Source organism: Streptomyces sp. DSM 118878, from assembly GCF_052936595.1.
Genome location: NZ_CP193622.1, coordinates 7,418,500 through 7,529,783, shown reverse-complemented (window position 1 = coordinate 7,529,783; position 111,284 = coordinate 7,418,500). Strand labels below are relative to the sequence as shown.

Here is a 111,284-nt window from a genome sequence, read left to right as displayed (position 1 = left end):
CCGCGCCTGCGCGCCCTGCGGCGCCGCCGCGACCGCATGCGCGCCTTCGCCGACGCCATGGCCACCGCGCACAGGCCGGGCTCCGGCTGGACAGGGTGGCTCACCGACGACACGGATGTCTGCCGCTGCGAGGAGGTACCGGCGGCCCGTATCCGCGAGGCGGTGGCGGACTACGGCGCCCGTGACCCCCGTACCGTCAAGCTCCTCACCCGCGCGGGCATGGGCTGGTGCCAGGGCCGCATGTGCGGCACAGCCGTGGCCTGCCTGGCCGCCGCCGCGCCCGGCGCCACCTCCGCGCCTCCCGACCGCCGCCTCCTCGCCACCCCCGTACCCCTGGGCACCCTCGCCTCACTCACCCCGCCCGTCGACCCACCACCCGCAGAATCCCCGGACCAGGACCCCCCGGAAAGGCAGCCCTCATGACCACGACCACCACCTGGACCCCGTCCCGCCCGTGGCGCGGCATCATGGTCGCCACCGCGCTCCCTCTGCGCGATGACCTCTCCGTCGACCACGACGCGTACGCCGAACATGTCAGCCACCTCCTCGCGAACGGCTGCGACGGTGTGGTGCCCAACGGTTCCCTGGGCGAGTACCAGACCCTCACCGACGACGAACGCGCCCGCGTCGTGCGGACCGCCGTCGAGGCCGCGGGCGACGGGGCCCGCGTGATGCCGGGCGTCTCCGCCTACGGCAGCGCCGAGTCCCGCCGCTGGGCCGAGCAGGCGGCCGAGGCGGGCTGCGGCTCCGTACTGCTGCTGCCGCCGAACGCCTACCGCGCCGACGAGCGGGCCGTACGCGCCCACTACGCCGAGGTGGCCGCGGCCGGCGTGCCCGTGATCGCGTACAACAACCCCCTGGACACCAGGGTCGACCTGACACCGGAGCTGCTGGCCCGGATCCACGGCGACGGCACCGTCGTGGCGGTGAAGGAGTTCAGCGGCGATGTGCGCAGGGCGTACGAGATCGCCGAACTGGCCCCGCAGCTCGACCTCCTGATAGGCGCCGACGACGTCCTGGTCGAGCTGGCCCTCGCGGGCGCGGTCGGCTGGATCGCCGGCTACCCGAACGCCTTCCCCGCCGCCTGCGCCGAGCTCTACCGCGCGGCCTGCGCACACGACCTGGAGACCGCGCTGCCTCTCTACCGGGCCCTGCATCCGTTGCTGCGCCAGGACTCCCGGACCGAGTTCGTGCAGTCGATCAAGCTCTCGATGGACCTGGCCGGCCGCCGCGGCGGACCCACCCGACCGCCGCGCGTCCCGCTCAGCGGCCCCACGGAGGCACTGGTACGGGCGGCCACCGAGAAGGCCCTGGCGGCGGGCCACCACTGAGCCCGGCCGAAGCCCCCGGGCCGGTACCGGCTCCGGACCCGGACCCCGGTACCACCATCCGGAAGGAGACACATGCGTACACGTCACGTCTTCCACGCCGTCGACTCGCACACCGAGGGCATGCCCACGCGAGTGATCACGGGCGGCGTCGGAGTGATCCCCGGCGCCACGATGGCCGAACGCAGGCTGCACTTCATCGCACACCTCGACCATCTGCGCACCCTCCTGATGCACGAGCCGCGGGGTCACTCCGCGATGAGCGGCGCCATACTCCAGCCACCGACCCGCCCGGACGCCGACTACGGAGTCCTCTACATCGAGGTGTCCGGCGTACTGCCCATGTGCGGGCACGGCACCATCGGCGTGGCGACCGTCCTGGTCGAGACCGGCATGGTCCCGGTCACCGAACCGGTCACGACGGTGCGCCTCGACACCCCCGCGGGCCTGGTCCGGGTCGACGTGAACGTCACCGACGGCGCGGCGACCTCGGCGACACTGACCAACGTCCCCGCGTTCTGCGTCGCCCTCGACCGCAAGGCCGCGGTGCCGGGCCACGGCACGGTCACCTACGACCTGGCCTTCGGCGGCAACTTCTACGCCTTCGTGCACCTCGACGCCCTGGGGCTGCCGTTCGACCGCGCCCGCAAGGACGACCTGCTGGCGGCGGGCCTCGCCACCATGGAGGCGATCAACGCCTCGCCGGACCGCCCGGCCCACCCCGAGCAGCCCGACATCGCCGGGCTCAAGCACGTCTACCTGATCGCGCCCGGCTCGGACGCCCACCGCTCCCGGCACGCGATGGCGATCCACCCCGGCTGGTTCGACCGCTCCCCCTGCGGCACGGGCACCTCGGCCCGCATGGCGCAACTGCACGCCCGCGGCGAACTCCCGCTGGAGCACGACTTCGTCAACGAGTCCTTCATCGGTACGGAGTTCACCGGCCGTCTCATCGGCCGGACCGAGGTGGCCGGGCTGCCCGCGGTCGTCCCACGGATCACCGGACGGGCCTGGATCACCGGCACGGCCCAGTACTTCCTCGCCCCCGACGACCCCTTCCCCGCGGGCTTCTCCCTCTGAACCCGGGGGATCAGCCACCCACGGGCCCCAACTGGCAACGTGACATTGTACGTTGGTGATCCGCGCGGGCGGGGCATCACCGGAGGGGACACCATGGGCCACCTGAAGCAGAAGAACCTGATCACTGCCAGGGAGCGGCTGCGCGACCAGGTCGCCCACGCCCTGCGGGCCGCTCTGATCTCCGGCGAGCTGCGTCCCGGCGAGATCTACTCCGCACCCGGCCTCGCGGAGGACTTCGGCATCTCGGCGACGCCCGTGCGTGAGGCGATGCTCGACCTGGCGCGCGAAGGCCTGGTCGAACCGGTCCGCAACAAGGGTTTCCGCGTGACCGAGGTCAATGAGCGCGACCTCGACCAGTACACGGAGATCCGCCTCCTGATCGAGGTGCCCATGATCGGCCGGATCACCCGCACCGCCGCCCGCGAGGACCTGGAGGTGCTGCGCCCGATCGCCGACGAGATCGTGCGGGCCGCCCACGACCACGACCTCATCGGATACCTGGAGGCCGACCGCCGCTTCCACCTCTCGCTCCTCGCCCTGTCGGGCAACGACCGCCTGGTCGAAACGGTCGGCGACCTCCGCAAACGCTCCCGCCTCTACGGCCTGACCACCCTCGACGAACGCGACCAGCTCACCCCGTCCGCCGAGGAGCACAGAGAGCTCCTGGACCTGATGCTGGCGGGCGACGCGAAGGCCGCGGAAAACTGCATGGCGCGACACCTGGGCCACGTTCGGTCACTGTGGGCGGAGGGCTAGGCCACGGGCCACGGGCCACGGGAGCGACAACGCGAAAGACCCCTGACGGGCAGGGGTCTTTCGCAGGTAACGCTCTGGTGTCCGAGGGGGGACTTGAACTCTCCACTCGGGCACCAGCACATTACTTAGCTGACCTGCGAAAACGTACCCGACACGCCGCAGTCTTGACCAGTGCCGTTGGTCATGCGTTCCCCCTGTTTCGGGCTGTTTCGGACCGCTGTTGGTCATGCGTTGGTCACATGACCATCCCGGGCGGAGCGGGTACCTTCACTCCTTCTCCCATGATCGTCTACCCGACAACGCGAATATCCGCGATGTGCCATAGACCAGGCAGACTCATCCGACCTACCGTCCTCCTGGCGCCAGGGACCGCCCCTGCGGCGAAGGAGGGCACGATGGCACGCGAGGAACTGACCCGTCTCACTGGCCAGGCCGGAGGACCCGAGTGCGACGACGACGATTGCCCCAACGTCTACCGGACCAAGAACGGTTCATTCGTTATCCAGGGGGATGTATCTGACGCGTTCACCGCGCCCGCAGGTGAGGCCCTGGTGGAGATCCCGGAGCACGTTCTGAGGGAGGCTGTCCGTGCTCTTGGATGGTGAGGAGTGGCGTAGGTTCTTCGACGCCTTCGAGCGCGAAGCGTGGCGTTTCGAGGCGCAGCCCACCTACACCATGCCCAAGGAGCAGGAGAACGTCGCCCGCTTCCTGCGGGATGAGAGCAAGCCCGACGACCATAATGCTCGCTGGCACGAACGGGTACGTGGATACGTCGAGTCCGGCAAGCGCATCGGTCGCGTGCGCATCGTGCGCCAGCCGCTCACCGATTACCAGCGGTACCAATTCGCGTGGGGAATCCCCGGCAACATCGCGGCCGGGGAAGACATCCGCGTCTTGGATGTGACGCAAGAGGACTACGGTTTGCCGCTCTCCGGGCGCGACTGGTGGATGTTCGACGAAATCCGCATCGCACACCTGAATTTCCGACCGGACGGTACTCAGATCAATCGCGAGGCGTACGAGGGGGACCCCGCCCCCTATCGGGAGTGGAAGCGAATCGCCCTAGAACACGCAGTGCCTTTCGAGGAGTACGTGAAGGGCCTTGACGTTTGATCCTGGGCAGCTAGGACAGTCGAAGGCTGACCTAGCGGAAACGCTCCGCACGATGCGCAGGCGAGTCAGCCGTACACAGGTTTGGCTCGCCCAGCGCTGCAACATGTCTCAAACCAAGCTCAGCAACATCGAGACCGGTCGAATTACACCGGGACTTGTCGACGTTGAGTTGATTCTTAGAGCGCTCGACGCACCTCCGGAGATGGTGGCAGAAGTGGCCACCCTTGCGCGGCTCGCCAATACGGAGTGGCAGGGTAAGCGGGCATCGTGGCGTCGGGGGCTGGAAAAGCGGCAGTCGGAATTGGCGGGCCTCGAAGCGGAAGCCGTGACGCTCCGGTACTTCTTGCCCGCGATGGCGACAGGGCTCCTGGCCACACCTGAGTACATCAGGGCGAGCCTGGGCCACTCACCAGTGGACGTCTCCAAGACAGTCGCGAAGAAGCTGGACCGGCAAGCGGTCCTCTATGACAACAGGAAGCGGTTCACGTTCCTGTTAACGGAGCAGGCCGTCAGGTGGGCAGTGGTCCCCAGCGCCGCGATGGCCGTACAGATTGACCGCCTTGTCTCGCTATCTCATCTCCCTAACGTGCGGATTGGCGTGATCCCGTTGGGATCGGCCATCGGGCGTGGCCCGATGAATACCTTCACGGTTTACGACCAACGCCTGGCGACTGTCGAGACGTTCACGGGGCGCATAGTTTTCCAGGACGCTCGGGACATCGCAGAACACCTCGAAGTGTTCGGCTTGTACGAGCGCCATGCGCTGTTCGATGAACATGCCAGAGAGCTACTCGGAAATTGGGCCACCTCCTACCGTTCATGATCGTCTACCCCGCAACACAAATATTGCTGGAGGATCGGTGCTGACGGTCCGAGGATGTACTCATGCCGACCGAACCGAAGAACCAGAGACAGAAGGCCCCGCAGGGTTGGCGGATGGACCCAATCCCAAGTCGTCCGGCATACCAGGACGATGATGGGAACATTCGCGTCCCTATGTGGTTGACGAAGAACGGTCGGCATATGGCAGACACGGAAATGATGCTGCTCCCGTCTGAGGCGGCCTTACTGGCCGACAACCTGACCAACGCGATGCGCGACAACTCCAGGTCGATACTGCACGAGATCTTTCGGGAGAGCGCAACGGCTCTTGGCCCGGGTGTCGTGTTCGTGTCGAAGTCGGATCAGTACCGGCTCTGAGTCTGCCCCCCCCCAGCACTGATCTCCCAGGAAGGCACACCCATGCCCGAAACCGGAACCGACCTGTACAGCCTGCCCATCGACGGCGCCACGTTCCTCAAGGCGTGCGGGGGCAACACACACCCCGACGGCGAGTCCTGCGCCACGCTGGCGAAGATCGGCCCCAACGCGTGGGCGTTGGGCGACAGCAAGCGGCCGGGTGCGGAGCCGTTGCGCTTCACCACCGAGGAACTGAACGCGGCCGGCATCGACCCGGCCCGCTTCGGACTGTCCGCCTGACGGCCATTCCTGGCGCCCCCGGCCCTGGCTCACCCCCGAGAGGCAGGGCCGGTCGGGCGCTCCTCCTCTTCCTGCTCTGAACGGGACGACAGTTGCACCACCACGGCTACCTGTGGACCGGCTCCAAGCAACGGTTCGATGACGAGGCACTGCGACGGCCTCCGCACCCTGATGCGCCACCGGCCGATAAACCGGAGCTGATCGCGCGGTACAGGGAAGTGAAGGCGGAGTTCCCGACCGTGGACCTGCCGCCCCTGGAAACGGCCCACTGGCTGATCAAACCCGCGAAGCTCGTGCGGGGCACCTGGGAGAAGCCGAAGGAAGCGGCGGAATGGCTCGGGCAACGACTGGCTGAGTACGCGCCCCGGTTCGCCTCCGAGTCCGACCGCGACAGTACGCGGCTGGCGCTACTGGTCTACTCCGCTGCCGAACGGCTGGGTTGGGGTGGAGACGTGTCCCACGGCTTCTACCTGGAGAGGCCCGCATTTCTGTCCGTAGCTCTGGTGACGTGCTCCCCGAACCGCGCCGCACCGGACCTTGCCTGCCCGACCGCTGTCCACACCTGATGAGGGGAGCACACTTCGATGCCCCGTTCGATCCTGCGGTATACGAAGCACCGGATCACTCAGCAGCCGGACACAGAGATGACGTTCGAGGCAAAGTGCCTGACGTGCGGTTGGGAGGCTAAGCCTGCGGCGGACGGCGCGACCGTCGATGTGGAGTGCATGAGCCATACCGGCCGAACGGGACATGCCCGGTTCCGACGCCTGTGCACATCGGTCGCCCTGGTCGAACGAGCGGAGTAGGGACGAAGCAATAAAATAGCCCCGGCCAGAAACGGGCCGGGGCTGTTGTGTTGGTTGGTTGGAGCAGTGCCAGGAAGGGGTTGGCGTCGAGCGGTTCCGGGCGCTTCGGTTCGGGCACGGGCTTCGGGGCCTGCCTGGGCGGTAGGCGTCCATCTGCACAACCGTGGCGCGGCTTCCCTCACTCTCTGGAGCGGCCGGCGTCGGCTGCGGAGTCGAAACCGGCTGCTCTGCGTGAACGGGAGTGTCATCACGGAGCGTGAAAACGGTGGCCGGTCGGCCGGTCTTTCCCGAGCGGTCCACGGTCACGACCACATCCGACAGTGCCTTGACCTCGGCGGCCGACGCACCTACGTACGGGAGTACCTGAGAGGACGTGGCCCGGCCGCCGTGGAGTTCGATGCGGGCACGGACCTTGTCCGCGAGGCTGAGCGGCTGCTGCTTCACCTTGGGGGCGTTGGACCCCTTCGTGATCCGGACCGCGTCCTGGACGGAGCGGCGAACCAGGGTGAACAGGATGCGGGCATAGCGACGCACGATCCGCCACAGAGGCCGCGCGTCCTCGGAGAGGGTGATCACGCGGGCGCGGACGGTGGCCCACCCGTAAGCGTCGGACAGCTCGGAGCCGTCCACGTTCGGCAGGCTCACGCGGTCATCGTCGAGCATGGGCAGTGCGCAGAACCAGGAAGAGCAGGAGGCGGCCCGCGCCGAACGGCTCAGAAAGGCTGCCGCTCAGGGCGTCACGGATGAGTACTTGGCGCTGCTGGCCAGCGCGTACGTGGGCTACATCAACCGGGGTGGCGCCGGACCGCTGGCGCACCTTGCCGCACAGGTCGGCAAGAGCCAGTCCACCATCAAAGGTCATCTGTGGCAGGCCCGGAAACGGGATCTGCTCACCGGATCGGCTGGCCGCGCTGGTGGTGCCCTCACAGAGAAGGCGTCCGCGCTGTTGATGGACCTCATTCCGGGCGCTCAGCAAAGCAAGTCGCTCGCCGATATGGCACGCGAGAACCAAGCCGACCAGGACAACCAGAAAGATCGTTAAGGACGCATGGCAAAGCGCGGTATTGGGCTCGGGGGGACTCCGGTGGAGATCCCCCGCAGGGGCCGACCGAACACCTGGGGCGTGCGTACGCCCCTCCACTTCTACGAACGATCTGGAGGCCGGGGAGAACCCCGTCGAGGTCTCCGCCAACGTCCGGCACCACTCGCCGGGCTACACGATGGCCCGCTACGGGCACAGCAGGAAGAACGGAGCCCGGAAGCTCGCTGCCTCCGGAGCCAACAGGCTCGGCCTGTCGTCACTGGTCTGACCAGGGGATTCACTGGGCCGTTGGTCACGTGGTTGGTCACGCCACAGCCCAGAAAAGCAAAAAACCCCTGATGAACAGGGGTTTTAGCTGGTGTCCGAGGGGGGACTTGAACCCCCACGCCCGATAAAGGGCACTAGCACCTCAAGCTAGCGCGTCTGCCATTCCGCCACCCGGACTAGGTGTCTGCCGCTGCGCGGGGCGTTCCCCGCGGCGACATGGACAACAATACCAAGGTTTCGGAGTGCCTTTCACCTGCGCGTACCTCACGCAACGTGGCCGGGCGGCTACGGACGCGGCCGAAGCCGCCGGGTCACTCCCCGCAGCGTCCGGAGCGCAGCGAGTGCAGGTGCTCGCTGGACTTCCGGGCGAAGGCGAGGGACTCGACCGGGTTGTCGTGCTCGGTCTGCCAGTGGTGGTAGCGCCGCCCCTGGTGGGTGCGTGCCGTCACCTTCGACAGGAACCTCTTGTAGTCGATGTCTCCGTCACCGACGTCGGACATGCGGTAACCGTCGCGGGTCGTCTCGTCGCGGACGCCGTCCTTGACGTGGAAGAGCGGGTAGCGGTGCGGCTGCTTGAGCACGTAGTCGAGGGGGTCGAGGCGAGCGGGCTTGCCGTCCGGGCGCTTGCTGAAGCGGAACTGGGCGCAGAAGGCCCAGTAGATGTCCATCTCCAGGAACACGAAGTCGGGGTCGGTCTCGGCGAGGAGCACGTCATAGAGGCGCACCTTCGGGTTGTCCGTGGCGAAGGAGAACTCTTCGGCGTGGTTGTGCTGGTAGAACTTCATGCCGCGCTTGCGGGCCGCCTCGCCGTACTTGTTGAAGTCCTCGGCGGCGCGCTTCCAGCCGTCCACCGTCGACCCGTAGCGGAAGGGGCCCGAGGCGGTGCCGATGTGCTTGAGGCCGAGGGCCTGGGCGTCGTCGAGGACCTTGGTGAGGTTCTGCGCGAACGTGTACGCGCCGGGGTTGTTGTCGTCGTAGTAGCCCACGTGGGACCCGATGGGGTTCAGGCCGTGGTCGCGGGCCAGCGCCTTGAGCTGGGCCAGGGTGATGGCGCCCGCGGAGCCCTGGGTGTAGCCGGCGAACTCGATCTCGTCGTAGCCGTACTTCTCCAGCTCGGCGAAGACGGGGGCGAATCCGAGGGTCGAGACCTTGTCGCGCAGGCTGTAGAGCTGGATGCCGAGCCGCCCGGGCGGGAGAACGGGACCGCCTCGGCCCTTCTGCCCCGCGACGGCCGGGGTGGCCGCACCACCGACGAGGGCGGCGGCGGTGGCGCCCGCCGCCACACCGAGCATGCCGCGTCGGCTGAGTCTGTGGGCGAGCTCGGTGTCGGCGGACGTCGTCTTGCGGTTCATACGGGTCTCCTCGGCCAAGTCAGGGTCGTGTCAGTCAGGGGCGTGTCAGTCAGGGTCGTGTCAGGGATGGGTTCGAAGAACGGATCAGGGATCACTCGGGGCCGCACCCCGATGGCAGGGCCCGGACCCTCTGGTTCAGTGGGAACCAGGCAACTTCACCGGCGCGGGCCTCTCACTGCAGGCCCGCGAGATGGAGCAGGAGTGATTTCACATCGGTGGCCGCGACGCGGCCGCTGACGGCGCGGGGGGTGGAGCACAGGATGAGCGGACTTTCGTCCTCGCTCGTGGGGAGGCGGCCGTGGCTGCCTCGAATAGGTGCCGGATCCAGGGGCACGACCGCCATGCGGTAGCGCATGCCGAGCTTCTTGCGGGCCAGCGCGCTCGCGGCCTTGACGCGGACGTAGGGGTCCTCGGGGTCCATGAAGAGCTCGACGGGGTCGTAGCCGGGTTTGCGGTGGATCTCGACGAGCTGCGCGAAGTCGGGCGCGCGGTCGTCGTCGAGCCAGTAGTAGTACGTGAACCAGGCGTCGGGCTCCGCGATGGCGACAAGTTCCCCGGCGCGGGGGTGGTCGAGATGATGCGCCTTCTTGCCCTCGTCGTCCAGAAGCTGCTCGATGCCGGGTACGTCCGCGAGCGCGGCTCGGGTGGCTTCGAGGTCTTCGGGGCGGCGGACGTAGACATGGGCGATCTGGTGGTCGGCGACGGCGAAGGCGCGGGAGGCCATCGGGTCGAGGTATTCCATGCCGTCCTGGGTGTGCACTTCGAGCAGCCCCGCACGGCGCAGCACGCGGTTGATGTCAACGGAGCGGTTCACCCGGGTGATGCCGTATTCGGAGAGGGCGACCACCGTGCGGCCCTCGGCCCTGGCGTCGTCGAGGAGCGGGGCGAGGGTCGCGTCCAGGTCGGCGGCCGCCTTGAAGGAGCGCGGGTCGTCGGGGCCGAAGCGCTGTAGGTCGTAGTCGAGATGAGGGAGGTAGCACAGGGCCAGGTCGGGGTCTCGGGTGTCGATGATGTGCCGGGTCGCGTCCACGATCCACTGGCTGGACACGAGGTCGGCGCCGGGCCCCCAGAAGTGGAAGAGCGGGAAGGTGCCGAGTTTTTCCGTCAACTCGTCGTGGAGTTCGGGGGGCCGGGTGTAGCAGTCGGGTTCCTTGCGGCCGTCGGCGTAGTAGACCGGGCGGGGGGTGACGGTGTAGTCGGTGTCCGCCCCCATGGCATACCACCAGCAGATGTTGGCGACGGTGTAGCCGGGGTGTGCCCGGCGGGCGGCGTCCCACAGCTTGTCGCCGGCGACCAGGCCGTTGTGCTGGCGCCACAGCAGTACGTCGCCGAGTTCGCGGAAGTACCAGCCGTTGCCGACGATGCCGTGTTCGGAAGGGGTGGTGCCGGTGAGGAACGTGGACTGGGCGGCGCAGGTCACGGCGGGCAGGACGGTGCCGAGCGGTGCACGGGAGCCGGATTGGCCGAGCGCCTTGAGATGCGGCATGTGGTCGAGGAGACGCGGGGTGAGGCCGACGACGTCCATGACGAGAAGGGGGGTGGGCCGATCGGTTCGGCCACTGGGGAGCTGGCTCATGGGAGTTCCTTCAGGCCGAGGTCCGTCAGGAGGTCGCGGGCGAGGGTGAGCTCGGCGGCGATGCCTTCGGCGAGCTGGGAGCGGCCGCGTGGGCGGAGTGCGGGCGGCAGGGCCTGCCAGGTGTAGGTCTCGACCTCGAGATGGCGGGTGAGGGGGACGGGCCCCCCGACGAGCCGGGCGAGGGCGTCCCGGAGTACGGGGAGTGTGGAGGTGAGCGGTGCGGCGGGAGCCGCGTGGAGCGGGACGTGGAAGTGGGCACGCCAGGGGCTCGTGTCGGGCAGCGCGTGGGAGGTGAGGGCCTCGCCGAGGTCGTCGGTGCCGCGCAGTCCGGAGTCGGTCCGGGTGCGGGTCTGGTGGAGGAAGCGGGGCTCGTCGAAGGCGGCGAGGGCCTCGCGCACATCGGGAAGGTGGGGGTGTTCGGCGTGCAGGGCGGCGGACAACTGGGATTTGACGACGGGGATGCCCGCGCCGGCGAGGGCGTCGAGGGCGGTCGCCGGATCCTCGAAGGAGGTGGCGAGATGGCAGGTGTCGACGCACACACCGATGCGGTCGTGCCCGACGTCGGTCAGCGGGGCGATGGCGTCGGCGGTCGTCTCGACGGTGCAGCCGGGCTCCGGTTCCAGTCCGACGCGGATGGAGCGGCCGGTCAGCTCGGCGAGGGCGTCAAGGCGCTGGGCGAGCGCGGTCAGGGCCGTGCGGGCGGACTCGGCGTGGCCGGCGTCGAAGGGGGTCCGCCAGGCGATCGGAAGGGTGGAGATGGTGCCTTCGGTGACGTCGTCGGGGAGCAGGGAGGCCAGCAGCCGGGCCAGGTCCGTGGTGTGGGTGAGCCGTTCGGGGTCGGTCCAGTCCGGCTTGTACACCCGGTATTTGACCTCGTCGTCACCGAAGCCCTCATAGGGGAAGCCGTTGAGGGTGACGACTTCGAGGCCGCGCCGGTCGAGTTCGGTGCGCAGGCCGCGCAGCGCCGCCGGATCGGTGACGAGGGCGCGAGCGGCGTCCTTGGCGAGCCACAGGCCGATGCCGATGCGGTCCCTGCCGAGCCTCTTGCGGACGGGTTCGCAGTGGTCACGGAGCTGGGCGAGGACTCCGTCGAGGGTCTCGGCCGGGTGGACGTTGGTGCAGTAGGCGAGGTGGACGGTGGAGCCGTCGGGGTGCCTGAAGCGCATGGCTCACGCACCGCCGCGCAGGATGGAGTTTCCCTCGTGGGTGGCGTCGGTGCCGGTGACATCCAGGGCGAGGCGGCCGCTGAGCCCGTAGAAGGCGACGGGGTTGCGCCACAGCACCAGGTCGACGTCGTCCTCGTCGTAGCCCGCCGCGAGCATGGCGTCGGCGACCTTGCGGGTCTTGAGGGGGTCGCTCTTGCCCCAGTCCGCGGCGGAGTTGACCAGGACCCGCTCGGGCCCGAAGTCCCGGAGGATGGCGACCATCCTCTCCTCGTCCATCTTGGTGTCGGGGTAGACGGAGAAGCCGAGCCAGCAGCCGCTGTCCTTGGCCTCCTTCACGGTGGTTTCGTTGAGGTGGTCGATCAGGACGCGGTCCAGCGGCAGGGCGGACTCCCGCACGACGTCGATGGTGCGGCGCAGGCCCGTGAGCTTGTCCCGGTGCGGCGTGTGCACGAGAGCGGGCAGCTCGTGGTCGGCCGCGAGCTGCAACTGGGTGGCGAGCGCGGCGTCTTCGGCCGGCGTCATGGAGTCGTAGCCGATCTCGCCCACGGCGACGACGTTGTCCTTGAGGAGGTAGCGCGGCAGTTCGTCGAGGACCGGCGTGCAGCGCGGATCGTTCGCCTCCTTGGGGTTGAGGGCGATCGTGCAGTGGTGGGCGATGCCGTACTGGGCGGCGCGGAAGGGTTCCCAGCCGAGGAGGGAGTCGAAGTAGTCGAAGAAGGAGGCGGGCGAGGTGCGGGGCTGGCCGAGCCAGAAGGCCGGTTCCACCACCGCGCGGACACCCGCCGCATACATCGCCTGGTAGTCGTCGGTGGTGCGGGACGTCATGTGGATGTGGGGGTCGAAGATGCGCATCGGGACTCCTACTCCTCGCCGGTGGAAGGGGCCACAGGGCCGGTGGGCGCGGCCGGGGTTGCGGCACTCACCGGATCGGTCAGGGACAGCACGCGGTGCAGATCGTCCGGCACGTCACGCCCGGCCGCGGTGCGTTCGCTCGCGAAGTCGGACAGCATGCGGGCGAGCTCCCTATCGCCCGCGGCCCGCCTGGCGAGATCGGCGACGGCATTCACGGGGACACCGGTGAACAGGCACTTGAGGACGGCGTGGCGCCAGTCGTGCGGGGCGAGGTGCTCCGCGGCGTACGGGCCTACGGCTGCCGCGACGAGCCGCGTGTCATTGGTGCGCAGGGCGTCCTCGACCAGCGGCAGGGCTTCGGGCCCCGGCACCAGGTGCGGCAAGGCGTGCAGAACGGCACGACGCTCGGGGGCGGTGCCCTGGCCGTAGACGCGGGCGAGGGTGGCCGGGGCGGCGGACGCCGTGTGCAGGAGCAGGACGCGGGCGGCGTCGGCGCGGTCGGCCCCGCAGCGCCGCCCGGCTTCGGCGAGCCGCAGCTCCCAGGTGGGGACCGACCTCTGCGTCGGCTGCTCCGGACGCCCGGCGTGGGCCGCGGCTTCGGCGAGGGCCTGGTCGAGCCAGGCGCGGGCGGCTCCGCCGAGGTCGGCTTCGAGACGCGTACGGAGGGCGACGATCCCGGGGGTGTCGGTCACGCTGTTCCTCCTTCGGCGGACGCGAGTGCCCCAGCTCGCCGCCCCGAGGCCACGGCCTTACGGAGGAACTCGATCGACTCCGTGGCGAGCTGTGGCCCGGCGTGGGAGTGGCGGGGCAGTTCGACGACGGTCAGGCCTTGGTAGCCGCCGGCGGCCAGGGCTTCGAGGACGGGCGGGAAGTCGATCTCCCCGTCACCGAAGGGCAGGTGCTCGTGGACGCCGCGGCGCATGTCCTCGATCTGGACGTGGTGCAGCCAGGGAGCGGCGGCGCGTACGCAGTCGGCGGGAGGGAGCGGTTCGAGGCACTGGCAGTGGCCGATGTCGAGGGTGAGGCCGAGGAGGCCGGGATCGGGAGCGCCGAGTTCGGCACGGAGGCGGTGGAAGTCGGCGAGTGAGGAGAGGAGGTGGCCGGGTTCGGGTTCGACGGCGAGCGGGATGCCGGCGGTGGCGGCGGCTTCCAGGACGGGGCCGAGGGCGTCGGCCAGCCGCTTCCAGGCGAGGTCGTCGGGGGTGTCGGCCGGGGTGATGCCGCTGAAGCAGTGCACGGCGTGGGCGTTCAGGTCGGCGGCGACCTGGACGGCACGGATCAGCAGCCGGACGCGTTCGGATCGGCGCTCCGGGTCGGGGTCGAGGAGGGAGGGGCCGTGTTTGCGGCGCGGGTCGAGTACGTAGCGGGCGCCGGTTTCGATGGTGGCGGTCAGGCCGAGGCGGTCGAGCCTGCGGGCCACGTGGCGGGTGCGTTCGGCGAGGTCGGGGGCGAGGGGGTCGAGGTGCATGTGGTCGAGGGTGAGTCCGACGCCCGCGTAGCCGAGGTCGGCGAGGAGGCCGAGGGCGTCGTCGAGGCGGAGGTCGGTGAGGCCGTTGGTGCCATAGCCGAAGCGGATACCGCCGGGAAGGGCGTCGGTGGGGCGGGAAACGGTGTCGCTCATGTGACGCTCACCTTCCGTGCGAACCTGCGGGCGGCCGGGACGAGTGCGGCGGTGAACAGAGCGGTGCCCACGGCTCCGGCCCGGGCGGCGAGCGCCGCCTGGAGCGGGATCATGGCGCGGATTCCACCGCCGACGGCCCGTTGGGTGAGCGGAGGTGAGGGATTGAGCACCGCGTGGAAGAGAGGCTTGGCGGCGGTGCCGACGTAGGCGAGAGCGAGGGCGGCGCGCAGGACCTGGCGTGGCGCGACACGGGTGTCGGCGGTGCCGAGCGAAGGAGCGTGACGCACGCGGGAGCCCGAGTCACCGCCGTGGGCGCCGGACCCGTCTTCGCGGTCGCCCGGAGCTCCGTTGACGGCGCCGGGAGCTCCGCCGCCCACGAGTCGTCCCACCACTCCCGCGACAACCAGCGCGGCCAGGGGGGCTGCTGAGGAGCCGCCCTGGGCCTCGCGGCGGGATACTACCGTCACCGCGAGGGTGTGCGTTGCGAGGGCGGTGGCCGAGGGCAGGGCAGCCCTGGTGGGGCGGCGGTCGCCCGGGCCTGCCGTGGCTGTCGCGCCGAGGAGAAGGTCGAGGCCTCGGGCGGCGGCCATGGCTGCCGGGCCGGCGGGGGTGTGCTTCAGGCCCAGGTCGTAGGCCCAGACGGTGCCTGCGAGGGCGCCCGCCACCGCAAGGGCCGGGCGGCCGGCGCGGGCGGCGGCGGTGAGGCCCGCCGCGGTGAGCGCGGTGGCCGCGGCCAGGGCCGCGGGAGGGGCGATGCGGCCGGAGGGCAGCGGGCGTTCGGGGCGTTCGACGGCGTCCTGTGCCTGGTCGGCCCAGTCGTTGAGGGCCATGCCGGCTTCGTACAGGCAGAGGGAGGAGGTGATGGCGAGGAGGGTGCGGCGGTTGGGCGTCAGGCCGGTCGTCGCCGCTCCGGCGAGGGCGTCGCCGGGGACGGTGAACAGCGCGGGCAGGCGCAGCAGTTCGGCCCAGTCGCGGGCGGCGGTCATCGGGCGTCCCGGAGGCGGTCGGCGAAGCCGAGCAGGGCCGTGTACTGCTCGCCCAGGGCCGCCGGGGCGCCGGCGTCCGGGTCCTTGAAGTAGAAGGCGAGCTCCGGCAGCGGGCCGGTGATGCCGCGTTCGTGGGCTCGGGCGATCAGGCGGGCCAGGTCGAGGATCAGGGGTGCCGCGAGGGCGGAGTCGCAGCCCTGCCAGGTGGTCTGCAACACCATGCGGGTGCCGAGGAAGCCGTCGAAGGCGATGTGGTCCCAGGCGGTCTTCCAGTCGCCGAGGGAGGGGACGTCGTCGATGTGGACCTGGCCCTCGGGGGTGGTGCCCAGGGTGTCGGCGAGTACGCGTTCCTTGCCGGCGTTCTTGGCCGCCGCGGCGGCGGGGTCGGCGAGGGCGGCGCCGTCACCGCCGCCGAGAAGGTTGGTGCCGGACCAGGCTCGTACGGCGAGCGCGCGTTGGGCGAACATCGGTCCGAGCACCGACCGCAGGAGGGTCTGGCCGGTCTTGCCGTCGCGGCCTGCGTGGGGCAGCGCGGCGGCGAGGGCCGCTTCGGACAGTCCGGGGTGGTGCAGGCCCGTGGAGGGGGTGAAGTTCACGTAGGGGCAACCGGCCCTGAGTGCGGCCGCCGCGTAGAGCGAACTGGCGGGCAGCCGCCCCTCATCGCCCCCGTCGGCGGTAAGCGGTTCCGTGGACGCCACGTTCACCACGATCGTGCGCGCCAGGCCCCGGCGCCGGGTGAAGTCGCGCAGGTCTTGCGCGAAGGCGGCCATCAGTTCCTCGTCGGTGCGGGTGTCGCCCGGCAGGGGGCCGCCGGGGCGGATCTCGTTGTCGGCAGCGGTGAGCTCGGCGCGGACGGCCGAGGGGAGGCTGTGCGGCAGGACGCCGCCTGCGGCGAGTTCCTCGGCCCGCTTGGGCAGGGGGCAGTTCGCGGTGTCATGGCCGCCGAAGACCAGTGACGACAACTCCGGCAGTCCGCAGTCGGCGAAGGGTGGCGTCTCCGTGACCATGCCGATGGGTGGTTGCAGCCCGGCGGCCACGGCCGCGCATCCCGCGACGGCGGTGGTCGCGACCGAACCACGGGCGCCGATCAGCCAGACACCGACGGGAGAGGGGGAGAGCGCGGATGTGGACATGGGAGCCTCCTGCCATGACGCGGGGAAATCGCGACGCGAGGTACAGATGACGTGGGTGACATGGAGTGGGGAGTGTGGAGTGACGCACCGGCCGTCGAGAGGCCCAAGACGGCGGGCGGAGGTCCGGCGTCCTCCGCCCGCCGTCGTCTAGCGGCCCCCTCCTGAGCCTGGCTCCGGGGAAGAGGAGGTCTCCTTCAGGCGGATGTCGCGGAAGGAGACCTCATCGGAGTCACCGTGGTTCTGGATGCCGATGTGCCCCTGGCGCAGGCTGCGTGCCGGATCGGTGTTGGTGAAATCGTTGACCTTGACACCGTTGAGGTAGACGCGAAGGCGTTCGCCCTCGACGCGGATCTCGTAGGTGTTCCACTCCCCCGGCGGGTTCAGCGCCTTGTCGCGCTTCTTCAGGTCGGCGGAGCGGAAGCCGTAGACGGAGCCCGTCGTCTTCTCGGGGACGTCCGTGGCGTCGATCTGGATCTCGTAACCGTTGTTGACGGCCGACCAGGGATCGTCGGAGGCCGGGAAGCCCACGAAGATGCCGGAGTTGTCGTCCCCGGACATCCGCCAGTCCAGCTTGAGCGAGTACGAGCCGAGCTCGCGCCGGTCGTACCAGAGCATGCCCATACCGCCGACGGTCGACAGTGTTCCGTCGTCCTCCTTCAGGGCGAAGGAGCCGGGGCCCGCCTGCTTCCAGCCTGCCAGTGAGGCCGCCGTGCCGTCGAAGATCGGCGTGTAGCCCTTCTCGGGCCGGCAGTCGGCCTGGACGGCGCCGACCGCCCAGCGGATGCCGCCGAGCAGATGCCGGCGGAAGGCCGGTTCGGCGTAGGACTCCTTGGTGTGGCCGCCGCCGGTGTAGAAGGAGCGGCCGCCCTGGTAGTCCTGACACCAGGCGATCGGGTGGTCCCCCGACATGGTGCCGCCGGAGTACGACGACTCGTCGAGGGTGGCCAGGACGCGGGCCCGGTCGCGCGGGTTGGAGCGGTAGTTGTACCACTCGTCGGTGCGCTCCCAGGCGCCGCTGCCCAGATGGGCGGTGGCCGGGTGGGCGTGGTCCTCGACGTGGACCTCGGCCCGCTGTATCGCGGGGTGCGACTGGAAGTAGGCGCCCGCGAGCCCGCCGTAGAAGGGCCAGTCGTACTCGGTGTCGGCGGCGGCGTGTACGCCGACGTAGGCGCCGCCGCCCCGGACGTAGCGCTCGAAGGCGCGCTGTTGGGTGGCGTTGAGGACGTCGCCCGTGGTGGAGAGCCAGACGACGGCGTCGTAGCGGCTGAGGTTCTTGGCGGTGAAGGCTCCGGCGTTCTCGGTGGCGTCCACGCTGTAACCGTTGGCGGCTCCGAGCTCCCTGATGGTCTGGATACCTGTGGGGATCGAGTCGTGCCGGAAGCCCGCCGTCTTGGAGAAGACGAGGACCCTTTCACCGGCCGCCTTGCCCCCGCCTCGGCCCTGCGCCTCGCCCTGCGCCTCCTCCTGCTCCTTCCCTTGGCTGGGCTTGGACGCCGCCGGGCCGGACACGCACCCGATGAGCAGAGCGGCCGCCGCCGTCGCGGTGAGAAGCCGAGCTCGTTTACGCATGGTGGTCACTCCCCTCTCAGTCGGAAGCCGTGGCCGACGTGCCGTTGGCCGACACGTCGTTGGCCGACTTCGTGGCCGCCGCCTTCGTCGTGAAGGTGAAGTCGTCGACCTCGTAGAGCGCCCCGGAGCCCTTGCCCTTGAAGACCAGGTAGAGCGTGGTGGTCTTGGCGGGCGGCCGGGTGATCTTGGTGCTGACGTCGGCGTACGTCTCCCACGAGCCGGTCGGCGTGACCTTCGCCGTGCCGAGCAGCTTGCCCTTCACGGAACCGCTGCGGACCTCCAGGGTGCCGCCGGCTCCGGCGGACGCGACCCGCGCGGTCAGCTTCGTGGCGTTGCCGAGGATGTACGGCTTGAAGGAGATCCAGTCGCCGTTGTGGATGTCACCGACCGTCTTGCCTCCGTGCGCCGGGGTGTGGTTCACCACGGAGACACCCTTGGACTCGTTGTAGTGCTCGCCCTGGCGGTGCTTGGGCTGGACGACGTTCTGGTCGTGGGTGGTCAGCGCGGGCTGGCCGTTGGCGCCCTTGTCGGTGTACTCCGCGTCGAAGACCCCGAAGATGTTGGCGTTCGGGTCGTGCTCGCCGTCCGCGGAGGTCTGGATGGTGCCGGAGCAGCCGTTGGCCGAGGTGACGGGGTGGCCGTGGCTGTCATGGCCGAGGATGTGGGTGACCTTGACCTTCGCGCAGTCGACGGGCCCGGAGGCGCCGTCTTCGGGATCGGTGACCTTCACCTTGAAGGGCACCTTGTCGCCGAAGGTGAAGAGCTGGCCGTCACCGGGGAGCTCCAGGGTGACCTTGGGCGCGGTGTTGCCGACGGTGACGTGCGCGCTGGCGGAGCCGGTGCGTCCGGTGGAGTCCTTGACGGTCACGGTGGCGGTGTAGACGCCGTTCTTCTTGTACGTGTGCGTCGGGTTCTGCTGGGTCGACTTGTCGCCGTCGCCGAAGTCCCAGGCGTAGGTCAGGGTGCCGCCGTCGGCGTCCGTGGCCTTCGCGGTGAACTTGGTGCGCAGCGGGGCCTGGCCGCTGGTCACCGACGCGCCGGCCTCGACGACCGGGGAGTGGCCGTCGGTGGCGTTCTCGATGCGGAAGAGCCCGGAGTTCTCGTCGCCGCCGAACCAGGCGGTGCCGTAGTCGAGGACGTAGAGGGCGCCGTCGGGGCCGAACTCCATGTCCATCACCTGGGTTCCCGTCCACGGGAAGGCGTTGATGGACTGCACGGTGCCGTCCGAGCCGTGCTCGATGCGCTTGATCCAGCGGCGGCCGAACTCACCGGCGAAGAAGTCACCGTCGTAGGCCTCGGGGAACTTCACGGGCGAGGTGTTGTCCGCGTCGTAGCGGTAGACCGGGCCGCCCATGGGGGACTCGGAGCCCGAGCCGAACTCGGGGACGGAGCCGCCGTCATACGGTATCCACGCTTCCTGCGCGGGCGGCAGGTCGGTGCGGCCGGTGTTGTGGCGTGACTCGTTCTTGGGTGCCGCGCAGTCGAAGGCCTCGCCGGAGGTGCCGGTGGCGAAGTCGTAGTCGACGTACGCGTCGTTCTTGCCGGTGCAGAAGGGCCAGCCGAAGTTGCCCGGCTTGGTCACGCGGGCGAACTCGACCTGGCCCGCGGGGCCGCGCTTGGGGTCGGCGGCACCCGCGTCGGGGCCGTAGTCGCCGACGTAGACCGTGCCGGTGGGCTTGTCGACGCTCATGCGGAAGGGGTTGCGGAAGCCCATCGCGTAGATCTCGGGGCGGGTCTTGTCGGTGCCCGGCGCGAAGAGGTTGCCGTCCGGGACGGTGTACGAGCCGTCGTCGGCGACCTTGATGCGCAGGATCTTGCCGCGCAGGTCGTTGGTGTTGCCGGCGCCGCGGCGGGCGTCGAAGGCGGGGTTGCGGTCCGCGCGCTCGTCGAGGGGCGTGAAGCCGTCCGAGGCGAAGGGGTTGGAGTCGTCACCCGTCGACAGGTAGAGGTTGCCGTCCTTGTCGAAGTCGATGTCGCCACCGACGTGGCAGCAGATGCCGCGGCTCGCGGGGACGTCGAGGACCTTCTTCTCACTGGTGTTGTCGAGGGTGCCGTCGGCCTTGAGGACGAAACGGGAGAGGCGGTTGACGCCGTCGAACTTCTTGAAGTCCTCGGCCGTGCCGGTCTCCGGGGCGTCGCCCGCCGGAGTGTCGAGCGGGGGCGCGTAGTAGAGGTAGATCGCGCGGTTCTCGCTGAACTTCGGGTCGAGGCCGACGCCTTGCAGGCCCTCTTCGTCGTGCGAGTAGACCGGTATCTTGCCGGCGATCTTGGTGTTGCCCGCGGCGTCGGTGAGACGCAGCGTGCCGTCGCGGGAGGTGTGCAGGACCGAGCGGTCGGGGAGCACGGAGAGCGTCATCGGCTCGCCCGTCTCCGCCGCGCCCTTGGCGAGCGTGACCTGCTGGAAGTCTTCGGCGACGGGGGCGGCCGCCGAAGGCGGGTCCGCCGGTGCGGCACCGGCTTGGGGTACGGCGAGGGCCAGGGACGCACCGGTGAGCAGTGCGCCGGTGACCAGGGCGAGGGACTTATGGAATCTCAGGCGTTTCCTGTGCACGGAAGTTCCTCCGAAAGGGGGACGGTCGTACGCGGGTGCTTGCGCCGTGCGCCGGGGTGCGCCGTCACCCCGGTCAGTGCGTGTCCTGTACACCTCAGGGACGGTAGCCACGTTCGTCCCGGGCGGAAAGCCCTTGCGCGGCATTGAAGTTGAACTTTTTCCCGTCACTGGACAAACAGCCTTCGGGTAAGTCAGTCGGAGCCGCCGAACGCGGCGTCGAACGACGCCGTCGGTGCCTCGAAGTCGTACGCCTTGAGGCGCTTGAGGGCCTCGGGGGCGCCCTGGAGGCGGTCCATGCCCGCGTCCTCCCACTCCACCGAGACCGGGCCCTCGTACGCGATGGAGCGCAGCATGCGGAAGACGTCCTCCCACGGCACGTCCCCGTGTCCGGCCGACACGAAGTCCCAGCCGCGCCGCGGGTCGCCCCACGGGAGGTGGGAGCCGAGGCGGCCGTTGCGGCCGTCCAGGCGGCGCCGGGCCTCCTTGCAGTCGACGTGGTAGATGCGGTCGCGGAAGTCGTACAGGAACCCGACCGGGTCGAGGTCCTGCCAGACGAAGTGCGAGGGATCGAAGTTGAGGCCGAAGGCGGCGCGGTGGTTGACCGCCTCCAGGGCCTTGTGGGTGGTCCAGTAGTCGTATGCGATCTCGGAGGGATGCACCTCGTGGGCGAACCGGACGCCTTGCGCGTCAAAGACGTCCAGGATCGGGTTCCAGCGCTCGGCGAAGTCCTCGTAGCCCCGTTCGATCATGGATTCGGGGGCCGGCGGGAACATCGCGACCAGATGCCAGATCGAGGATCCCGTGAAGCCGACGACGGTGTCGACGCCGAAGGCGGCAGCCGCCCGTGCCGTGTCCTCGATCTCGGCGGCGGCCCGCTGCCGCACGCCCTCCGCGTCGCCGTCGCCCCAGATGCGGGCGGGCAGGATCGCCTGGTGCCGCTCGTCGATGATCGCGTCACAGACGGCCTGACCGACGAGGTGGTTGGAGATCGCCCAGCACTTGAGCCCGTACTTGTCGAGCAGTGCGTGCCGCCCCTTCAGATAGGCGGGATCGGCGAGCGCCTTGTCAACCTCGAAGTGGTCGCCCCAGCAGGCGAGTTCGAGTCCGTCGTAACCGAAGTCGCGGGCGAGCCCGCACACCTCTTCGAGCGGCAGATCGGCCCACTGACCGGTGAAGAGCGTGAACCTACGGGGCATGACCGGGGCCTCCTCGGGCGGGAAACAGGCGGAACGCAGACGGGACGCAGACGGGATGGGGCAAAGGGACGAGCAAGGGGGGCAGGCCGGCCGTCAGACCGGCACCTTCGTGTACACGGAGTTCTTCGCCGCGCTCTCCTCGACCGCCGCGAGGACCCGCTGCACGGAGAGCCCGTCGGCGAAGGACGGTTCGGTCCGCGCCCCCGTGGCGATGGCGAGCAGCAGGTCACGGGCCTGGTGCACGAAGGTGTGCTCGTAGCCGAGGCCGTGCCCCGGCGGCCACCAGGCCTCCACGTAGGGGTGTTCCGGCTCGGTCACCAGGATGCGGCGGAAGCCGGAGGAGACGGCGGGCTCGGTGTGGTCGTGGAAGGAGAGCTCGTTCAGGCGCTCCAGGTCGAAGGCGAGCGAGCCCTCGGAGCCGTTCAGTTCGAGCCGCAGCGCGTTCTTGCGGCCCGCGGCGAAGCGCGTCGCCTCGAAACTGGCGAGCGCCCCGGAGGGGAACCGGCCGGTGAAGACCGCCGCGTCGTCGACCGTGACCGTGCCGCGCCGCGCGCCCCCGGCCGCGGTGAGACCACTGGACGCCCCGTCGAGCAGCGGCCGCTCGCGTACGAAGGTCTCGGTGAGCGCGGATACCCCCGCCACCCGCTCCCCCGCCAGGTACTGCGCCAGGTCGACGATGTGCGCGCCCAGGTCGCCGAGCGCCCCGGACCCCGCGCGGTCCTTGCGGAGCCGCCAGGTGAGCGGGAACTCCGGGTCGACCAGCCAGTCCTGGAGGTAGGTCATGCGTACGTGGCGCAGCGCGCCGAGCCGCCCCTCGGCGACCATCCGCCGGGCGAGGGCGAGGGCGGGCACCCGGCGGTAGTTGAAGCCGACCATCGCCACCTGCCCCCGCGCACGGGCCCGCTCGGCGGCTTCGACCATGGCCTCGGCCTCGTCGACGGTGTTGGCCAGGGGCTTCTCGCAGAGCACGTGTTTGCCCGCGTCGAGCGCGGCTATGGCGATCTCCGCGTGGCTGTCACCGGGGGTGCAGATGTCGACGATGTCGACGTCGTCCCTGGCTATCAGGGCCCGCCAGTCGGTCTCGGCGGCGGCCCAGCCGAGCCGGTCGGCGGCGGCGCGGACGGCGTCGGCGTCCCGGCCGCAGACCGCCGCGAGCGCCGGTTCGACCGGCAGGTCGAAGACGCGCCCCACGGTGCGCCAGCCCTGGGAGTGGGCGGCGCCCATGAAGGCGTATCCGACCATGCCCACGCCCAGTGGCCGCTTCCCCGCCCCGGGGTCGGGCTCGCCCTGCTCGGAACCACGCGAATCGCGCTCACGCATGCGGTAATCCTCCTGATCGACGCTCGGTGGGGGGTGCGGACGCGCGTATCACTTGAAGCCGGTGGACATGTACTGGCCGACGTTCTCCTTGTCCACGACGGCCGAGTAGCACGTGACGAAGGACGGGATCTCGAACTCCGCCATGCCGCTGATCCCCTTGCTCTGCCCGAGGGCGCGCGCGAGGTCGATCGCGGACGCGGCCATGGTGGGCGGGTAGAGGACGGTGGCCTTCAGGACGCTGTTGTCGGACTCGATGGCCTGGAAGGCGGAGAGCGCGCCGGCCCCGCCGACCATCAGGAAGTCGTCGCGCCCTGCCTGCTTGATGGCGCGCAGGGCGCCCACGCCCTGGTCGTCGTCGTGGTTCCACAGGGCGTCGAAGTTCTTCTGCGCCTGGAGGAGCTGGGACATCTTCGACTGGCCCGACTCGACGGTGAAGTCGGCGGCCTGCCGGGCGACCTTCTCGATGTTCGAGTAGTTCTTCAGGGCGTCGTCGAAGCCCTTGGAGCGCTGCTTGGTGAGTTCGAGGTTGTCGAGCCCGGCGAGCTCCACCACGCGCGCGTTCTTCTTGTCCTTCAGCTTCTCGCCGATGTAGTGACCGGCGCTGAGGCCCATCCCGTAGTTGTCGCCGCCGATCCAGCAGCGGTAGGCCTGCGGGGACGCGAAGACGCGGTCCAGGTTGACGACGGGGATGCCGGCCTTCATCGCCTTGAGGCCGACCTGGGTGAGCGCCTTGCCGTCGGCCGGAAGGATGACCAGGACGTCGACCTTCTTGTTGATGAGCGTCTCGACCTGGCCGATCTGGGCGGCGGTGTCGTTGGAGCCCTCGGTGGCCTCCAGGGTGACGTCGGAGTACTTCTCCGCCCGCTTCTTGGCCTGGTCGTTGATCGCGTTGAGCCAGCCGTGGTCGGCCTGCGGGCCCGCGAAGCCGACGGTGACCTTCTTGCCCGGCTTGTCGTCGGCGACCTGCTGGTCCTTGTCGTCCGAGCCCTCGTTCTCCGGCTCGTTGCTGGTGCATCCCGCGAGCAGGGCTCCGGAGGACAGTGCGGCGGCTCCGAACAGGAGACCTCTGCGGCTCGTGTTGGATGGCATGAGTGAACCCCTCAGCTCAGTGATGGTTGGCCGTACGTCGTTGGACGAGCACCGCGGCGACGATGATCGCGCCCTTGGCGATCTGCTGGGTCGCGGTCTCCAGGTTGTTGAGCGCGAAGATGTTGGTGATCGTGGTGAAGATCAGCACGCCGAGCACGGAGCCGACGATGGTGCCCCGGCCGCCGCTGAGCAGGGTCCCGCCGATGATCGCGGCGGCGATGGCGTCGAGTTCGTAGAGGTTGCCGTTGGTGTTCTGTCCCGAACCGGCGAGGATGATCAGCAGGAACGCCGCGATGCCGCAGCAGAGCCCGGAGAGCAGGTACAGGTAGAGCCGCTGCCTGCGCACGTCGATGCCGGCCAGGCGCGCCGCCTCCGCGTTGCCGCCCACCGCGACGGAACGCCGCCCGAAGGTGGTGCGGTTGAGCAGCAGCCAGCCGACGACGGTGACGGCGGCGAAGACCATGACGAGCGGCGGTATGCCGAGGATGTAGGACTCGCGCTCGCCGAGTTCGAGCACCCCGTCGACGGTGACCATCTGCGTCTTGCCGTCGGTGATCTGAAGGGCGAGACCGCGGCCCGACGCCAGCATGGCGAGGGTGGCGATGAACGGCACTATCCCGCCGTACGCGATGAGCACACCGTTGACCAGACCGCACCCCATGCCGACGACGACGGCGGTGAAGAGGATGCCGGCGAAGCCGTACTCCTGGGTGGCGACGGTGGTGGCCCACACGGAGGCGAGGGCGACGATCGCGCCGACGGACAGGTCGATGCCGCCGGAGATGATCACGAAGGTCATGCCGACGGTGACGATGCCGATGACGGACGCCTGGGTGAGGACCAGTTGGAGGTTGTCGGTGTCGAGGAACGAGTCGGGCTGGGTGACACCGCCGATCAGGATCAGTACGGCGAGCACGCCGAGCAGCGAGAGCGTGCGCACGTCGGCACGGGCCAGTGTGGCGCGCCAGGGGCTGCCGCCGTCGGCCGGGGCGGGCTTGCGGTCGGCGGCCTCGGCCGCCGGGGCGGACTGGGTCATGACGCCGGGCTCCCTTCGAGGACGAGGTCGAGTACACGGTGTTCATCGAGGTCACGGGCGGGTGCGCGGTGCACGACGCGGCCTTCGCGCAGGACGAGGACGCGGTCGGCGAGGCCGAGCACCTCGGGCACCTCGCTGGAGACGAGGAGTACGGCGAGGCCCTCGTCGGCGAGCCGGCGGATCACCGCGTACAGCTCGGCGCGGGCGCCGACGTCGACGCCGCGGGTGGGCTCGTCGAGCAGCAGGACGCGGCAGCCGCGGAGCAGCCAGCGGGCGAGTACCGCCTTCTGCTGGTTGCCGCCGGAGAGGGTGCGCACGGGGACGTGGGGCTGGTCGGGGCGGAGCGACAGCTCGCGGGTGGCGGCGCGCGCGGCGCGCAGCTCCGCGCCCCGGTCGATCCAGCCGCCGCGCGAGAAGCGGGACATGGAGGAGACCGACACGTTGCGCGTGACGGACTCCAGCATGAGCAGGGCCTGCGCCTTGCGCTCCTCGGGCGCGAGGCCGAGCCCCGCGCGGACGGCGGCGCGGACGCTGCCGGGGCGCAGCGTTTCACCGCCCACGCTCACCTGCCCGGCGCTCGCCCTGCGGGCCCCGTAGATCGTCTCCAGGATCTCGGAGCGTCCGGAGCCGACGAGTCCGGCGAGGCCGACGATCTCGCCGGGGCGCAGATCGAGGTCGAGCGGTTCGAACTCGCCGCGGCGGGTGAGTCCCCGTAGCGTCAGCACCGGTTCCGCGGTGGGTGGTTCGGTCGGGCGGTCGGGGAAGACGTATTCGAGGTTGCGGCCCGTCATCAGTGCCACGAGGTCCCTGGTGGGCGTCTCCTTCGCGGGCAGGCCGCCCGCCACGGCGCGCCCGTCCTTGAGGACGGTGACGCGGTCGCCGATGCGGCGGATCTCCTCCAGGCGGTGCGAGATGTAGACGACGGCGACGCCGTCAGCGGTGAGATCGCCGACGATGCGGAAGAGGTTGTCGACCTCGTCCGGGTCGAGGGCGGCGGACGGCTCGTCCATGACGATGAGACGCACCTCGTGGGAGAGCGCGCGGGCCATCGAGACGATCTGCTGCTGGGCGGCGGAGAGCTCGCCGACGAGCCGCCCGGGTTCGATCTCGCCGTGCCCGAGTCGCTTGAGCAGTGCGGCCGTTGACGCCTTGGCCTCGCGTCCGCGGACGACGAAGCCCGCGGCGGTCGGCTCGTGCCCGAGGTGGACGTTCTCGGCCACGGACAGGTGCTCCACCAGGTCGAGTTCCTGGTAGATGGTGGCGATGCCCAGGCGCATGGCGGCGATCGGCGACTTGAGCGTGGCGCGTTCGCCGCGCCAGGTGATCTCGCCGCCGTCGGGCTGGTGGGCGCCGGCGAGGACCTTGATGAGCGTGGACTTCCCGGCGCCGTTCTGGCCCAGGAGGCAGTGCACTTCCCCGGCCTGGACCTGGAGGTCGACGCCGTCGAGCGCGCGGACGCCGGGGAACGACTTGGTGATGCCGGACATGGTGAGCAGCGGTGGTTCTGGTGCCATGACGGTTCCCATCGGCGGCGGCCGCAGCAGGGCAGGGCAGGGCGGATTGAGGGCAGGCTGAAGCGAGGCGGGGCGCGGTGCGCCTTCAGCGGGGCGGGACCGGCGGAGCCGGGTGAATTCGGGCGGGGCGGGGCAGGGCGAGGCAGGGCGCTGTGCTGGGTGACGTGTTCGTGCGTGCCGTACGTGAGGTGCGTACCGGTCAGGCCGGTGAGAACAGGTGGTCGCTGATGAGCCGGGCGCCGCCGATGACTCCGGCGGTGGGTCCGAGCTCACCGAGGACGATCGGGAGGTTGCCGGTCGCCAGGGGCAGCGACTGGCGGTAGACCTGGGTGCGGATCGCGGCGAGCAGCGTGTGGCCGAGTCCGGTCACACCGCCGCCGATCACCACGAGGCCGGGGTTGAAGAAGCTGACCAGGCCGGCGATGACCTGGCCGGTGCGGTTGCCGCCCTCGCGGATGAGGTCGAGGGCGGTGGGGTCGCCCGCGGCGGCGGCCGCCGCGACGTCGACGGCGCTGAGCCGCCCGGTCGCGTCGAGCCGCATGGCGAGCTCCGCGGAACGCCCCTCCCTGGCCGCCTCCTCGGCGTCGCGGGCGAGCGCCGCGCCGCTGAAGTAGGCCTCCAGGCAGCCCCGGTTGCCGCAGGCGCAAGGGCGTCCTTCCGGCTCGGCCTGGATGTGGCCGATGTCGCCGGCGCTGCCCGTCGTACCGCGGTAGACCTCACCGCCGACGACGATGCCGCAGCCGATGCCGGTGCCGATCTTGACGCAGAGGAAGTCGCCCACGGAACGGGCCACGCCCGCGTGCTGCTCCCCCATCGCCATGAGGTTCACGTCGTTGTCGACCATGACGGGGCAGCCGAGGTCCTGGCTGAGGGCCTCCCGTACGGGAAAGCCGTCCCAGCCCGGCATGATCGGCGGCGCGACCGGCACGCCTTCGGGGAAGCGGACGGGCCCGGGGACGCCGATCCCGGCGCCGTCGAACCCTTCCGCGAGCCCGGAGGCCTTCAGCTTGGCCGCCATGGCGAGGACCTGCTCGAAGACCGCGACCGGGCCCTCCCGCACGTCCATGGGCTGGTTGATGTGGCCGAGGACCTCAAGCTCCGCGTTGGTGACCGCGACGTCGACCGAGGTCGCGCCGATGTCCACGCCGAGGAAGCGGAGGGCCGGGGCCAGGCGGATGTTGTGGGAGCGGCGGCCGCCGCGCGAGGCGGCGAGCCCGTCGGCCACCACGAGGCCGGTCTCCAGGAGCCGGTCGACCTCGACGGCCAGTTTGGACCGCGAGAGGTCGACCTGATCACCCAGTTGCGCACGGGAGTTGGGACCCCCGTCACGCAGAAGTCTGAGCAGCCGCGCCTGGTGACCGTTGGCGGGTCGAGCCGTCATACGTCTCACGCGCCCCTCCCCGCCTCTTCGGGCTTCCCATGCCGGTGCCCTCCGGCGGTCGGTACGCGATCCGCCGTCTTCGGGCTTCCTTCAGGCTTTCGAGGGGAACGTAGCAGTGCCTGCCGAGAGTGGGAAGAACTTGAGCGCGAATTAGCCACGACTTTCTCCAGTCACAGGACAAAGGAGTCGCGGGCCTCCGTTACCGAGGGCTCAGCCGACCGGCTCCCTCTGCATGCACCAGGTCCTCGGGCCGCCCTCCGGCAGCGTCACCTCCGCGGTGACGGCGAAGCCGAGCCGCTCGTAGAACCGCACGTTGCGCTCGGTGGAGGTCTCCAGGAAGGCCGGGTGGCCCGCCCGGTCTGCGGCTTCGAGGCCGGGCCTGATCACCGCGCCGCCGAGCCCCTGCCCCTGCGCCCAGGGGTTGACCCCGACCGTGGCGAGGAACCACGCGGGGCGCGTCGGACGGAAGGGCTCCAGCGCGCGCTCGGCCGACTCGAAGAAGGCCGCGCGGTCCCCGGCGAGTTCACCGATCCGCGGCCCGATCTCGGCGAAGCCGGGCCCGGGATCGCGCTCCGGGGTGGTCCACACGGCGACGGCCCGGCCCGCGTCCGCCACCCAGACCCGCCCGTACTCCATGCCGATCCGGGTCAGGAACAGCTCCTGCAAGCGGCGCACCCGCTCCTGGTGACCCTCGGCCGCGACGACGTGCCGCGTGAAGGAGTAGTCGGCGAAGGCCTTGGCCAGGGTGTCCACGGCCACCGGCAGGTCTCCCGGCCGCGCGGGACGTACAAGGTGGTCGGCGGTCATGTCTGTCTCCGGATCTCGCGACGGCTTACCTCCGGGGTAATCGACGCCTCCGGGGGCGGTGCCGCACGATGGTGCTCCGCCACGCCCCCCAATCCGCCACGCCCCCCAGTGGAAGGTCACCCCATGTCGGACACCCTGCCGCAGAACGACCTCCGTGCCCAACTGCTTTCCGTCGTCCCCTTCGCCGGGCACCTCGGCATCACCTTCGACGAGGCGGGGCCCGAGCGGGTGGAGGGCACCCTGCCGTGGTCCGCGGAGCTGTGCACCGCGGGTGGTGTGCTGCACGGCGGCGCGGTGATGTCGCTGACGGACACGGTCGGCGCGGTCTGCGCGTACCTCAACCTCCCCGACGGCGCGATCACCTCGACGATCGAGTCCAAGACGAACTTCCTGCGCGCCGTGCGCTCCGGGACGGCCCGCGCGGTGGCCCGGCCGCTGCACATCGGCGGCTCCTTCATCGTCGTACAGACGGAGGTGTACGACGATCAGGGGCGGCTCGCCGGGCAGACCACGCAGACGCAGGCGGTCCTCGCGGCCAGGAGCAAGTAGGCGCGCGGCCACGCTACGGGCAGCGCACGACCTGCCCCGCGTACGAGAGGTTCCCGCCGAAGCCGAAGAGCAGGACGGGGTCGCCGGAGCGCAGCTCTCCCCGCTCGACCAGCTTCGACAGGGCCATCGGGATGCTCGCCGCCGAGGTGTTGCCGGACTCGATGACGTCGCGCGCGATGACGGCGTGCGTCGCGCCGATGCGCTCGGCGAGCGGCTGGATGATCCGCAGGTTGGCCTGGTGCAGGACGACTCCGGCCAGGTCGGCGGGGGTGAGCCCGGCGCGCTCGCAGGCCTCGCGGGCGAGCGGCGGCAGCCGGGTGGTCGCCCAGCGGTAGACGCTCTGCCCCTCCTGGGCGAAGCGGGGCGGGGTGCCCTCGATGCGTACGGCGTTGCCCATCTCGGGCACCGAGCCCCACAGGACGGGGCCGATGCCGGGCTCCTCGCCGGGCCGGCACGCCTCGACGACGACGGCGCCCGCGCCGTCGCCGGTCAGTACGCAGGTCGTGCGGTCCGTCCAGTCCGTGACCTCGGACATCTTGTCCGCGCCGATGACCAGGGCGCGGGTCGCGGCACCCGCCCGTACGGTGTGGTCGGCGGTGGCGAGGGCGTGGGTGAAGCCGGCGCACACGACGTTGACGTCCATGGCGCAGGGCGACGGGATGCCGAGGCGGGCGGAGACCCGGGCGGCCATGTTGGGCGAGCGGTCGATCGCCGTGGAGGTGGCGACGAGCACCAGGTCGATCGCGTCGGCGGTCAGTCCCGCGGCGGCCAGGGCCTTGCCGCCGGCGTGCGCCGCCAGCTCGTCGACCGGCTCCTCGGGGCCCGCGATGTGACGGGTGCGGATGCCCACCCGGGAGCGGATCCACTCGTCGCTCGTGTCGACCAGACCTGCGAGTTCCTCGTTGGTGAGGACTCTGGCGGGCTGATAGTGGCCGACGGCGGCGATGCGTGAGCCGTGCATGGACGGGTCCCCCTTGTTGCCGGAGATGCGGGACCTTCCAGTCTGGCCAGCGACTGACGAGTAAGGGTGCAGGTAAAGCGACAGGAAAGCCGCGTTCGCTTTGGATGCTTCTCATGAGCTGATAACCCTCCGAAGAGGCGGGTGCACGCGTGTGCGATCCCGTACGGGGAGTGACCCATGGCCGGCTGCGGGCGTGGCTCCCCGTGCAGGACAATCTCTGCGTCAAGGGCCGCTTCGGCTACCAGCACGTACAGAACCGGGACTGATCAAGCCATGGGACGAGTCACCGAGCGCCGCAAGGTCATCCGGATCCGCGAGGGGCACGTCTCCGAGCGGCCCGACACCCTCGTCGCCGAGGAGCCCCTGGAGATCCGGCTGAACGGCAAGCCGCTCGCCATCACCATGCGCACACCGGGCGACGACTTCGCGCTCGCCGCCGGGTTCCTGGTCAGCGAGGGTGTGCTCGGCGCGGCAGACGACCTCCGGTCGATCGTCTACTGCGCCGGGGCGAGTGCCGACGGCGTCAACACGTACAACGTCGTGGACGTGCGGACCGCCCCGGACGTCGTGCTCCCCGACATCACGCTCGAACGCAACGTGTACACGACCTCCTCCTGTGGTCTGTGCGGCAAGGCGAGCCTGGACGCGGTCCGCACCACGGCCCGCTTCCCGATCGCCGACACTCCGCCGGTCCTGCTCGGTGTCGACGTGCTCGCGAGCCTGCCCGACCGGCTGCGCGAGTCCCAGCGGGTCTTCGAGCGGACCGGGGGCCTGCACGCGGCGGCGCTCTTCTCCGAGGAGGGCGAACTGCTCGACATCCGGGAGGACGTGGGGCGGCACAACGCCGTCGACAAGCTCGTCGGGCGGGCGCTCCAGGACGGGCGGCTCCCGCTGTCGCGCTCCGTCCTCCTCGTCTCCGGGCGCGCCTCCTTCGAGCTCGCCCAGAAGGCGGTGATGGCGGGCATTCCGGTCCTCGCCGCCGTCTCCGCGCCGTCGTCGCTCGCCGTCGACCTGGCCGCCGAGAGCGGCCTCACCCTGGTCGGCTTCCTCCGGGGCTCCTCCATGAACGTGTACGCGGGCGAGCACCGCGTCGCCCTGCGCGCCGCGGCCGCCCAGGGCTGATCCCCGCCGCTCTCCCGCCGTGCGGCCTCGGCCGAACGGGTTGCGCCGATTCCGCTGACGCGCGCTTCTTGTGGGGCGCACGGGGACCCCAGTAGCGTCGGTGGCGCGGACATCGGACGTGGGATGTCAGGATGTCCTGTCTCCCCGCATCGTCATCGCCATGAGTCGCCGTCGCCGTCGCCACGAAAGGCGGGCCGCACCATGCCATCACGTCTCCGTTTACGTCTCAGACCGTTCCGCCCCGCCACCGCCGCCCTGACCGCCGTCGCCGTCGGCGCCCTGCTCCCGGCGCCCGCCACGCAGGCCGCCGAGCGGGCGCCCGCCTTCGAGCAGCAGGTGCTGTTCAAGGCCTCCCAGGACCCCGGCTACGCCTGCTTCCGCATCCCCGCCGTCGTACGGACGGTCAAGGGCACCCTGCTCGCCTTCGCCGAGGGGCGGGTGAACAACTGCGGGGACGCGGGCGACATAGACCTCGTCCTCAAGCGGTCGCACGACGGCGGCCGCACCTGGGGGCCGCTCCAGGTGATCAACGAGGGCGCGGGCGACACGCACGGCAACCCCGCGCCGGTCGTGGACCGCGAGAGCGGCCGCGTCCTGCTCGCCGAGACGTACAACACCGGCCGCACGGACGCCGGGAACTGCGACATACCGTGCGACCGGACACCTCACCTCCAGTACAGCGACGACGACGGCCGCACCTGGTCCCGTCCGCGTGACCTGAGCGACGAGATCCTGCCGAAGGAGTGGAACTCCTGGTACGCGACAGGCCCCGTCCACGGCATCCAGCTCACCCGCGGCCGGCACGCGGGACGACTGGCCTTCGCCGTCAACGCGGAGTCGTACGACGGCGGCCGCATCTCCGCCAACCACGCCGCGCTGATCGTCAGCGACGACGGCGGCGACCACTGGAAGGTCGGCGCCAAGGACTCGTATCCGGTCGCCGCCGACGGCACGTTCCGTCAGAAGCCCTCGGAGATGACGCTCACCGAGCGGCCCGACGGGGCCCTCTACGTCAGCGCGCGTGAGCAGGACGGCACGGACCTGGGGCACCGCAGCCACGCGGTGAGCCGCGACGGCGGGGACTCCTTCGCCGCGCCCTTCCGGGCGATTCCCGACCTCTACACGCCTCAGGTGCAGGGGTCCGTGCTGCGCTTCGGCGGACGGATGCTGCTCGCCTGCCCGGGCGACCCCGACCGCCGCCGCACCATGCAGATCCGCTCCTCCTACGACGGCGGCCGCACCTGGGACAGCGTCGACCGGGGCACGACGGTGACCACCGACTGGTCGGGCTACTCCGACATGGTGCTCGCCGACCGCGGACACGTGGGCCTGATGTACGAGGGCGGCGCGGTCGACGCGCGCGACGAGATCCGCTTCGCGCGCTTCACCGAGGACTGGCTGAAGCCGCGCCGGGGCCCCGACCCCACCACGACCGACCGCGCGCCGGGTGCCCGTGCCGCGGCCGTGCTGGGCGGCGCCCGTGAGACCGCGGGACGGTTCGGCGGAGCGCTCGCCTTCGACGGCACGGACGACGCGGTCCGGCTGCCCTTCCGCGCCCGGCTGCCGCGCGGATCGGGTGACTTCACCGCCTCCCTGTGGTTCCGCTACTCCGCGGCCAGTGGTGAACAGCCGCTGCTGTGGATGGGCGGCATAGGGAACAACCAGCCGCAGGTGTGGCTGCGCGGCGAGCCCGCGAGCAACCGGATCACCGGCCTGATGACCACGCGGGAGGGCGCCACCCCGCCGAAGTCCGCCTCGGTGCGCACGACGAGCGCGTACAACGACGGTCAGTGGCATCACCTCGTGCTGCGCCGGGAGAGGACGGCGGGTGACGGGCGCCTGACGCTGTTCCTCGACGGGGCTCCCACCACCGTCGCCGATGTCCCCGGCTCCGTCAGCCGCACCTCCCCCTTCGGCATCCACATCGGCCAGCGGCTCGACAGCCGCGCCCACTTCACCGGCGCCATCGACGAAGTCCGGCTGTACGGACGGGCCTTGAGCGACCCCGAAGTGGCCTCCCTGGGCACCGGTGGCACCCCTGTGACACGGGACACCGTCGTCAGACTCCCCATGGACCGCGTGCACGGCAGCAACTAACGTCCCGGGAGTGTCCGTCCATGAGCGCTCCGGCCGGACGGGCCGCGGGATCTGGCTGGTCCTGCTGCTCGTCCTGGCCTGCGCGGCCGCCCTGCTCATCGCCCTGCCGGAAGACGACCGGCAGGGCGCCGCGGCGTGCCGGCCCCGTACCGTCGGCGCCTGGTCGGCCGACGACGGGGTCACCGGGGAGTTCGCGCGCTACGGCGACGACAGGACGCGCACCGACGACTGGACCGGCGGCGACGGCACCCACTCGGTGCGGCTCCCCGACGGGCGCGTCCTGTGGCTGTTCTCCGACACCTTCCTCGGCCAGGTGCACGCCCCGCCCAATCCGGCGGGCCAGCCCCACACCTGGCGGGACACCAGCGCCCCCATGGTCCGCAACTCGGCCGTGGTCATGAACCGTTCCGGCACCCTGCGGCGCACCCTCGCCGCCCCGCTCTTCCCCGACCCGGCCCCCCAGCAGTGGCGCTGGCCGGTGGCGGCACGTGTCGAGCCGCGGTCGCCGGACGCGGACGAGAAGGTCGTGCGCGTCCTACTGTGGAGCCGGATGGCGAGCCAGGGACCCTGGATCTACGGCGTGCCGATGGCCACCGAGGTCGCCACGCTCTCCCTGCCCGACCTGCGCGTGGAGTCCATCGTGAAGGTCTCCGACCAGCAGGGGACGGCGGACCCGGAGAAGCGGGTCCTGTACGGCACCACCACCGTCGACGACGACGGCTGGACGTACGTCTTCGGCGGCACGGACGCGCAGGCGGCCTCGCGCCCCACCTCCCACGCCCACCTGGCGCGCGTCCCGCACGGCAGGCTCGCCGACGCCTCGGCGTGGGAGTACTGGGACGGCGAGGAGTGGGGCCGTGCGGGCGCCTCACGGCCGGTTCTCGGCAACGGCAGGGACAAGGGGGTGGGCAGCGCCTTCACCGTGGTGCGCGAGAAGGGTACGTACGTGCTGTTCACGATGGCCGCCGGCACGGAGGGCCTGACCACCGTCACGTCGTACTGGGCCTGCTCCCCCACCGGGCCCTGGCACGGCCCCGCCAAGGCTTTCGAGGCACCCCTGCCGAAGGACGGCGCGGCCGAGAAGGACACGGCCGCCTACAACCCGCAGGCCCATCCGGCGCTCGGCGGGGACGGGCGGGTGGTGCTGAGCTACGACGTCAACTGGCTCGACCCGGTGCCCGCGAGCGCCCAGGCGAACATCAACCGGAACGTGTCGCTGTACCGGCCGCGGTTCGTGACGCTCCGGCTGACCGAGCGCCGCTGACGGACTCACGGCCGGGCTCCGGCGTGTCGTGCGAGCGGCGCTTGGCGATGACCGCGCAGACCATGAGCTGCATCTGGTGGAAGAGCATCAGCGGCAGCACGGCGAGGGAGGCGTCGGCGCCGAACAGCACGGTCGCCATGGGCAGCCCCGCCGCGAGGGACTTCTTCGAACCGGCGAACTGGATGGCGATGCGGTCGCCCCGGCCGAAGCCGAGCCGCTTGGCCCCGTACCAGGTCAGCGCCAGCATCGCGGCGAGCAGCACCGCTTCGACACCGAGCAGCGCGAGCAGCCGCCACGGGGTCACCTGGTGCCAGATGCCCTGCACCATGCCCTCGCTGAACGCGCTGTAGACGACGAGCAGGATCGACCCTCGGTCGACGTATCCGAGGACCTTCTTGTGCCGGGTGAGGAAGCCGCCGATCCAGCGGCGCAGCAGTTGTCCCGCGACGAACGGCACGAGCAGTTGCAGCACGATCTTCACGACCGAGTCCGCCGAGAAACCGCCGCCGCTGTCGCCGAGCAGCGCCGCCGCGAGCAGCGGGGTCAGCACGATGCCGGCCAGCGAGGAGAAGGAGCCCGCGCAGATCGCCGCGGGGACGTTGCCGCGGGCCAGGGAGGTGAAGGCGATGGACGACTGGATCGTCGAGGGCACCAGGGTGAGGAAGAGGAAGCCGCTGTAGAGGGCGGGGGTGAGGACCCACGGTACGAGCCCCCTGCCCGCGAGGCCGAGCAGCGGGAAGACGGCGAACGTACAGGCGAGGACCGTGAGGTGCAGCCGCCAGTGCTTGAGCCCGTCGAGCGCCTCACGGGTGGAGAGCCGCGCACCGTAGAGGAAGAACAGGAACGAGACGGCCGTGGTGGACGCCCCGGACGCGATGTCGGCGCCCGTGCCGCGCGCGGGGAGGAGGGCGGCGAGCCCCACGGTCGCGAGCAGCGCCGCGATGTAGGGGTCGACCGGCATCCAGGACGGCCACTTCGGGCGTTTCACGGTTGTCTCACTGCTCCCCTGCGCGGTACGTGTCCTCTCCATGGTCCCTCTGACCAGGCACATCGGGAATCCCGTATACCGCTCTGACTGCCATCACGTTTCGTGATGGGCGGCGTTAGGGTTGTCGGTGTGTACGACCCCTCGCAGCTCCGCACGTTTCTCGCGGTCGCCCAGACGCTGAGCTTCACGCAGGCCGCCCGGCGCCTGGGCCTGCGGCAGTCCACCGTGAGCCAGCATGTGCGCCGCCTGGAGGACGCCACGGGCCGGCCGCTGTTCACGCGGGACACGCACTCCGTGGAGCTGACCGAGGACGGCGAGGCGATGCTCGGGTTCGCCCGCCGGATTCTCGCGGCGCACGAGCAGGCGGCGGCGTTCTTCGCCAGGACGCGGCTCGGCGGGCGGCTGCGGTTCGGGGCCTCGGAGGACTTCGTCCTGACGCGGCTCACCGACATCCTGGAGACCTTCCGGCACGACCATCCCGACGTCGATCTGGAGCTGACCGTCGAGCTCTCCGGCACGCTCCACGAGCGGCTGGACGCGGGCAAGCTGGACCTGGTGCTCGCCAAGCGGCGTCCTGAGGACCCGCGCGGGGAGCTGGTCTGGCAGGACGACCTGGTCTGGATCGGTTCCGAGCGGCTGCGCCTGGACCCCGAGCGCCCGGTCCCGCTGATCGTCTACCCGCCGCCCGGCATCACCCGCGCCCTCGCCTTCGAGGCGCTGGAGCGGCGTGGCCGTGCGTGGCGCGTGGCCTGCACGAGCGGCAGCCTCAACGGCCTGGTGGCGGCGGCCCGCGCGGGCCTCGGCGTCATGGCCCACTCACGCGGCCTGATCCCGCCGGGCCTGGTCCCCGTGCCCGACCGGGCGGGCCTGCCGGAGCTCGGCCCGGTCGACTTCGTGCTGCTGCACGGCGAACGCCGGGCGGACGCGCAGAGCGCCGCCGCCGCGCTGGAGGCGGCCATCCTGGCGGGCGGCGACCGCCTGCACAGGGCACGGCGCTGACACAGGCTCCGACACGGCGGCTCAGCGCAAGGACCGCGGATACGGGGCCGTGACCGGCCCGTACAGATTCGCCCGCGGCCGTGACGTCCGCGTACAGATTCGGTGGAGATTACGGATCGGGAAACTTACTCCAGCGTAAGTATTCTGTCCCCGCCTTCCCCTTGTGGCCCGATTTTGACCGGCTGACCTGTACCGATGGTCCATACCGGGGGGTCGGTACCCCCCTCCCGGCGGCGCTCGCCGTGGGGTACGGTCACGGCGCTGTGCGGAGCGCCACAAGGAGCATCATTGCGCGAGTTCTCGAATCCTCCGATGGCATCGGCGCCGCTGGTGGGCGGCCTCGCCGACGCCGTGTTCGACCATGCCGTCGAGGATCCGCTGCGCATCGCGTTCGGCCGCAAGACCGACGGGCGGTGGACCGACGTCACCTCGGCCCGGTTCCGTGACGAGGTGCTCGCCCTGGCCAAGGGGCTGATCGCCCAGGGCGTCCGGTTCGGGGACCGCGTCGCCATCATGTCCCGCACCCGCTACGAGTGGACGCTCTTCGACTTCGCGCTCTGGGCCATCGGCGCCCAAGTCGTGCCCGTCTACCCGACGTCCTCGGCCGAGCAGGTCCTCTGGATGCTGCATGACGCGCAGGTCACGGCCGCGATGGTGGAGCACGAGGACCACGCGATGACGATCGGCTCGGTCGTCGACCGGCTGCCCCGGCTTCGCAGGCTCTGGCAGCTCGACGCCGACGCCGTCGGTGAGCTGACCGCCGCGGGCCGCGACATCGACGACGAGGTGGTGCACCGCCACCGGCGCGCCGTCACACCCGACACCATCGCCACGATCATCTACACCTCGGGCACCACCGGCCGCCCCAAGGGCTGCCTGATCTCCCACGCCAACTTCATGTTCGAGGCGGACGTGATGGTCGGACGCTGGGAGCCGGTCTTCCACTCCAAGCGGGGCGACGAGGCGACCACACTGCTCTTCCTGCCCCTCGCCCACGTCTTCGGCCGCATGGTGCAGATCGCGGCGGTGCGCGGCCGGGTCAGGATGGGCCACCAGCCGAACCTCAACGCGGCGGCGCTCCTGCCCGACCTCGCGGCGTTCCGGCCTTCGTTCATCCTGGCCGTGCCGTACATCTTCGAGAAGGTCTTCAACGCGGCGCGGCGCAAGGCGGAGAGGGACGGCAGGGCGGGCGCGTTCGACAAGGCCGTCGACTGTGCCGTGCGGTACGCCGACGCGTTGGAGGCCAAGGCCTTCGGCACGGGCCCCGGGCCCTCGGCCGCGCTGCGCATGCAGCACCAGCTCTTCGACAAGCTCGTCTACTCCAAGGTGCGCGAGGCGATGGGCGGCCGGGTGCGGCACGCGATGTCGGGCGGTTCGGGCATGGACCGCAGGCTCGGCCTGTTCTTCGCGGGCGCGGGCGTGACGATCTACGAGGGGTACGGGCTCACCGAGTCCTCGGCGGCCGCGACCGCCAACCCGCCCGAGCGCACCCGGTACGGCACGGTCGGCCAGGCCATTCCCGGCACGGCCGTGCACATCGCGGGCGACGGCGAGGTCTGGCTGCACGGCGGCAACATCTTCCAGGGCTACCTCAACGACCCCCAGGCCACCGACGCGAGCCTGCACGACGGCTGGCTCGCCACCGGCGACCTGGGCGCGCTCGACGAGGACGGCTACCTCACGATCACCGGGCGCAAGAAGGAGATCCTGGTGACGTCCGGCGGCAAGAGCGTCTCGCCGGCCCGGCTGGAGGAGCGGGTGCGCGACCACCCGCTGGTCGCCCAGTGCATCGTCGTCGGCAACGACCGCCCCTACATCGCCGCCCTCGTCACGCTGGACGCCGAGGCCGTGGAGCACTGGATGACCATGCGCCGCAAGCCGATGCTGCCGGCCGGGGAGCTGGTGCGCGACGCGGACCTGGAGACCGAGGTGCGCCGGGCCGTGGTCGCCGCCAACACCCTCGTCTCCCAGGCCGAATCGATCCGGACGTTCCGGATACTGGCTCACCAGTTCAGCGAGGAGCACGGCCTGCTCACACCGTCCCTGAAGCTCAAGCGCAAGGCGATAGAGACGGCGTACGAGTCGGAGATCGCGGCACTGTACCGCAGCTAGGCCGAGTGCCCGATATGCCACTCATGCCCCGGCGGAACCGGGGCACAGGAAAGTGGAATGTGTGGCCCCGCTCAGGAATGCGACATTGCCACTGATCGTTGACCATGGAAGTACTACACCCGCCGAACCTAAGGATCGAGAGCTCGTGAGCAAGGTCCCCCCGATCATCCTGAACAACGGCGTCGAGATGCCTCAGCTCGGTTTCGGTGTCTGGCAGGTGCCGGACGACGAGGCCGAGACCGCGGTCACGGCGGCCCTGGAGGCCGGGTACCGCAGCATCGACACCGCGGCCGTCTACGAGAACGAGACGGGCACGGGCAAGGCCATCGCCGCCTCCGCGGTGCCCCGTGAGGAACTGTTCGTCACCACGAAGCTCTGGAACAGCGACCAGGGCTACGACTCGACGCTGCGCGCCTTCGACAGCTCGCTGGAGAAGCTCGGCCTCGACTACGTGGACCTGTACCTGATCCACTGGCCCCTGCCGTCCAAGGGCCTCGCGATCGACACGTACAAGGCGTTCGAGAAGATCCGGGCCGACGGCCGCGCCAAGTCCATCGGTGTCTCGAACTTCCTGCCCGAGCACCTGGAGCAGCTGATCTCGGAGACGTCGGTCATCCCCGCCGTCAACCAGATCGAGCTCCACCCGCACCTCCAGCAGCGCTCGTCCCGCGAGTACCACGCCGAGCAGGGCATCGCCACCGAGGCGTGGTCGCCGCTCGGCCAGGGCAAGGGGCTCCTGGAGGTCCCGGCGATCGTCGCGATCGCCCGCAAGCACGGGCGCACTCCCGCCCAGACCGTGCTGCGCTGGCACATCCAGCTCGGCAACGTCGTGATCCCCAAGTCCGTGACGCCGTCCCGGATCAAGGAGAACATCGACGTCTTCGGCTTCGAGCTGGACCCGGAGGACATGGCGGCGATCTCCGCCCTGAACGAGAACCGCCGGCTGGGTCCCGACCCGGCGGCGTTCGACCTGGCGTAAGCCGTCGTGGCAGAAGCCGTCGTGGCATAGGGAGCGGCCCGGTGGGTCAGGAGCGGTGCTCCTGCCACCGGGCCAGTTCCGTGCGGGCGGCGGCGGTCTCGGCCGCGTCGTCGCCGAGTTCCCTGGCCAGACCGTGGATCGCCCTGCGCAGTTGGCGGATGGCGCCGTCCATGTCGTCGGCGGCGGCCAGGGCGTGCGCGAGCTCCGCGCGGGCCCGGTAGGTGCGGATGTGGTCCTCGCCCAGGGAGCGTTTCAGGTCGGCGAGCGTGGCGTGGTGCAGTACGGCGGCCTCCGCGGGCTGCCCGGCCTGCCGGTAGGCGTCGGCGAGCGTGCCCCGCGTGCGGACGCTCTCCGGGTGCGCGTCCCCCAGGGTGCTCACGCGCTCGTCCAGCGTCTGCTCGATGAGCGGGATGGCCCTGCGCGGTCGTCCGGCCTCGCACAGCGTCCGGGTGAGTTCGTCGTAGGAGCGCCGGGTCTCGGCGTGCGAGGGGCCCAGCACCCTGAGGCGCTCGGTCAGCGTCCGTTCGTACAGGACGAGCGCCTTGTCGCGGGCGCCCGCGCGGCGGTACATGTCGGCCAGGGACGCGGCCGCGCGGAGCGTTTCGGGGTGGGCCTGGCCCAGCGTCTCGCCCTTCATGGTGAGCACTTCCTCGCCGAGCGGGACGGCCCGCTTCGGGCTGCCGTTCGCCACGCACGCGTGCGCGAGCCTCTCGCGCAGGCGTGTCGTCTCGGGATGCGCCGTGCCGAGCGCCCGGATGCTGAGCCCCAGGGCGTCTTCGTGGAGGCCGATCGCCTGGTCGAGCGAGCCCTGGCTCTCGTGGACCCCGGCAAGGCCGGACAGGGCCGCGAGGGTGAGGGGGTGGTCCGCGCCCAGGGCCCGGCGGCAGCCGGCCGCCATCCGCTCCAGCTCGTCGATGGCCCGCGCGGGGTCACCCGCCGCCTGGTAGGCACCGGCCAGGTCGCCGCGCAGGGCGAGCGTGTGCGGTGAGTCGTGTCCGTGCACGCGTTGGTGGGCGGCGAGCGTCTGCTCGTACGTCCTGATCGCCCGGTCCCAGTCCCCCGCCGCCTGGTACGCGCCTGCGAGCCGTCTGCGAGCCCACAGGGTCCTGGGGCGGTCGACGCCCGGGCCGTGGTCCAGGAGGCGGCACACGTCCTCCATCTCCCGCACCGCGCGGACCACGTCCCCCGCCGCCTGGTAGGCACCCGCGAGCCCCACGCGTCGCTCCACGTACCCGGGCCCGGCCGCGGACGGGCCCGTCGTGCTCGCCGGCTCCAGGGTGCTGGTGTACGTCGCGATCGCCAGGTCGGGCTTGCCGTCCGCGAGGTACGCCTCCGCGAGCCGGGCGGCGGCCGCGAGCGTCTCCGGCGCCTGTGCTCCGTGCAGCCGCTCCAGGCCGCTCACGGCGCGCCGCAGGAACGCGACGCTCTTGAGCACCTCGCCCTGGCCGAGGAGGAACTGTGCCGTGCGGTCCAGGAGGTCCACCACGTGCTGGTCGTCCCGCGTGGCCGGGGCGTGCTCGAAGAGCGCGTCGACATGGGGCAGCAGTTCCCGCCAACGGGGCCAGTCGCCCGGTCCTGCCGTAGCGGCGGGGAGCGCCCGGCCGAGGCAGCGGGCCGCCGTGTGCCGTGCTTCGTCGATGTCGTCGAGGGCGCGCACGGACGGGCTGTCGTCCGGTGTGCGCGCGACGGCTGCCACCCCGTCCTTGAGGATCACGGTGTCGCCGTCCACGCGGAGCAGGTCGCAGGCTGCCAGATAGGACAGATGCTCCGAAGTGTGCGGCACGCCGGTCTCGCGCGGCCCCGCCGTGGCCAGCAGGTCCCGGGGAACGGGCTGCCGGCCGAACCAGGCGAGGACCAGGATGAGCCACCCGGCCCCGGGGGAGGCCGCGGCGGCGCGCAGGCGCTGGGCGATGGAGTCGTCGGGGCCGCTCGCGCCGGTGTGGTCCTCCTCCGCTTCCTGTTGCCGCACGAGGTGGGCCCGGTACTGGGCGATGTCGGCGCCGGTGTCGGCGATGTACGTGGCCGCCCTGGCCACGGCCAGCGGCAGTCTGCCCAGTTGCATGCAGAGCGCGTCCGCCCCTCGCTGGGCTCTGCCCGCCCGCCGGTTCAGCATGTCGACGGCTTCGGGCAGTTCGGGCACCCGCAGCTTCATCGGCGTGGCGATGCCGTCCCACCCCTTGGCCTCCCGGCTGGTGATCAGTACGGAACCGCCCCTGCCGAGCCGGGACAGCAGGACGCGCACATCGGCGGGCTCACGCACGTCGTCGAAGACCAGGACCCAGCCCTGGTGCACGCTCAGCCACTGGAGCGCCCACTCCCAGCGCCCCTCCGCCGCGAGGAAGTCGGGCACGGAGGGCTGGAGGGCGCGTGTGAGGTCGGAGAGGCTCTTGACGATCGACGCGGGCGAGTACGCCGCCACCCACCACACCGGGCTGTGCACGTCGCCGACGGCCACACCGGCCGCCCACTCGGCCGCCAACGTCGTCTTGCCCATACCTGCCTCGCCGTGGACGACCATCGTCCCGGGGGGCTCGGCCGGAGTGAACGAGGACAGCAACGTGTGGTCGAGGCGCCGCAGTTCGTGCTCCCTGCCGACGAAGAACTGCGGTCTGGGCACGTTGTTCAGCGTCGGCGGGGCGTCCACCACGTGCGGCTGATCGAACTGGACGAGCCCCGGCTCGGCGGACACCGCTTCCGGGGGCACGGGCGCCCGCGGCCCGGCCGCGCCAAAGGACCCGGCCTCGCCGGAAGGCCCGGCGGGCCGCTGCGCCACCCGCATCGCCCGCCCCCGCAGCAGCTCCAACGCCTCCTCGCTGACCAGCGCGAACGGTTGGCCCGCCGGGCCGAGGCCGTGGGCTCCCGTGCCCTCCGTCACGCGTGCCACCGCACGGAACGCCCGGGTCGCCGAGCCGGTTCTGCCCTCGATCTCCGCGCCGAGCCCGGAGAGCAGTTCGGCGACCGCCAGCGATTCGGGGCGGGGCAGGGTCTCCAGGAGGGCGCCTCGCGCGCCCGGCACGAAGTCGTACAGGCCGCGCTCCGTGTCGAGGGGCTGGAGCAGGCCGCTCAGCAGGACCTCGGCCAGGTCGCTGGGGCGGGAACCCGGGGTGACGCGCTGCTGGATCAGCCGCATCACCGGCAGCGCGGGCACCGAGAGCGCGACGTGCGCCGCCAGGTCCGCCGCCGTGGGGGAGGCCGCCTCCTGGAAGCGCAGGACGCGTTCCGTGATCGGCACGTCGGCCTCGTCCGCGAACGGGCGGTCCCGTCGCGGCGGGGCGGCACCGACGTAGGTGACGGCCGTGTCCCTGTGGTGGTCGCCGGAGGCCGTGACCAGGCCCGCCCAGTCGGCCAGCCAGTCGGGGGCGATCTCCAGGACGGGCACGGGCACCGCGTCCGGCGCGGGCAGCCTGGCCCGGCCGTCGTGCGGGACGAAGCGCAGCACGGTGTTGGGCGCGCCGGGACGGCAGCCGATCGCCCTGCCGGGGACGGCTGGGGCGGCGGTGCGGCGCCAGAGGCGTTCGGGCAGCGGCTGGAGGATCGCCGTCGGGCCGCGGCTCGCCCACAGGTGCAGGGCGCGCGCCGCTCTGCCACCCCACCAGTGCGGGCCCGAACAGTCGCTGAGGACCAGCGTGACCTGGCGTCCGGTCGGGTCGACCAGGGCCGCCGGGTCCATCGCGGGGCCGCCGGGCGAGGACCGTACGCCGACGCGCGGGCCCAGGTCGGTCAGCCGCCATACGCGGACGTCACGGAAGGCGCCGGTGCGCTGCATGGCCTCGCGCAGTTCACGGACGAGGGGGCGCCACACCGTCATCGAGGGGCCGGTGTCGGCGACCAGGGCCAGGCTGAGGAGGCGGTCGGTGGCGGGCACCATGACGGGCGCCCAGGCGCGCGGTCCGGAGGTACGGGCGGCGCGTTCGGCCGTGGCCCGCTCGTCGAGCGTGCGGCGGCGCGGGTCGGGTACCCGCCGCTTGAGCGGGCGCAGGGCGCGCTGGATCGCCAGTTCGTGGTGGAGTGCCTGCGGGGCGGGGACGAGGACGTCGTCGGCGTCGGAGCCGGGCTGCGGCGCGCCGCGGGGCACGTGCAGAGTGCCGCGCCGGGCGCCCCGGCGCGGGGTCGCGCCCTCCTCCGCCTCCGCGCGCACCGCCTCGTCGGGCGGCCGGTCGCCCGCGGGTGTTCCGGCCCCCTCCGCGCGCTTGGGGGCACCCGCTCCCGTGGCGGCACCGGGCCCTGTCGGCCGGTCGCCCCGGCCCCGGCCCCCTGCCGTCGCCGCTCCGGCTCCGTCGCCCGCGGGCAGGTGCTCGGCCAGCCACAGCATCTCCGCCAGCTCCAGCGGCGTGACCGGCGGCCCCAGGGCGTCCAGGGCGTCGCGCAGCCGGTCAATCGCCATCGGTGCGTGTCGCTTCGCTGCTCAGGTACGGCATCACCTGGTCGGCCAGCGCGTCCACGTCCTCGGGCCGTTCGCTGAACGAGGCGTGATGGCGCATGTAGACGGCGTTGAGGAGCTGGTCGTTGGCGAGCAGTCCGCTGCCGCGCCGCTCGAAGAAGCGGTCGATGACGTCCCGGGCGCCCGCGGGGAGTTCGCCGTTCTCCTCGCCGATCAACGGGCCGAGGTGTTCGCGGACGATCGCGGTCAGCTCCGCGACGCTCCCGGGCTGCTTCAGGTCCACCGTCACGCACCGCCGCAGGAACGCCGGGGGGAACTCGCGCTCGCCGTTGCTCGTCATGACGACGAGCGGGAAGGCACGGCAGGTGACCGTGCCGTCCCGGATCTCCACGCGGTCGGTGGTGCTGTCGGCCGTCATGACCCTGGCGGTCGGCTCCGCGCGCCGGGCGAGCTCGACCAGTTCGTACGATCCCTTCTCGAAGACGGTGAGCAGGTCGTTGGGCAGGTCGATGTCGCTCTTGTCGATCTCGTCCACGAGCAGGACGCGGGGGCGCTCGTACGGCAGCAGGGCCGTGCCGAGCGGGCCGAGGCGCAGGTAGTCACCGATGTCGTCGCCCGCGGGCCCGCCGCCGTCGTGGCGTGCGCGTTCGGCGGCGTACAGGCGGGTCAGGGGGTCGTACTCGTAGAGGCCGTCGCGGAGGGTGACGCGGCTGGTGATCGGCCAGTGCAGGACCTTGCCGAGGCCCAGCTCGTGCGCCACGGCGTACGCGAGGGACGACTTGCCGGTGCCGGGGGCTCCGGTGACCAGGAGCGGCCTGCGCAGGTAGAGCGCCGCGTTGACCTGCCGGACGGCGTCGGCGGAGGGGTGGTAGCTGGCTGCCGCGTGCTGGTTGCCTGAGTCGCCGGGCGGGGTGCGCAGGGGCGGGCCTCCGGTGAAGGTGCGCCACGGCGGCGGGTCGGGCAGGCGAGCGACGCCGTCGTGCGGGACACGGCTTCCCGTGTAGATCTGCCAGTCGGGCCGTGGAGCCATCTCAGGCACTCCCCCTCTTTCCTGATGTGGCCGGTCTCTTTCCTGATGGGGCCGGTGCCGCCGTGGAGCGGAAGCTGCCGTCGGCCGTTCCGCCGACCGCCGACAGCGGCGGGTCCGGCTTGCCCTCGCCGCCGTCCCAGAACAGCGTCAGCCCGTGTCCGCAGTGCTCGGCGTCGCCCTTGTGCGGCGAACGGGCCTCCTTGCGCAGCCGCATGACCTCGACCGGCAGCCGGGCGGGGTCGAGCGTGGCGACCTCGGCGAGGAGGCGGTCGAGGAACTTCTCCGGCGCGCAGTGCGCGTGGCTGCCGTCGGCGCAGGCGTGGCGCCGCCACAGCATGATCGGCACGCCGGTGTCGAGGGCCGCCGAGAGCCAGTCGGTGGGCGGGGTCGCCGCGTAGGCGAGGGCGCAGAGCTGGTCGTCGGCGTCGAGCCAGTCGTGGAACTCCTCGTAGCCGTACGGCAGCCCGCACTCGACGCGCTCGGGCCGGGTCTCGCCACGGGCCCGTACGGTCGCCCAGCGCCGCCCCGCGAGGTAGGAGGCGAGCAGCGGTTCCAGGCGGTCCAGGTGGCGCACCACCACCGGGACCGTGCGCATGGGCCGGGGGCGCGCGGCGCCCGGCTCGTGGATCTGCCACTCCTCGTACGGTTCGCTCATCAGCCGCTCCGGCACCACGAACTCCAGCATCCAGTCGAGGCCGCGCACCTTGCCGACCTGTTCGGCGAGCAGCGCCTCGGTCTTCGCGCGCAACTGCTGGCGGCGGATGCGCACGGGGCCCGCCCGGCCGACCGGTACGCCGTCGACCACCGTCGAGACGGAGAGGTCGATGCCCGCGCCGCGGGTCATCGACTGGGCGCGGAACACGATGGCCCCGGTGGGCGCGGGTGCCCGCGGCGGAGCCTGGCGGCCGTGGACCGCCTCTTCGTACCGCCCGGGCATCCAGCGCCGCAGCCACGGTCCGGCATCGACACCGCCGGCGGCGCACAGTCCTGGCAGCAGCCGCAGCAGCCGGTCCTCCCCGGTCAGTTCCTCGCCCACGTGCCGGATGGCGTGCCAGGGGGACCGGAAGGCGGGCAGGGCGCGCCGGAAGGTGGGGAAGGCGCGGCGGACGGTCAGCTCCAGGTTGGCGGGGTCGACGCGTACGCCGTCGAACAGGGCCCGCAGTTCGCGGCGCGGCGCGTCCGGCAGCCAGTCCAGCGGCAGGAGGTCGTCGAGGCCCTCCCAGTGGCAGCGGATGGTGTCCAGGGGCAGCATCCGTCCGACGTGGCCCTCCCTGTCGCCGTCGAGCACCGCGTCGGTGACGATGCCCACGACGAGGTGGGAGCCCGGGTCGTAGACCGCGGCGCCGCTGAAGCCCTCGCCGAGCCGTTGCAGGTGCGCCTGCTCCACGTCGACCTCCAGCCACTCCTGGCCGAGCAGGCGGTCGGCGCTGGTGCGCAGCGTGACGTGGGTGCCGTCCCTCTCGTGGCCGAAGGGGAAGCCCAGGGCGCGCAGTTCGTGTGCCGTGTGTTCCTTGCCGGGGTTCAGCAGATCGAGCGGTGCGAACACGCACGGCGTCACGGACAGCGGCTCGCCGAGTTCGACGACGGCCACGTCACCGCGGTCGCCGAGGCGCCGCCAGCCGCCGGTCCACGCCACGGACGCGGGGCGTGCCTCGGCGACGCCGGGCAGCGTCACCGAGACCTCGCTCAGCCCTTCGACCACGTGGGCGCAGGTGATCAGCCGTGCGCCGTCGACCAGCACGCCCGCCCCTCTGGGGATGCCGTCGACCGTGCCGATGCGGGCACGCCATTGCATGCCCGCCATTATTCGCCCTGGGCGTCCTGTCGTACGCCGCCCTGCGCGGGCACCTCCGCCGGGCGTTCGGGCAGCGGTGGTGTGCGGCGGGTCCAACTGAGCTTGACCGTCAGGTGGCCCTCCGCCGCCGTCCTCGCGATGACCGCGCCCGCCGCGGCACTCAGCTTGACGCCGAATTCGAGTTCGATGGTGTCGGGGTCGAGCGACCGCTCGCGGAAGGTGCGCAGGGCGGACATCGCGGCGCCGCGCACGTTGTGCAGGGCCGCTTCGAAGCGGCCCTGGACCTCGTGGATCTCGCCGTGTTCGCCGCGCCGCGACACCGACCTGAATCCGGGGTCCCGGGAGTCCACCTCGACCACGACGGGCCCCTCGTCGGATTCCCATCGCATCAGCTCGGTCACGGGGCGGTTCCTCCTTCGGGGGCCGCCGGGGCCCTGGCGGCCCCGGCGCTCCCACGAAGTTACGTCAACCGGGAGCGGAAGACCGCCGGTTGCCGCGGAAACCCCCGCCGGTCCGCGGGGTCAGCCGCCCTTGACCGCCACATGGACCGTCTGGGCCGTCAGCAGGAACAGATCGGAGCGGTGGTGCAGGCTCCGCGGATCGTCCTTGTCCAGGAGGCGGTCCAGGGTGGCGAGGTCGTCGGCGTCGAGGCGGCCCTCGTGCATCTCGCGGCGGCGCGTGACGTCCACGACCACGTGGGCGCGGGCCTTCTCGGAGAGCGGGGCCGGCAGGTCGAGGAGGAAGCTGCGGGTGGCCGCGTGGCGCAGGCCCGCGGCGGTCAGGAGCGCCGGCCAGTCCTCGGCGGCGTCCTTCGAGCCGGGCAGGCCCGAGCGCATCTCGGCGAACCACTCCTCGTCACAGACCTCCAGGCGGGACAGCAGCCCCGGGCGGCCGAGGCCGATGTCGCGCGGGAGGTAACGGGTGCTCAGGCCGCCCTCCAGGAGGGCGATCACGCCGCCGGGGGCGAGGCGCTCGACGAGGGCGGCCAGCGCCGCACCCTGGTCGCCCACGTGGTGCAGGGACTTGCAGAGCCACAGGAGGTCGGCGGTCGGCACGTCGTCGACGGCGTCGGGGAGGGCCGCGCGCACGGTGGCGAAGCGGTCGGCGAGGCCCAGGCGGGAAGCGCGGTCACGGGCCCGTTCGAGGAGGGGCTCCTCGGGGTCGGCCGCGACGATCCGCGCCTTCGGAAATGCCTCGGCCAGCCGCATGGAGAGGGCGCCGGGGCCGCTGCCGACGTCCACGACCACGCCCGGCTCGTGCGCCCAGTGGCGCAGCCAGTCGGCGGCCTCGTCGTACATCGGCGCGGCGATCTCGGCGTAGCGCTCCAGCATCTCGCCCATGGCCGCCCAGTCCATGTCACCGCCGTGGCCATGTCCGTGGCCATGCCCATGTCCAGGTCCGTGCCCGTGGCCCTGCCCGTGATCGTGTCCCATGCCCCTGCCGCCTCTCGGTCCCGCCCTCGTTCGTGAACGGCTCCAGCGTGCGCCCCCTTCCCTGTTCTCGACCACTCATCTTGCCGGTCCGGCAAAAGCGCCACCCGTACAGGCGGGGACCCGCTTCCGGAACGCCCGCAGCGCGAACAGCGGGTCGGGGCGCGCCACGTCCTGGTCCGGCAGCCGTGCGAGCGCCGCCGCGAACCGCTCGGCCGCCGGGCCGTCGGGCGGCACCTGGGTGAACCATCCCCTGCGCAGGTCATCCACCGTGGAGCGCGGCGAGCGGCCCTGTCCGTGGCCGGGGAAGCAGGCGCGGCCCGCCGGGGCCATGCCGTGCTCCGCCGCGTACGCCTCGACGGCCTCGGCGCGGTCGACCGCGGGGCGCACGGGACGCGGCGCCAGCACGGCGTCGATGTCGCAGCCCACGTCGTGCGAGGCGGCCTTGTCGACGGTGGTGACGTAGACCCCGCCCGGCCGCAGCACGCGCGCGCACTCGGCGACGACCGAGGCCGTCTCCTCGGGGCCCGGCAGCAGGTGCAGCAGCCACACCGTGCAGACCGCGTCGAACGAGGCGTCGGGGAAAGGCAGTCGGTGGCTGTCGCCGATGACCACGGCGCCCGGCAGCCGGGCCGCCGCCATGTGCGCCATGCGGTGGGCCCTGTCCACGCCGGTCACCCGCAGTCCCGCGCGCCCCGCGAGCCGCCGGGTGACCAGGCCGGTGCCGCAGGCCACGTCGAGGAGGGCGCGGGCGTCGCCGGGCAGCAGGCCGAGGACGGCGTTCGCGGCGGCCGCCGCGCGGGGCTCACCGCCCCGGGAGGCGTCGTACCGGTCGGCTTCTTCGCTGTAGTCCAGCATGGCGGGGCCTATTCGGCGCCGTGCAGCGGCGCCAACTCCGACACTCTGCGCGCGAGTTCGAAGTCGAGCTCGGTGACGGCGCCGCCCGCGCTGTGCGTGTTCACGGCCAGGGTCACGGTGTCGTACCCCAGCGTCGTGTCGGCGTGGTGGCCCAGTTCGTCCTGTGTCCGCGCGATGTGGACGACCAGGGCGGCCGCCGCGAAGTGGGAGGCCAGGCGGTACGAACGGGTGATCCTGTCGTCGGCGAGGGCCCAGCCGGGCAGTTCGGCGAGGCGGTCCTCGATCTCCTTGGGCGAGAGCGGTTCGGGGGGCATGGTCCGGCTCCTTCCGCGAGACGTGCGCGAGGTGCTCAGTGAGGCACTTCGTGAGATCGTCCCACCTTGCCACAACCCGGTTCGACTACCGTCTAGGTATGACAACCGCCGCGCCCGCCAAGGGGAACACCAAAGGCAAGGCCAAGGCCACGCACCACACCAGGGGGAACACGGGCGGCGTGGGGCCGCTGCTGCGCGGCTGGCGCGAGCGGCGCCGGATCAGCCAGTTGGAGCTCGCCCTGCGCGCGGACTCCTCCGCGCGGCACATCAGCTTCATCGAGACGGGCCGGGCCCGCCCCAGCGAGGAACTGGTCCTGCGCCTCGCCGACCACCTCGACGTGCCGGTGCGCGACCGCAACTCCCTGCTGCTCGCCGCGGGCTACGCGCCCCGCTTCCGGGAGACCCCGCTGGAGGACCCCGCGATGGGCACGCTCCGCGAGGGCCTCGACCAGCTCCTGACGGGGTACGAGCCGTATCCCGCCCTGGTCGTCGACGCGGCGTACGACGTCATCGCGGCCAACCGCGGCATCGCGATGCTCATGGAGGACATCTCCGACGACATCCTCACGGCGCCCCTGAACGCGATGCGGCTCACGCTGCACCCGCGGGGCCTCGCCCCCAGGATCCGCAACCTCCGGGAGTGGCGGGGCCATCTGCTGCACCAGATGGAGCGGCAGATCGCGCTCCAGCGCTCCGACGCCCTGCGCGCGGTGTACGAGGAGGTGGCCGCGTACCCGGTGGAGGAGCCGGGGGTGGACGCCTTCGACGCGGGGACGGACGTGCCGTACTTCGCGCTGCCGCTGCGGATCGAGCACGAGGGGCACGTGCTGTCGTTCATCTCGTCCATCTCGACGTTCAACACCCCGATGGACGTGACGGTCGCCGAGCTGGCCATCGAGACCCTCCTCCCGGCCGACCCGGCGACGTCGAAGTACCTCCAGACACGTATGGCCTAGGAGGCCTCAGGAGTTCCGCGACCGCAGCGCGCGCAGCGCCACGTACTGGAGTGCGGCGAAGCCGCCGACGGTCAGGGCCTGGAGCGGGATCCACACCGCGCCCGCCGTGCTCGGCGAGAGCCAGACGGCGAGGGCGACGACGCTGAGGACCGCCCAGACGGCGTTGGCCTCGATCACCGCCCGCACCCCGAACGTCGGGGGGCTCTTGCGGGCGGCGAGGTAGCCGACGCCCGCGCCGAAGACGGCGAGGAAGACGCCGAGCCCGAGCAGCAGCCCCGAGTCGACGCCGAGGAAGCGTCCGAGGGGGCCTGACGCGGCGGCGTAGGCGACACCGTTGCCGGCGGTCACGACCGCGTCGAGGGCGAGGAAGCGGCGCAGCATGGTGGTCGGGTCGGTGGTGCGGGCGAGGCCGGCGAGCGGGTACGTCGATGCGGACATGGCGGTGCCTCCAAGCGGCGGGGAACGAGCGGTCGTGGGTCCCGGACCCGGTCCGGAGTGCGCCGGACCGGATCCGGTGAGACCACTCTGTCGCCCCCGCGCCACCGGGTCGATTACGTCCCAGGTAATGCCGCGGGCCCGCCGAACGGCCGAGCGGCGTCCGGGCCGGGCGGCACCGGCCCGGCCCCCGCCCCGCAACCCGTACGGCCCCCGCGGAAAGGTGCCGGAGTCCGCCCGCCCCTAGGTTCGGTCCAAGGCAGACCTAGGGAGCCCCACGGTGACAGAGACGATCGAGCCCGCCGCCGCCCTCCTGCGGGCCGGCAGGTTCTTCCGGCGCGGGACCGCCGCCCCCGACCTGCACAGCGTGCGGCTGACCGGCGGCCGGGACTCGGACGCCTTCTACCGTGACCGCTGGAGCCACGACAAGGTCGTCAACTCCACGCACGGCGTCAACTGCACCGGCTCCTGCCGCTGGAAGGTGTACGTCAAGGACGGCATCATCACCTGGGAGACGCAGGCGACGGACTACCCGAGCGTCGGCCCTGACCGCCCCGAGTACGAGCCGCGCGGCTGCCCGAGGGGCGCCGCGTTCTCCTGGTACACCTACTCCCCCACCCGCGTCCGCCACCCGTATCTGCGCGGCGTGCTCCTGGAGATGTACCGCGAGGCCAAGGCACGCCTGAAGGACCCGGTCCTCGCCTGGGCGGACATCCAGGGCGACCCGGAGCGCCGCCGCCGCTACCAGCGGGCGCGCGGCAAGGGCGGTCTGGTGCGGGCGACCTGGGACGAGGCCGTGGAGATCATCGCGGCGGCCCACGTCCACACGATCAAGGCGTACGGGCCCGACCGCGTAGCCGGGTTCTCGCCCATCCCCGCGATGTCGATGGTGTCGCACGCCGCCGGGGCGCGTTTCATGGGTCTGATCGGCGCGCCGATGCTCTCCTTCTACGACTGGTACGCGGATCTGCCCGTGGCCTCTCCGCAGGTCTTCGGCGACCAGACCGACGTACCGGAGTCGGGTGACTGGTGGGACGCCGCGTATCTGATGATGTGGGGCTCCAACGTGCCGGTGACCCGGACGCCGGACGCGCACTGGATGGCGGAGGCCCGCTACCGCGGGCAGAAGGTCGTGGTCGTGGCGCCCGACTACGCGGACAACGCCAAGTTCGCCGACGAGTGGCTGCACCCGCACCCCGGCACGGACGGTGCCCTCGCCATCGCGATGGGGCACGTCGTCCTGAAGGAGTTCTTCGTCGACCGCACCACGGAGTTCTTCACCGACTACGTGCGCAGGTTCACCGACCTGCCCTTCCTGGTCACCCTGACCGAGCGCGACGGCGCTCACGTCCCCGCGAAGTTCCTGCGCGCCACCGACCTCGGCGACACGGGCGAGGGCGGTGACTGGAAGACGGTGGTGCTCGACACGAGGACCGGGCATCCCGCGGTCCCCAACGGCTCGCTCGGCTTCCGCTGGACCGAGTCGGGCAAAGGCAGGTGGAACCTGAACCTCGGCGACATCGAGCCGCTCCTCACCCTCCACGGCTCCCCCGTGGCCGCGGGCGTCGAGGTGGCGCTGCCCCGCTTCGACACCGAGGGCGGCACGCACGGCCAGGGCCGCGGCGAGGTGGTGGCCAGGGGCGTGCCCGCCACCCGGCTCGGCGGGCAGGACGGGCCGCTGGTCACCACGGTGTTCGACCTGCTGCTCGCGCAGTACGGGGTCGCGCGCGAGGGGCTGCCGGGTGAGTGGCCCGCCTCGTACGAGGACGCCTCGCAGCCCGGTACGCCGGCCTGGCAGGAGAGTCTCACCTCGGTGCCCGCCGAGAAGTGCGTGCGGATCGCCCGGGAGTTCGCGGCGACGGCGGAGAAGTCCCGCGGGCGCTGCATGATCCTGATGGGCGCCGGCACCAACCACTGGTTCCACTCCGAGACGATCTACCGTTCCTTCCTCGCCCTGCTCCAGCTCACCGGCTGCCAGGGCCGCAACGGCGGCGGCTGGGCGCACTACGTGGGCCAGGAGAAGTGCCGTCCGGTCACCGGGTGGGCGACGCTCGCGGGCGGCATCGACTGGAGCAGGCCGCCGCGGCAGATGATCGGCGCCGCCTACTGGTTCCTCAACACCGACCAGTGGCGTTACGACAGGTTCGCCGCGGACGTCCTCGCCTCACCGCTCGGCGAGGGCCGCTTCGCGGGGATGACGGGCGCCGACTGCCTGGCCCTGTCGGCGCGCTCCGGGTGGATGCCGTCGTACCCGACCTTCGACCGCAACCCCCTGGACCTCGCCTCGGCGTCGGACGACCCGGTGAAGGACGTCGTCGAGGAGCTGAAGGCGGGCACGCTCAAGTTCGCCTGCGAGGACCCGGACGCCCCGGAGAACTGGCCGCGTGTCCTCACCCTGTGGCGCGCCAACCTCCTGGGGTCGTCCGCCAAGGGCGCCGAGTACTTCACCAAGCACCTGCTCGGCACGCACTCCTCGCTGCGCGCCGAGGAGGCGGCGCCCGGCGAGCGGCCCTCCACGGTGACGTGGCGCGAGGAGGCGCCCGAGGGGAAGCTGGACCTGCTGGTCTCGCTGGACTTCCGGCAGACGTCCTCCACGCTCCTGTCCGACGTGGTCCTGCCTGCGGCGACCTGGTACGAGAAGCACGACCTCTCCACCACCGACATGCACCCGTACGTGCACTCCTTCACCCCGGCCGTCGACCCGCCGTGGCAGGCGCGCACGGACTTCGACACCTTCCACGCCATCGCGGACCGCCTCAGCGAGCTGTCGGTGGACCACCTGGGCGTGCGCAGGGACCTCGTGGCCACCGCCCTCCAGCACGACACTCCGGGCGAGACCGCGCAGCCCGGCGGGGTCGCCCTGGACTGGCGCAAGGGCGAGTGCGAGCCGGTGCCGGGGAAGACCATGCCGAACCTGGCGGTCGTGGAGCGCGACTACACCGCGGTCGGCGCGAAGTTCGCCGCCCTCGGCCCGCTGGTGGAGCGGCTCGGGCTGCCCGCCAAGGGCATCGCGCTCCACCCCGACAAGGAGGTCGAGGAGCTGCGGCGGCGCAACGGCGTCGTACGCGGCGGCCCCGCCGACGGCCGCCCCGCCCTGGACACCGCGGTGAAGGCGGCGAACACGATCCTCGCCCTGTCGGGGACGACCAACGGGCGCCTGGCGACGCAGGGCTTCCACACCCTGGAGGCGCGCACCGGGCAGGAGATGGCGCACCTCGCCGCCGAACACGAGGGCAAGCGCGTCACGTACGCCGACACGCAGGCGGCGCCGGTGCCGGTGATCACCTCGCCGGAGTGGTCGGGCAGCGAGTCGGGCGGGCGGCGCTACACGGCGTTCACGCTCAACACCGAACACCTCAAGCCCTGGCACACCCTCACCGGGCGCCAGCACTTCTTCATCGACCACGACTGGATGCACGAGCTGGGCGAGGCACTGCCGGTCTACCGGCCGCCCCTGGACATGAACCGCCTCTTCGGGGAGCCGCGGCTCGGCGCCGACGGCGAGAAGGAGGTGACGGTCCGCTATCTCACCCCGCACAACAAGTGGTCGATCCACTCCGAGTACCAGGACAACCTCTTCATGCTGTCGCTGTCGCGCGGCGGGCAGTCCATCTGGATGGCGCCCCAGGACGCCGACGCGATCGGCGTGCGGGACAACGACTGGATCGAGGCGGTCAACAGGAACGGCGTCGTCGTGGCGCGGGCGATCGTCTCGCACCGCATGCCGGCCGGGACGGTCTACATGCACCACGCCCAGGAACGGACGGTGAACGTCCCCAAGGCGGAGACGACCGGCAGACGCGGCGGCATCCACAACTCCCTGACCCGCCTGATCCTCAAGCCGTCCCATCTCATCGGCGGCTACGCGCAGTTGTCGTGGGCGTTCAACTACCTGGGTCCGACGGGCAACCAGCGCGACGAGGTGACGGTCATCCGCCGCAGGTCGCAGAAGGTGGAGTACTAGATGTCCCGTGACGGAGCCACCAGACGACGAGTGATGGCACAGATCGCGATGGTGATGAACCTCGACAAGTGCATCGGGTGCCACACCTGCTCGGTGACCTGCAAGCAGGCGTGGACCAACCGCGACGGCATGGAGTACGTCTGGTTCAACAACGTCGAGACCCGCCCCGGCCAGGGCTATCCGCGCCGCTACGAGGACCAGGAGAAGTGGCGCGGCGGCTGGGAGCTGAACAAGCGGGGCGCCCTGAAGCTGAGGAACGGCGGCCGGATCAAGTCGCTCCTGGAGATCTTCTCCAACCCCAAGCTGCCCGAGATCAAGGACTACTACGAGCCCTGGACGTACGAGTACAGGAACCTCACCGACGCGCCGCTCGGCGACGACTACCCGGTGGCCGAGCCGCGCTCCCTGATCTCCGGCAAGCCGATGAAGATCGAGTGGTCGTCGAACTGGGACGACAACCTCGGCGGCGTGACCGAGCACGGCCACCTGGACCCGATGGTCGCCAAGGTCCGTCAACAGGCCGCCGACAAGGTGAAGTTCGCCTTCGAGCAGACCTTCATGTTCTATCTGCCGCGGATCTGCGAACACTGCCTCAACCCGTCGTGCGTGGCGTCCTGCCCGTCGGGGGCGATGTACAAGCGCGAGGAGGACGGCATCGTCCTGGTCGACCAGGACCACTGCCGCGGCTGGCGCAAGTGCGTGACGGGCTGCCCGTACAAGAAGGTCTACTTCAACCACCGCACCGGCAAGGCCGAGAAGTGCACCCTGTGCTACCCGCGCGTCGAGGTGGGCCTGCCGACGGTCTGCTCCGAGACCTGCGTGGGACGCCTGCGCTACCTCGGGGTGATCCTGTACGACCCGGACAAGGTGACGGCGGCGGCCTCCGAGCCCGACGACCACAAGCTGTACGAGGCGCAGCTCGGCGTCTTCCTCGACCCGGCGGACCCGCGGGTCCGCGAGGACGCCGAGCGGTCCGGCATCCCGTACGACTGGATCGAGGCGGCCCGCCGCTCCCCCGTGCACGCGCTGATCAGCACCTACAAGGTGGCGCTTCCGCTGCATCCGGAGTACCGCACCATGCCGATGGTCTGGTACATCCCGCCGCTCTCGCCGGTGGTGGACGCCCTCAACGAGACCGGGCACGACGGCGAGGACGCCGCCAACCTCTTCGGCGCGATCGACACCCTGCGCATCCCCCTGGAATACCTCGCGGAGCTCTTCACGGCGGGGGACGTCGGCCCGGTGCGGGCCTCGCTGGAGAAGCTGGCGGCGATGCGCGCGCACATGCGGGCCATCAACCTCGGGGACGCGCCCGACGGGTCGGTGGCGGAGTCGGTGGGGATGTCGGGGCCGCAGATCGAGGAGATGTACCGCCTGCTGGCCATCGCCAAGTACGAGGAGCGTTACGTCATCCCGACCGCGGCCGTCGCGGACGCGCGGCACCTGGAGGAGTCGGCCGTCCCCGACACGTGCACCCTCGACCACCAGGACGGTCCGGGGATGGGCGGCGACGGCCCGTTCGGCCAGGACTCCGGCGGCCGGAGGCGGCTGCCCCTGGTCACCGTCGAGAACTTCCACGTGCTGCGGAAACGGCAGACCGCCGACGAGCAGCCGAGCGCCGTCGAGAAGGCCGACGCCACCCCGGAGGGCGACCGGTGACCGGCCAGGACGCCGTGCTGTACCAGGCCGCCGCGCTCTGCCTCGCCTACCCGGACGAGGAGTTCCACGAGCGGCTGCCCCTGATCGAGGCCGCCGCCCCCGCGGAACTCGCCGGCTTCCTCTCCTACGCCACCACGACGGAGCCCGGTGAGCTCGCCGCGCACTACGTACGGGTCTTCGACTTCAAGAACCGGCACAGCCTGTATCTGAGCTGGTGGCGGGAGGGCGACACCCGGCGGCGCGGCATGGCCCTGGTCCGCTTCAAGGAGGTGTACCGCGCGCACGGCCTGGAGTTCAGCGGCGAGGAGCTGCCGGACTTCCTCCCGGCGGTCCTCGAATTCTCCGCGCGGGCGGGCCCCGAACTGCTCCTGGAGCACCGCAGCGGCCTCGAACTGCTGCGCCTGGCCCTGCACGAGGCGGACACGCCGTACGCCGCCGTCCTGGACGCGGTGTGCGCAAGGCTGCCGGGGCCCTCGCCCAAGGACCGCGCCGAGGCACTCGCGCTCGCCCGGTCGGGGCCGCCGCGCGAGGACGTCGGCCTCGAACCCTTCGCACTCATCGGGGAGCACTGATGAAGACCCTGCTGTGGGGCGCCCTCCCGTACATCGCCTTCGTGCTGCTCGTCGCGGGCACCGTGTGGCGCTACCGCTACGACAAGTTCGGCTGGACGACCCGCTCCTCGCAGGTCTACGAGTCCAAGCTCCTGAACATCGCCTCGCCGATGTTCCACTACGGCATCCTGTTCGTCCTCGTCGGCCACCTGGTCGGTCTCTTCCTGCCCATGTCGTGGACGGACCGGTTCGGCGTCAGCGAGCACAGCTACCACCTGTTCTCGCTGTACGGGGGCACGGCGGCCGGGGTCCTGCTCGTCCTCGGCATCCTGCTGCTGCTCTACCGGCGGCGGACCAACACGCCCGTCTTCCGCGCGACGACCGCCAACGACAAGCTGATGTACCTGGTGCTGTTCGCGGCGATCGTGCTCGGCATGGTCGCCAAGCTGGCGCACTCCTCCGGTGACGGCTACAACTACCGCGAGTCCATCGGCCCCTGGGCCCGCAGCCTGTTCACGCTGCGGCCCGACATCGACCGGATGACGGGCGTGCCGGTGCTGTACGAGATCCACGCGGTGGTGGGCATGGTGCTGTTCGCGCTGATCCCGTTCACCCGGCTCGTGCACATGTTCAGCGCGCCCGTGCAGTACCTGTTCCGGCCGTACGTGGTGTACCGGAGCAAGGCCCCGGGCCGGGTGGGGGCGCGGCCGGAACGCCGCGGCTGGGAGCGGACGGGGTCCTAGGTCCCCTTCGGGCCCTCCTCGTCCACGATCTCGGCGTCCACCACGCCCTCCTCGGTGGCGGAGCCGGGGGCGGCGTCGGGGGCGGCGCCGGTGGGGGTGCTCTGCTCCTGGGCCGCGCTTCCCGCGTTCGCGTACAGGGCCTGGCCCAGCTTCTGGCTGACCGTGGCGAGCTTCTCGGCGCCGGCGCGCAGGGCGGCCGTGTCGTCCGCCCTGTTCTTGAGGGTGTCCTTCAGCTCGGCCGCCGCCGTCTCCACCTCGGTCTTCGTCTCCGCGGGGATGCCGGCCAGCTTCGCGGCGTTGTCGCCGAGGAAGCGCTCCGTCTGGTACAGGAGCTGCTCGGCCTGGTTGCGGGTCTCGGCGGCCTCGCGCCGCCTGCGGTCCTCCTCCGCGTGCTCCTCCGCCTCGTGGACCATGCGGTTGATGTCGTCCTTGGGCAGCGCGGAGCCGCCGGTCACCGTCATGCGCTGCTCACGCCCGGTGGCCTCGTCCTTGGCGGAGACGTGCATGATCCCGTTGGCGTCGATGTCGAAGGTGACCTCGATCTTGGGGACGCCGCGCGGGGCGGGCGGCAGACCGGTCAGGTCGAAGACGCCGAGCTTCTTGTTATACGCGGCGATCTCCCGCTCGCCCTGGAAGACCTGGATGCCGACCGAGGGCTGGTTGTCCTCGGCGGTGGAGAACGTCTCCGAACGCCGGGTGGGGATGGTGGTGTTGCGCTCGATGAGCTTGGTCATGATGCCGCCCTTGGTCTCGATGCCGAGCGACAGCGGCGTCACGTCCAGGAGCAGCACGTCCTTGACGTCACCCCGGATCACCCCGGCCTGGAGGGCCGCGCCGAGCGCCACCACCTCGTCGGGGTTGACGCCCTTGTGCGGTTCCTTGCCGGTGAGTTCCCTGACCAGTTCGGTGACGGCGGGCATCCGCGTCGAGCCGCCGACCAGGATGACGTGGTCGACGGCGGAGAGCTCGACGCCCGCGTCCTTGACGGCCTGGTGGAAGGGCTTCTTGCAGCGGTCGAGGAGATCCGCCGTCAGCTCCTCGAACCGGGCGCGGGTCAGTTTCTCGGCGAGGTGCAGCGGGCCGTCTGCCGAGGCGGTGACGTAGGGGAGGTTGATGTCGGTCTCGCTGGACGAGGAGAGCTCGATCTTGGCCTTCTCCGCGCCCTCGCGCAGGCGTTGGACCGCCATCTTGTCCTTGCCGAGGTCCACGCCGTGCGCGTTCTTGAACTGCCGCACCAGGTGCTCGACGATCCGCTGGTCCCAGTCGTCGCCGCCGAGCTGGGTGTCGCCGTTGGTGGCCTTCACCTCGATGACGCCCTCGCCCATTTCGAGGAGCGACACGTCGAAGGTGCCGCCGCCGAGGTCGAAGACGAGGACGGTCTGGTCGTCGCCCTTGTCGAGGCCGTAGGCGAGGGCGGCCGCCGTGGGTTCGTTGATGATGCGCAGGACGTTCAGGCCCGCGATCTCGCCGGCCTCCTTGGTGGCCTGGCGCTGGGTGTCGTCGAAGTGGGCGGGGACGGTGACCACCGCGTCGGTGACGTCCTCGCCGAGGTAGGCCTCGGCGTCGCGCTTGAGCTTCTGGAGGACGCGCGCGGAGAGTTCCTGCGCGGTGTAGCGGGTGCCGTCCACGGAGCCGTTCTCCGGGAAGCGCCAGCCGCTGTCGCCCATGTGGCGTTTGACGGAGCGCGCGGTGCGCTCCACGTTCGTGACCGCCTGCCGTTTGGCGACCTCGCCCACCAGGACGTCGCGGTTCTTGGCGAACGCGACGACCGACGGCGTGGTGCGCGCGCCCTCGGCGTTGGCGACGACGGTGGGCTCACCTCCCTCCAGCACGGCCACCACTGAGTTCGTCGTCCCGAGATCGATCCCGACCGCACGTGTCATGGTCCAGTCCCTTCCGCCGCGAGCTCACGTCCCCCGCATCCAGGTCTACTCCGTACTCCATCACAAAACTTGAGCGGCACCTTGTCAATCCCCTGGCGCGACAATGCCGCCGCCCCGGAGCGGGGCGGCGGCATCGTCGACGGCGTCGCGTCAGCCGAGCTTGGCGGTGAGCGTGATGGTCGTGCCCGACAGCGCCTGGCTCACCGGGCAGTTGGCCTTGGCGTCCTCGGCGGCGGCGGTGAAGGCCTGCTCGTCCAGGCCAGGCACCTCGCCCTCGACGGTGAGGTGGATGCCGGTGATGCCGGTGCCCGGCTGGAAGGTGACGTCGGCGGAGGTCGTCAGGCGGGTGGGCGGGTTGCCCGCGCCCGTCAGGCCGTGCGAGAGCGCCATGGAGAAGCAGCTCGAGTGCGCGGCGGCGATGAGCTCCTCGGGGCTGGTCTTGCCGTTCGCCTGCTCGGCTCGCGACGGCCAGGACACCGCCTGCTGCCCGATGCCGGAGGAGTCGAATGTGACGGTGCCCGAGCCCTCCGTCAGAGAGCCTTCCCAGACCGTGTGCGCGGAGCGCGTGGTTGCCACGATGCAGTTCCCTTCGTGCGGTTCCGTGATCGGAAGTTCCGTGGACACCATCCGATCACACTCGGGGTGAAAACGGGCCGCGCGGGGCGAACGGGTGCCTCACGGGTGTTCGAGCCGAGGGTGCTGGTACCGGTCGGACGATACGAACACGTTGTGCGCACCGCCGCGCCAGAGGGGCCTCTGAGGTGCGACAACAGGCCCGGGGCGATGCCCCTATGGCCGGAATGCCGACTGGGCAGGGCTCGCCCGCGGTGACACTTTGAGGCCCCCTCGCGCTCGGCACGAGGAGATCCTCTCAGGAGGTATGGCCATGCGCATGAACTACTCGGACCGCGGCCCCTCTCCACTGGAACCGGAGAAGCCCGGAGCGGCGGCCGGCCGCGACTCGACGTTCGGCTGGTGGGGTGCCTTCAGCATCCAGAAGTTCGTCAACCAGTCGCCGCTCTACCACACCCACGGTGACGCCTCCGGCTGGCTGGCGTACCTCCAGCAGTTCTACGACCGGAACTTCTGGTTCGCCGACGGCGGCGCGCAGGTCTGGGCGTACGAGGAGACGTACGACAACTGGCAGGACCGGTACGGCATGGACGCCGTCGTCGCCGTGTACCACTCGGGCCACGGCGGCATGGACGGCAACGGCGTGTTCTTCGCGCCCCTCGGCGCGGTCTGGGACGGCCGCAGCGACGCGATCTCCAACCGGATGGCGCTCGGCAACGAGAGGGCCAACTACGTCTTCTGGTCGACCTGCGACTCGCTCAAGGTCACCGGCGGCCACTCGCCCATCCGCACCTGGGCCGGGCCCAACATCGGCTTCCGGATGATCTTCGGCTTCGAGACGGTCAGCATCGACAGCCCGGACTACGGCAAGAAGTTCTGGGAGAAGTGGCGGGCCGGGCAGACGTACTGCGACGCCTGGCTCAACGCGTCCTGGGACATCTACCACGGCCAGGCACCCTCGGTCGCTGCCGTCGGCACCACCCAGGCCGAGGCCGTCAACCGCCTCAACACCGAGCGGAACTTCTACCGCGAGCACGTGCCGGACAACTGGTACGCGTGGCGCTGGTACTCCGCGCGCCAGGGCATCAGGGAACCGCTCACCCAGCTCCCGGGACAGCGGCAGATCGTCCAGCTCGCCCCGCGCGAACCGGGCGCCGAGCTCAGCTCGCTGGGGCGTCTGGCCGACTTCCCCGCGGCCGCGCTGCAAGAGGTGCAGGTCGAGCGGCAGGGCGTGCTCAGCGCCGCCTCCGGTGACCGGGTGATCTCCACCTCGCCGCAGGGCATCAGGTGGGTCAGGCTCGCCGAGCCCAACCACCGCAACACCCAGCAGCTCCCGACCGAGCGCGCGGTTCAGGCGGCACGCCCGTTCGCCGAGCGGTACGCGGACGGCGCCGAGCTGGTCGTCGACGGCGTGCACGACCTGATGCAGAACTCCGGGACGAAGGACGGCTCCGAGATCGGCCGCCCCGTCTCGCTCCAGACGCACGTGACGTTCCGTCAGGTCTTCGACGGCGTGCCCGTCATCACGCCGGGCCGCGGCCTGATCCGCGTCGGCCTCGACAACGACGGCACGGTCGTGCAGGCGGAGATCGCCACCCGCGAGGCCACCGGCGTCACGCGCGAGCCGAGCACGCAGGTCTCGCCGCCCGCGCCCAAGGGCGGCAAGGCCGCGGCGGCGCCGCTGGAGCGCGACCCGCGCAAGGCGCTCGACGCGGCACAGCGCACGCTGCTCGCGCACCTCGCGGCGGTCACCGCCGACGAACCCGGTCAGGGCGCGGCGGCGGAGCACCGGCCCGAGGTCACGGACGTCCCCGGCACCTTCGAGGTCGGCTACGAGGTCGAGGGCAACGAGGCCTACCCCGCGGCCCGCAAGCTGATCGAGATCGGCACGCGGGGCAGCATGTTCAAGACCCGCCGCTGGGTGGTCGCCCCGCTGGCGCGGTAGCGGTCAGCTCTCGGGGACGGTGGCGGCCCGCTGCTTGCGGGCCGCCATCACCGCGTACACGAGCACGCCCACGAAGAGGAACAGCACGCCCTGGTAGACGGCCGCGTATCCGGAGCCGCCCACCAGCCACATCGAGAAGGCGAACGCGATGCCGGCGAGGACCCCGTCGCGCACCAGGCGCCCGCGGTGGACCCGCTCGCGCTGTCCGGAGACGAGGAAGTAGATCTGCGCTGCGGTGGCCAGGAGGTAGGGCACGGTCGCCGTGAACGTGGTGATCAGGACGAGGGACTCGAAGACGCCGCTGGAGCCCGCCGTGTAGTTGTAGACGGTCAGCAGCGAGGCGAGGACGACGGTCACGAGGACGCCGACGGTCGGCACACCCCGCCTCTTCTTCCCGAAGGCGCTGGGGAAGAGCCCGTCCTTGGCCGCCGCGTACGGCGTCTGGGCGCTCAGCAGCGTCCAGCCGTTGAGGGCGCCGACCATGGAGACCAGCGCGGCGCACGCCACGGCGGTGCCGCCCCAGGAACCGCCGAACATGACGTCGACCGCGTCGGAGAAGGGCGCCGTCGAACCCACCAGCTCGTCGTGCGCGACGGTCCCGAAGACCGCGAGCGTCCCGAGGAGGTAGACGAGGGCGGCGCCGAGGGTGCCGAGGATGGTGGCGCGCCCGACGTTGCGCCGCGGGTCGCGCACCTCACCGGCGCTGACGGCGGCGGACTCCACGCCGAGGTAGGAGAAGAGCAGGATCGCGGCGGCCGCCGAGACCGCCCCGACCGGGCTGTCGTCGCTGGCACGGAACGGGCCGAGGTTGCCGCTGTCGAAGAAGAAGAGCCCGCCGACCGCGACGAGCAGGAGGGGCAGGAACTTCAGGACGGTGGCGACGAGCTGGACCGCGCCGACGTACCGCGTGCCGGCGAGGTTGGCGGCGGCGGGCAGCAGTTGCAGCACGAGCGCGGCGAGGCAGGCGGACCACTTGTGGTCGCCCACGGGCACGAGGACGTCCAGGTAGCCCACCGCGGCCACGGCGAGGGCGGCGTTCGAGACCCAGGTGGTGATCCAGTACGACCATGCGGCCAGGAACCCGGCGAAGTCACCGAAGGCCTCGCGCGCGTAGACGTACGGGCCGCCGGTGCGCGGGTCGCGCTCGGCGAGCCGCCCGAAGACGAGCGCCAGGGCGATGGCACCCACGGTGAGGACGCCGAAGGCGACGAGGCTGATGGTGCCGAAGGGGGCGACGGAGGCGGGGAGCAGGAAGATGCCGCCGCCGATGATGTTGCCCATCACGAGGCAGGTGGCGATGGGAAGTCCGAAGCGCCGGGCGTGCTTGCTCTGCGCCGGTTGCTGGTCCTGGCCTGCCGGATCCGACTGCGGAGCGGTTCCGGTGTCGTGCATGGGGTGGTGCGCCTCTCGTCGTGCCGGTGCCCGGGATCGCCGGGCGCAAGACATCGTCGGGCACGGCGGACGCCGCTCAAAATCAGCGCGTTTTGTCCTGCCGGGCAGGGTCGACGGCCGCAAAAGCTGTGCCTTCGGGGGCTCCGGACGGGGATTCATCCAGCGGAATGAAAGGTTCCACCGCTCGGTCCCGCAGGGGTATCTCCGGTCCCGCGGCCTCGCCGAGCCAGTCCCGCAGGACGCCGTGGATCTGCTCGGCGCCGACGAGCCGCCTCCCGTCGGCCGCCGGGTCGGGCAGCGCGAGCGGGGACATCAGGAACGGGTGGGACTGCGCGCCGCCGAGCCCGCCGTGCGAACCGATCTGCTCCTCGAAGGCGAGGACTTCGCCCTCTTCCGGGTCGTACCAGGAGTTGACCATGATGTCGGCGGCGTGCGGGAAGCCGTCGGTGCGCCGGACCGCCTCCAGGGCGCCGGGCCCGAAGTCGGCGAGCGGCCCGAGGTCCGCCGGGTCCTCGTCGAGGTACACCTCGGCCCCGCCCGCCCCGAGCACGAGCCCACCGCGCTCCGCGTCGCGTACGAGGAGGAAGCCGACCCCCGGGTGGTTGGCGAGGGTGGGGAGCAGCGCCGGATGGCGGCGGTCGATCTCCTGGCGGGTCATGCGGTGCCGCACGTCGGGGAACGAGATGAGGCCCAGGTTGCCGGAGGCCAGCACGATCGGCTCCGCACGGCGCACGGGCCGCCGTTCGTCGGCGCCCTCCTCGACCGGCCGGTGCAGGGCCGCGCGTACCGCCGCGCGGGCCTCGGCGCCGCTGTGCGTGCGCTGCGCCCTGCGCGGCACGGGCAGTCCGCAGCCGGCCCGCACGAGATCGCCGAGGGAGAGGCCGTAGCGGGCGCGGAAGGTCTCGCCGGGGCTCTGCCCGTGGTCGGAGAGGACCACGATGCGGTAGGCGCGCGGCGCGTGCTCGGCCACCTTCTCCAGCAGTGCGAGCGAGCGGTCCAGGCGCCGCAGGACCTTGTCGACGTCCCTGCCGCACGGTCCCGAGTGGTGCGCCACCTCGTCGTAGGCCACGAGGTCGGCGTAGACCGCGCTGCGCCCGGCGAGCATGTCCCCGAGGACGGCGGCGACCACCACGTCACGCTCGACGACGGTCGCGAAGGCGCGGATGAGCGGGTAGAGCCCGCCCCTGCCGACGCGCGGGCGGCGCCGCTCGACGCGGGCGCGCAGGGACTCACCGATCTCGCGGAAGACCTCGGCGACGAAGGACAGGGCGGTGCGGACGGCGTTGGCGGGGTCGGAGAAGTAGGCGAAGTACCCGGCCCGCGACCGGTTCCCCTTCCCCCGCCGGGCGGCCACGGTAAGGACGAGGGCGAGCTGGTCGGCGCCGCCGCTGAAGAGGTTGCCGCGGCTGGCGCCGTCGACGGTGAGGAGGCCGCCGTCGCCGGTGCGCTCGACGGCGCGGCGCTGGAGCTCGACGGCGGAGGAGGGCCGGTTGCTGACCATGACCTCGCCGGTGTCCTTCTCGTACCACCGGAAGGCGGGCACGTCGTGGTTGGAGCCGTGCAGGATGCCGAGCTGGCTGGCCCCGGTCTGGCTGGACCAGTCGGTGCGCCAGGGGGTGAGGCGGTGCGTGGCGTCGGCGCCGTCTCGCCCGAGCCAGCGCCCGAGGGTGGGCATCAGGCCTTTGCCGACGGCGGCGAGCAGCACGTCATGTCCGACCCCGTCGAGCTGGATGAACGCGGTGCCGGGGCGGGTGGACCCGGTGCCCGCCTGCTCGCCGCGGCGGCGCCGGCGGTCGGCGAGGCGGTAGAGGCGGCGGCGGTAGGCGTCGTCGTCCCGGACGGCGAGCGCGCCGCCGGTCGCCGAGGCGACGGCGGACATCACCGCGGCGACGACGACGGCGGTCTCCACGCCGACCTCGCCGCGGCCCTCGGGGTTGAGGCGCAGGGCGAGCAGCAGCAGCGAGCCGTTGAGGAAGAAGGCGAGGAGGCCAAGCACGAGGGCGGGCACGAGCAGCAGGGCGCGCACCAGCAGCGGCCACACGAGCACGGAGAGCAGGCCGAAGGCGCCGGCGCCGAGGGCGGCGGTGACCGCGATGCGGGTGGCGCTGTCGCCGCTGTCGGCCTGGAGCTTAAAGTCGGGCAGGACACCGGCGAGCGCGAGCATCGTCAGCGTGCTCACGGACCACACGGCGACCACACGCCACGCGGCACTGCCGAATTTCCGCCATCGCCGCATGCGGCCACTCCTCTTGCCCGAACAGGGCACCACCCTGCCATACCCGGGCAGAGCCATCCGAACCGACGGTCTCGAACGCCTCAGCGGCCGTCGTAGCCCGCGGTGGGCATGGAGAGCCTGCGGTGCACCCGCGCCTTCATCTGCGCGTCGTACGCCGGCTCGGCGAGGCCCGCCGTCTCGATCCGGACGCCGCGCCGCAGGCACTCCGCGGTGAACTCCTCGGGGCAGCGCAGCGCCTGGTCGAGGACTCTGCGGCTCGGCACGACGAAGAGGTCCACCAGGCCCGCGTCGACGTCGCCCCACAGGATCCGGTGGTCGGCGCGCAGCGCTCGTACGACCAGTTCCCGGGTGATCACGTACCCCTGGGCGGCGGCCCACCGGGCGCACATGGCGTGCTGGCTGCGCGAGTCGACCAGGAAGGGGTCGGCCTCCAGCTCCTCCAGCGGCACGAGGCTGGCGATCGCCGCCGCCCGCACCACGACGGCGGAGGCACCCCCGCGGTCCTCCATGGCGTACCCCTCACCCTCGGCGTAGCCGCTGACCCTACTCCTGGCCGTAGGCTCGGAGACAGTCGCCATAAGGAGGAACCCGGGGTGCCCGTCGAGGTCACATGGTGGGGCCACGCCACTTGCACGGTCCAGGACTCGGGCGTCCGCGTCCTCACCGATCCGCTCTTCGCCCGCCGCCTCGCGCACCTGCGGCGTCGCAGAGGCGCTCCGCCGCCCCCCGAGGCGGCGGTCGCCGACGTGGTGCTCCTGTCGCACCTGCACGCCGACCATCTGCACGTGCCCTCGCTCGCCCGGCTCGCGCCGGGCACCCGGGCGCTGGTCCCGCGCGGCGCGTCGCGCTCGGTGCCAGGCCTGACGCGCAGGCTGCCGCACCTGCGCTTCACCGAGGTCGTGCCGGGTGACGAGGTGCCGGTCGGCGATCTCGTGATCCGCGTGGTGCCCGCACGGCACGACGGGCGCAGGCTGCCCGTGGGGCCGCGGCTCTCCCCCGCCCTCGGCTATGTGGTGTGCGGTGAGGCCCGCACGTACTTCGCCGGGGACACCGGTCTTTTCGACGCGATGGCCGAGGAGGTGGGTCCCGTCGACGTGGCACTGCTGCCGGTCGGCGGCTGGGGCCCCTACCTGGGCCACGGCCACCTGGACGCGGGACGGGCCGCCGAGGCGCTGGCCCGGCTCTCGCCGCGCAGCGCGATCCCGGTGCACTACGGCACGTACTGGCCGATCGGCATGGACGCGGTGCGCCCGCACGAGTTCCACGCTCCCGGGGCGGAGTTCGCGCGGCACGCGGCGCGCCTCGCGCCCGACGTGACGGTGCACCGGCCCGCCCACGGCGAGAGCGTGCTGCCGGAGGTGGCCAGGTGACACTCGCGGCGGTGGCGCGGATACCGCCGGAGAGCACGCAGCAGGCCCTCGGCTACCCCTCGCTGTTCCTGCTGGTGGTGATCGGGGCGCTGGTGCCGGTGGTGCCGACGGGCGCGCTCGTCAGCTCGGCGGCGGTGGTGGCCCTGCACCAGACGGCGCCGTTCGCGCTGCTCGTCGTCTTCGCCGTGGCGGCCTTCGCGGCGTTCCTCGGCGACGTCGGCCTGTACTGGCTCGGGCAGCGCGGCATGCGGTCGAAGAACGGTTCGCGCTGGCTGGAGGCGATCCGGGACCGGGCGCCGGAGGAGCGGCTCGCGCAGGCGCAGGCGAAGCTGAAGGACCACGGCGTGCTGGTCCTCGTGCTCTCCCGGCTCGTGCCCGCGGGCCGCATCCCGGTGATGCTGGCCTGCCTGATGGCGAAGATGCCGCTGCGCCGGTTCGCCCGCGGCGACATCCCCGCCTGCCTCGCGTGGGCGGTGACGTACCAGCTCATCGGCATACTCGGCGGTTCGCTCTTCGAGAAGCCGTGGGAGGGCGTCGTGGTGGCGGTCGTCCTGACGGTACTGCTCAGCCTGGCCCCCGCGGCATGGCGCAGGGTCAGGCGGGCGCACGCCTAGGAGTGCTTCGTCAGGTCCTGGGTCTGTCGTCGGGTGCGTCGACGAAGGTGGCGCCGGTCTCCACCAGGCGCTCGGCCGCGTAGGCCGGGTCGAGCAGGGATTCAGGGGTGTGGATGCCCGGCGGGACGGCTCCGCCACGCAGACCGAGCTGCCGCTCGACACCGAGGGCGATGCCGAGTGCGGTCAGGGGACGCTGTCCTGCCGGGTGGACGAGGTAACGGCTCGTGCTGAGCGGCGCGCCCGTCGGGCCCGCTCCTTCGAGGTCGATCCGGATCTCGCTGGACGCGGGCTCGCCGCGGCGCCGGGCCGCGGATTCGCCGACGGCCATGTCGAAGCGGACGTTCGGTGCGCCGGTCGCGAGGGCGAGGCTCGGCACGTCGAGGGTGGCGATGCTCCGGCCGGGCAGGACGACGCCGTCGGTGCGGGGCACGTCCGCCTGCGCGTCGGGGCCGTCGACCCAGGTGAAGACGCCGTCACGGCGCACCGTGCCCGCCGTGGTGACGGTGGCCCACCGCTCCATGTCCGCTGCCCCCGCGGGCCCGCCGGTGTCCGACTCGTCCAGTACGGCGCCGATCCGGATGGTGTCGACCCGGTGGAACTCCCGGGCCATTCCCAGCGTCGCGAGGACGACGATGCCGGCGCAGAAGTGGCTGGCCACCAGGATCGACGAGGCGCTTGCCCGCTGTGCGCCCGCGACGACTTCCGGTGCGATCTCCACCAGGCCGCTGGAGATGCTGAGGTAGGGCAGCCCGTGGTCCTGCGCGTAGCGCAGCCCGTTCAGGCGGTCGTCCCAGAGGGCGGCGACCACTGCGGAATAGCTGTGCTCGGCCGGGAGGCCCAGATCGCCGCGCCGCAGGTCGACGGTCACGGCTGTCGCGGCGCCGAGTCCGTCGGCCACCCGCTGTGCGCGGCCCATGTCGCGCCCCGCGATCGTCAGTGGCAGTTCCGGGTGCCACTGACGCAGGAGAGCGGCGGTCCCCGACCCCGCCTGCCCCGAACCACCCAAGATCAGTACTGGTTTCGACTGTTCCACCGCGGACCTCACATCCATGAAGCTCCATGAAGCTACATTTTGTAGCCTACGTTTTGTAACATAGCCTGGGGGTACGGCACAACGGAGACTCTGGGGTGCGACACGACGGAGGACCATGGCCACCACCTCGACCCGCCTGTCCAAGCAGGCCAGGCGGGAGCAGCTGCTCGACACCGCCGTGACGATGGTGCGATCCCAGGGCACCGACGGCCTGACCCTGGTCACCCTCGCGGAGGCGGCCGGGGTGAGCAGGCCGATCGCGTACGACCACTTCGGCACTCGCCCCGGCCTGCTGCTCGCGCTCCACCGACGCCTCGACGAACGCCACCGAGCCGCGATCGAACGGGCGTTGCGGGAGGCGGCGCCCACCGCTGACGAGGTCGCCCGCGTCATCAGCACCGCATACTTCGCCTGCGCCACGGACATGCCGGAACTCAGCGCCGTTTCCGCCGCGCTGAAGGGAAATCCGGAGATGGAGGCGGTCCAGCGCGAGCTGCTCGACGGTTACACGGACCTGATGGCCGCCGCGCTGCTGCCACACTCCGGCCTCGCACCCGAAGCCCTCCGGCTGCGGTGCGTCGGAGTGCTGGGCGCGGCCGAGGCGCTCGCCACGGAGCTGAACCAGGGCCGGGCCTCTGCCGACGACACGGTCACCGCACTGACCGACCTGATCACGGGCGGCCTCAACTAGAGGGCGACCCCCGCGCGCAGGCCGTCGAGAGACGACGCGAAGCCGGTCAACGCCTCGCTGACGTGCGGCAGTACCAGCGGCTCCGGGGCGTCGAGGGCCCGCAGGCGTTCCTCGGTCGTCGTACCGAGGAACGGTGACGTGGACAGCCGTACGCGCAGCGCGTCGATGTCGTCGCCGAAGCGGTGGCCGCCCGGCGCGGGCATGCCGAGCCGTTCGCCGAGGAAGTCCTCCAGGTCCTGCGCGTCATCGACGCCCCGCGCGGCGAGGCAGGGCCGCAGGGGGTCCAGATCGGCGTAGAAGTGACGGCCCGCGAGCGGGGGTCTGGCCAGGGCGCCGACGGCGAGCACGGCGCGCTGCGCGGCGGCGGCCACGCGCGCGTGCAGGCGTACGGCGGCGGCGAGGCGCCCGGTGACGTCGTCCGGCTCACCGAGCGCGTAGGTCGCCGCGGCGGCGGCCGGGGCACCGAGGCAGGCACCGAGCGCGGTCAGGACGTCGAGGGCGCGGGCCCGCAGGGCGCCGCCCCCGGCGCCGGCGGGGAAACGGGCGACGGCGGCCGGCAGCGCGGAGGGCAGGAAGGCGCCGGTGAGATCGCTGAGGACGGTCACCCGCTCGTGGTCCATCTCCGCGGGGCTGATGAGGACCGTTTCGCGGGGGCGGTGCAGGGTGTCGCGCCAGGTCTCGTCACTGACGACGTGCAGGCCCTCACCGGCAGCCGCCTCGACGGCCTCGTGCAGCACCTCCGGGGCCGGCACTGTGGCGGTCGGGTCGTCGGCCACGCCGAGCAGCAGCAGCCGGGGGTCACCGCCCTCGGCGCGGACGCGGCGGACGGTCTCCAGGAGGGCGTACGGGTCGGGGACACCGCCGCTCTCGGCGGGTATGGGCACGTGGTAGACGCCGCGGCCGAGCAGCCGGGCCTGCGGCGCCCACCAGGCGGGACAGGGCCGGGGCAGCAGTACGTCACCGCCGACCGCGGCGGTGAGGGCGAGCAGCAGGGCGGGGGCGCTCGGGGCGGCGGTGATCCGGCCCGGCTCGGCAGGCAGGCCGCGGCGGGTCCAGTAGCCGGCGGCGGCGTCCAGGAGGGCGGGGCCGCCGCCGGGGGGTTCGCCGTGGGCGCGGTCGGCGGCCCGGGCCGCGGCGGCGGCCAGCCCGGGCAGGACCGGGAGGCCCGGCTCGGGCGGGGGCGGCCCGTACCGGACGGGGCCCCGGCCCTCGTACTCCGTCCGTCGCATGCGTACCTCCGTGCGCTCACGTCCCAGTGTCCGGCCCCGGCGCAGGGAGCGCTCGGGCAACACTCTCCTGCCCGGCAGCCGGTGAGGTATCCGATATCCGGGCATCTGAGAGGTATCCGGGCCTGTGCGGCCACGCGCCGTCGCGGGCGGTCGCGGGCGGCCACGGGCGGTCGCGGTGGGAGACGGGCCGGCGGATGCCAGGCGTACGGCGGCAGGCGCCGAGGGACGTCCGCGGCGGTCTCAGCGCGCCAGCGACACCAGCTCGCGTTCCAGTCCGCGGCCCTTCGTCTCCACCAGCGCCGCCGCGACGTCCGCCAGTTTCCGGTTCGTCGCCTGCGAGACGCGCCGCAGGACCGCGAACGCGGCGTCCGCCTCGCATCCGAGGACGTGCATGATGATCCCGCACGCCTGGTCCACGGCGGCGCGCGTGCGCAGGGCCGTGCCGAGCTGGTCGAGCTCCGTGAGCGCGGCCCGGTGGTGCCGGTCGCGCACGAGGCTCGCCGTGGCGAGATGGCCGAGCGCCTGGGCGGGGCCGTGCCGGGCGTCGTCGAGCCTGCCGGGGCGGAAGGCGAAGAGCGTCAGGGTGACCGTGAGCCCGGCGCGCCGGAACGGCAGGGTCGCGCTGGAGCGCAGACCGGAGTCGAGGGCGAGCGCCCGGTACTCGGGCCACCGCTCCTCGCGCAGCAGGTCCCCGGACCCGACCGGCGTGCCCCGCTCCTCGGCGGCGGGAATGGGCCCTTCGCCCGAGCGCAGTTGCGCCCCGACGAGTCCCGCGAGGTCGGGGTGGGTGGTGGCGACGGGGTGGTCGTCGCCGCCGTCGGTGACCGTGGTGCTCGCGCCGCAGCAGCCGGGGGTGCAGCGCATGGCCTGCTCGGCGAGTTCGGAGAGCCTGCGTCCGGGCAGGGCCGATTCCGGGCGGAGCAGGTCCGGGTCCGGCAGGGGGGCCATGAGACGTTCCTCCTCTTCCCTCCTCTTCCGGTCGCGTTCCCGCCAGGCCCTCCCGGAAACCGTCGGAGCGGCTAGGTTCGGCACATGTCTCGGGCGGAGGACCTCGGTGCGGAGCTCGCTGATTTCGTGCGCCGCGTCGCCGAGTTGAGGTCGGCCCGTGCCGTTCCCGCGGCGGACCTCGCCACTCTGCTCGACGCGGCGATCTTCGAACTCGGCCATGTGGCGGACCGGTTGTGGCCCGCGTACGAGAACCTGGTCGACGGCGGCCGGCCGAGCGGCCCCTCGGCCGACCGGGAGGAGCAGCGGCTGCTGCGGGCCATCTTCCAGCGGCTGCCGCTGCCGGTGGCCCTGGTGGACCGGGACACCGCGGTGCGGCGGATGAACTTCGCGGCGACGAGCCTGACGGGGATCCGCGCCGGCTTCGCCGCGGGCCGGCCGCTGACCGGGTTCCTGCTCCACGCCGACCGGGTGGCCTTCCGCTCGCAGACCGCCGCGGTCGCCCGCGGCGACGGTGACCGCAGCGTCGTCGTCCACCTCCAGCGGAACCCCGAACTGCCGGTGCGCGCGACGCTCGCGGCCCTGCGCCCCGGCGCCGAGCCCCGCACGGCGGTCCTCGTCGTGCTCCAGCCCTCGGTGACCAGCGCGCAGCGGCCGGTGCCCGCGCCGGACCTCGGCGAGGCGACGCGGCACGCGGCCGAACTCGACCTGGCGGACGCCATGACGACGGCGCTGCTCACGGCGCCCGCCGGGGACCGCGGGGCCGTCATGGAACGGGCCGCCGCGGTGCTGCACGGGCGGTTCGCCGACTGGGTGGTCGTCGACGACGGGGCGGCGCGCCCACGCCGTACGCGGGTGCTCGGACCGCCCGGCGCGCCGGTCGCGGAGGTGGCCGCGCAGGACCCCGCCGTGTGCCCCCTCGTCGTCGAGGCGGCACACGGCGGGGTGTCGGCGCTACAGGTCCGCCCGGAGGATCCGGACGCCTTCGGCCGCGACACGACCGGAGCGCCCGTCCTGGTCCGCGCCGAGGTCACGTCCCTGCTGTGCGTACCGCTGGCCGTCGGCGCGGAGGGCCCCGTGGAGGGCGTCCTCACGCTGTTCCGCTGCGGCGCCCGGCTCGCCTTCTCGCTGGCCGAGGCGCGGGCGGTCGACGTCCTCTCGCGCCATCTGGCGCTCGCCCTGCGACGCGGGACCGACGCCCGCTGAGGGTGTGTCAGGCCGCGTCACGCATGACCTGGTCGCGCAGCCGGTCACAGCAGCGGCTGATGAGCCGGGAGACGTGCATCTGCGAGATGCCCATCTCGTCGGCGATGCTGCTCTGCGTCATGTCGCCGAAGAACCGCATGTACAGGATGGTCCGCTCCCGTTCGGGCAGCGCCTCGATGCGCGGCCGTACGGCCTCGCGGTCGACGACGACGTCCAGCGCGGGGTCGGGGCCGCCCAGCGCGTCGCTGAGCGAGTAACCGTCGCCGCCGCCGGGGAGTTCGGCGTCGAGGGAGAGCGCGGTGAAGCTTTCGAGCGCCTCCAGGCCGGTCTTCGCGTCCTCCTCACTCATGTGTGCGTGGTCGGCGATCTCGGCGACGGTGGGGGCGCGCCCGCCGACCGTCTGGGACAGGTCCTGGCGGGCCGCCCGTACGCGGTTGCGCAGGTCCTGGACGCGGCGCGGCACGTGCAGCGTCCACATGTGGTCGCGGAAGTGCCGCTTGATCTCGCCGGTGACGGTCGGCACCGCGTAGCTCTCGAAGGCGGTGCCGCGTCGGGGGTCGTAGCGGTCGACGGCCTTGACCAGGCCGAGGGCCGCCACTTGGCGCAGGTCGTCGAGGGACTCGCCGCGGTTGCGGAACCGGCCGGCGAGACGCTCGGCCATGGGCAGCCACGCCTGCACGATCTCCTCGCGCAGGACGTCCCTCTCGTGTCCCTCGTCCAGCTCGACGAGCCGTGCGAAGGCTTCGGTGGTGTCCGGTGCGTCGTCGTGCGGATGGCGTCGGCTCCTGGCCGGCAGCGCGGTGTTCGCGTGGGATCGCATGGTGCGCAACTCCCTGAAGAATGGGTGCCTCTACTGGAACGGTCACCGTGGGAGCGCGTACGCGTCGGTCCATGACGGGAACACACCCGGGGGGCGAAGCGGCCGCTCCCACGGACGTGCCTCCGGTCCGAAGCACTTCCCTCCGCCTGCCCCGGACCTGGAGGAACAAACACCGCGGACCTTGTCGAGGGTTTCCTCCGGGCTCCGCAGGACACCCGGACGTGACCGTCGTTCCTCGACCCCGCGGAGGGTTCCGCCATGAGCGCCAACGTCGCCGACCATCTTCTGGAGAGGCTGCGCGCCTGGGGCGTGGAACAGGTCTTCGGCTGCCCCGGTGACGGCGACGAGGGGCTGCTCGCCGCCCGGGACGGGGCCGCGGACCGGCCGCGGTTCGTGCGGGCGCGGCACGAGGAGGCGGCGGCGTTCGAGGCCGTGGGGTACGCGAAGTCCGGGCGGCGCCTCGGTGTCTGCGTGGCGATGTCGGGCCCCGGGGCCGTCCACCTCCTCGACGGCCTGTACGCCGCCGAGGCCGACCGTGTGCCCGTGCTCGCCGTCGTCGGACGGACGGACCGCGCGTCCGGCTTCGCGGCGCCCGACGTCGTGGCGACCGGCTGCCTGGCGCCCGGCTGCGTGGAGACCGTGACGGCGCCCGAGCGGCTCGCGGACGTCGTCGACCGGGCGATCCGCACCGCGTACGCGCGCCGCTGCCCGGCCGCCGTGGTCGTCCCCGGCGATGTACTGGAACTCGACCGCTCCCCGCACGCGTTCGCCCCGGTCCCCGCAGGACCGGAGCGCGGCGGCTCGGCGGCGGTGCCGTCGCCCGCCGCCCTGCGAGGCGCCGCCGAGGTCCTGAACGCCGGTGACAAGGCCGCGATCCTGATCGGCCGGGGCGCGGCGGGCGCGCGCGCCGAGGTCGAGGAGATCGCGGAGCTGCTCGGTGCCGGGGTCGCGAAGACGCCGCTCGGCAAGGACGCGCTGAGCGACGAACTCGCGTACGTGACCGGCACGGTCGGCCCGCTCGGCACCCGGCCCTCGTACGAGCTGATGCGCGACTGCGACACCCTCCTGACCATCGGCGCGAGCTTCTCCGACCCGCGGTTCCTGCCGGAGCCCGGCTCGGCGCGGGCCGTGCGGATCGACGTCGATCCGCAGGTGACCGGCGTGCGTCGTCCCTACGAGGTCGGCCTCGCCGGCGACGCGCGGGCGACGCTGCGCGAGCTGATCCCGCTGGTCGACAAGGACCGCAGGGACGTCTGCCGCGAGTGGCGGGACGAGATCCTGGCGGGCGTCACGCGGTGGAAGGCCGTGCTGGCCCGCAGGGCCGGGCTGTCCGCCGACCCGATCCACCCGGAGTACGTGGCGCACGTCCTCGATGGGCTGCTCCCCGACAACGCCGTCATCACCTGCGACTCGGGCCCGGTCGCCCACTGGTACGCGCACCATCTGACCGTGCGCGGTGACATGCGCGCCTCGCTCTCGGGGACGCTCGCGACGACGGGGCACGGGGTGCCGTACGCGGTCGGTGCGAAGTTCGCGCATCCCGACCGGCCCGTGATCGCCCTGGTGGGCGAGGGTGCGATGCGGAGGAACGGGATGGCGGAGCTGATCACCGCGGCGCGGTACCGCCACCGCTGGGACGACCCCCGGCTGATCGTCGCGGTGTGGAACGACCGGCCCCCGCAGGACCGTCCGGACGTGCCCCACGCGGAGTTCGCCCGCTCCCTGGGCCTCACCGGCATCCGCGTGGAGCGCCCCGAGGACGTCGAGGACGCCTGGCGCACGGCACTCGCCGCGGAGGGCCCGGCGCTCCTGGACTTCCGCACCGACCCGGCGGTACCACCGGTGCCGCCGCACGTCACATGGGAGCGGGTGGAGGAGACGGCCGCGTCGGTCCTCAGGGGCGACGCGGACCAGGTGTCGATGGTCAAGCAGGGCTTGAAGGCGAAGATGCAGGAGTTCCTGCCGGATACGCGGCCGCGCGGCGAACGGTCCGGCCCCGGTACCTCATGAAGCACCTCATCAACCCGACCGAGGAAGGCTCAGCCATGACTGACTACGTACGGGACGTGATGACACCGGGTGTCGTGGCCGTGCGGCCCGATGCCTCGCTCGTCGAGGCGGCGCAGCTCATGCGTGCCCAGGACATCGGCGACGTACTGGTGGCCGTGGACGGCCAGGTCGTCGGGGTGCTCACCGACCGGGACATCACGCTGCGCGCGGTGGCCGACGGCGCCGATCCGCTGACGGTCAGCGCCCAGGCCGTCTGCACGCCGAGCCCGGTCGTGGTCGCGCCCGACGACGCGGTGGAGTACGCGGTCGACCTGATGCGCGACCACGCGATCCGCAGGCTGCCGGTCGTCGAGGACGGCGACCCGGTGGGGATGGTGAGCCTCGGCGACCTGGCGCTCGCCAGGGACCCGTCGTCCGCGCTGGCCGACATCAGCCGCGCGGAACCCGACGGGTGGCCGGGAATCGCCCGGCCCTGAGGGTGCTGTGCATGTGCATGTGTCTGGGGCGGCTCACGCTTCGTGCCGTATGCCTCAGGTCGACGTGGCCAGGCGCAGCGGCGTCGTGTCGCCCTGGGGCGCGTGGCGGCTGCCCACGTGTTCCTTCCGCTCCCACCAGGCCGCGTCGCCGTCCTCGATGTACCGCAGGAGGATGCCTTCGCGCAGCGCCCAGGGGCAGACCGTCAGGACCTCCAGGCCGGTCAGCTTCATGGCCGTGTGGGCCACCACCGCACCGGCCAGGCACTGATCGGCCCGCGCCGCCGAGATTCCGGGCAGTTGCGCCCGCTCGTCCGCCGGGAGCCGCGCCAGGTCCTTGAGCGCGGCCCGCAGCTGCGGGCGCGCCAACTCCCGTTGCACGAACGGTCCGTAGCGGCCGGGCGCGGCACCGCACAACCGGGCGAGCTGCTGGAAGGTGCGCGAGGTGGCGACCGCCGCGTGCGGCATCTCCCACCGGATGCGGGCGGCCACGTCCCGCAGTTGGTGGCGCACCTGGCGCCGTACCGCCCTGATGTCCCGTTCGCGCGGCGGGTCCTGGCCGTCGAGGAACTGCCGGGTCAGCCGCCGCGCGCCCAGCGGGAGCGAGACCGCGTAGTCCGGCAGGCGACTGCGCCCGAAGGCCACTTCCAGGGAGCCGCCGCCGATGTCGAACAGCACCAGCGGGCCCGCGCTCCAGCCCATCCACCGCCGGGCCGCGAGGAAGGTCAGCTCCGCCTCGGCCTCACCGGAGAGGGTGCGCAGCCGCAGCCCCGTCCCCTCCTCAACGGCGTCGAGCACCTCGGCCCGGTTGGGCGCGTCCCGCACGATTGAGGTGGCGAAGGCGAACAGCGGCTGCGCCACGCCCCACCTGTGCGCCTCTTCCTGTACGTCACGCACCGCGTCGACGAGCTGCCTGACCGGTTCCTCGACGAGCCGCCCCTCCGCGTCCAGGTGCTGGGCGAGCCGCAGCCTGCGCTTGACCGTGTGCACGGGCAGCGGCACCTGACCGTCGGCGTCCGCGACGACCAGCCGTACGGTGTTCGACCCCACATCCACCACGCCAACTCTCATGGCAGTGCGGTTACCCCACTCCGGTGGAGAAGATTCGGCTGTGGCTCACACATCGTGGCTCACACATCGCGGCCGAGGAGGTTGAGCAGCCTGGTCTGCTCGTCCGCGCCGGGCGGTGACTTCACGGCACGGTCGAAGAGCCCGGTCTTCGACAGATCGGCCGCGTACGGCTTGACTTCACGGCGCGAGAAGTCCACCAGGTCCGGGGGGAGCTTCTCGTCCGCGCCGATCGCACGCGAGAGGTCCCAGGCGTGCACGACCAGGTCCATGGTCATCTGTCCGCAGTAGTGGACCGCCGAGGACTCCCCCGACGACAGGTGGACGGTGCGTTCCAGGGCGCCCGGTTCGCCGAAGGCCTCGCGGGCCGCGGCGGACGCGGTGTCCCAGGAGGCGACCGGGTCGGGGCCGAGCATGTCGCCCTCGAACGAGTCGCCGACGCCCTCGACGGTGGCGCCGTCGCGGACCAGCGAGGGCACCCAGAGCTGTTCGGTGGTGAGGTGGTTCACCAGGTCGCGCACCGTCCAGTCGGTGCACGGCGTGGGCGCGTCCCACTGGTCGGGGCGGATGGCGTGCACCCGGTCGGCGAAGAGGTCGAGCGCCTCCGCGTGCCGGTCGAGCAGGGACTCGCCCGCGGCTTCCGTGTCCGTCACGATTCGGCTCCTCCTCGCTCACGCGCACCCTCACGGGTCCGTCCGGGCGCGACCGACCTGCGCGGATGGCGCCGGAGGTACTCGCCCTCCAGCTCCGCCATGCGTTCGTTGTGGGCCCGCAGGGCGTCGTCCGAGCCGTGCAGGAGAGTGGTGTGGCGGGTCCGGTGGATCGCCTCCAGCTCCCTTATGAGCCCCTGGTCGTCCAGCTGATCCGGTTCGACTCCGGTCATGGGTCGCTCCTCGTCGCGTCGTTCCGTGCCCACCGTGTACCCACTCGGCACGGCCTACTCAGGATGCAACGCACCCGGCCCCCGCGCTCCTCACGGGGGCCGGACGGGCGGGTTCCGGGGGAGGGACGGGTTCCGGGGGGGGAGGGACGGGCGCGGGCTACCGCGCGCGCTCCACCCTGCGCTCGTCCCAGACCGGCTCAGAGGTCTCGCGGACCCGGCCGTCGCTGCCGAAGACCAGGTAGCGGTCGAAGGAGCGGGCGAACCAGCGGTCGTGGGTGACGGCGAGGACCGTGCCCTGGAAGGCTTCGAGGCCCTCTTGCAGGGCCTCGGCCGACTCCAGGTCGAGGTTGTCGGTGGGCTCGTCGAGGAGCAGGGCCGTGCAGCCCTGGAGTTCGAGGAGCAGGATCTGGAAGCGGGCCTGCTGGCCCCCGGAGAGGCGGTCGAAGTTCTGCTCGGCCTGGCCCGTCAGTTCGTAGCGCCGCAGCCGGGACATCGCGGCGCCCCGGTCCTGCGCGTGCTCGCGCCAGAGGATGTCGAGGAGCGGGCGGCCCATCAGCTCAGGGTGGGAGTGGGTCTGCGCGAAGTGTCCCGGCACGACGCGCGCGCCGAGCTTCCAGGCACCGGTGTGCGATACGTCGTCGCCCGCGAGCAGCCGCAGGAAGTGCGACTTGCCCGAGCCGTTGGAGCCGAGGACGGCGACCCGTTCGCCGTAGAAGACCTCCAGGTCGAAGGGTTGCATCAGCCCGGTGAGTTCGAGGTTCTCGCAGGTCACAGCCCGTACGCCGGTGCGTCCGCCGTGCAGGCGCATGGTGATGTCCTGCTCGCGCGGCGGCTCGGGCGGCGGTCCCGCCTCCTCGAACTTGCGGAGCCTGGTCTGCGCCGCGTGGTAGCGCGAGGCCATCTCGTGGCTGACGTCGGCGGCCTGGCGCAGGGTGCGCACCAACTTCTTGAGCTGCTCGTGCTTCTCGTCCCAGCGGCGGCGCAGCTCCTCGAAGCGCGCGAAGCGCTCCTTGCGGGCCTCGTGGAACGTCTCGAAACCGCCGCCGTGCACCCAGGCGTCGGCGCCCCCAGGGCTCTGCTCGACGCTGACGATCTTCTCGGCGGCGCGGGCGAGCAGCTCCCGGTCGTGGGAGACGAAGAGGACGGTCTTACGGGTCTCCGCGAGCTGCCGCTCCAGCCAGCGCTTGCCGGGGACGTCGAGGTAGTTGTCCGGCTCGTCGAGGAGCAGCACCTCGTCGGTGCCGCGCAGCAGGGCCTCCAGGACGAGGCGCTTCTGCTCGCCGCCGGAGAGCGTGCGGACCTCGCGGAACTGGGCCTTGTCGTACGGGACGCCGAGCGCGGCCGTGGTGCAGATGTCCCAGAGCGTCTCCGCCTCGTACCCCTGCACCTCGGCCCAGTCGGAGAGCGCCTGCGCGTAGCTCATCTGGGCGGCCTCGTCGTCGACCGTCATGATCGCGTGCTCGGCGGCGTCCACGGCCTTCGCGGCCTCGCGGATCCTGGGCTGCGCCACGGAGACCAGCAGGTCACGCACGGTGGTCTCGTCCCGCACGGAGCCGACGAACTGGGGCATCACGCCGAGCCCGCCGCTGACGTTGACGCCGCCGCCGTGCGGCTGGAGCTCGCCGGAGATCAGCCGGAGCAGCGTGGTCTTGCCCGCGCCGTTCGCCCCGACCAGGGCGACGACGGAGCCCTCGCCGACCCGGAAGGAGACGTCGCCGAGCAGCGCCCGCCCGTCCGGCAAGTAGTACTCCAGGTGCGCTGCTTCCAGATGTCCCATGGGCCGGATTCTCCGTGTCCGGCGGCCGCCGCCGCAAACCGGTTTCCGCTGCTGTAGTGCGGGTCACGGCACCGGGTACCCGAAGCCCATGAGCACAGACGCCCCCCTCACGCACATTCCCGCGCACATCCCCATGCACGCCCCCACGCACATCCCTCCGCACAAGGGCACGCTGCGGGCCCGTCTCCTGGCCCTCGACTCCCGGGCCTTCGAGGCGGTCGCCGTACGGCACTGGCCGGGCGGCGACCGCGTCCTGCCCCGGCTGAGCCGGAGCGCCAACCACGGGCTGCTCTGGTTCGGCACGGCCGCGGTGATGGCGGCGACCGGGGGCCCGCGGGCCCGCCGCGCCGCCGCGCACGGTGTCGCCTCGCTCGCGCTGGCCTCCGCCGTCATCAACACGCTCGGCAAACGCTCGGTGCGCCGGCCAAGGCCGCTCCTGGACGCCGTACCGCTCATGCGGCGGCTCAAGCGGCAGCCCATCACCACGTCGTTCCCCTCGGGCCACTCCGCGTCCGCCGCGGCCTTCGCCACCGGCGTGGCGCTGGAGTCCGGCCTCCGGGGCGCGGCCGTCGCGCCCGTGGCGGGCGCGGTGGCACTGTCCCGCGTCTACACGGGCGTCCACTTCCCCGGCGATGTCCTCGTGGGCGCCGCCCTCGGGGTGGGCGCCGCCTTCGCGGTGCGCGGCCTCGTCTCCTCGCGCGGGCCGCGTACACCGGGCAGGGCGCGGGCCCTCGGGGTGCGCGACGACGACGCGGCGGTGAACACCGCCGCGTGACCACATAATGATACGCGGGTCTCATTATTCGGCATGGCGGCGTACGGTTCCCGGTACCGCAGCCAGGTCCGGCGAACCGCGAAGGAGCACCGCCATGCCGAGAGAGACCGCCGTCTACACGCACGGGCACCACGAGTCCGTGCTGCGTTCGCACACCTGGCGCACCGCCGCCAACTCCGCGGCCTATCTCGTAGGCTCACTGAAGCCGCACATGAAGGTGCTGGACATCGGCTGCGGGCCCGGCACCATCACCGCCGACCTGGCGAAGCTCGTGCCGGACGGCCATGTCACGGCCGTGGACCACGCGCCGGACATCCTCGACAGGGCGCGCGCGACAGCCGCGGACCGAGGCGTGACGAACATCGATTTCGCCGTCGCCGACGTGCACGACCTCGACTACCCCGACGACTCCTTCTGCGTCGTCCACGCCCACCAGGTGCTCCAGCACGTCGGTGACCCGGTGCGCGCCCTGAGCGAGATGCGGCGGGTGTGCAGGCCGGGCGGCATCGTCGCGGTCCGCGACGCGGACTACTCGGCGATGACCTGGTACCCCGACGTGCCCGCCATGGACGACTGGCTGGACCTCTACCTGCGCGTGGCCCGCGCCAACGGCGGCGAGCCCGACGCGGGCCGCCGCCTCAGGGCCTGGGCGCTGCGGGCCGGCTTCACGGACATCACCGCGACCGCGGCCACCTGGTGCTACGCCTCCGAGGACGAGCGGGCCTGGTGGAGCGGGCTCTGGGCGGACCGCACGGTCGCCTCCTCCTACGCCGAACGCGCGGTGACCGGCGGACACGCGGACGCCGCGAGCCTGGAGACCATCGCGGCGGCGTGGCGCACGTGGGGCGCCGAGACGGAGGGGTGGTTCGCGGTCCTGCACGGAGAGGTCCTCTGCCGGAAGTGACGGAGGCGACGGGGGTTACGGGGGTACGGGGGTTACGGGGGTTACGAGCGCCCTGCTACTCCCTGGGGAGCAGCGGACCCAGCGGCCCGAGGTCGAGGTTCAGGTCCTCGGGCTTCAGCCCGTACCGGTCGCGCAGCTCGGCCATCCGGTCCTCCAGGAGCATCAGCGTCAGCCCGATCCGCTCTTCCTGGTCCTCGGTGAGGTCACCGGTGTCGAAGCGGCGCACGGCCTGGCGCTCCATGAGCTGCCGCAGGAGCTCGACGATGGTGAGGACCAGCTTCACCAGGTCCCGCTCGACGGTGTCGGGGTCGAGGTCCATGCGCTTACGGGCGCCGCGCTCCTTGTCGGGATCCATCGTCACTCCAGTCCTCGCCACTCCGGCCCTCGTCACTCCGGCCCTCGTCACTCCGGCCCTCGTCACTCCGGTCCTCCGGCCCTCATGACGGCATCGGCCCGCTGTCCGGCCACGGCGAGGGCACCTGCTCGTTCACCGAGCTGATCAGGGCGTTCAGGTCGATGCGTACGAGGTCCACGTCCGCGATCCGCAGGGTGACGTCGCCCGTGATGACGACCCCGCCCGCGAGGAGGCGGTCCAACAGGTCGACCAGGGCGATTTCCCTGCGCTCCACCACAGTCATCGCGACCGCCCCGTCCCCTCGCCGCTCTCCGCGTCGTCCCCGGTGAAGGAGTAAGCGGCCCACGGTCCCGTCAGTTCCACCGTCAGCCCCGCCGCGTCCTCCTCCTTCGTGCGGTCCACGAGCTCGACGAACTCCTCGGAGTGCGCGCGGGGCACCAGATACGCGGCGTTCAGGATGTTGCGGCCGGGGGTGTCGGAGAGTGACGGGTTCTGCGGGGCGTGCAGCCGGGAGTCGTCGGCGTGCCGCGCCAGTTCCTCGTGCAACCGCTGGGCGAAGGCCTCGGCCCGCTTCCAGCCCTCGTCCTGCGCATCGCGCTGCTGGCGCCGGCGACGCAGGTAGTCACGGCCCGAGAGCGGCTTCTCCGGGCCTGTCGCAGCGGATGTCTGCTTGTCTGAGGACCGGTTGTCTGAGGACTGGTCGTCCGACGTCCGCTTGTCCGACGGGTCCGCGCTCTCCATGTGGACCTTTACGCCCCACTCCACGCATCCGTCGATCCGTTCGAGGATGCGCCAGAACCGGTCGGCTCCGTCCTGGAGCATCGCGCGGACCCCGCTGTCGTCCCGGAAGACAGTGCCGAGGCGCAGCGGCAGCGGACAGGTGACCGAGGTGAGGGCGCCGATCACGCGCTGGTGGGCGCGGGCGGTCTCGGAGAGCCACTCCAGGTCCTCCAGGTGCGCGCGCAAGGCCTCCTCGGCGAAGTCCTGCTCCGGCACGGGGCCCACGAGGGCGACCAGGCCCTCGTGGGCGAGCTGCCGGGGCGGGGCGCCGCCGACCCCGGTCAGGTCGGCGGCGAGAGGTGCGTTCAGAGGGCGGCACACCGCGTACACGTACCGCAGATCATCCCTTGTGACGCTCACGTGACTCCTTCTCGGCGGGCTCCAGGGCTTCGCGCCCCTCAAGCTCCTCGATGCGCCGTCTCAGATCGGCGTTCTCCTGGGCGAGCTCACCCCGGTGCGCTCCTGAGGAGAGCGCCGGGTCGTTCTCCCACCAGTCGATACCCATTTCCCTGGCCTTGTCGACCGAGGCGACGATGAGGCGGAGCTTAATGGTGAGCAGTTCGATGTCGAGCAGGTTGATCTTGATGTCACCCGCGATGACGATGCCCTTGTCCAGCACGCGTTCGAGGATGTCGGCGAGGTTGGCTCCTCCGCCGCTTCCGTAGGGGTCAGGCAGCCGGCCCGGGGTGGCCGTCATCGGCGGCTCCGTCCGCCACCGGACGACTCGGCGTACTCGCGCCGCTTGTCATCCTCGGCGTCGGCTTCCTCGTCGTCCTCGGCCTCGTCGTACTCGGCCTCCGGCTCGTCCGACCGCTCGTCCTCGTCCTCGGCCTCGTCGTCTTCCTCTTCCGCGTACTCGGCCTCCGGCTCGTCGTCCTCCGGCTCGTCCTCGTACTCGGCGTCGGGGTCGTCCGGGCGCTCGTCCTGCTCCTCGGGCTCGTCCTCGTACTCCGCCTCGGGGTCGTCCTCGTACTCGGCTTCCCCTTCCGTTTCCGGGTCCTCGTCAGCGCGTCCCCGGTTCTCGTTCTCGTTCTCGTTCTCTTCGCGCTCGCGCTCTTCCTCCGCCAGGGCGTCCTCGTGGCTGCGGACGACCTCGCCGTCGCGGATCTCGCCGCGCCAGCCGTCGCTCGCCTCGCCGCGGATCGAGATGTGCCGGGCGAAGTTCTTGAGGTCAAGGCGTGCCCTGCGGCCCTGGGCGCGCCAGATGTTGCCGGTCTTCTCGAAGAGGCCCTTCGGGTAGTACTCGATGACGAGCAGCACCCGGGTGAGGTTCTCCGCGAGCGGGTGGAAGGTGACGACGCCCTTCGTCGCCCCCTTGGCGCCCTCCGAGGTCCACGTGATCCGCTGGTCCGGAACCTGCTCGGTGGTGTGCGCCTTCCAGCTACGGCTCGACCAGAAGACCTTGAGCTTCCAGTCGGTGTCCGTGTCGCTCGCCACGGTGGCGCCCTTGACGCCCTTGGCGAAGGTGGAGAACTCCTGGTACTGGGTCCACTGGTCGTAGGCCTCGCGGATCGGCACGCCGACGTCGACGTACTCCAGGATCACCGTGGGCTTCTGGCCCGCGCCGCCCTTCTTCCGCTTGCCGCCGCCGATGCCCTTGACGGCGTCGGTCACCTTGTCCTTCAGATGACCGCCGCCGATCTCCAGGGCGCTGCGTACGGGCCCCTTGCCCTCGGAGACCTTCCTGCCCGCCTGGAGCGCGAGCTTCCCGAAGCCGGGGCTGTTGCCGTCGGCGATGTCGTTCAGCTTGCCGGTGGCGTCGCCGAGCTTGTGGCCCACGCCGATGAGCATGCGTTCCGCCTGCGCCATGAGGTAGGCCTGTGCCTCCTCCTTCAGGCGTTCGACGGCGGGGCCGCGCGCGATGTTGCCAAGGGGAGAGTCAGCCATGGTCACGGCCTCCCTTCGACGTGCCGCCCGAGCGGGCCGAGGTCGCCCTACGGGCGGTGTCACGGGCCGCGGTGGACTTCTTCTGCGTGGTCTTGCGCGCCGTCGTCTTCTGGGCGGTCTTCTTCGCCGGAGCCTTCTTCGCCGGAGCCTTCTTCGTCGCCGCCCTGGGAGCGGACTTCTGCTTCCGGTCTTGCTTCCGGTCCTGTTCCCGGTCCCGGTCCTGGCCCTCGCCGTGCTCCTCGCCCTCGTCGTCCTCGTCGTCCTCGTGCTCGTACCGTCCCACGACCTTGCCCTTGAGGTTCTTGGTGTCCTCGGGCACGACGCCCGCGATGCGGTCCTGGACGTCCAGGGTGCGGTCGTGCAGACGGTCGGCGAGGCCTTCGATCTGCCGGTTGAGGAGGGAACCCGTGGCAGCCTTGCCCACACCCCGCAGATCCTGGCGCAGCTGGTCGCCCATCTCCTTGAACTGCGGGTTGTTCTCAAGCTGCTGGGTCACCAGTGAACCCAGCGCCCGGGGGCTCAGGTTCAGCCGCTTGCCGGCCACCATCGTCCCCACGGCGAACGCGAACTTCGCCTTCTTCGTGCGGCCGAGGACGTATCCCGCGCCCACGGCCAGGCCCACTGCCAGTCGATTCATCAGAAGTCCTGTCCTGTGCTGTGTTGCAGCCTGTCGAGGAGCTCGTCCTCACACCTCTCGAACTCGTCCTCGTCGATCTCGCCCGCCTCCAGGCGCTCTTCGAGCCGGGAGAGTTCACGGCGGATGGCCGAAGGGTCGTAGTACTGCCGCTCCGCCTCGTCGACCACCTGCCGCAGTACCCACAGGGAGCCGCGGGCCGGGGCCAGAGGCAGCATGAGCAGTTCACCGATGAGTCCCATGGCGTCGGCCCGCTACTCCGCGGGCTGTGCGGGCCCCGGGTCGACGAAGCTGTACGGGGGCAGCGGTCCGTGCACCCGCAGCTCCAGCTGAGGCTGGTTGGCCTTGAGCTCCTCGACCGCGGCGAGGAGGCCCTCGGCCGACTCGCGGCGCACCAGGAACGAGATGTTCGCCAGCCAGCCGGTGCCCTCGGGCCCCGGCTCGATCGCGTCGGCGGTCGGTTCGAGGGCGCGTCGCACCTCGACGGCGTCGCTCTGCTCACGGGCGCGCACGGTGTTGGACACGGCCTCGCCGAGCTTCAGCTTCTGCTCCTGGGAGCCGCCGCCCTCGCGCTGGTTGGCCTCGACCATGGCGCGCAGCTCCGGGTTCTCGGCGAGGACCTGGTGCAGCACGGCCTGTTCGTTGTGGGAGGCCTTGACGTTGTACTCGACCTTGCCTTCGAGGGCGCGCAGCCGCTCGCCGTAGTGATCGGCCCGCTGTCCGAGGACGTCGACGACCGTCTCGTCGTCCGGCGCGAGGCTGCCAAAGCGCATCGGAAGCACGGAGCCCGCGGCGCCCGCCTCCGAGAGGACGTTCTGGTGGGCGAGCAGGTCGCGCCGCTTGGGCTTGAGGTCCTCGGGCGCGTCGCTGACGATCGCCGCGAGGTCGCCGTGCTTGAGGATGCGCACGGTGCACGCCGGCTTGCCGATGCCCTCCATGCCTTCGGGGAGTCCCGGGTGGGTGCTGCTCGCGATGCCGTATACGTAGGTGGTCACTCCTGCTCCTCCTTACGGCGGGACGAGGTGGAACGCCGGGCGCGGGGACGCTCCTCGCGCTGGCCCTCCTCACGGGACTGCTTGAAGGCGTCCGATATCGTCTCGGCCGCTCCGGAGAGCGCGCCCTTGGACTTGCCCTTGGCGCCGGACTCCGTGATCTCACCCACGAGGTCGGGCAGGCCCGGGTCCTTCTTCGGGCCGGATTCCAGGTCGAGGCGGTTGCACGCCTCGGCGAAACGCAGGTAGGTGTCGACACTCGCGACGACCACACGGACATCGATCTTCAGGATCTCGATGCCGACCAGTGAGACGCGAACGAAGGCATCAATGACGAGTCCTCGGTCGAGAATGAGTTCCACGACGTCGTACAGGCCGCTGGAGCCGCCTCCGCCGCCGGACTGTTGTGCCGGAACCACGGTCATACCGTTGAGCCTCCTTGGGTCTTTTCTGTCTCTTCTCTGCCATGCCCTGCCATGCCATGCCCGGGCATGGGCGGCTTGCCGGCATGAGCGGCATGCCGCTGCCTGGCGCGTTGGAGCTAGCGGCCGGCGCCGCGCGGTTCGGAACGTCCGCGCTCGTAGCGGCGCAGCCGCCGGTAACCGGTGAGCTCCCCCTGCGGGTCGAGCTGCACCTCGTAGCTGGCGAGCAGGCTCATCGTGTCGGGGACACGGGCCAGTTCGAGGACCTCTACCTCCAACAGCCAGCCGTTGTCGGTGCGTTCGAAGGACGACACCGACTCCGGTGTCATGCCGGTCAGCTCGGCGAGCTGCTCGCGAGCTCCACGGAGTACCACCATGGGGCCCGGCAGCGCGTCGTCCTTGCTCTGCGCCGTGTCTTTCCGCTTCGGCTCTGGCTCCTCCCTGGTCTGCGGCTTGTTCGCCGTTTCGTCTGGTGTATTGCTGTCTGTTGTCTTACGCGTCGTATTGGCCATGTCCACCTCCCCCTCCGGATTTCCCGCAAAGCCTTGGCCAAACGTGATCCGTAGACCTTCGGAACCGGGTTCCGCAGCCCTCAGCCGCTCACGGCGTTCAGCTTTCTGCGGGCCGGGCCGAGGGCCCGGCCGGTGCGCGGGGTCTCGGCCCACGGGTCGCTTCGGGCCTGCTCCAACGCGTTGTCGATGGTCCAGTGGCGGGCGTCCACGGCTGGGTCGTCGAGTTGTTCCCAGGCGATGGGCATGGCCACCGGGGCGCCCGGAGCGGCGCGTACGGAGAAGGGCGCGACGGCGGTCTGCGCGTACCCGTTGCGCTGTACGTCCAGATAGAGCCGGTCGCCCCGCGCCTCCTTGCGGGCGGCCGTCGTGAGCCGGTCGGGATGGGCGGCGGCGAGCACGTCCGCGACATCCTTGGCGAAGCCGCGGACGTCGTCGAAGTCGTGCCGGCCGTTCAACGGCACGACGACGTGCAGCCCGCGCGAGCCCGTGGTCATCAGGGCGGACGGCAGGCCGATGTCGTCGAGGAGCCCCCCGAGCAGCCGAGCCGCGTCCCGTACGGCCGCGAAGTCGTCCTTCGCGGGGTCCAGGTCGAAGACCAGCCGGTCGGGATGGTCGACCTTGCCCGTACGGGAGAGCCAGCGGTGCAGCGTCACGCAGGCCTGGTCGGCGAGGAAGAGCAGCGTCGCCGTGTCGTCGCAGACGGTGTGCGTGACGGTGCCGCCCTGCTTCGCCACCTCGGCGCGCGTGATCCACTCCGGGTAGTGGTCCGGAGTGTCCTTCTGCATGAAGCGCGGCCCTTCGACGCCGTCCGGGTGACGCTCCAGCATCAGGGGGCGTCCGCGCAGGTGGGGCAGCATGAAGGGGGCGATGGACCGGTAGTGGTCGAAGAGGTCCGCCTTGGTGAGTCCCTGGCCCGCGGTGCCCTTGGGCGCCGGGAACAGGATCTTCTCCGGGCGGTGCAGTGTGACGGTGTGGCGGCCGGCTCGCACCGTCCGTGCGTCGTTCATGACGTTCCCTTCGGCTCGGTCCGCCGGCTCGGGCGCGGACTCCGGCGGGTACCCGGACGCGGTCCCGGTAGTCGCCTCAGGTCGACCGTCCGGGTGGTGGCAGCCCCGGCCCCACGGGGTGGCCCGCCCCACCCGGACCCGGGGGAAAGCGGGCGTGACCTGGGGCTTCCATGGCGGAAGGATCGAAGGCGAACCCTTTGGCCCTGAACTCCCTTTGGCCCTGAACTCCCTTGGCCCTGAACTCCCTTACGTGAGGCCCGCCATGACCCAGACCAGCCCGCGCACCCAGAGCCACCGGTACAGCCCCGCCCTCGCCGACGGGGAGCGGCCCGCGCCCGACGTCGTGCGCGCGGCGTTCGCGCTCTGGCTCACCGCGGTCGCGGCGGGCGTCTTCGAGACGGTCCTCGCCGTGGTCAGGACCCTGACCGAGGCCGACGCGGCCACCGGTGGCCTCGCCGCCGGCCTCGCGCTGCGCGTGGCCGTCTACTCGGCGGCCGTCCTCGTCACGGTGCGGATGCTCCGCGGCGCGAACTGGGCGCGCCTGACCCTGACCGGCGCACTCGGCGTCTTCGGCACTCTCTCCCTGGTGGTCGAGCCCGTGCGGTGGCTCGCCGACGGGCATTCGCTCGGCGAGGCCCTCCGGCACCTGGACGCCGTGGACGTGCTGTTCGGCGGCAGCCGCGTACTGCATCTCGCGGCCGTGCTCGCGGCGGTGGCCCTGATGTTCCGCCCCGCCGCGAACGCGTGGTTCAGGAAGTAGCAGTCCTCACCGTACGACGCCCTGCTCCACCAGGAGCCGTGCCGCCGCCGCGATGGACTGGGCGTCGATGCCCGCCGCCCGGAGCTGCTGCTCGGGTGAGGCCGAGCCCGGCATCGTCCGCACCGCAAGGCGTACGAGGCGCGGCACCGGGCTGCCGTCGGTGAAGGCGTCCATGACCGCGTCACCGATGCCGCCCTCCTCGCGGTGGTCCTCGACGGTGATGAGGCAGCCGGTGCGCTCGGCGGCCTCGCGCAGGGTCACGCGGTCGACCGGCTTGACCGAGTACAGGTCGATGACCCGCACCGGGATGCCCTCGTCCGCGAGCAGCTCGGCGGCGGAGAGCGCCTCGTGCACGGTCACCCCCGCGGCCACGACGGTCAGCCGGTCCGCGTCGGAGGAGCGCAGGACCTTGGAGCCGCCCACGGGGAACTCCTCGCCGGGACCGTAGATGACGGGCGTGTCCCCGCGTGACGTACGCAGGTAACGCACCCCGTCCAGCTCCGCCATTCGGGCGACGAGCCGCCCGGTCTGGTGGGCGTCGCACGGGTAGAGGACCGTGGAGCCGTGGATCGCGCGGAAGGCCGCCAGGTCCTCCAGGCCCATCTGGGAGGGGCCGTCCTCGCCGATGGCGACGCCCGCGTGCGAGCCGACGAGGTTGATCCCGGCGCCGCTCACCGCCGCCATGCGCACGAAGTCCTGGGCGCGGCTGAGGAACGCGGCGAACGTCGCGGCGTACGGCACCCAGCCGCGCGCGGCCATGCCGACCGCGGTGGCGACGAGCTGCTGCTCGGCGATGTAGCACTCGAAGTAGCGGTCGGGGTGTTCCTTGGCGAACCACTCCGACCGTGTGGAGTCCCCCACCTCGCCGTCGATGGCCACCACGTCGCCGCGCGCCGTGCCGAGCGCGGTGAGCGCCCGGCCGTAGGCGTCGCGGGTGGCTACCGCGTCGCCGACGTCGTGGCGCGGCAGTTCGAGGTGCCCTGAGCGCCGCTCGGTGTGCGGGGCCCACGCGGCGGCGGGCTCGCGCGTCTCGACCGCGGCGGGCTCGCGCACCTCGACGTGGACCGGGTGTTCGCCGCCGAGCTCGGCGATCGCCTCCTCGGCGTCCGGCAGGGGTTTGCCGTGCCGGCCCTCCTTGTTCTCGACGGCGGCGACGCCCTTGCCCTTGAGCGTGCGGGCGAGGATGACGGTCGGCTGCCCGGCGGTGGAGGCCGCCTCCTGGAAGGCGCGGTCGATGGCGTCGACGTCGTGCCCGTCGACCTCGATGGCGTGCCAGTCGAAGGCCTTGAAGCGGTCGGCGTAGGCGCTCAGGTGCCACTCGTGGCGGGTCGGGCCGCGCTGGCCGAGGCGGTTGACGTCGACGATCACGGTGAGGTTGTCGAGGTGCTCGTACCCGGCGTGCTCGGCCGCCTCCCAGTTGGAGCCCTCGGCCAGCTCGCTGTCGCCGCAGAGCACCCAGGTGCGGTACGGGACGTGTTCGAGCCGCTTGCCGGAGAGCGCGATGCCGACGCCGACGGGGAGCCCCTGGCCGAGCGAGCCGGTGGCGGTCTCCACCCATGGCAGTGCCGTGGGTGTCGGGTGGCCCTGGAGGCGGCTGCCCTCCTTGCGGAAGGTGAGCAGCTCCTCGTCGGTGAGGGCGCCGGCGGCCTTGTACGCCGAGTAGAGCAGCGGTGACGCGTGGCCCTTGGAGAGGATGAAGCGGTCGTTGCCCGGATGGTCGGGGCGCTCGAAGTCGTAGCGCAGATGGCGGCCGAGGAGCACGGCCATCAGGTCGGCGGCGGACATGGAGGAGGTGGGGTGCCCGGAGCCCGCGGCGTCCGCGGCGCGCACGGAGTCGACGCGGAGCTGCTGGGCGAGGGCGGCGATGTCACTGCTGGTCATGAGGTCCTCCCGGTGGTTCAGGGCCTTCTGGGCGTGGAGGTCATCGGCGGAGTGGGGCGTGGCCGGCGGGAACACACGGCCTGGCGCGGCAGTACGGCATGGCGTCCAGGAGCCAGTCTGCGGCCACACGCGCGCGGTTGCCCGGCATGACGGCCAGAGGCGACGGCGTGCCTCCGGCGGGTCGGGCCCTCCGCGTGCCCGACCGTACGCACGCCAAACTCCGGCGCGGCGGGCGCGGAGGCGCGGCCTTCGCCGGGCCGAAACGTGAGGTCCGGCGGCCGTCAACCCCGTTTGCCCCGGCGCGCCGGGGTTACCCGGTCACTACCCGACGAACGCGAGTTCGGTACAGCCGAGCCGGTCGAGCGGGCCCCTGTGCACCCGGTGGTCGCCGCGGACCCGTGCGTCGCCTCGCCGGGCCCCCACGCCGCGCACCATGGACACAGGAAGATCCCGATGAAGGACGCAGTCTCCATCGAACGGCCCGCCGTCTCCGCCTACACAGTGCCCGCGGACGCTCCCGAGGCGGACGGCACCTTCGCCTGGGAAGCCACGACGATCGTCGTCGCCGAGGTCCGCGCGGGCGACGCCACGGGCACCGGCTGGACCTACGCGCCCGCGGCCACCGCGGCCCTGGTCGACGAGCAGCTCACCCCGGCGATCCTGGGGCGCGACGCCCTGGACATCCCGGCCGCGCACGACGCGATGACGAAGGCGGTCCGCGACACCGGCCGCTCGGGCGTCGCCGGGTGTGCCATCTCCGCGCTCGACATCGCCCTGTGGGACCTGAAGGCGCGCCTCCTCGAAATCCCCCTCGTACGTCTCCTCGGCGCGGCCCGTGAGGGGGTCCCCGTCTACGGCAGCGGCGGCTTCACGACGTACCACGACACGCATCTGGCGGCGCAGCTCAACGGCTGGGTGCACGGGCAGCACATTCCGCGCGTGAAGATAAAGATCGGTGAGGCCTGGGGCAGGGCGGCGGCCCGCGACGTGTCGCGGGTGCGCACGGCGCGCGAAGTCATCGGCCCGCACGCCGAGTTGTACGTCGACGCCAACGGCGCCTACACGCGCAAGCAGGCGGTACGGGTGGGCAAGGTGCTCGCCGAGCAGGGCGTGGGCTGGTTCGAGGAACCGGTGTCCTCGGACGATCTGCGGGGGCTCGCGCAGGTCAGGGACGCGCTGGTGTGCGACGTGACGGCGGGCGAGTACGGCTACGACCTGCCGTACTTCGCGCGCATGATCCCCTCCGTGGACTGCCTTCAGGTGGACGCGACGCGCTGCGGCGGCATCACCGGGTGGCTGCGCGCGGCGGCCCTCGCGCAGGCGCACGGCCTGGAGGTCTCGGCGCACTGCGCGCCCCACGCGCACGCCGCGGTCGCCGCGTGCGTGCCCAATCTGCGGCACATCGAGTGGTTCCACGACCACGTGCGCATCGAGTCGATGTTCTTCGACGGGGCGCTCGACCCGACCGGCGGCGTCATCCGCCCGGAGGGCGGCGTGGGGCACGGCCTTGAGCTGCGCACGGACGAGATCGAGGAGTTCCGCATCGCGTGACTCCCCCGTCCTGACCGGCCCCCGCAGGCGCAACCTGCCGGAGGCGGTGGCGGTCGGGCGGGCAATCATGAAATCGTTGCGGGGCCGGAGGTCGAAGAGGTGAGGGCGTTCCAATCATGGAGATCCTGGGGACCACGCTGCGTGTCTGCGTCGAGGACTTGGAGTCCTCCGTCGCGTTCTACGAACGTCTCGCGGGCGGCAAGGCGATGCGCTTCGAGCGCGGTGGCGTCTCCGTCGCCGCGATCGGTTGCTTCCTGCTGATGAGCGGCCCGAAGGAGGAACTGGACGTGCTCCGCAAGGTCGCGGCGACCATCGCGGTGCGGGACGTCGACGAGGCGTACACCGTACTGACCGCCTCCGGCGCCCGCGTCATCGCGGGGCCTGTCCCCACCCCGGCGGGCCGCAACCTCATCGCGATGCACCCGGACGGCTCCATCTTCGAGTACGTGGACCGCCGCGCGACCGCGACCTGACGCACCGCGTGCCGTCGGCCGCCGCCGGAGAGGGCGGCGGCCGACGGCGGCGTCACGCGGTGCCGCTCAGAGCGTCTTGCCGAGGCGGTCGGCGAGCAGGGCGGCGAAGCGGGCCGGGTCGGCGAGGTCGCCGCCCTCGGCGAGCAGGGCCGTGCCGTACAGCAGCTCGGCCGTCTCCTTCAGCACCGGGTCCTGCGCCCGCTGCTCATGCGCCGTCTTCAACGCGCCGACAAGCTGGTGCCCCGGGTTGAGCTCCAGGATGCGCTTGACCGGCGGAAGCTCCTGGCCCATCGCCTTGTACATCTTCTCCAGGGCCGGGGTCAGGCCGTCGTCGTCGCTGACCAGGCACGCCGGTGAGCTGGTGAGCCGGGTCGTCAGGCGTACGTCCTTGACGTCGTCCAGCGTTTCGTTCAGCCAGGCCAGCACCCCGGCGTAGGCCTCGGCCTGCTCCGGCGGCGCCTCCTCGTCGGAGGGCAGGTCGACCTCGCCGCGGGCGATGGAGCGGAACTCCGTGCCCGCGTGCTCGCGGACCGCCTCGACCCAGATCTCGTCCACCCGGTCCGTGAGCAGCAGGACCTCGTACCCCTTGGCCTTGAACGCCTCCATGTGCGGGGAGTTCTCGATCTGGGCGCGGCTGTCGCCGGTCATGAAGTAGATCTTGTCCTGGCCCTCCGGCATCCGTTCGAGGTAGTCCGCCAGGGTGGTCGGCTCCTCGCCCGCCGTGGAGGCGAAGGAGGCGATGTCGAGGATCGCCTTGTGGTCCTCGGACGGGTCGAGCAGGCCCTCCTTGACGGCGGGGCCGAACTCGCGCCAGAACGTGCGGTACTTCTCGGCGTCCTTGCCCATCAGCTCCTTGACGGACGCGAGGACCTTCTTCGCCAGCCGGCGGCGGATGAGCTGGATGTGCCGGTCCTGCTGGAGGATCTCGCGGGAGATGTTCAGCGACAGATCCGCGGCGTCCACGACTCCCTTGACGAAGCGGAGGTGGTCGGGCAGGAGCTCGCGGCTGTCGTCCAGGATGAACACGCGCTTGACGTAGAGCTGGAGGCCGTGGCGGGAGTCGCGCTGGTAGAGGTCGTGCGGGGCCCGGGACGGCAGGAAGAGCAGGGCCTCGTACTCGAAGGTGCCCTCGGCCCGCATCTGGATGATGTCGAGCGGGTCCGACCAGTCGTGGCTGACGTGCCGGTAGAACTCGTGGTACTCCTCGTCGCTCACCTCCGAGCGCGGGCGGGCCCAGAGCGCCTTCATCGAGTTGAGGGTCTCGCCGCCCATCGCCACCGGGAACGAGATGAAGTCCGAGTACCGCTTGACGATCTCCCGGATCTTCCCCGCGTCGGTGTAGTCGTGGAGGCCGTCCTCCTGGTCGGCGGGGCGCAGGTGGACGCTGACCGAGGTGCCTTCCGGCGCGTCCTCGACGGTCTCGATGGTGTACGTCCCGTCGCCGTCCGACTCCCAGCGCACCCCGGTCTCCTCACCGGCCTTGCGGGTCAGCAGGGTGACCTTGTCGGCGACCATGAACACGGAGTAGAAGCCGACGCCGAACTGGCCGATCAGCTCGGCCGACTCCTTGTTCTCCTTGAGCCGGCGCAGCGTCTCGGCCGTGCCGGACCTGGCGATGGTGCCGATCAGGCCGACGACCTCGTCGCGCGACATGCCGATTCCGTTGTCCCGCACGGTCAGCGTGCGGGCCTCGGTGTCGGCCTCGATCTCGATGCGCAGGTCGTCCGCCTTGAGGCTCTCGTCCCGCAGACCGGCCAGCCGCCGCTTGTCCAGGGCGTCTGAGGCGTTGGAGATGAGTTCGCGCAGGAAGATGTCCTTGTTGGAGTAGATGGAGTGGACCATCAGATCCAGCAACTGACGCGCCTCGGCCTGGAACTCCAGCGTCTCGGTGCTCATGACTTCCCTTCTGGTCGGTGGTTCTGTGCGACGCCAATATTTTCAGGACGCGGCGCCGTTCGCATACGTCGGGGTCACAGAGCCGGTGTTCATGACCCCGGCTGCCGCATCCGGAAGTCGTAGGGGGCCGGGACGGGTTCGCCGCCGGTGGCCGCGGTCCACAGGTCGCCCAGGGTCTCGGCGCCCTCGCGCAGGTCCGCCGCCTCGAAACCCTCTTCGAAGACGGCGCGCACCGCCGCCATGTTGCCTTCGGCGTAGCAGAGTTGGGCTTCCAGGAGCCGGAAGCTGCCGCGTGCCCTGGTCGTCTCGTGCAGCCGCCGCCACACCTCCCGGGCGGCTTCCGGGCGGCCTGCGGCGAGCAGGGCGGTGATGGCCTCCTTGCCGAGGGCCGCCGTCGCCGCCGTCCAGGCGACGCCGTCGTCGCGCCGCTCCTGGCAGAGGTCGTCGAAGGCCTCGGCGTACCGGTCGGCGGCCCGCTCGTCATGGCCCTCCGTCCGGTCGGCGACGGCCAGGCAGCGCAGCAACGGCCAGCGCGAGGGGGCGAGTCCGAGGCCGCGCTCCCAACTGCGGACGGCCTGCGCGCAGTCGCCCGCGTGCCACTGGGCGACCCCCAGGTGGTATTCGGCGTGCGGACGCGCGGGCGCCGTCTCCAGCATGTCGCGCCACTGCCGCGAGACGAGCGTGGGCCCCGGCGGCGCCACCTTGCGCGGCTCCGGGACGGCCCCGGTGTGGAGCAGTTCGAGCCACGGCGCCTGCTCGGGGCCGAGCGTCGACTCCTCGAAGGGCGTGCCCGGCAGCTTGTACCCGGCCCGCAGCACCTCCAGAGCGCCCCATCCCGAGCCCGTCGCGAGCCGCTCCCCCGGCTCCGTGTCGGCGCGGCCGAGCCACGCCTCGTACGCGGCGTCGACGGCCTCGCGCGGCAGGGCGTCGGCGAGCCGCGCGGCCACCTCGCCGCGGGCGCCCGGCCAGTCGCCGTGCACCAGGTCGGGCCGCGCCTCGATCGGCCCGTAGGACTCCAGCCAGCTGAACTCGGCCTCGGCGTCCAGGCGTACGTGCTCCAGTTGGGTGCGGGCGAGGCCGGCCTGGATCTCCGCGTAACCCCCGGTGCCGGGTTCGGTGAGCCACTGCTGCCAGCGCCGCCCGCCGGGTCCCGAGCCCCAGACGAAGAGCTTGCGGCCGCGCGGCAGGTCGGTGGAGGTCTGGACGATGCCGTGCCCGGAGCCGTCGAGCGCGGCGATCCAGCGCCGGGCGCCGTCGGGCACGTCGTAGAAGTAGTCGGCGGCGTACTCACTGCGCTCCGGGTACGTCCGGTCGACGCCCTCGGCCTCGGGGACCGGCACCTTCCGCAGTCCGCCCGCGTACGAGAACCGCCATGCCTCGTCGGCCGGGGCGAGCACCCTGCGCTCCTCGGGCACCGCGATGTTCGACCACCAGTAGACGGGCGCGGGCTTCTCGTGCGGGTTGCGGACGCGCACCCCCACGTGCAGGAAGTCGGAGTCCTCGGGGAGCCAGAGGTCCACCTGGAAGGGCAGGTCGCGCAGCCGCTCCCACTCCCACAGGCGCAGCATCTCCCCGCCGTCGGGCGCGGTGACCCTGGCCGCGTGCAGGGGCGCGCAGGACAGGGTGGTGTGTCCGGTGGCGCCGATGTTCCACTCGATGCCGCCGGAGAACCAGGCGCCGTTGAGCGCGAAGCAGGCGGGCTGGAGGACCGGGTTGCGGTAGAGGAGTTCGCGTCCGGTCGGCTTGTGCAGCAGGGAGTGGACGCGGCCGCCGTACCCGGGCAGGACGGTGGCGCGCAGCCGGTCGTTCTCGATGACGAGGGTGTCGAGCTCCGTGTCGGCGCGCTCGCGGCCGTACCCGTCGAGCACGCGTACGGGAAGGATGCCGCGCAGCGGTGCGTACCCGAGCTGGCGGGCCATGTCACGCGGCAGGTCGTCCTTGCCCCGCTCGTCGAGCCGGTGGACTTCGTGGAGGGGCCGCAGCGGGGGCAGCGGGTTCTCGGGGCCCAGCGGGGCGGCGGGCAGGGTGAGTACGTCGCGGCGCACGGTGGTCTTCACGATCACCATGGAACACGGTCGCCGCGGCGCCGAACAGAGGGTCTGGGGGCCAGGTTTCCGCGAAGGCCGCTATCCGGGCCCCGGTGTCACCTGCGCCGCCCCATGAAGTAGGCGCCGCACAGGGCCCCGAGCAGCCCGGTGGCGAGCAGCGCCGTCCACAGCGGCATGGTCACTTCGGGGACCAGCAGGCGGATCTTCGTGCTGCGGGTGTTCTCGAAGATGAAGACCAGGGTGAGGACGGCGATGACGGCGACGATCACCCTGCCGGGCGTCACCATGCCGCCGCCGTCCTTCGAGCCGCCCTGGGCAGACCTGGGGCTCATGGTGGGACCCTTCCGTCGGAGGTGTGCGCATCCCCCGGCACCAGCATGGGCGGCCGGTGCCGGTTCGCGCGCGGTGGGAGTGCCTCCGGGACGTGCCCCTGGGCCATGCGGGTGAACGTCAGTGGCGGACGACGGGCAGGTCGAGGGTGCCGGTGTCGCCGGGCGCGCTGGTCACCGTGACCGGCTTGACGCCCCTGTTCCCGCCGTACGCGCCGTCGCTCGCCGCGATCACGAGCCGCAGGCGGTGGCCGGCGTCGTAGCGGTGCACGATGCCGGGCAGCGAGACGGTGAACGGCTTCGTCACGTCGGGCACGCGCACCGGGGAGACGAGCCGGTGGACCAGCGTCTTCTTCCCGTCGGGCGCGACGTCGTACAGCTTGGCGAAGAGGACCAGCTTGTCGGCGGCGTCACCGGAGTGCTGCACCCGTTCGGTCCTCGGCGAGATCACCTTCAGCCGCGCCTTCGGCGCTCCCACCACGTCCACGGCGTCGGCGAAGGGCTCGGTCGTCCAGTCGAGGTAGGTGCCCTTCAGGTCGTGCGGCACAGGGTCGGGCAGGCCGATCATCGCGGCGAGCGAGGACTCCGAGTGGCTGGTGGGCACCAGCCAGTTCCGGTACTCGCGGCTGCCGCGCGCCACCTTCTTCCGGTTGTCGACGAGCTTGCCGTCGCCGGAGAGGTAGAGCCTGCGGTTGAGCGCGGGGACGTCGCCCGCGGTCGCGTAGGTGTGCCGCGGGTCGCCGATCCAGTCGCGGTAGTAGGCGAAGGAGGGGCCGGTGTCGGCGCCCTTGTCGTGGCGCAGATAGCGGTCGAACCAGGCCAGGACGCGCTTGCCGACGTAGGAGGTCTCCAGGTTGCCCGCGCCCATGTTCAGCTCGCCGGAGGCCGGGTCGCTCTCGCCGCCGCTGTGGCCCGCGGACTGCCAGATCATCTTCGCCGTGGTGCCCCGCGCCTTGAGCGTCTTGTACGTCGCCTCGGCCTCGCCGAGGTTGAAGAGGCTGTCGGCCTGGCCCTGCACGAGGAGCGTGGGCGCCTTCACGCGGTCGAGGTAGGAGACCGGGGAGACGCTGCGCGCGTACTCCTGGAGGGCCTCGGTCCGGTCGGCGGGGTAGCGGCCCGAGTTGAGCGTGCGGATCGTCTCGCAGGCCTTGGTGACGAAGTGCAGGCAGCTCAGGGAGTTGATGCGGGAGGGGTCGAGGCTGGGCTGGAGCAGCGGCTGGCCCTCGCCGATGAGGAAGAAGCCGTTCATCCACTGCCATTTGGCGGCGCCGGGGACGCTGCGGTCGGCCGCGTTGTTCGGGTCGAGCGAGTAGGAGAGGTCGTTCCAGGTGACCATCGGGACGAGGGCGTCGACGCGGTGGTCCACGGCCGCCGTCGCGAGCTGGATGGCGCCGCCGTAGGAGCCGCCGATCATGCCGACGCGCGGGTCTCCCGCGCCGTCGGAGGTGACGTAGTCGACCTTGGTGCCGTCGTCGGCGGCGCGCTTGCCGCCGAGGAAGTCGACGAGCCCGGAGGCGGCCTTGCCGTCGATGCCGGGGTCGTCGAGGGAGATCAGGCAGCCGGACTTGCCGAAGCCGAGGCCGGAGTAGACGAGCGAGACGTAGCCCCGCTCGGCGAAGGCCTTGCCCCCGGCCGCGGTCCCGCCGTCGGACTTGCTGCCGCCGAAGCCGTTGGTCGTGAGCACGGCGGGCGCGGGGTGCGCGGCGTCCACCCCGGCGGGCCGGTACAGGTCGGCGTCGACCGTGCAGTTCCGCCCGCCGGCCTGGACGGTGAACTTCAGCGCGGTGACGGTGTACTGCCCCGCCGCGCTCGCCGTGGCCGGAGCGGCGACGGCCAGCGGCGCGGCGAGCACCGCCGTGACGGCGAGGGCGAGCGGTGTGCGGGCCGGGGCGGGGCGACGGGACACAGGGACCTCCACGCTGAGGACGGCCGACGGCGGACGGCAGCGGGCGCCCAGGAGGCGACAACCGGCGTCTACTGACCGGTAGGTACCGGCCTGCTCATGCTGTGACACGTGTCAGGCGAAGGTCAACGCCCGTGACAGCGGTTTCTTCCGGGAGATCCGGTGCAGGGCGGCGACGAGGGGGCGCCACCCCGGCCCTAGCCGAGCGCGGGCGTGTCCAATGTCAACGTCCCCGCGTCGGCGTCGAGTTCGCCCGGCACCCCGAACGGCACGGTCAGCGCCCCCGCGCAGTGGCCGAACCCGAACTCCTCGGCCACCGGGACGCCGAGCCCGCCGAGCCGGTCGGCGAGGACGGCGCGCACCTCGTCGTAGGGCCCGCACTCCTGCCAGGAGCCGAGCGCGATGCCCGCCACCCCCGTCAGCCACCCCGCGCGCAGGAGCTGGGTGAGGACGCGGTCCAGGCGGTACGCGTCCTCACCTATGTCCTCGAGGAAGAGCAGCCCGCCGCGCGCGGAGGGCCGTACGTGCGGGGTGCCCAGGTCGGCGGCGAGCAGCGACAGGCAGCCGCCGAGCGTGACGCCCCTGGCCCTGCCCCCGGCGAGCGCGCCCGCGCCCTCGGGGGCGGTGATCACCCGGGCGTCCTCCGGGGTGAACAGGGTGGTGCGCAGGTGGTCCTGGGCCCGCGCGTTCTTGAGGAAGTCCTCGACGGCGGTCATCGGGCCGTGCAGGGTGGCGATGCCGAGCCGCGTGGCGAACGCCTCGTGCAGGGCGGTGATGTCGCTGTAGCCGAGGAACACCTTGGGCGTGGCCCGCCGCATCGCCTCCCAGTCCAGGAGGTCCACCATGCGCTGGGCCCCGTACCCGCCCCGGGCGCAGAGGACGGCGGCCACGGAGGGGTCGCACCACGCCTGCTCCAGGTCGCGGGCCCGGTCGGCGTCCGCGCCCGCGAGGTACCCCAACTCCCGGTGCCCGTCGAGGGCATGGGGCATGACGAACGGGTCCAGGTCCCAGCCGCGCAGGACGTCCAGGCCGATCTGGAGCCTGGCCTCGGGGACGGGGCCGCTCGGCGCGACGACGGCGACCCGGGCACCGGGCGTCAGACGCGGCGGGCGCACAAGGGGTCTCACCGGTCCCATCGGCCTCACTTGTCGAGCTCCAGGGTGGGGACGCGGCCGGCGAGCGCGATGGCGAAGGCCTGGGCGTACAGGGAGAGTTCGGCCTCCAGGGCGCGGACCATGGTGTCGGCGCGGCGGAAGCCGTGCCCCTCGCCCTCGAAGGCGATGTAGGCGTGCGGCAGCCCGCGCCGCTGCGACCTGGCGAGGAACTCCTCGGACTGGGCGGGCGGGCAGACCACGTCGTCGAGCCCCTGGAGGAGCAGGAACGGCGCGGTGATCCGCTCGGCGTGTTCGAGGGGCGAGCGCTCCGCGTACCGTCCTGGCACCTCGGCCAGCGGTCCCACGATCGACTCCAGGTAACACGACTCCAGGTCGTGGGTGCCTCCGGAGGCGAACGCGGTGAGGTCGAGCACCGGATAGATGATCGTGCCGCAGGCGTAGACGTCCGTGGTGGCGAGCGAGGCGGCCGTGGTCCAGCCGCCCGCGCTGCCGCCCCTGATCGCGAGCCTGGACCGGTCGGCGGTGCCCTCGTCGGCCAGGGCGAGGGCGACCGCCGCGCAGTCGTCGACGTCGACGATGCCCCACTGCTCGCGCAGCCGCTCGCGGTAGGCGCGGCCGTAGCCGGTGGAGCCGCCGTAGTTCACCTCGACGACGCCGATGCCGCGGGAGGTGAAGTAGGCCACGGAGAGGTCGAGCACGAGGGGCGAGCGGCTCGTGGGGCCGCCGTGCGCCCACACCACATAGGGCGGCAGCTCGTCGTCGGGCGCGATGTGGCCGGGGTGGTGCGGCGGGTACACGTGGGCGTGGATCTCGCGTCCCGCGGGGCCGAGGAAGGTGCAAATCTGCGGTTCCGGGTAGTACACGGGGTCCACGGGGTCGTCGTGGGCGGCGCCGACGACCCGGGCGTGGCCGGTGCCGGTGTCCAGTTCCACGACCTCGTACCCGCTGCGGGGGCTCGCGGCGACGCCGAGCACCCGGGGGCCGTGCGTGGCGACGCCGGCCGCGAACTCCGTCCACGGGCCCGCCGTGTCGACGACCTCACCGGTCTCGGGGTCGAGTATGCCGAGGCTGGAGGAGCCCTTGCCGTGCACGACGGCGATGAGGCCGCTGTCGAGCGGCGCGAACCAGTTCAGGCCGATCTGCCACAGCGGGCCCGCGAACTCCTCTTCGCGCGGGCAGAGCGGCCGTACGCCCGCCGGGTCGTCCGGGGCGGCGCGGTACAGGTTCCACCAGCCGCTGCGGTCGCTGGAGAACAGCAGCCGCCCGTCCGGCGCCCACTCCACCTGGGCGATGGATTCCTCGGGGCCGCCCGCGAAGGTCTCCGCCCGGCCGAAGGTGCCGTCCGCGCGGACCTCGGCGACGATCAGCTCCGTGCCGTCCCAGGGCATCCGCGGATGGTCCCAGGCGACCCAGGCGACGCGGCCGCCGTCGGGCGAGAGCCGGGGGCCGGTGACGAAGCGGTGGGCGCCGTCGGAGAGCTCGCGCACCGCGGCCCGGTCATCGGCCGCCGAGCCGTCGAGCGGCACGGCGACGATCACCCGCCGCACATCGGTGGCCGCCTCCCCGGTGAACTCCTCGCACACGCACCAGACCTCGCCCCGGTCGAGGCGGACCACCGGGTCGGCCCAGCGCAGGCCGCCGCCCACAGCGGAGAGCGGGGTCAGGGGGCGCGGCCCGGCGCCGGGGGCGTCGGGCTCGTACGCGTACAGGCGCTGGTCGGCGAAGTCGACGAAGACCAGCAGCGGCCCCTGTGGCCGGTCGGCGCCGGCCCAGGGGCGGCCGCCGTACTCCACGACGCGGCTGCGCGCGTTCCACGGCGCGGGCAGCACCGTCCGCTCCTCGCCGTCCGGCAGGCGCCGCACCAGCGCGCGGCGGCCGCCCTCGCCGGGCCGCGGCTCGGTCCACCACGCCTCCGCGCCGACGTAGCCGACGTACCCCGGAGCGCCGTCGTGGGCGGCGGCGAGCTCGGCGTCGATCGGTGACGGCCATGATCCGTACGCCCGGGTCTGCTTCATGTCCTTCTCCTCCCCCAATGTCATTCCTAGGCCGTACGGAGAAAGCGGTCGAGGACACGGACGCCGAAGTGCAGTGCCTCGACGGGCACGCATTCGTCGACTCCGTGGAAGAGCGCCTGGTAGTCGAAGCCCTCCGGTGTCCTCAAGGGTGAGAAGCCGTAGCCGGTGATGCCGAGGCGCGAGAACTGTTTGGCGTCCGTGCCTCCCGACATGCAGTACGGCACGACGTGCCCCTCGGGCGCGAACTCCTCGACGGCGGCGCGCATGCGCGCGTACGTCGGCGAGGCGACCGGCGCTTGCAGCGCCGTCTCGCGATGGTGGAACTCCCAGTCGACGTCAGGCCCGGTGAGTCGGTCAAGCGTGCTACGGAACTCTTCCTCGCCGCCGGGCAGAAAGCGGCCGTCGACGTAGGCCACGGCCTCCCCGGGAATCACATTGACCTTGTAACCCGACTGGAGCATCGTCGGATTGGCGCTGTTGCGGACCGTGGGCTCGACGAGCGCGGCGGTCGGGCCGAGCTTCTCCAGGAAGTCGTCCACGTCGAACCCCCGTGCCTCGGGGTCGCCCTCCAGGCCGTACAGCGCGCCCAGTTCGGCGAGCGCGGCCCGCACGGTCGGGGTGAGCCGCACCGGCCACCGGTGCTCGCCGATGCGGGCGATGGCGGCGGCGAGCCTGCTCACCGCGTTGGCGCGGTTGACCTTGGAGCCGTGGCCCGCCTTGCCGCGCGCGGTGAGCTTGAGCCAGCCCGTGCCGCGCTCCCCCGCGGCGATCGGGTAGAGCTGGTTGCCCCGCCCGTCGTGGAAGGTGAAGGCCCCGGATTCGCTGATGCCCTCGGTGCAGCCCTCCAGGAGCGGGGCGTGCTTGTCGGCGAGGAAGCCGGAGCCGTCCTCGGCGCTCGCCTCCTCGTCGGCGGTGAAGGCGATCACGATGTCGCGCCTCGGCCGTACCCCGGCGCGTGCCCAGCTCCGGGCGACGGCCAGGATCATCGCGTCCATGTTCTTCATGTCGATCGCGCCGCGGCCCCAGACGACGCCGTCGCGGATCTCCCCGGAGAAGGGGTCCACGCTCCAGTCGGCCGCCTGTGCGGGCACGACGTCGAGGTGGCCGTGGACGAGGAGCGCGTCGGCGCCGGGGTCCGTGCCCTCGATGCGCGCGACGACGTTCGTGCGCCCGGGGCTGCGCTCCAGGAGTGTGGGGGTCAGGCCCGCGTCGGCCAGGCGCTCGGCGGCGTACTCGGCGGCGGGCCGCTCACGGCAGTCGCCGTCGCCGCGGTTGGTGGTGTCGATGCGGATCAGCTCGGAGGTGAACGTCACGACCTCGTCGAGCGCCCGCGCGTCCACCTGGTCGCCGCCCTCCCGGTCCCGCTCCTGGTCGTACCTGTGGTCAGCCATACTGCTCCTCCACGGCGGCGGAGGCGATCGTCGTAACCGCCTTGAAGGTACGGATCCCCTCGTACATCGTCTCGCTGTCGTACGCGACCCTGCGCTCCCCCGTCTGGCGCACGCCGGGTACGACGGTGGACGCCATCGACAGGTGCTCGGCGTCGAACTCGACCTCGACGGTGAACGGACCCGCCGCCACCGGCTCCCGGCGGCCGGCGAGCGCGGCGGCCTCCTTGGCGGCGGCGCGGATGTCGGCGGCGGTGCGGGCGGGGGTGCGGCAGACCGCCGCGTAGCGCGAGACGTGGTCCTTGACGGCGACCTTGAGCGCGCCGGGCGCGTAGCCGAGGGCGTCCTCGCAGGCGAGGTCGTCGCCGGTGACGAGCACCACGGGGACGCCGAACTCGGCGACGACGTGCGAGTTCAGGAGCCCCTCGCTGGCGCGTATGCCGTCGACCCAGACGCCGGTGATCTGGTTGGCGAGGTAGGTGTGGGCGAGGACGCCCTCCATGCCCGCGCCCGCGTGGTAGCCGACGAACGCGATGCCGTCCACGTCGCCGTGCTGGACGCCCTCCACCATGGACAGCGACTTGTGCCGCCCGGTGAGCATCTCGGCCCGCTCGTCAAGCTGCTCCAGCAGGAGGTTGCGCATGCTCCAGTGTGCTTCGTTGACGAGCACCTCGTCGGCCCCGCCGTCGAAGAAGCCGAGCACGGCCGCGTTCACGTCCGAGGTGAACATCGACCGGCAGCGTTCCCACTGGGCGGTGCCCGGCAGCACGTCGGCCGGCCAGGTCACTCCGGTGGCGCCCTCCATGTCGGCGCTGATGAGGATCTTCATGCTGCGTCACGTTACGCGTGGGAGCGGCCGCCGTTCCAGCCTGGAAGGCCGTTTCGTCTAGGTGGCCGCGCGCGCCTCGGAGCCGGCGGTGCCCGGTGAGGTGTCGAAGCTCAGCGTCCGGTAGACCGACACGCCGCCCGCCAGCTCCGCGCAGGCCTGGGCCGCCGCCGTCACGCGCCGGGTGTACGAGGGGTCGGTGGCGTCGAGCAGTATCCCGAGCGTCGTGCCGCTGTGGCCCACCGCGACGCCGAGGCCGCCGACCTCGCGGCAGATGGCCCGCATCGGATCGAGGGCGTGCTTGTGGCGCAGGGTCTGGTTCATCAGGGCGCTGCGCGTGGCGATCCTGCCGACCTCGGCGAGGTCCCTGCGGCGCACGGCGTCGGTGAGCCCTGCGAGCAGCTCCGCGTAGGTGCGCCGGTCGGCGGCGGTGAACGGCTTGGGGATGCGGTTGAAGTCCACGGTGTCGACCGAGCCGCCCTCGTCGACGCCGACGACGGCCATGGCGGGCAGCGAGCCGAGGACCGAGCGGAGCCGGACGCTGCGGTGGTGGAAGGCGACGATCGCGGGGTAGAGCACGCCGTCGGTGGGCTCGATGCGGGCCAGGAGCCGTTCGATGCGGGCCGGCGGCATCGCGACGTCCAGGGCCCTGCCGACCGCCCGCGCGGTGGCGACCAGGTCGGCGGAGGAGCTGGCGAGGCCCTTGCCCTCGGGGATCACGCTGCTGACGGTGAGCACCCCGCCGCGCGCGGGGCCGCGGGGCGCCGACGCGGCGATCATCCGGGCGAGGCGCAGCGCCTTGGTCTTGCGCGGCGGCCACACCTCGATGCCGCCGGACGCGGAGCCCTCGCGGAAGGTGGCCATGGTCCAGCGGGCGACCGGCAGCGTCACGAGGAAGTCCCCGTCGTCCTCCGGCAGTACGCCCTGGAGCAGCTCGCCGAAGGTGCCGAAGGCGGTGCCCACCCCCGTCCTCGCCGATGCCCCCCGGCGGGGCGGGCGGGGCAGGACTGCGGCCTCCTGGGACAGCTTCACGCGGCTCCTCTCGACTGCGCGGGGCGTGCGGCTCGCCGCCCGGCGTGGACCAGTGTGCCGACCTTAGCCGGTCTTGACAATCATTTTCATCTGGTGTGATGCTCTCGTCCTCTTCCGCACTCAGTCCACGGGGGTCCCAGCCATGCACGCGCACATCGCAGAAGCGGTGAAGAAACCCGACCTCATATCCCTCGAACCCGGCCTGGCCTGCCTGCGGTTCGAGACCATGAAGATCTACTCGGCCCTCGGCGCCGTCCGGCACCTGCTCGACACCGGGGCGGTGCGACCGGGCGACACGCTCATCGACAGCTCCAGCGGCATCTACGCGCAGGCCCTGGCGCTCGCCTGCCACCGCTACGGCATGAAGTGCCACATCGTGGGCTCCACGACCGTGGACCGCTCGACCCGCGTCCAGCTCGACATCCTCGGCGCCACCCTGGAACAGGTCGCGCCCTCCAAGGACCTGCGCCTCGACCAGGAGTTGAGGGTGCGGCGCATCGCCGAGATCCTGGCCGACAACCCCTCGTACCACTGGATGCGCCAGTACCACGACGCCATCCACTACTACGGCTACCGCGAGGTCGCCGAGTCGATCCGCGAGGACATCCCCAGCGGCCCGCTCGCGCTCGTCGGCGGTGTCGGCTCCGGCGCCTCGACGGGAGCCATCGCGGGCTATCTGCGCGAGGCCGGGCGGGACGTGACGCTGGTGGGCGTGCAGCCCTTCGGCAGCGTCACCTTCGGCTCCGAGCACGTCGCGGACCCGGACATGATCATCGCCGGGATCGGCAGCGCCATCCCGTTCGACAACGTCCGGCACGAGCTGTACGACCGCGTGCACTGGGTGAACTTCGACTGCGCGGTGTCCGGCGCGGTCGCCCTGCTGCGCACCAGCGGCATCTTCGCCGGGCTCTCGGCGGGCGCCGCGTACCTCGGTGCCCTGTGGGAGCGGCGCAGGGACGACTCACGCACCTACGTCTTCATCGCCGCCGACACCGGCCACCGCTATGTCGACAGCGCCTACGCGAAGCACGAACAGGCCCCGGACATCGACACGTTGAAGCCGCACGAGATCACCTCGCTCGACGAGCTGCGTCACCCCTGGTCCACCACGGCCTGGCCCACCGTCACCCACTGAGGCTGCCGGCCACCGGCAGCCCCCTCAGAGAGAACACACATGTCACACCCCATACTCCACACCGTCGCGGACCTCACCGAAGCCGTCCTCGCCGGCGCCCACGGGCCCGACCCGGCCGAGCTGACCGTCACCAGCGCGTTCTGGCTGTACAACACCACCCGCCTCGCGGGCGGCGACGTCACCTACCACAACCACTACCTGCTGTTCCGCGTCGGCGACGCCTTCGGCGCCTGCTCCTTCGAAGCCGGTGAACTCGCCCCCGAGTTCTGCGAGAACGCCTCCGGGCAGCCCCTGGCCAAGCTGCTCCGCCATGAGTCGGCGGCCGTGCGCACCGCCGCGCTCGACGCCTACCTGGCCCGGGTGCGCCCGCACCGCGACGCCCCCGACGCCGAGCGCGTCATGCTGCCGACCGGCACGCCCGAGGTGCGCGCCGAGGCCCGTGACGCGGCCGTCGCCGGGCTGCTCGACATCGCGCCCGGCGCCAAGGTCGCCCTGATCGGCGTGGTCAACCCGCTGGTCGCGGCGATACGGGAGCGGGGCGGCGTCTGCCTGCCCTGTGACCTCAACCTCCGTACGACCGCCTGGGGCGACCCGGTCAGCGACGACATGACCGAGGTCCTCGCGCAGGCCGACGCCGTGGTCGCCACCGGCATGACGCTCAGCAACGGCACCTTCGACCTGATCCTGCGGCACTGCGTCGAGCACGGGACGCCGCTGACCGTCTACGCCCAGAGCGGCAGCGCCGTCGCCCGCGCCTTCGTCGGCTCAGGCGTGACCGCGCTGAACGCCGAGCCGTTCACCTTCTCCCAGTTCAGCGCCGACGCCACGCCGATGTACCGCTACCGCGCCGCCCTCGGACACGGAGCGGCTGCGTGAGCGTCGACGCCGTCAACAAGCCGGTGCCGGACGACACCGAGGAGCCCGTCCCCGGCGACCTGCGGATGGCCCGCGCCCTGTGGCCCGTGCTGCTCGCCTCCGCCGTGGGCCTGCTGCCGTTCACCGTGTTCAGCACCTACCTCGTCCCCATCGCCGACGACGCGGGCAGCAGCGTCGCCGCGATGGGCGGCCTGCGCGGACTCGGCGGCCTCGCCGCCCTGCTCGTGGGCACCGCCCTGGCCCCGTTCATCGACCGCGTACCCAAGGAGTGGGCGGCGGCGGGCGCGCTCGTCGCGCTCGGCGTCTCCGCGGCGCTCGGCGCCGCCGGGGGCTTCGCCCTGTTCGCCGTGTTCTGCCTGCTGGTCGGCGCGAGCACCGCCGTCCTGAACCCGGCGCTCACCGCGGCCGCCGCCGACCGCTTCGGCACCGGCAAGGCGGCCGGGCGCGCGGCGACCCTGGTGACCGCGACGACGTCCATGACCGCCATGCTCGCGGCCCCGGTCATCGCGGTGCCCGCGCTGTTCTGGGGCTGGCAGGGCGACCTGTTCGCGGTGACCGCGCTCTCGCTGCTGCTTGCCGTGGTGTTCGTGGCGCGGCGCGGGAAGCCGCGGGAGGCGGACGCCTCGGCGAGCGCGCCGCGCATCGGCTACCTCGCCTCGTTCAAGGCGCTGGCCGCGGTACGCGGTGTGGTGCCGCTGCTGCTCATCGGGTTCCTGCGCACCGCGGTCTTCATGGGCTACCTGTCGTACCTGGCGGCCTTCTACGAGGAGCGGTTCGACCTCGACGCCGGGCTGTTCACCCTCGTATGGACGCTCAGCGGCGCGGCGTTCTTCGTCAGCAACCTGCTCACCGGGCGCGTCACCAACTCCGCCGCACCACGCGTCAGCACGGAGCGCATGCTCACCATCGGTCTGGTGGCCGCCCTGGTCTCCGTCGTGGGCTTCTACTTCACGCACTGGCTGCCGCTCGCCCTCGCCATGACCGCACTGCACGCGGCCGGCCACGCGATCGTCGCCGCCTGCGTGGTCAGCCTCCTGGTGCGGCGCTGCGGCACGGCGCTGCGCGGCTCCGCGCTGAGCCTGAACGCCGCGGGACAGAGCCTCGGCGTCTTCGCCGGCGCGGCGCTCGGCGGCGCGGGCCTCGGCCTGGCCGGCTACCCGGGCACCGCCGTCGTGTTCGGCGCCCTGGTCGTCGCGGCGCTCGGCGCGGCCGTCCTGGTGCCGCGCGGGCACCACGACGACGACGTGGCGCGGGCGGAGGGCACGTGAGCACCGTCACGGAGGCACTGCCCCTGACGTCGCGGACCGCGCTGCGGGACCGGCTCGCCTCGCCGAAGGCGCTGGTGGCGACCTGCGTCGGGCTCTTCCTCGTCCTCCTCGCGTCCGTCGTCGTCGCCATCGGTCTCGGCGCGGCCCTCGTGACGCCCGCCGAGACCGCCCGCTATCTGTGGGCGGCGCTCAGCGGCGGGCGCGTCGCCGCCGACGACATCACCACGTACCAGATCGTCTGGCAGATCCGGACGCCGCGCGTGCTGCTCGCCGCGCTGGTGGGGGCCGGTCTCAGCGCGGTCGGCGTCGCCATCCAGGCGATGGTGCGCAACGCCCTGGCCGACCCCTTCGTCCTCGGCGTCTCCTCGGGCGCCTCGGTGGGCGCGGTCGGCGTGACGGTGACCGGAGGGCTTGCCGCGCTCGGTGTCTACGCCGTCTCCGCCGGGGCCTTCATCGGCGCGCTCGTCGCCTCGTTCCTCGTGTACGTGGCGTCGTCGAACCGCGGGGTGCTCTCGCCGCTGCGGCTCGTCCTGACGGGCGTGGCCATGTCCCTGGGCTTCCAGGCCCTGATGAGCGTCATCATCTACTTCGCGCCGGACAGCGAGGCCACCGGGATGGTCCTGTACTGGACCATGGGCAGCTTCGGCGCGGCCAGTTGGGGCGCGCTGCCCGTCGTCGCCGCCGTCGTCCTGCTCGGCCTCGCCGTGCTGTACCGGCACGGGCGCACCCTCGACGTCCTGGCGCTCGGCGACGAGACCGCGGCGAGCCTCGGCGTGAGCGCCGACCGGCACCGCAAGTCGCTGCTCGTGGTCGTCTCGCTGATCACCGGCGTGATGGTGGCGGTCAGCGGGGCGATCAGTTTCGTGGGGCTCGTCATGCCGCACCTGGTGCGCATGGTCGTCGGCGCGGGCCACGCCCGGGTCCTGGCGGTCGCCCCGCTGGTCGGCGCGGTCTTCATGGTCTGGGTCGACCTGCTCTCGCGGACGGTGGTCGCGCCGCGCGAACTGCCGCTCGGCGTCATCACCGCGCTCGTGGGGGTGCCGGTGTTCATCACACTGATGCGCCGCAGGGGCTATGTCTTCGGGGGGCGCTGAGATGGACGCACTCTCATCCGACGCGGACGCGGTCTCCTCCGACGCGATGGACCTCCACGTCGACGGGCTCGGCGTCACCGTCGACGGCAAGAGCCTGGTCCGCGATCTGTCGCTCGACGTGGCGGACGGCGAGGTCGTCGGCCTCGTCGGCCCGAACGGCAGCGGCAAGTCGACGGCCCTGCGCTGCGTCTACCGCGCGCTGCGCCCCACGGCCGGCACCGTGCGCATCGGCGGCGACGACATCACCCGCCTGCCGATGCGCCGCACCGCGCAACTGCTCGCCGCCATGACGCAGGACGGCGCCGTCGACCTCGACTTCACCGTGGAGGAGGTCGTGGCGCTCGGCCGGGCGCCCCACCAGCGGGGCAACCAGGCGCTGAGCGGACGCGAGCGGGAGCTGTGCGCGGCGGCGATGGAGCGGCTCGACATCGCCCGCCTGGCCAAGCGCGGCATCCTCACCCTCTCCGGCGGGGAGCGCCAGCGCGTCCTGCTGGCCCGCGCCCTCGTCCAGGAGCCGCGCGTCCTCGTGCTCGACGAGCCGACCAACCACCTCGACATCCGCCACCAGGTGGAGATCCTCTCCCACCTGCGGGGCGCCGGCCTCACCGTCCTCGTCGTCCTGCACGACCTCAACCTCGCGGCGGCCGCCTGCGACCGGATCGGTGTGCTCCACGAGGGGCGCCTGGTGGCCTGCGGGACCCCGAAGGACGTACTGACCGAAGCGCTGGTCGCCGACGTCTTCGGCGTACGGGCGACCGTCGTGCCGCACCCCCTGACCGGCGACCCGCAGCTCCTGTACGCCCTCCACTCCTGAACCACCCACCCGCACCATCTGCGAAAGGCACCTACTCCCCATGTCCCACACCCGCTCCATCGCCCTGGGGTCCGCGCTCGCGGCCACGCTGCTCCTGAGCGGCTGCGGCGCCGAGGTCGACTCGGGCGGCGACGCCGAGGCCGCCGACAAGGCCACCGTCAAGAGATGCGGCGAGCCCGTCTCCTACCGTGTGCCGCAGCGTGCCGTGGCCTACGAGGGCGGCAGCGCCGACAAGCTGTTCAGCCTCGGCCTGACGA

The 111,284-nt window shown here is 72.0% G+C and carries 102 protein-coding genes, 1 tRNA gene and 1 pseudogene (2 of these 104 only partly in view); 42 read left to right on the top strand and 62 right to left on the bottom strand.

What is annotated here, in order from left to right; genetic code table 11:
- The 12 genes from ACRAKF_RS32655 to ACRAKF_RS32600 form a co-directional block, all read left to right on the top strand.
- On the top strand, positions 1-423 hold the 3' end of the coding sequence (locus ACRAKF_RS32655; protein ID WP_447041422.1) for an FAD/NAD(P)-dependent oxidoreductase. 1,125 nt of this gene lie to the left of the window's left edge; the window shows 423 of its 1,548 coding nt (coding positions 1,126-1,548); its start codon lies beyond the left edge, outside the window; the stop codon is at positions 421-423.
- Positions 420-1,331, top strand: coding sequence for a dihydrodipicolinate synthase family protein (locus ACRAKF_RS32650; RefSeq protein WP_447041420.1), 912 nt, complete (start codon positions 420-422; stop codon positions 1,329-1,331). The genes ACRAKF_RS32655 and ACRAKF_RS32650 overlap by 4 nt, the downstream gene beginning before the upstream one ends.
- A 72-nt stretch (positions 1,332-1,403) precedes the next feature.
- A complete protein-coding gene (locus tag ACRAKF_RS32645; protein ID WP_447041419.1) occupies positions 1,404-2,408 on the top strand; it encodes a proline racemase family protein in 1,005 nt (334 codons plus the stop codon).
- Positions 2,409-2,501: 93 nt separating this feature from the next.
- Positions 2,502-3,164 carry a GntR family transcriptional regulator gene (locus ACRAKF_RS32640; RefSeq protein ID WP_447041418.1) on the top strand — a complete coding sequence of 221 codons (663 nt, stop codon included), beginning with the start codon at positions 2,502-2,504 and terminating at the stop codon, positions 3,162-3,164.
- A gap of 395 nt (positions 3,165-3,559) precedes the next feature.
- Positions 3,560-3,769, top strand: coding sequence for a hypothetical protein (locus ACRAKF_RS32635; protein ID WP_363249736.1), 210 nt, complete (start codon positions 3,560-3,562; stop codon positions 3,767-3,769).
- Positions 3,753-4,277, top strand: coding sequence for a DUF6879 family protein (locus ACRAKF_RS32630; protein ID WP_447041416.1), 525 nt, complete (start codon positions 3,753-3,755; stop codon positions 4,275-4,277). Before ACRAKF_RS32635 ends, ACRAKF_RS32630 begins: the two co-directional genes overlap by 17 nt.
- On the top strand, positions 4,267-5,100 hold the full coding sequence (locus ACRAKF_RS32625) for a helix-turn-helix domain-containing protein (protein WP_447041414.1): 834 nt from the start codon (positions 4,267-4,269) through the stop codon (positions 5,098-5,100). Before ACRAKF_RS32630 ends, ACRAKF_RS32625 begins: the two co-directional genes overlap by 11 nt.
- A gap of 200 nt (positions 5,101-5,300) precedes the next feature.
- Positions 5,301-5,477 (top strand): hypothetical protein, encoded by a 177-nt coding sequence (locus tag ACRAKF_RS32620; protein ID WP_447041413.1) that lies wholly within the window; start codon positions 5,301-5,303, stop codon positions 5,475-5,477.
- 42 nt (positions 5,478-5,519) lie between these two features.
- Entirely contained in the window at positions 5,520-5,756 is a 237-nt protein-coding gene (locus ACRAKF_RS32615) for a DUF397 domain-containing protein (protein WP_447041411.1), read from the top strand.
- A 92-nt stretch (positions 5,757-5,848) separates the two neighbouring features.
- On the top strand, positions 5,849-6,322 hold the full coding sequence (locus ACRAKF_RS32610) for a hypothetical protein (RefSeq protein WP_447041410.1): 474 nt from the start codon (positions 5,849-5,851) through the stop codon (positions 6,320-6,322).
- A gap of 18 nt (positions 6,323-6,340) precedes the next feature.
- Complete coding sequence (locus tag ACRAKF_RS32605; RefSeq protein ID WP_447041408.1) at positions 6,341-6,562, top strand: DUF7848 domain-containing protein; 222 nt, start codon at positions 6,341-6,343, stop codon at positions 6,560-6,562.
- Positions 6,563-7,223: 661 nt separating this feature from the next.
- Positions 7,224-7,604 carry a hypothetical protein gene (locus ACRAKF_RS32600; RefSeq protein WP_447041407.1) on the top strand — a complete coding sequence of 127 codons (381 nt, stop codon included), beginning with the start codon at positions 7,224-7,226 and terminating at the stop codon, positions 7,602-7,604.
- Between the two features lie 356 nt (positions 7,605-7,960).
- Here ACRAKF_RS32600 and ACRAKF_RS32595 read toward each other — a convergent pair.
- From ACRAKF_RS32595 to ACRAKF_RS32510, 18 genes are all read right to left on the bottom strand, one after another.
- Positions 7,961-8,048: transfer RNA gene (locus ACRAKF_RS32595), tRNA-Leu, on the bottom strand.
- Between the two features lie 134 nt (positions 8,049-8,182).
- Positions 8,183-9,223, bottom strand: a complete 1,041-nt coding sequence (locus ACRAKF_RS32590) for a sugar phosphate isomerase/epimerase family protein (protein WP_447041406.1) — start codon at positions 9,221-9,223, stop codon at positions 8,183-8,185.
- 172 nt (positions 9,224-9,395) lie between these two features.
- Complete coding sequence (locus tag ACRAKF_RS32585; RefSeq protein WP_447041404.1) at positions 9,396-10,799, bottom strand: alkaline phosphatase family protein; 1,404 nt, start codon at positions 10,797-10,799, stop codon at positions 9,396-9,398.
- Positions 10,796-11,965, bottom strand: coding sequence for a metabolite traffic protein EboE (eboE, locus tag ACRAKF_RS32580; protein WP_447041403.1), 1,170 nt, complete (start codon positions 11,963-11,965; stop codon positions 10,796-10,798). Before eboE ends, ACRAKF_RS32585 begins: the two co-directional genes overlap by 4 nt.
- 3 nt (positions 11,966-11,968) lie before the next feature.
- Positions 11,969-12,817: a TatD family hydrolase gene (locus ACRAKF_RS32575; protein ID WP_447041402.1), complete on the bottom strand. Its 849-nt coding sequence runs from the start codon at positions 12,815-12,817 to the stop codon at positions 11,969-11,971.
- Positions 12,818-12,825: 8 nt separating this feature from the next.
- Positions 12,826-13,509 carry an EboA domain-containing protein gene (locus ACRAKF_RS32570; RefSeq protein WP_447041401.1) on the bottom strand — a complete coding sequence of 228 codons (684 nt, stop codon included), beginning with the start codon at positions 13,507-13,509 and terminating at the stop codon, positions 12,826-12,828.
- On the bottom strand, positions 13,506-14,438 hold the full coding sequence (locus tag ACRAKF_RS32565) for a sugar phosphate isomerase/epimerase family protein (RefSeq protein WP_447041400.1): 933 nt from the start codon (positions 14,436-14,438) through the stop codon (positions 13,506-13,508). The genes ACRAKF_RS32570 and ACRAKF_RS32565 overlap by 4 nt, the downstream gene beginning before the upstream one ends.
- Positions 14,435-15,424, bottom strand: coding sequence for an SCO3242 family prenyltransferase (locus ACRAKF_RS32560; RefSeq protein ID WP_447041399.1), 990 nt, complete (start codon positions 15,422-15,424; stop codon positions 14,435-14,437). The genes ACRAKF_RS32565 and ACRAKF_RS32560 overlap by 4 nt, the downstream gene beginning before the upstream one ends.
- Positions 15,421-16,557 carry an inositol-3-phosphate synthase gene (locus tag ACRAKF_RS32555; protein ID WP_447041398.1) on the bottom strand — a complete coding sequence of 379 codons (1,137 nt, stop codon included), beginning with the start codon at positions 16,555-16,557 and terminating at the stop codon, positions 15,421-15,423. The genes ACRAKF_RS32560 and ACRAKF_RS32555 overlap by 4 nt, the downstream gene beginning before the upstream one ends.
- A gap of 147 nt (positions 16,558-16,704) precedes the next feature.
- Positions 16,705-18,126: a ThuA domain-containing protein gene (locus ACRAKF_RS32550; protein WP_447041396.1), complete on the bottom strand. Its 1,422-nt coding sequence runs from the start codon at positions 18,124-18,126 to the stop codon at positions 16,705-16,707.
- 16 nt (positions 18,127-18,142) lie between these two features.
- Positions 18,143-20,677 (bottom strand): PQQ-dependent sugar dehydrogenase, encoded by a 2,535-nt coding sequence (locus ACRAKF_RS32545; RefSeq protein ID WP_447041395.1) that lies wholly within the window; start codon positions 20,675-20,677, stop codon positions 18,143-18,145.
- 191 nt (positions 20,678-20,868) lie between these two features.
- Positions 20,869-21,873 carry a sugar phosphate isomerase/epimerase family protein gene (locus tag ACRAKF_RS32540; RefSeq protein WP_447041394.1) on the bottom strand — a complete coding sequence of 335 codons (1,005 nt, stop codon included), beginning with the start codon at positions 21,871-21,873 and terminating at the stop codon, positions 20,869-20,871.
- Positions 21,874-21,966: 93 nt separating this feature from the next.
- Positions 21,967-23,193: a Gfo/Idh/MocA family protein gene (locus tag ACRAKF_RS32535; protein WP_447041393.1), complete on the bottom strand. Its 1,227-nt coding sequence runs from the start codon at positions 23,191-23,193 to the stop codon at positions 21,967-21,969.
- Between the two features lie 48 nt (positions 23,194-23,241).
- Positions 23,242-24,282, bottom strand: a complete 1,041-nt coding sequence (locus tag ACRAKF_RS32530; RefSeq protein ID WP_447041391.1) for a substrate-binding domain-containing protein — start codon at positions 24,280-24,282, stop codon at positions 23,242-23,244.
- A 16-nt stretch (positions 24,283-24,298) separates the two neighbouring features.
- Positions 24,299-25,318, bottom strand: coding sequence for an ABC transporter permease (locus ACRAKF_RS32525; protein ID WP_447041390.1), 1,020 nt, complete (start codon positions 25,316-25,318; stop codon positions 24,299-24,301).
- Positions 25,315-26,832 carry a sugar ABC transporter ATP-binding protein gene (locus ACRAKF_RS32520; protein WP_447041388.1) on the bottom strand — a complete coding sequence of 506 codons (1,518 nt, stop codon included), beginning with the start codon at positions 26,830-26,832 and terminating at the stop codon, positions 25,315-25,317. Before ACRAKF_RS32520 ends, ACRAKF_RS32525 begins: the two co-directional genes overlap by 4 nt.
- Before the next feature lie 199 nt (positions 26,833-27,031).
- Positions 27,032-28,213, bottom strand: a complete 1,182-nt coding sequence (locus ACRAKF_RS32515; protein WP_447041386.1) for an ROK family protein — start codon at positions 28,211-28,213, stop codon at positions 27,032-27,034.
- A 210-nt stretch (positions 28,214-28,423) separates the two neighbouring features.
- Positions 28,424-29,020 carry a GNAT family N-acetyltransferase gene (locus ACRAKF_RS32510; RefSeq protein WP_447041384.1) on the bottom strand — a complete coding sequence of 199 codons (597 nt, stop codon included), beginning with the start codon at positions 29,018-29,020 and terminating at the stop codon, positions 28,424-28,426.
- Positions 29,021-29,143: 123 nt separating this feature from the next.
- Between ACRAKF_RS32510 and ACRAKF_RS32505 the strand changes: the two genes are divergently transcribed.
- On the top strand, positions 29,144-29,569 hold the full coding sequence (locus ACRAKF_RS32505; protein WP_447041383.1) for a PaaI family thioesterase: 426 nt from the start codon (positions 29,144-29,146) through the stop codon (positions 29,567-29,569).
- Between the two features lie 13 nt (positions 29,570-29,582).
- Here the strand turns inward: ACRAKF_RS32505 and ACRAKF_RS32500 are convergent, their stop codons facing one another.
- On the bottom strand, positions 29,583-30,530 hold the full coding sequence (locus tag ACRAKF_RS32500; RefSeq protein ID WP_447041382.1) for a beta-ketoacyl-ACP synthase III: 948 nt from the start codon (positions 30,528-30,530) through the stop codon (positions 29,583-29,585).
- Between the two features lie 273 nt (positions 30,531-30,803).
- On the opposite strand from ACRAKF_RS32500, the gene fdhD reads away from it, so the two are divergent.
- The 3 genes from fdhD (at position 30,804) to ACRAKF_RS32485 (ending at position 35,013) form a co-directional block, all read left to right on the top strand.
- On the top strand, positions 30,804-31,652 hold the full coding sequence (gene fdhD / locus ACRAKF_RS32495) for a formate dehydrogenase accessory sulfurtransferase FdhD (protein ID WP_447041381.1): 849 nt from the start codon (positions 30,804-30,806) through the stop codon (positions 31,650-31,652).
- A 201-nt stretch (positions 31,653-31,853) separates the two neighbouring features.
- Positions 31,854-33,749: an exo-alpha-sialidase gene (locus ACRAKF_RS32490; protein ID WP_447041379.1), complete on the top strand. Its 1,896-nt coding sequence runs from the start codon at positions 31,854-31,856 to the stop codon at positions 33,747-33,749.
- Positions 33,750-33,759: 10 nt separating this feature from the next.
- Complete coding sequence (locus tag ACRAKF_RS32485) at positions 33,760-35,013, top strand: DUF4185 domain-containing protein (RefSeq protein ID WP_447041378.1); 1,254 nt, start codon at positions 33,760-33,762, stop codon at positions 35,011-35,013.
- On the opposite strand, the gene ACRAKF_RS32480 is transcribed toward ACRAKF_RS32485, so the two are convergent.
- Positions 34,949-36,001, bottom strand: coding sequence for a bile acid:sodium symporter family protein (locus ACRAKF_RS32480; protein WP_447041376.1), 1,053 nt, complete (start codon positions 35,999-36,001; stop codon positions 34,949-34,951). The two genes, ACRAKF_RS32485 and ACRAKF_RS32480, sit on opposite strands and share 65 nt — an antisense overlap.
- Positions 36,002-36,130: 129 nt before the next feature.
- Here ACRAKF_RS32480 and ACRAKF_RS32475 point away from each other — a divergent pair, with 129 nt between their 5' ends.
- From ACRAKF_RS32475 to ACRAKF_RS32465, 3 genes are all read left to right on the top strand, one after another.
- Complete coding sequence (locus tag ACRAKF_RS32475) at positions 36,131-37,000, top strand: LysR substrate-binding domain-containing protein (RefSeq protein WP_447041375.1); 870 nt, start codon at positions 36,131-36,133, stop codon at positions 36,998-37,000.
- 312 nt (positions 37,001-37,312) lie between these two features.
- A complete protein-coding gene (locus ACRAKF_RS32470) occupies positions 37,313-39,112 on the top strand; it encodes an AMP-dependent synthetase/ligase (protein ID WP_447041373.1) in 1,800 nt (599 codons plus the stop codon).
- A gap of 187 nt (positions 39,113-39,299) precedes the next feature.
- A complete protein-coding gene (locus ACRAKF_RS32465; protein WP_447042280.1) occupies positions 39,300-40,091 on the top strand; it encodes an aldo/keto reductase in 792 nt (263 codons plus the stop codon).
- A 46-nt stretch (positions 40,092-40,137) separates the two neighbouring features.
- On the opposite strand, the gene ACRAKF_RS32460 is transcribed toward ACRAKF_RS32465, so the two are convergent.
- The 7 genes from ACRAKF_RS32460 to ACRAKF_RS32430 form a co-directional block, all read right to left on the bottom strand.
- Positions 40,138-44,475, bottom strand: coding sequence for an SAV_2336 N-terminal domain-related protein (locus tag ACRAKF_RS32460; protein WP_447041372.1), 4,338 nt, complete (start codon positions 44,473-44,475; stop codon positions 40,138-40,140).
- Positions 44,465-45,502, bottom strand: a complete 1,038-nt coding sequence (locus ACRAKF_RS32455; RefSeq protein WP_447041370.1) for an AAA family ATPase — start codon at positions 45,500-45,502, stop codon at positions 44,465-44,467. The genes ACRAKF_RS32460 and ACRAKF_RS32455 overlap by 11 nt, the downstream gene beginning before the upstream one ends.
- 1 nt (position 45,503) lies before the next feature.
- Entirely contained in the window at positions 45,504-47,297 is a 1,794-nt protein-coding gene (locus ACRAKF_RS32450; RefSeq protein WP_447041369.1) for a VMAP-C domain-containing protein, read from the bottom strand.
- An 8-nt stretch (positions 47,298-47,305) separates the two neighbouring features.
- Entirely contained in the window at positions 47,306-47,698 is a 393-nt protein-coding gene (locus ACRAKF_RS32445) for a CU044_2847 family protein (protein ID WP_447041367.1), read from the bottom strand.
- Between the two features lie 120 nt (positions 47,699-47,818).
- Positions 47,819-48,730: a class I SAM-dependent methyltransferase gene (locus ACRAKF_RS32440; protein WP_447041365.1), complete on the bottom strand. Its 912-nt coding sequence runs from the start codon at positions 48,728-48,730 to the stop codon at positions 47,819-47,821.
- A gap of 75 nt (positions 48,731-48,805) precedes the next feature.
- On the bottom strand, positions 48,806-49,585 hold the full coding sequence (locus tag ACRAKF_RS32435; RefSeq protein WP_447041364.1) for a class I SAM-dependent methyltransferase: 780 nt from the start codon (positions 49,583-49,585) through the stop codon (positions 48,806-48,808).
- Positions 49,586-49,593: 8 nt separating this feature from the next.
- The gene (locus tag ACRAKF_RS32430) at positions 49,594-49,899 is read right to left on the bottom strand and encodes a 4a-hydroxytetrahydrobiopterin dehydratase (protein WP_447041363.1); all 306 of its coding nucleotides are present in this window, start codon (positions 49,897-49,899) and stop codon (positions 49,594-49,596) included.
- Between the two features lie 98 nt (positions 49,900-49,997).
- Between ACRAKF_RS32430 and ACRAKF_RS32425 the strand changes: the two genes are divergently transcribed.
- On the top strand, positions 49,998-50,855 hold the full coding sequence (locus ACRAKF_RS32425) for a helix-turn-helix domain-containing protein (protein ID WP_447041362.1): 858 nt from the start codon (positions 49,998-50,000) through the stop codon (positions 50,853-50,855).
- Between the two features lie 6 nt (positions 50,856-50,861).
- On the opposite strand, the gene ACRAKF_RS32420 is transcribed toward ACRAKF_RS32425, so the two are convergent.
- The gene (locus ACRAKF_RS32420; protein ID WP_447041361.1) at positions 50,862-51,293 is read right to left on the bottom strand and encodes a hypothetical protein; all 432 of its coding nucleotides are present in this window, start codon (positions 51,291-51,293) and stop codon (positions 50,862-50,864) included.
- Between the two features lie 277 nt (positions 51,294-51,570).
- Between ACRAKF_RS32420 and ACRAKF_RS32415 the strand changes: the two genes are divergently transcribed.
- Genes ACRAKF_RS32415 through narI form a run of 4 tightly spaced genes read left to right on the top strand, consistent with a single transcriptional unit; the run spans position 51,571 to position 58,207 of the window.
- Positions 51,571-55,254: a nitrate reductase subunit alpha gene (locus tag ACRAKF_RS32415; RefSeq protein WP_447041360.1), complete on the top strand. Its 3,684-nt coding sequence runs from the start codon at positions 51,571-51,573 to the stop codon at positions 55,252-55,254.
- Positions 55,255-56,913: a nitrate reductase subunit beta gene (gene narH / locus ACRAKF_RS32410; protein WP_447041358.1), complete on the top strand. Its 1,659-nt coding sequence runs from the start codon at positions 55,255-55,257 to the stop codon at positions 56,911-56,913. It begins immediately after the preceding gene.
- The gene (narJ, locus tag ACRAKF_RS32405) at positions 56,910-57,485 is read left to right on the top strand and encodes a nitrate reductase molybdenum cofactor assembly chaperone (RefSeq protein ID WP_447041356.1); all 576 of its coding nucleotides are present in this window, start codon (positions 56,910-56,912) and stop codon (positions 57,483-57,485) included. The genes narH and narJ overlap by 4 nt, the downstream gene beginning before the upstream one ends.
- Positions 57,485-58,207: a respiratory nitrate reductase subunit gamma gene (narI, locus tag ACRAKF_RS32400; RefSeq protein ID WP_447041355.1), complete on the top strand. Its 723-nt coding sequence runs from the start codon at positions 57,485-57,487 to the stop codon at positions 58,205-58,207. The genes narJ and narI overlap by 1 nt, the downstream gene beginning before the upstream one ends.
- Here the strand turns inward: narI and dnaK are convergent.
- Both dnaK and ACRAKF_RS32390 read right to left on the bottom strand, forming a co-directional pair.
- Positions 58,204-60,090 carry a molecular chaperone DnaK gene (gene dnaK, locus ACRAKF_RS32395; RefSeq protein WP_447041354.1) on the bottom strand — a complete coding sequence of 629 codons (1,887 nt, stop codon included), beginning with the start codon at positions 60,088-60,090 and terminating at the stop codon, positions 58,204-58,206. The two genes, narI and dnaK, sit on opposite strands and share 4 nt — an antisense overlap.
- Before the next feature lie 150 nt (positions 60,091-60,240).
- Complete coding sequence (locus ACRAKF_RS32390) at positions 60,241-60,666, bottom strand: OsmC family protein (protein WP_447041352.1); 426 nt, start codon at positions 60,664-60,666, stop codon at positions 60,241-60,243.
- Between the two features lie 310 nt (positions 60,667-60,976).
- Between ACRAKF_RS32390 and ACRAKF_RS32385 the strand changes: the two genes are divergently transcribed.
- Positions 60,977-62,608, top strand: a complete 1,632-nt coding sequence (locus ACRAKF_RS32385; protein ID WP_447041351.1) for a DUF6345 domain-containing protein — start codon at positions 60,977-60,979, stop codon at positions 62,606-62,608.
- A gap of 3 nt (positions 62,609-62,611) precedes the next feature.
- Here ACRAKF_RS32385 and ACRAKF_RS32380 read toward each other — a convergent pair whose 3' ends face one another.
- From ACRAKF_RS32380 to ACRAKF_RS32370, 3 genes are all read right to left on the bottom strand, one after another.
- Entirely contained in the window at positions 62,612-64,000 is a 1,389-nt protein-coding gene (locus ACRAKF_RS32380; RefSeq protein WP_447041350.1) for an amino acid permease, read from the bottom strand.
- An 82-nt stretch (positions 64,001-64,082) separates the two neighbouring features.
- Positions 64,083-66,236: a phage holin family protein gene (locus ACRAKF_RS32375; RefSeq protein WP_447041349.1), complete on the bottom strand. Its 2,154-nt coding sequence runs from the start codon at positions 66,234-66,236 to the stop codon at positions 64,083-64,085.
- Positions 66,237-66,316: 80 nt separating this feature from the next.
- Entirely contained in the window at positions 66,317-66,745 is a 429-nt protein-coding gene (locus tag ACRAKF_RS32370; protein ID WP_447042279.1) for a hypothetical protein, read from the bottom strand.
- An 84-nt stretch (positions 66,746-66,829) separates the two neighbouring features.
- Here ACRAKF_RS32370 and ACRAKF_RS32365 point away from each other — a divergent pair, with 84 nt between their 5' ends.
- Together ACRAKF_RS32365 and ACRAKF_RS32360 are read left to right on the top strand one after the other, a co-directional pair.
- A complete protein-coding gene (locus tag ACRAKF_RS32365; protein ID WP_447041348.1) occupies positions 66,830-67,606 on the top strand; it encodes an MBL fold metallo-hydrolase in 777 nt (258 codons plus the stop codon).
- Complete coding sequence (locus tag ACRAKF_RS32360) at positions 67,603-68,220, top strand: DedA family protein (RefSeq protein ID WP_447041347.1); 618 nt, start codon at positions 67,603-67,605, stop codon at positions 68,218-68,220. Before ACRAKF_RS32365 ends, ACRAKF_RS32360 begins: the two co-directional genes overlap by 4 nt.
- A gap of 10 nt (positions 68,221-68,230) precedes the next feature.
- On the opposite strand, the gene ACRAKF_RS32355 is transcribed toward ACRAKF_RS32360, so the two are convergent.
- The gene (locus ACRAKF_RS32355; protein WP_447041346.1) at positions 68,231-69,271 is read right to left on the bottom strand and encodes a saccharopine dehydrogenase; all 1,041 of its coding nucleotides are present in this window, start codon (positions 69,269-69,271) and stop codon (positions 68,231-68,233) included.
- Positions 69,272-69,368: 97 nt separating this feature from the next.
- Here ACRAKF_RS32355 and ACRAKF_RS32350 point away from each other — a divergent pair, with 97 nt between their 5' ends.
- Positions 69,369-69,944: a TetR/AcrR family transcriptional regulator gene (locus ACRAKF_RS32350; RefSeq protein WP_447041344.1), complete on the top strand. Its 576-nt coding sequence runs from the start codon at positions 69,369-69,371 to the stop codon at positions 69,942-69,944.
- Here the strand turns inward: ACRAKF_RS32350 and ACRAKF_RS32345 are convergent.
- Entirely contained in the window at positions 69,941-71,173 is a 1,233-nt protein-coding gene (locus ACRAKF_RS32345; RefSeq protein ID WP_447041343.1) for an aminotransferase class I/II-fold pyridoxal phosphate-dependent enzyme, read from the bottom strand. The genes ACRAKF_RS32350 and ACRAKF_RS32345 overlap by 4 nt on opposite strands.
- Positions 71,174-71,413: 240 nt before the next feature.
- Entirely contained in the window at positions 71,414-72,121 is a 708-nt protein-coding gene (locus ACRAKF_RS32340) for an ANTAR domain-containing response regulator (RefSeq protein ID WP_447041342.1), read from the bottom strand.
- Positions 72,122-72,205: 84 nt separating this feature from the next.
- On the opposite strand from ACRAKF_RS32340, the gene ACRAKF_RS32335 reads away from it, so the two are divergent.
- Positions 72,206-73,324: a PAS domain-containing protein gene (locus ACRAKF_RS32335; protein ID WP_447041340.1), complete on the top strand. Its 1,119-nt coding sequence runs from the start codon at positions 72,206-72,208 to the stop codon at positions 73,322-73,324.
- Positions 73,325-73,331: 7 nt separating this feature from the next.
- Here ACRAKF_RS32335 and ACRAKF_RS32330 read toward each other — a convergent pair whose 3' ends face one another.
- Positions 73,332-74,144, bottom strand: coding sequence for an RNA polymerase sigma factor SigF (locus ACRAKF_RS32330; protein ID WP_447041339.1), 813 nt, complete (start codon positions 74,142-74,144; stop codon positions 73,332-73,334).
- 258 nt (positions 74,145-74,402) lie between these two features.
- Here ACRAKF_RS32330 and ACRAKF_RS32325 point away from each other — a divergent pair, with 258 nt between their 5' ends.
- Together ACRAKF_RS32325 and ACRAKF_RS32320 are read left to right on the top strand one after the other, a co-directional pair.
- Entirely contained in the window at positions 74,403-76,154 is a 1,752-nt protein-coding gene (locus ACRAKF_RS32325; protein ID WP_447041338.1) for a thiamine pyrophosphate-binding protein, read from the top strand.
- Positions 76,155-76,189: 35 nt separating this feature from the next.
- Complete coding sequence (locus ACRAKF_RS32320) at positions 76,190-76,630, top strand: CBS domain-containing protein (RefSeq protein WP_447041336.1); 441 nt, start codon at positions 76,190-76,192, stop codon at positions 76,628-76,630.
- A gap of 54 nt (positions 76,631-76,684) precedes the next feature.
- Here the strand turns inward: ACRAKF_RS32320 and ACRAKF_RS32315 are convergent, their stop codons facing one another.
- From ACRAKF_RS32315 to ACRAKF_RS32300, 4 genes are all read right to left on the bottom strand, one after another.
- A complete protein-coding gene (locus ACRAKF_RS32315) occupies positions 76,685-77,698 on the bottom strand; it encodes a Ppx/GppA phosphatase family protein (protein WP_447041334.1) in 1,014 nt (337 codons plus the stop codon).
- A 59-nt stretch (positions 77,699-77,757) separates the two neighbouring features.
- Positions 77,758-78,348, bottom strand: coding sequence for a TIGR03086 family metal-binding protein (locus ACRAKF_RS32310; RefSeq protein WP_447041333.1), 591 nt, complete (start codon positions 78,346-78,348; stop codon positions 77,758-77,760).
- On the bottom strand, positions 78,345-78,578 hold the full coding sequence (locus tag ACRAKF_RS32305; RefSeq protein WP_447041331.1) for a DUF6158 family protein: 234 nt from the start codon (positions 78,576-78,578) through the stop codon (positions 78,345-78,347). Before ACRAKF_RS32305 ends, ACRAKF_RS32310 begins: the two co-directional genes overlap by 4 nt.
- 157 nt (positions 78,579-78,735) lie before the next feature.
- Positions 78,736-80,355 (bottom strand): ABC-F family ATP-binding cassette domain-containing protein, encoded by a 1,620-nt coding sequence (locus tag ACRAKF_RS32300; RefSeq protein WP_447041330.1) that lies wholly within the window; start codon positions 80,353-80,355, stop codon positions 78,736-78,738.
- 133 nt (positions 80,356-80,488) lie between these two features.
- Here ACRAKF_RS32300 and ACRAKF_RS32295 point away from each other — a divergent pair.
- Both ACRAKF_RS32295 and ACRAKF_RS32290 read left to right on the top strand, forming a co-directional pair.
- Positions 80,489-81,085 (top strand): annotated as a pseudogene (locus ACRAKF_RS32295) (phosphatase PAP2 family protein); the annotation flags it as partial.
- A 139-nt stretch (positions 81,086-81,224) separates the two neighbouring features.
- Entirely contained in the window at positions 81,225-82,034 is an 810-nt protein-coding gene (locus tag ACRAKF_RS32290; RefSeq protein ID WP_447041328.1) for a class I SAM-dependent methyltransferase, read from the top strand.
- A 55-nt stretch (positions 82,035-82,089) separates the two neighbouring features.
- Here ACRAKF_RS32290 and ACRAKF_RS32285 read toward each other — a convergent pair whose 3' ends face one another.
- From ACRAKF_RS32285 to ligD, 11 genes are all read right to left on the bottom strand, one after another.
- A complete protein-coding gene (locus ACRAKF_RS32285; protein WP_447041326.1) occupies positions 82,090-82,389 on the bottom strand; it encodes a gas vesicle protein K in 300 nt (99 codons plus the stop codon).
- A gap of 82 nt (positions 82,390-82,471) precedes the next feature.
- Positions 82,472-82,672: a gas vesicle protein gene (locus ACRAKF_RS32280; protein ID WP_447041324.1), complete on the bottom strand. Its 201-nt coding sequence runs from the start codon at positions 82,670-82,672 to the stop codon at positions 82,472-82,474.
- Positions 82,669-83,529 carry a GvpL/GvpF family gas vesicle protein gene (locus tag ACRAKF_RS32275; protein ID WP_447041323.1) on the bottom strand — a complete coding sequence of 287 codons (861 nt, stop codon included), beginning with the start codon at positions 83,527-83,529 and terminating at the stop codon, positions 82,669-82,671. Before ACRAKF_RS32275 ends, ACRAKF_RS32280 begins: the two co-directional genes overlap by 4 nt.
- Positions 83,510-83,866 carry a gas vesicle protein gene (locus tag ACRAKF_RS32270; protein WP_447041321.1) on the bottom strand — a complete coding sequence of 119 codons (357 nt, stop codon included), beginning with the start codon at positions 83,864-83,866 and terminating at the stop codon, positions 83,510-83,512. Before ACRAKF_RS32270 ends, ACRAKF_RS32275 begins: the two co-directional genes overlap by 20 nt.
- Positions 83,863-85,056 (bottom strand): SRPBCC family protein, encoded by a 1,194-nt coding sequence (locus ACRAKF_RS32265; RefSeq protein WP_447041320.1) that lies wholly within the window; start codon positions 85,054-85,056, stop codon positions 83,863-83,865. Before ACRAKF_RS32265 ends, ACRAKF_RS32270 begins: the two co-directional genes overlap by 4 nt.
- Positions 85,049-85,693 (bottom strand): DNA primase, encoded by a 645-nt coding sequence (locus ACRAKF_RS32260; RefSeq protein WP_447041319.1) that lies wholly within the window; start codon positions 85,691-85,693, stop codon positions 85,049-85,051. The genes ACRAKF_RS32265 and ACRAKF_RS32260 overlap by 8 nt, the downstream gene beginning before the upstream one ends.
- Complete coding sequence (locus ACRAKF_RS32255) at positions 85,693-85,932, bottom strand: gas vesicle protein GvpG (RefSeq protein WP_447041318.1); 240 nt, start codon at positions 85,930-85,932, stop codon at positions 85,693-85,695. Before ACRAKF_RS32255 ends, ACRAKF_RS32260 begins: the two co-directional genes overlap by 1 nt.
- A gap of 12 nt (positions 85,933-85,944) precedes the next feature.
- A complete protein-coding gene (locus ACRAKF_RS32250) occupies positions 85,945-86,685 on the bottom strand; it encodes a GvpL/GvpF family gas vesicle protein (protein ID WP_447041317.1) in 741 nt (246 codons plus the stop codon).
- Complete coding sequence (locus tag ACRAKF_RS32245; RefSeq protein WP_062777645.1) at positions 86,682-87,107, bottom strand: gas vesicle structural protein GvpA; 426 nt, start codon at positions 87,105-87,107, stop codon at positions 86,682-86,684. Before ACRAKF_RS32245 ends, ACRAKF_RS32250 begins: the two co-directional genes overlap by 4 nt.
- A 116-nt stretch (positions 87,108-87,223) precedes the next feature.
- Positions 87,224-87,616, bottom strand: coding sequence for a gas vesicle protein GvpO (locus ACRAKF_RS32240; RefSeq protein ID WP_447041315.1), 393 nt, complete (start codon positions 87,614-87,616; stop codon positions 87,224-87,226).
- Between the two features lie 80 nt (positions 87,617-87,696).
- Positions 87,697-88,623, bottom strand: coding sequence for a non-homologous end-joining DNA ligase (ligD, locus tag ACRAKF_RS32235; protein ID WP_447041314.1), 927 nt, complete (start codon positions 88,621-88,623; stop codon positions 87,697-87,699).
- Positions 88,624-88,885: 262 nt separating this feature from the next.
- Between ligD and ACRAKF_RS32230 the strand changes: the two genes are divergently transcribed.
- Positions 88,886-89,383 (top strand): hypothetical protein, encoded by a 498-nt coding sequence (locus tag ACRAKF_RS32230; RefSeq protein ID WP_447041313.1) that lies wholly within the window; start codon positions 88,886-88,888, stop codon positions 89,381-89,383.
- 6 nt (positions 89,384-89,389) lie between these two features.
- Here ACRAKF_RS32230 and ACRAKF_RS32225 read toward each other — a convergent pair whose 3' ends face one another.
- The gene (locus ACRAKF_RS32225) at positions 89,390-91,264 is read right to left on the bottom strand and encodes a transketolase (protein WP_447041311.1); all 1,875 of its coding nucleotides are present in this window, start codon (positions 91,262-91,264) and stop codon (positions 89,390-89,392) included.
- Between the two features lie 453 nt (positions 91,265-91,717).
- On the opposite strand from ACRAKF_RS32225, the gene ACRAKF_RS32220 reads away from it, so the two are divergent.
- Both ACRAKF_RS32220 and ACRAKF_RS32215 read left to right on the top strand, forming a co-directional pair.
- Positions 91,718-92,815, top strand: a complete 1,098-nt coding sequence (locus ACRAKF_RS32220) for an enolase C-terminal domain-like protein (protein WP_447041309.1) — start codon at positions 91,718-91,720, stop codon at positions 92,813-92,815.
- Between the two features lie 116 nt (positions 92,816-92,931).
- Complete coding sequence (locus ACRAKF_RS32215) at positions 92,932-93,288, top strand: VOC family protein (protein WP_447041308.1); 357 nt, start codon at positions 92,932-92,934, stop codon at positions 93,286-93,288.
- Between the two features lie 66 nt (positions 93,289-93,354).
- Here ACRAKF_RS32215 and htpG read toward each other — a convergent pair whose 3' ends face one another.
- From htpG to ACRAKF_RS32170, 9 genes are all read right to left on the bottom strand, one after another.
- Complete coding sequence (gene htpG, locus ACRAKF_RS32210; RefSeq protein WP_447041307.1) at positions 93,355-95,184, bottom strand: molecular chaperone HtpG; 1,830 nt, start codon at positions 95,182-95,184, stop codon at positions 93,355-93,357.
- An 89-nt stretch (positions 95,185-95,273) separates the two neighbouring features.
- Positions 95,274-97,250 carry a DUF5107 domain-containing protein gene (locus tag ACRAKF_RS32205; protein WP_447041306.1) on the bottom strand — a complete coding sequence of 659 codons (1,977 nt, stop codon included), beginning with the start codon at positions 97,248-97,250 and terminating at the stop codon, positions 95,274-95,276.
- Between the two features lie 77 nt (positions 97,251-97,327).
- The gene (locus ACRAKF_RS32200; RefSeq protein ID WP_447041304.1) at positions 97,328-97,564 is read right to left on the bottom strand and encodes a hypothetical protein; all 237 of its coding nucleotides are present in this window, start codon (positions 97,562-97,564) and stop codon (positions 97,328-97,330) included.
- A 118-nt stretch (positions 97,565-97,682) separates the two neighbouring features.
- Positions 97,683-99,467, bottom strand: coding sequence for an alpha/beta fold hydrolase (locus ACRAKF_RS32195; RefSeq protein ID WP_447041303.1), 1,785 nt, complete (start codon positions 99,465-99,467; stop codon positions 97,683-97,685).
- A 194-nt stretch (positions 99,468-99,661) separates the two neighbouring features.
- Positions 99,662-100,600, bottom strand: a complete 939-nt coding sequence (locus ACRAKF_RS32190; protein WP_447041302.1) for a S66 peptidase family protein — start codon at positions 100,598-100,600, stop codon at positions 99,662-99,664.
- A gap of 5 nt (positions 100,601-100,605) precedes the next feature.
- Positions 100,606-102,594: a prolyl oligopeptidase family serine peptidase gene (locus tag ACRAKF_RS32185; protein ID WP_447041300.1), complete on the bottom strand. Its 1,989-nt coding sequence runs from the start codon at positions 102,592-102,594 to the stop codon at positions 100,606-100,608.
- A gap of 26 nt (positions 102,595-102,620) precedes the next feature.
- Positions 102,621-103,985 carry a M20/M25/M40 family metallo-hydrolase gene (locus ACRAKF_RS32180; RefSeq protein WP_447041298.1) on the bottom strand — a complete coding sequence of 455 codons (1,365 nt, stop codon included), beginning with the start codon at positions 103,983-103,985 and terminating at the stop codon, positions 102,621-102,623.
- Positions 103,978-104,811 (bottom strand): M55 family metallopeptidase, encoded by an 834-nt coding sequence (locus tag ACRAKF_RS32175; protein WP_447041296.1) that lies wholly within the window; start codon positions 104,809-104,811, stop codon positions 103,978-103,980. Before ACRAKF_RS32175 ends, ACRAKF_RS32180 begins: the two co-directional genes overlap by 8 nt.
- 57 nt (positions 104,812-104,868) lie before the next feature.
- On the bottom strand, positions 104,869-105,834 hold the full coding sequence (locus ACRAKF_RS32170; RefSeq protein WP_447042277.1) for a GHMP family kinase ATP-binding protein: 966 nt from the start codon (positions 105,832-105,834) through the stop codon (positions 104,869-104,871).
- A 148-nt stretch (positions 105,835-105,982) separates the two neighbouring features.
- On the opposite strand from ACRAKF_RS32170, the gene ACRAKF_RS32165 reads away from it, so the two are divergent.
- The 6 genes in view from ACRAKF_RS32165 to ACRAKF_RS32140 are tightly spaced (at most 46 nt apart) and all read left to right on the top strand, a layout consistent with a single transcriptional unit that may run on beyond the window.
- On the top strand, positions 105,983-106,975 hold the full coding sequence (locus tag ACRAKF_RS32165) for a pyridoxal-phosphate dependent enzyme (RefSeq protein ID WP_447041294.1): 993 nt from the start codon (positions 105,983-105,985) through the stop codon (positions 106,973-106,975).
- A gap of 39 nt (positions 106,976-107,014) precedes the next feature.
- On the top strand, positions 107,015-107,851 hold the full coding sequence (locus ACRAKF_RS32160) for a Rossmann-like domain-containing protein (protein ID WP_447041292.1): 837 nt from the start codon (positions 107,015-107,017) through the stop codon (positions 107,849-107,851).
- Positions 107,848-109,119 carry an MFS transporter gene (locus ACRAKF_RS32155; RefSeq protein WP_447041290.1) on the top strand — a complete coding sequence of 424 codons (1,272 nt, stop codon included), beginning with the start codon at positions 107,848-107,850 and terminating at the stop codon, positions 109,117-109,119. The genes ACRAKF_RS32160 and ACRAKF_RS32155 overlap by 4 nt, the downstream gene beginning before the upstream one ends.
- 41 nt (positions 109,120-109,160) lie before the next feature.
- Entirely contained in the window at positions 109,161-110,213 is a 1,053-nt protein-coding gene (locus ACRAKF_RS32150; protein ID WP_447042276.1) for a FecCD family ABC transporter permease, read from the top strand.
- A gap of 46 nt (positions 110,214-110,259) precedes the next feature.
- Positions 110,260-111,027, top strand: coding sequence for an ABC transporter ATP-binding protein (locus tag ACRAKF_RS32145; RefSeq protein WP_447042274.1), 768 nt, complete (start codon positions 110,260-110,262; stop codon positions 111,025-111,027).
- 40 nt (positions 111,028-111,067) lie between these two features.
- A protein-coding gene (locus tag ACRAKF_RS32140; RefSeq protein WP_447041288.1) for an ABC transporter substrate-binding protein crosses the window boundary here: on the top strand, positions 111,068-111,284 show its start. 782 nt of this gene lie beyond the right edge of the window; only the first 217 of its 999 coding nucleotides appear in the window; it begins with the start codon at positions 111,068-111,070; the stop codon falls past the right edge of the window.

Excerpts from the sequence above, each read along its gene's own strand:
- ACRAKF_RS32650 (WP_447041420.1), top strand. The coding sequence starts at position 420 with ATGACCACGACCACCACCTGGACCCCGTCCCGCCCGTGGCGCGGCATC.
- ACRAKF_RS32645 (WP_447041419.1), top strand. The coding sequence starts at position 1,404 with ATGCGTACACGTCACGTCTTCCACGCCGTCGACTCGCACACCGAGGGC.
- ACRAKF_RS32640 (WP_447041418.1), top strand. The coding sequence starts at position 2,502 with ATGGGCCACCTGAAGCAGAAGAACCTGATCACTGCCAGGGAGCGGCTG.
- ACRAKF_RS32635 (WP_363249736.1), top strand. The coding sequence starts at position 3,560 with ATGGCACGCGAGGAACTGACCCGTCTCACTGGCCAGGCCGGAGGACCC.
- ACRAKF_RS32620 (WP_447041413.1), top strand. The coding sequence starts at position 5,301 with ATGGCAGACACGGAAATGATGCTGCTCCCGTCTGAGGCGGCCTTACTG.
- ACRAKF_RS32615 (WP_447041411.1), top strand. The coding sequence starts at position 5,520 with ATGCCCGAAACCGGAACCGACCTGTACAGCCTGCCCATCGACGGCGCC.
- ACRAKF_RS32605 (WP_447041408.1), top strand. The coding sequence starts at position 6,341 with ATGCCCCGTTCGATCCTGCGGTATACGAAGCACCGGATCACTCAGCAG.
- ACRAKF_RS32600 (WP_447041407.1), top strand. The coding sequence starts at position 7,224 with ATGGGCAGTGCGCAGAACCAGGAAGAGCAGGAGGCGGCCCGCGCCGAA.
- ACRAKF_RS32590 (WP_447041406.1), bottom strand. The coding sequence starts at position 9,223 with ATGAACCGCAAGACGACGTCCGCCGACACCGAGCTCGCCCACAGACTC.
- ACRAKF_RS32585 (WP_447041404.1), bottom strand. The coding sequence starts at position 10,799 with ATGAGCCAGCTCCCCAGTGGCCGAACCGATCGGCCCACCCCCCTTCTC.
- eboE (WP_447041403.1), bottom strand. The coding sequence starts at position 11,965 with ATGCGCTTCAGGCACCCCGACGGCTCCACCGTCCACCTCGCCTACTGC.
- ACRAKF_RS32575 (WP_447041402.1), bottom strand. The coding sequence starts at position 12,817 with ATGCGCATCTTCGACCCCCACATCCACATGACGTCCCGCACCACCGAC.
- ACRAKF_RS32565 (WP_447041400.1), bottom strand. The coding sequence starts at position 14,438 with ATGAGCGACACCGTTTCCCGCCCCACCGACGCCCTTCCCGGCGGTATC.
- ACRAKF_RS32560 (WP_447041399.1), bottom strand. The coding sequence starts at position 15,424 with ATGACCGCCGCCCGCGACTGGGCCGAACTGCTGCGCCTGCCCGCGCTG.
- ACRAKF_RS32555 (WP_447041398.1), bottom strand. The coding sequence starts at position 16,557 with ATGTCCACATCCGCGCTCTCCCCCTCTCCCGTCGGTGTCTGGCTGATC.
- ACRAKF_RS32550 (WP_447041396.1), bottom strand. The coding sequence starts at position 18,126 with ATGCGTAAACGAGCTCGGCTTCTCACCGCGACGGCGGCGGCCGCTCTG.
- ACRAKF_RS32540 (WP_447041394.1), bottom strand. The coding sequence starts at position 21,873 with ATGCCCCGTAGGTTCACGCTCTTCACCGGTCAGTGGGCCGATCTGCCG.
- ACRAKF_RS32535 (WP_447041393.1), bottom strand. The coding sequence starts at position 23,193 with ATGCGTGAGCGCGATTCGCGTGGTTCCGAGCAGGGCGAGCCCGACCCC.
- ACRAKF_RS32530 (WP_447041391.1), bottom strand. The coding sequence starts at position 24,282 with ATGCCATCCAACACGAGCCGCAGAGGTCTCCTGTTCGGAGCCGCCGCA.
- ACRAKF_RS32525 (WP_447041390.1), bottom strand. The coding sequence starts at position 25,318 with ATGACCCAGTCCGCCCCGGCGGCCGAGGCCGCCGACCGCAAGCCCGCC.
- ACRAKF_RS32520 (WP_447041388.1), bottom strand. The coding sequence starts at position 26,832 with ATGGCACCAGAACCACCGCTGCTCACCATGTCCGGCATCACCAAGTCG.
- ACRAKF_RS32515 (WP_447041386.1), bottom strand. The coding sequence starts at position 28,213 with ATGACGGCTCGACCCGCCAACGGTCACCAGGCGCGGCTGCTCAGACTT.
- ACRAKF_RS32510 (WP_447041384.1), bottom strand. The coding sequence starts at position 29,020 with ATGACCGCCGACCACCTTGTACGTCCCGCGCGGCCGGGAGACCTGCCG.
- ACRAKF_RS32505 (WP_447041383.1), top strand. The coding sequence starts at position 29,144 with ATGTCGGACACCCTGCCGCAGAACGACCTCCGTGCCCAACTGCTTTCC.
- ACRAKF_RS32500 (WP_447041382.1), bottom strand. The coding sequence starts at position 30,530 with ATGCACGGCTCACGCATCGCCGCCGTCGGCCACTATCAGCCCGCCAGA.
- fdhD (WP_447041381.1), top strand. The coding sequence starts at position 30,804 with ATGGGACGAGTCACCGAGCGCCGCAAGGTCATCCGGATCCGCGAGGGG.
- ACRAKF_RS32490 (WP_447041379.1), top strand. The coding sequence starts at position 31,854 with ATGCCATCACGTCTCCGTTTACGTCTCAGACCGTTCCGCCCCGCCACC.
- ACRAKF_RS32470 (WP_447041373.1), top strand. The coding sequence starts at position 37,313 with ATGGCATCGGCGCCGCTGGTGGGCGGCCTCGCCGACGCCGTGTTCGAC.
- ACRAKF_RS32465 (WP_447042280.1), top strand. The coding sequence starts at position 39,300 with ATGCCTCAGCTCGGTTTCGGTGTCTGGCAGGTGCCGGACGACGAGGCC.
- ACRAKF_RS32460 (WP_447041372.1), bottom strand. The coding sequence starts at position 44,475 with ATGGCGATTGACCGGCTGCGCGACGCCCTGGACGCCCTGGGGCCGCCG.
- ACRAKF_RS32455 (WP_447041370.1), bottom strand. The coding sequence starts at position 45,502 with ATGGCTCCACGGCCCGACTGGCAGATCTACACGGGAAGCCGTGTCCCG.
- ACRAKF_RS32450 (WP_447041369.1), bottom strand. The coding sequence starts at position 47,297 with ATGCAATGGCGTGCCCGCATCGGCACGGTCGACGGCATCCCCAGAGGG.
- ACRAKF_RS32440 (WP_447041365.1), bottom strand. The coding sequence starts at position 48,730 with ATGGGACACGATCACGGGCAGGGCCACGGGCACGGACCTGGACATGGG.
- ACRAKF_RS32435 (WP_447041364.1), bottom strand. The coding sequence starts at position 49,585 with ATGCTGGACTACAGCGAAGAAGCCGACCGGTACGACGCCTCCCGGGGC.
- ACRAKF_RS32430 (WP_447041363.1), bottom strand. The coding sequence starts at position 49,899 with ATGCCCCCCGAACCGCTCTCGCCCAAGGAGATCGAGGACCGCCTCGCC.
- ACRAKF_RS32425 (WP_447041362.1), top strand. The coding sequence starts at position 49,998 with ATGACAACCGCCGCGCCCGCCAAGGGGAACACCAAAGGCAAGGCCAAG.
- ACRAKF_RS32420 (WP_447041361.1), bottom strand. The coding sequence starts at position 51,293 with ATGTCCGCATCGACGTACCCGCTCGCCGGCCTCGCCCGCACCACCGAC.
- narH (WP_447041358.1), top strand. The coding sequence starts at position 55,255 with ATGTCCCGTGACGGAGCCACCAGACGACGAGTGATGGCACAGATCGCG.
- narI (WP_447041355.1), top strand. The coding sequence starts at position 57,485 with ATGAAGACCCTGCTGTGGGGCGCCCTCCCGTACATCGCCTTCGTGCTG.
- dnaK (WP_447041354.1), bottom strand. The coding sequence starts at position 60,090 with ATGACACGTGCGGTCGGGATCGATCTCGGGACGACGAACTCAGTGGTG.
- ACRAKF_RS32385 (WP_447041351.1), top strand. The coding sequence starts at position 60,977 with ATGCGCATGAACTACTCGGACCGCGGCCCCTCTCCACTGGAACCGGAG.
- ACRAKF_RS32380 (WP_447041350.1), bottom strand. The coding sequence starts at position 64,000 with ATGCACGACACCGGAACCGCTCCGCAGTCGGATCCGGCAGGCCAGGAC.
- ACRAKF_RS32375 (WP_447041349.1), bottom strand. The coding sequence starts at position 66,236 with ATGCGGCGATGGCGGAAATTCGGCAGTGCCGCGTGGCGTGTGGTCGCC.
- ACRAKF_RS32370 (WP_447042279.1), bottom strand. The coding sequence starts at position 66,745 with ATGGAGGACCGCGGGGGTGCCTCCGCCGTCGTGGTGCGGGCGGCGGCG.
- ACRAKF_RS32355 (WP_447041346.1), bottom strand. The coding sequence starts at position 69,271 with ATGGATGTGAGGTCCGCGGTGGAACAGTCGAAACCAGTACTGATCTTG.
- ACRAKF_RS32350 (WP_447041344.1), top strand. The coding sequence starts at position 69,369 with ATGGCCACCACCTCGACCCGCCTGTCCAAGCAGGCCAGGCGGGAGCAG.
- ACRAKF_RS32345 (WP_447041343.1), bottom strand. The coding sequence starts at position 71,173 with ATGCGACGGACGGAGTACGAGGGCCGGGGCCCCGTCCGGTACGGGCCG.
- ACRAKF_RS32340 (WP_447041342.1), bottom strand. The coding sequence starts at position 72,121 with ATGGCCCCCCTGCCGGACCCGGACCTGCTCCGCCCGGAATCGGCCCTG.
- ACRAKF_RS32335 (WP_447041340.1), top strand. The coding sequence starts at position 72,206 with ATGTCTCGGGCGGAGGACCTCGGTGCGGAGCTCGCTGATTTCGTGCGC.
- ACRAKF_RS32330 (WP_447041339.1), bottom strand. The coding sequence starts at position 74,144 with ATGCGATCCCACGCGAACACCGCGCTGCCGGCCAGGAGCCGACGCCAT.
- ACRAKF_RS32325 (WP_447041338.1), top strand. The coding sequence starts at position 74,403 with ATGAGCGCCAACGTCGCCGACCATCTTCTGGAGAGGCTGCGCGCCTGG.
- ACRAKF_RS32320 (WP_447041336.1), top strand. The coding sequence starts at position 76,190 with ATGACTGACTACGTACGGGACGTGATGACACCGGGTGTCGTGGCCGTG.
- ACRAKF_RS32315 (WP_447041334.1), bottom strand. The coding sequence starts at position 77,698 with ATGAGAGTTGGCGTGGTGGATGTGGGGTCGAACACCGTACGGCTGGTC.
- ACRAKF_RS32305 (WP_447041331.1), bottom strand. The coding sequence starts at position 78,578 with ATGACCGGAGTCGAACCGGATCAGCTGGACGACCAGGGGCTCATAAGG.
- ACRAKF_RS32300 (WP_447041330.1), bottom strand. The coding sequence starts at position 80,355 with ATGGGACATCTGGAAGCAGCGCACCTGGAGTACTACTTGCCGGACGGG.
- ACRAKF_RS32290 (WP_447041328.1), top strand. The coding sequence starts at position 81,225 with ATGCCGAGAGAGACCGCCGTCTACACGCACGGGCACCACGAGTCCGTG.
- ACRAKF_RS32285 (WP_447041326.1), bottom strand. The coding sequence starts at position 82,389 with ATGGATCCCGACAAGGAGCGCGGCGCCCGTAAGCGCATGGACCTCGAC.
- ACRAKF_RS32280 (WP_447041324.1), bottom strand. The coding sequence starts at position 82,672 with ATGACTGTGGTGGAGCGCAGGGAAATCGCCCTGGTCGACCTGTTGGAC.
- ACRAKF_RS32270 (WP_447041321.1), bottom strand. The coding sequence starts at position 83,866 with ATGACGGCCACCCCGGGCCGGCTGCCTGACCCCTACGGAAGCGGCGGA.
- ACRAKF_RS32265 (WP_447041320.1), bottom strand. The coding sequence starts at position 85,056 with ATGGCTGACTCTCCCCTTGGCAACATCGCGCGCGGCCCCGCCGTCGAA.
- ACRAKF_RS32260 (WP_447041319.1), bottom strand. The coding sequence starts at position 85,693 with ATGAATCGACTGGCAGTGGGCCTGGCCGTGGGCGCGGGATACGTCCTC.
- ACRAKF_RS32255 (WP_447041318.1), bottom strand. The coding sequence starts at position 85,932 with ATGGGACTCATCGGTGAACTGCTCATGCTGCCTCTGGCCCCGGCCCGC.
- ACRAKF_RS32245 (WP_062777645.1), bottom strand. The coding sequence starts at position 87,107 with ATGACCGTGGTTCCGGCACAACAGTCCGGCGGCGGAGGCGGCTCCAGC.
- ACRAKF_RS32240 (WP_447041315.1), bottom strand. The coding sequence starts at position 87,616 with ATGGCCAATACGACGCGTAAGACAACAGACAGCAATACACCAGACGAA.
- ligD (WP_447041314.1), bottom strand. The coding sequence starts at position 88,623 with ATGAACGACGCACGGACGGTGCGAGCCGGCCGCCACACCGTCACACTG.
- ACRAKF_RS32230 (WP_447041313.1), top strand. The coding sequence starts at position 88,886 with ATGACCCAGACCAGCCCGCGCACCCAGAGCCACCGGTACAGCCCCGCC.
- ACRAKF_RS32225 (WP_447041311.1), bottom strand. The coding sequence starts at position 91,264 with ATGACCAGCAGTGACATCGCCGCCCTCGCCCAGCAGCTCCGCGTCGAC.
- ACRAKF_RS32220 (WP_447041309.1), top strand. The coding sequence starts at position 91,718 with ATGAAGGACGCAGTCTCCATCGAACGGCCCGCCGTCTCCGCCTACACA.
- ACRAKF_RS32215 (WP_447041308.1), top strand. The coding sequence starts at position 92,932 with ATGGAGATCCTGGGGACCACGCTGCGTGTCTGCGTCGAGGACTTGGAG.
- htpG (WP_447041307.1), bottom strand. The coding sequence starts at position 95,184 with ATGAGCACCGAGACGCTGGAGTTCCAGGCCGAGGCGCGTCAGTTGCTG.
- ACRAKF_RS32205 (WP_447041306.1), bottom strand. The coding sequence starts at position 97,250 with ATGGTGATCGTGAAGACCACCGTGCGCCGCGACGTACTCACCCTGCCC.
- ACRAKF_RS32200 (WP_447041304.1), bottom strand. The coding sequence starts at position 97,564 with ATGAGCCCCAGGTCTGCCCAGGGCGGCTCGAAGGACGGCGGCGGCATG.
- ACRAKF_RS32190 (WP_447041302.1), bottom strand. The coding sequence starts at position 100,600 with ATGGGACCGGTGAGACCCCTTGTGCGCCCGCCGCGTCTGACGCCCGGT.
- ACRAKF_RS32185 (WP_447041300.1), bottom strand. The coding sequence starts at position 102,594 with ATGAAGCAGACCCGGGCGTACGGATCATGGCCGTCACCGATCGACGCC.
- ACRAKF_RS32180 (WP_447041298.1), bottom strand. The coding sequence starts at position 103,985 with ATGGCTGACCACAGGTACGACCAGGAGCGGGACCGGGAGGGCGGCGAC.
- ACRAKF_RS32175 (WP_447041296.1), bottom strand. The coding sequence starts at position 104,811 with ATGAAGATCCTCATCAGCGCCGACATGGAGGGCGCCACCGGAGTGACC.
- ACRAKF_RS32165 (WP_447041294.1), top strand. The coding sequence starts at position 105,983 with ATGCACGCGCACATCGCAGAAGCGGTGAAGAAACCCGACCTCATATCC.
- ACRAKF_RS32160 (WP_447041292.1), top strand. The coding sequence starts at position 107,015 with ATGTCACACCCCATACTCCACACCGTCGCGGACCTCACCGAAGCCGTC.
- ACRAKF_RS32145 (WP_447042274.1), top strand. The coding sequence starts at position 110,260 with ATGGACCTCCACGTCGACGGGCTCGGCGTCACCGTCGACGGCAAGAGC.